Genomic DNA, 115,343 nt, shown 5'->3' with positions numbered 1-115,343 from the left:
CAAGCAGTAATAGCGAGACATCGATTAATTGCGGAGCATTGCGAAATACAACCCTCTATGTACATCGCCTCCTTCCTTCTCCAATCGTATTTTATCGCTGTAGTATGACACAACCAGTTACAATGGAATTTTCTGGAATTACAAACGGGCTATATATTACAATCATTTTTAGGGAGATTTCAGCAACTAGCGCAGCATCACTTGCGCTATCATCCACAACCGGTTTGTTGGGAAATTTTTCTTTTACTTTAGACCGAGTTGTTGCAGAGGTATCTGCTCCGTTTGTAAGCAGTAATATAGCCTCAATGTCTAATATAGATTTGAGACTTAAGCACTCTACGATTTCTATCGTCTCCGCAGGCACAGCTTCGGCGCTCATATGGCAACCGAGCCAAAACGCAACTAACTTGTCGCTCTGTATCGATCAAAGCACTGTCACAGCAATTGGGGTTGGAAATGCCTTGGCGGCCGTTATCTACCCGACATCTTGTTCAACCATCCTTTCTGACATCATATTGTCTGCTATAAACAGTACTATATCTGCTGTTTCCTCTGGAGCTTCAAGTGCCGCTCTTGCAGTTCTATCTACTTGCGGCAATTCAGTTTCAACAGTTTGGGGTGGGCTTAAGTTTTCGTCCAATAACTCTCGTGTTATGGCTGACAGTCATCTGACAACTAACTCCGCGATGGCAGCGGCAGTTGCTTTGGTGGGCTCGTATGGAAACGGAGCTTTCGGATTCATTATCGAAAATTCCACATTTACATCGATAGACAGCAATGTCAGCGCACTGGGAGCTAATGGAAGAGGTTCGCCCTGCGCCGCAATAGCCGTGGTAACTCATATGAGCTATTATAACCCAGGCTCCACATGGATTACAGGAACCAACTTAAGATTCGAAGTGACCAATAGCAACGTTACTGCAATGGGTGGAGCCGCGACCGAAACGCCGACTGGTTCGATAGCTATTTTATGTTCCTCGTGGGCTTTTGATTTCGTTTCAATACAAATCAATAACTGCAGTATCATCCTCGACAGAAGCCTAGCGTTTGCCATGACGGGATCTTCTAGTGATTCTCCGGCTGCTGCATTCGCCATGGGAGCTTACGAATCAGCATTTGGCCCTGCGGCCACTGCAACGGTTGCATCGATTTTGTTATCAGCCAGCAATAGTTCCGTTTGGGCTAACTCTTCGGCGAGTCCATGTTGGTCTGCCACTGTTGCAAGCAGTAATGGAGTGGCTTCACTTAACGCCATACATCTTGAATTGTACAGGACACAGATTCGCTCCATAGGCCCTAACGAGATTTCCTTTGCCGCTTTAGGTAGCGCAAACCACCCTTTTGTACAGAATAATGTTTCATTGTATCTGATTGAAAGCAATATTACAAGTTGGGGCTGTTTATTTGCTATCCCCCAAGGAAATCTACCGTCCGTCATGTATGAAATCAATTGCTCATGCAATCAGACAGGATGGGCACCTGGTTTGGCGCAAGGTTTAACGGGAGATAACCTAATCATCAATGGAACTTTGTGGAACAGCACACTGCCGGGTCTTCCTTTTCCCGGCATTGTCTGGAGGGGTCTACTCTAATAAAATCGCAACTCAAGCACGAGTTTTCTCATTTAAAAGGATGTTCTCCTGATCCATATACCCGTTTCATAAGGAGACCCATCAGCGAACATCACCAGCATTCCTAGCCTATCCTTAGTGGCTCGCTGCTGGTAAAAATGGCCTTGTCCTGGAAGGAATCGAAAGGGAAATGCTCGCGTCAATCCGTTGCTGTTTGCCTGTGCTCACTTGCGAAGAGGCCTGCCAGGTACCAGAACTTGTTGTTGCAGATGATAATCCACTCCTGTGCCTAAAACTTCTGGTGGATGAAGTACCTGCTCCTCCCGCACCAGGTGGGGGCCTTGAATCGTCATCCCAATTTCTATAACCTCGGTGCAACGATTGTCCCAGCATCTTCTGTAGCTTTTGCCTGATAAATCGTTGTAAAGGGTCGCAAATCAAGGGAGACCGCAAAATATTTTCCAATTCAACAAACAATTCTCCATTCGGTTCTTGACCACTCTCAAAATTGGCTTCTAGCAAATTCACTATTTCAAGGGCTCTAGCGATTAAGGCTTCTGTGTTCATGAAATCAAAGCTTGGGTCTGTCGATGCAGTCATTCCGGGAGGTATCTGTTCAGTTGGAGTTTGTAACTCGCTGATGAAGCGTACAGGCACGTACGCATCGTAGTGATTAGGAAATGGCTCCGTTCCAAGATAGGCAGTGAAATGCAAATGCAGGGGTTCATGCCTGGAATCACCAAATTGTTCTTCAAGATACCGGTCTTGATTGTGAACGTAAATTCTTCGCTGATACACATGCGCCAGAAGAGCAATCATTTCTCGCCCTTCAAACGTTTCACGATTAACAAAGTGATTTAAATAAGATTCCTGTGTCATGCTGTCAGGCAGCGATTGCCGACCAAATAAGTCCAGGTAGTCTCGATGATCTTGGGATAGCAGACGAACTGTCTCTGGATCTGCAAGCCTGGCACCAATTGCCTGTCGAACTTGGTTTCGTATCTCCCTGCTTGACAAAGTGGCTATCCGACCTCTTTGATCCGGGAAAACACCGATCAACACCGAGCGCAAAAGACAGGCATTACCTTCTCCGGAAACTGAAACAACACGATGCCCGGGTAATTGCGGTATGCGCTCCGAAACTGAAGCCTCTGGAAAGTATTCACCAAACAGGGGTCTGTTGATCATTTCTTGGCTAGTATCGTATCCGAAGATAGCAACCAGCTTTCGCAGTTTTTTTACAACCGAGTCTTCGTTTCTGATGCGATCCTTTTGGGCCTTGAGTCTTGAGATCGAATCAAACGAGGTTCTGAGCTGTTCAAGTGTGTAATTTCCACTCCGTTCTTCATCTCCTAAGCGTGCCGGAATATAGCTTCCGTCCCTCCCAAAAACATCCGTTGCTGAACGATACCCATGATATTTCAATTTGTAGACCTCCGTGTACGCGAAAGCTAACGCCGCCTCCGATTGAAGTCGCTCTGCCATCAATATTCGCCGAGCAACCTTTGTCGCAGCCTCTACGGTAATCCCTCGCAACGGCTTATTGGAGTCTTTGAGCAGCCTCAGTACATTCGTCGCAAATTCGCTTCTGTCAGCAGCGGAAATCGACGCAACTAGGTCAGCGTATTGGGTTGTATCTTCGAATTGGCCACCAGAGTCTTTAAGACATAAGTGCGGCGCTGCTATCCGAAACGCAATTTGTTTTGGGCGTTGACGCAGTATCCGTCGATAAATCAATCCATCATCACTATCACAAAGTGTATCTCCCTCGACTCGAATCCAATTCATGCCGGTGTTGAAATAAACCCCTTGCTGATCCGTGCAGAACTGATCCGGAAAAAACGGCCCTTGATAGTCCTCTCGTACTTCCACCGTTGTTAAGCTTCCAGCATTGACACGTCCTTCTCGTACATCTCGAATCCAAGCAAGCCTGCGACGCGACGTATCTATCTTGCCATCCACTGTTCGAGGACGCCAGCGCAATAAACGACGAAGAAATTCCTGTAAAGAATTGTCCACCAATTGTGGCCAATCGAGCAAAGGCAACACCGATAACAGAGGGAAAATAGGCGGAAGAGCTTGCACAGTTTGAGAAACTCTCTGCGATGGCAACGGTATCGGCAACAAAGCAAGGTTGGTATTAGCCTGAGGCTGAGCAGCATTCTGTCCATGACGATTTTTTGCGAAACCACCCCCAGAATCGTTTGTCATGGCTGGTAAACAAGGCGAAATAAAACATCCAAAGACCAAACAGCAAGCGCGTAGGCTTGATAAACCTGCCATCTTATTCATAGCAAACTCCAAACAGTTTCAAAACCAATATCCAAGGTACAAAAGTAAAACCTATCTGCCCCATTTTTAATCATGGTTCTTCAATTCAAGCAAGTTCTGATGCCTACGAAGCTTAGCTACTAGCTGCTGATAAAAGCGGGCTCGCTCTTAGAGGAATCGAAAGAGGAATACTCGCGTCCATCCGTTGCTGTTCGCCTGCGCTCACTTGCAAAGAAGTCTGTTGAGTAGCAGAACTCGTTGTTGCAGCGAACGGTAACTCCCTCCTGTTTCTGAGACTCCTTGCCAATAAAATACTTGATCCTCCTGCAGCAGGTGGAGGTTCTGAATCATCATTCCAATTTCTAGAACTATGCTGCAACGATTGCCTCAACATCAACTTCTGCAGCTTTTGCCTAAGAAACTGCTTAAAGGCCTCGCTGATGAAGGGAGACCGCAAAATATTTTCCAATTCAACCAGTAACGCTTCTCTTGATTCTTGAGAGATCTCAAAATTGGTTTCTAACGAACTAATGATTTCAAAGGCTCTAGCGCTTAAAACTTCTGTGTTTGTTGAATCCAACCTTCGACCTGCCACCGCGGTAACGCTGGACAGTGTTCGTTCAGCGTAAGTTTCCAGCTCGCTAATGAACCGAACAGGAACATACGCATCGTAGTGATTGGGAAATGGCTCTGTTCCAAGATACGCGGTGAAATGCAAATGCAGGGGCTCATGCCTGGAGTCACCAAATTGTTCTTCGAGATACCGGTCTTGATTATGAACGTAAATCCTTCGCTGATACACATGCGCCAAGAGAGCAATCATTTCTCGCCCTTCAAACGTTTCACGACTGACAAAGTGATTTAAGTAAGACTCGTGTGTCATGCTGTCAGACAGCGATTGCCGACCAAATAAATCGAGGTAGTCCTCATAATCTTGAAATAACAAACGGCCTGTCTCTGGATCTGCAAGGCTGGCATTGATTGCCTCCCGAACTTGCTTCCGAATCTCGCTGCTGGGCAAATTCGCTATCCGCTGTCTTTGCTCTGGAAAAACACCGATCAACACCGAGCGCAAAAGACAGGCATTGCCTTCTCCAGAAACTGAGATCGCGCGATGCCCGGGTAATTCCGGTGTACAACGTGAAGCCCGAGCCTCTGAAAAACATTCTCCGAACAGAGGTCTGTTGATAATTTCCTGTCTCATATCGTATCCGAAAATGGTGACTAGCTTTCGCAGCTTCTTCACAACCGAGTCTTCATTTTTCAGATGATTTTTTTCGGCTTTAAATCTTGCGATTACATCAAACGAATATTTGACTTGCTCCAGTGTGTAATCTTGGCTCCGTTCTTGGGCTCCTGTACGTGCCGGAATATAGCTTCCGCCCCTTCCAAAAACGTCCATTGCTGAGTCGTATCCACTGTGTTTCAGTCTATAAACTTCGGTATAGGCCAAAGCCAACGCGGCCTCCGATTGAGGCCGTTCTGATACGAGTATTCGCTGAGCAACCTTTCTTGCAGCCTCTACGGTATTCCCTTGCAGCGGCTTCTCTGAGTTCTTGAGCACCCTGAGTATATTCGTCGCGAATGCCCGGTTGTCAGTAGCCAAGATTGATCCCACTAAGTCGGCGTATGGAACCGTATCTTCGGATCGGCTACCCTGGTCGTTAAGATACAAGCGCGGCGCTGCTGCCTGAAACGCAAATTCGTTCGAATGTTGCTGCAATACTCGTCGATAAATCAACCCGCTACCTGTATCACAGATCGTCCTCTCTTCGATGCGATTCCAGCCAACATCATCCCGAAAATAGGTCCCCTGTCGACTCGTGCGGAACTGGTTTGGAGAAAATGGCCCTTGATAGCTTTCTCGTACTTCCGTCGTTGTTAAGCCTCCGGCCCCAGCACGACCTTCTCGCACGTCTCGAGTCCATGCAAGCCTATGGCGTGGTGTCTCCAGCCTGTTATTAACTGTCCGAGGACGCCAACGCGATAAACGACGAAGAAATTCCTGTAAAGAGTTGTCCACTAATTGTGGCCAATCGAGAAAAGATAGCGCCGATAACAGAGGAAAGATGGGTAGCGAAACGTGGGGGGCTCTCTGCCATGGCACGGATACGGGCAACCAAGCAGCGTTCGTATTGCCAGGCAGTTGAGTGGCATTTTGTTTAGGTTGTTCTTCTACGAAATCACCGCCTGAATCATTTGTCATCGCTAGTAAACAAAACGAAAAAAAACATAAAAGAAAACAACAAGCAGTTCGGGTTGAGAAACCTGCAACTCCATTCATAGCGACTCCAAATAGTTCCACAAAATGATTCAGGCTACACGACTAAAGCCGATCGCTCAGATTTGCAATCACGGTCTGAAGCGGGTTGTTGATCGAAGCCATATGACTATGCAGCAGGCCTGGTCGGAGCCGTTGATTTAATCAGACAAGCTCAAAAACAAGACCTTCATCAAGAAATTACTTGGACTCCTGCCAGCCCCTTATCGGTAGTGAATTTCGAGGAGAAAGTAAACTGTTGCGCAAAAACTGTTGTAGGAGTACCGTTCAGATCAAATAACGACAAACGAACTGGAGCTGCTATGAATAAGTTGTCTTTTTTTATTTCACAAATCTTTTTAGCCTCATCTATTTGTTACGCAGAAAGAGCAGCGAGCCTCTCTAGCCCGATGCATCAAATAGTGAAAGAGGCGAACAAATTTTTCGCGTATCAAAACCGTGTTTTTGGCGTTTCTCAGGGCTTAATGCCGTCTTCATTTATGGCCGATATTTCATACTTTATTCAGAATAGTTTTAAAAATGCCGAGAAAATAAAAAAAGATATAGAAAAACAAGATTGGAAATTCAAATTATTTAATCGTCAAAAATCTTATGAGCAAATTGTAAGAGAACGGGATGAGAAAATCAAACAGCTCAAATCTAAAATTCAAAAGGTACGGCAATTTGGTTTTAATCCCACTGGAGAAGAGTCTGAAGAAGAAATGCAAGCTGAACTTTATGAACTTCAAACAGCGCCTGTAAAACCAGAGCTTTTTTCAGAAATCGCAAACGAGAATGGACCCTTGTCTGATTTTAGGCCGGAAGTTCTTGAACAATCCCCTAATTCTGCCCCTTATACGCCACCAGACATACGACTGCTACCAAGTTCTCCAAAGCCTGCTGATTCCCATGAAAAGCACGACGTTCAAGAATCTGTTGAATCGAAATCTGGAGAGTCTTCAACTTCTTGCCATTCCTGCAAGAAAAGCTTTGGGCTAACTCGGTGGAAATATTCTTGCAAAACCTGTGGTGTAACTGTCTGTGCCAGTTGCTTGAATAACACACATCAGCATGGACATGATGATGTGTCTGAAAGACTTCTTGGCACTAAATCCGAGCATTTGTCCAGTCAAGCTGGGGGTGTTGCCAATGTTTCTTTATCAGCAAGAGAGCACTATGCCGCAACCAATCAATTCAAAGAAATCATGTATTTTTCTGAAAAAAAACCATACTGGCCACGTCGATATCGTACAATATTTCGTAAAATCTTAAACAGTACTCAGGCAAAGCAGGAGCTTTTGGACTCACTCGCTGCTCCTATTGCGAAAGACACTAAAAATATTTCTCCTGTCACTAAAAAAGAGATCCAAGAACTTGTAAAAGCGGCCTGGAAATCCCACCGGGAATTATGTATGCGAGCCTGCTTGGAGCCTATGGATTCGATTGGCGAAGACCTAACTCCTGATTCTTTAGCAAATTTTAGGCCTAGTGATTTCGAAGATTACGACCAGGGTTCTAGAATGGCTCCAGAACTGAAAAAATTGCTTGATCGATTGCTTGGCTCTGTAGTTCCCTGCAGCTTTAACTATGATTCGGAAACATTAATTATCAATGTCCCTCATAATACTCGAGAACCCGATGCTCTGCGGAGGAGATTTGAACCGTATGAGAAATTTTTTACTTTGAACTTTGTAACGTCCACTCGACGAGGTGCGTGCTTTTCTTGCGAGTCAGCAGGAAATGATTTTTGCTCTAAGTTTATCTCCAAAGGCCTTGGCACTACAATTGGAGGTATCTTAACAAGAGGTGTAAATGAAAAGTTGGCCTTGACGGGTTATCATGCCAAAGAAAGGAACCTATCAAAAAATGAAACAGTGTCCATAAAAGAACTCGGCTCTCGAGCCGTATTTGGACATCAAGATGTGGATTTATTGTTTTTAAAAGCTTCTCCAGAATCTTTTAATTTAGTTGCATTTTCAAGTTTTATTTATCTATCTAAACTTGAAGAATTGATCAAAAAAAAACACGCAATATCGTGTTTTTAAAATTGGACATTCAACTGGATTAACAGATGGCATAATTATTTTAAACAATTCAGAAATAAAGAAAGGTAAAGTTCCAATTGGGGACAAAGACAAGGAAATTCAAAGTATATATATCAAATCAAACAATAGAACTTGTTTTTCAGCACCTGGAGATTGTGGCTCTGTTGTGGCTTTTGCAGATTCTGATGGAAAATATTATCCCCTAGGAATAATCTGGAACACAAATAAGATAAAAACGTCTGCCGAACGAGAACAAGTAGACTACACAAGCTGCGATGAAGAAGACGAAGTACTGCTTTTGGCACATTATCCTGAAATGAATACTGATTTTCCTCTCAATTTGAGTTGGGTCAATCCAGATGAGAAATTTGAACTATGTTTCGAGCAGCCCGAGCCAGATATTAAGTAGGCTTCAGGTATATCCTCCAAAAGGCCATGACTAAGCGGCTGCTTCGCCTCGATGGAATGATCTGACAGTTCTCCATCGTCCAGTATTTTTTTATTCGAAAATCGCCCACAATTGTTTCAAGAGCTCATCGCATGTGTCTCTAGCTAACCCCGCTAATATAGCTTTCGGACTTCCGTACCTGGATAATAAAGCTCAAGAATCTCTTTGGCCTCTTTTCCCAACTTGGCCATCCCCAAAGCGCCCCATTGGCACATCCCCACTCCATGGCCATGGCCACGCCCTTTGAATTCGGCCTGCCTCCATCCAAACGAAGTTTTGGTAATAAGCGTTGAGCGCAACGCGTTATAACCAATCGCTCTGCGAAAATCAGTTCCTTTCATATCTGGCAATTGAGGCTTGCTTTTAAAGCGAAAGCTTTTGATGCGACCCGATTGGGTCTCACCGAAAGCTTGCAGATCTTTGATTTTTGATCCAAGCTTTTTGTCCAACTCTGAGCGCGAAAGAGAATAGGACCAACGAAAAGTAGGAGCCGAGCGACAATAGCGGCATTCCACACCCTGCAAATAAGACTCGTCGCTTCCAAATACCTCCAACGAACTCGCCGTATGCCCTCCACAACAAGCATGAAAATAAGTATGCGCCGGCTTCGAGTCGTACGTGAGTACCTGGCCAGCAGTCTCTTCCACGGCCTGCTTGGCCAATGCGTGTTCGCGGTGCACACCGTGATAAACCTGGTCAAGAACACTCGATTCCAAATGCTCTTTGCGATACATCTGCCAAATCGCATAAGTTCGAGCTGCAATTGCCTGAGCTTTCAAAACTTCCAGCGGCCAAGAGTTTGGGAGTTCGCTGGAAATAACGCCTGTGATATAAGCTTCCATCGGCAAAGTATGCGTCAGTGTCAGTTTATGGTTGGATTGCCTGACTTCCAAATGATTTCTAAATTGCCGTCCTTGATAGGAAAGAAGCTCACCTTCTATCTTGTGGGAGTAAGTACCTCTTTCTTTTCCATTCAAAACGATTCCTGTTTTGCCAGGAGTCAATGTATCGCTACCAATCTTCAGAAGTTTGGCTGAAGATTCAATCATAATCCGAACTTCCGGCTCTGCGAACAAAGACCCAGCGAAAAGCAGCGTGAGTACAAAATATTTCATGGTTTCCACCCAATCTAGTTCAAGATACCCAACTTGGCAATCGTCTCTAGCCCAGGCCAATCCGAGCAATCGGTTGAATATTGATATCCGAGCTCAATTCTTGATAACTCAATACCGCCAGATGCGGAAATTCAATCTCAACCAATTTTCTAAAATACCGCCGGATTTCTTGAGGAGTCAAAATGACGGGTTGCTGCGCGGTGGCAGGCAAATTTGAAATCTCTTTTCGAATGGCTGTCAAGATATCGTTTGTGACTTCGGGTTCCAATGCCAAATAACCTCCAGCAGAGCCATGTTGAATTCCGGCACTCACCGTTTCTTCCAGCTGTGGCTCCAACAGATAGACAACCAGTGTGTGTTGCCCTCCGGTAAACTTATGACTCATATAACGCTTCATCGAAATTCTTACTTGCTCGGTTAGGAGTACGGGATCGCTTTCGTGAGGCCCCCATTCAGCCAAAGCCTGCAAGATGGTTTTCAAATCTCGAATGGAGATTTCTTCTTCCACCAGGCGCTTCAAAATCTCTGTTAATTGAAATAGATTCACCGCCTTGGGGATGACTTCTTTCACCAAAGCCGGGAAAGCTTGTTCCAATTGGTCCAGCATATTTTGAACTTCTTGGATGCCAACGAAATCAGCGGCTTGCTTTCGAAGTGAAGCTGAAAGGTGAAGGACCATGTAACTCGCCGCGTCCCAGGTTGTCAGACCCGCCTGTTCTGCCAATGCCTGTTTAGCGTTCGGCATCCAGGAACAAGGCACTCCATTAGCTGGGTTCACCGCTATCGTTGCTTGGATTCCCAACAGTTTCAATCGATCGGGTGTATCATTGACCAAGCACATCCTGGAATCGACCGTATTCACAGCTACCGGGATCTCATTGATAGCAACCACATAAGTCCCCGGCCCACTGGAAGCATCGCTCCCGCGTACCCGGATTCCAGGAAATCGAATCCCTAGCTCGTAAAACAAACCATCCCGCATCGTGGGAATCAACTCGGCCAAAAAGTTTGAGCTGTCATCGACCAACGGAACCAGATCGGATGCGACTTCCAGGGAAATGGGAGTCACAACGGGCATCATTTTGGCGGTATTGCCTTCTTGCGCCTTCGCTTTTTGCAAAGCTGTTTTCTTCTCTTTTTCAAGCTTTTGCTCCCGTTTGGAGACAATTTGCTCCATATCTGCCATGGATGCACCCACAGCCCCCGCGTAAGAAGGCTGCTGTGCACGAAATAGCGCGTACGCAATCCCACCGACCGTAAGCCCTATAATCGTGAACGGAATACGAGGCAAACCGGGCACTTGCCCAACCAGGGTAATAAACGCAGAAGCAATGGCAAAGGCCTTGGGCTGAGCCAAAACTTGATTCGCAATATCTTGACCCAAATTGGAATCTTCGGCGCCAGAGTTGACGCGTGTCACAATTAAGCCTGCGCACACCGACATAAGCAAAGCGGGTATAATGCTCACCAGTCCATCACCAATGGAAAGAATCGAGTAGGTTTCGATGGCTTCATTCACCGTCATGCCCTTTTGCAGGACACCAACGCTCATGCCTGCGACGATATTCAGAATGAAGATAATAATCCCGGCAATAACGTCTCCTTTCACAAACTTCATGGCACCGTCCATGGCGCCGAAAAGTTGACTCTCTCGGCCCAGATCCATGCGTTTTTTACGCGCTGTATCCAGATCAATCGAACCGTTTCGCAAATCCGCGTCAATGCTCATTTGCTTGCCAGGCATAGCGTCTAAGGTGAATCGTGCGGCCACTTCTGCGACACGTTCCGAGCCTTTGGCAATCACCAGCATATTGATCAGCATCAATAAAAGAAACATCACGACACCCACGATGAAGTTCCCTTGCACCGTAAACTCACCAAAAGCCGTAATCACCGTTCCTGCATCCGCATCGAGCAGAATGCGTCGCGCGGTTGCGACGTTAATCCCTAAACGAAATAAAGTTGTTACGAGCAAAATCGTTGGAAACGAAGACAAATGCAGCGCATCGGAAACATAGAGAGCCACCAAAAGCATGGTTAAGGCAATAGAAATATTGGTGCAGATGAGCAAATCGATGAGAAAAGTTGGAACAGGCACAATGAGCAGGGTCATGACCGTCACGACTAAAAATGCTAAACAGATATCCGAGTAGCGCTTAAAGAGCTCACCAAGATTGCCCTGAAGCAGAAGGTCTATCAAGTTACCCATGTCGAAAAAATAACACAATCCAGGAGCTAGTTATTCGAATCCAAATTAAAATTAGCTTTACTTGACAGCCATTAGCTAAAATGATTAATCATCAGCCACTATGATGAATACCTATACCCTGGTTTTGGGCTGCGGGGCGCTTGCCGTCTTTTACGCCTTGTTGATGGTTCGATCGATTCTTGCGGCTCCCATGGGCAATGAAGCCATGCAAAAAATTGCCCTCGCCATTCAAGAAGGCGCAAAAGCTTATCTCAATCGTCAATATCAAATGATTGCTCTGATTGGATCGATCCTATTCATTGCCATCTACGCCCTGTTAGGTCTTTATGCTGGTATTGGATTTTTAATAGGTGCTATTTTATCGGGCATTGCTGGTTACGTCGGCATGAATTTGTCTGTGCGGGCCAATGTCCGAACCGCCGAAGCAGCGCGAAAAGGCCTGCAACCGGCTTTGGATATTGCTTTTAAATCGGGAGCCATTACCGGCTTGCTGGTCGTTGCCCTGGGAATTCTAGGAATCACGGGATACTACATGGTCCTGCGCTCCTACGAGCTTGAAACCCGTACACTTTTAGAGGCTTTGGTCGCTTTGAGCTTTGGCGCTTCTTTAATCTCTATTTTTGCTCGACTAGGCGGAGGAATCTTCACCAAAGGTGCAGACGTCGGAGCCGATATGGTGGGGAAAGTAGAAGCAGGAATTCCAGAAGATGACCCTCGAAACCCAGCGGTCATCGCAGACAACGTGGGAGACAACGTGGGAGACTGCGCGGGTATGGCAGCGGATCTCTTTGAAACCTATGTGGTGACTTTGGTAGGAACGATGTTGTTGGCGGGAACTTACTTTAGCGGCGACCAAATGGAATGGATGATGGCTTTCCCCATGATCATCGGCGGCGCTTGCTTGTTAACCTCCATTTTAGGAACCTTTTTTGTCAAACTTGGTCGTTCTCAAAACATCATGGGTGCCCTCTACAAAGGCTTCGCAGTGACCGCAGTCACCTCAGCGATTGCCATCGCTCTCATCTGCCAGTGCTGGTTAGGCCTGGATACTGTTTTGACAACCACTCATGGCACTTTCACCGGGCTCAATTTGTTCTATTGCTGCTTGACCGGTTTGGTTGTCACCGGGCTTATCATGCGCATTACCGAATACTACACGATGACGAACTATCGCCCAGTTCGAAGCATTGCTGAAAGCTCGGTCACCGGCCACGGTACGAACATCATTCAAGGGATTGCCGTTTCCATGGAAGCAACTGCCCTGCCCGCTCTTGTGATTTGCGCAGGTATTTTGGTTTCTTATCAAAACGCTGGATTATTCGGTATCGCCATAGCAGCCACCACCATGCTCGCAGTTGCCGGAATGATTGTCGCTCTCGATGCCTACGGTCCAGTCACTGATAACGCAGGCGGAATTGCCGAAATGTCCAACATGCCTCCGGAAGTCCGAAAAACGACGGATGCTTTGGACGCGGTTGGAAACACCACCAAAGCGGTGACCAAAGGCTATGCGATTGGTTCGGCGGGTTTTGCTTCGTTGGTTCTATTTGCAGCATTTATTGAAGATGCTCGCTATTACTTTCCTCAGCACACACTTTCGTTTTCGCTGGAAGATGCTTATGTCATGATTGGCCTGTTCTTAGGCGGTCTGCTGCCTTACTTGTTTGGTGCGATGAGCATGATGGCAGTTGGTCGAGCTGCCCAGTCGGTTGTTCTGGAAGTCCGTCGACAGTTTAAAGAAATCCCAGGCATCATGGATGGAACTGGAAAACCGGATTACGGTAAAGCAGTCGATATTTTGACCAAAAAAGCCATTCATGAAATGATCTTGCCAAGCTTGCTGCCGGTTGTCGCTCCGGTTCTGGTGTTCTTTGCCATGTGGGGTGCTGTCGGTCAGCGCGAAGCGCTAGTCACCCTGGGCTCAATGCTCTTGGGGCTTGTGGTCACAGGACTCTTTGTTGGGCTTTCCATGACTTCCGGTGGAGGCGCATGGGATAACGCTAAGAAGTACATTGAAGAAGGTTTCTTCGGAGGCAAAGGATCGGAAGCTCACAAAGCGGCCGTTACCGGCGATACCGTAGGCGATCCGTATAAAGACACAGCAGGACCTGCGATTAATCCAATGATCAAGATCGCCAATATTGTGGCTCTTTTGCTCTTAGCGGCAGTTGCGAAACTCGGCTAGCACAAGCATTGGCAAAATTTTTCTCTTTCGGGTTAACAAGAGTCCCGGAGGGTTTTATCTGCGGGAATAATATCTCACACAAAAACCTTCTCGTGGCTCTTCCCGATCGAGATTCCATTCCGAAGCTAAAAAATCAGGAAAGAAAACGTCTCCAGGGTATTCTCCCTCAACCGTTGATAAGATCATATGGGTTGCAAACGGCAAAGCAGCTCGAAATATTTCTCCTCCTCCAGCAATCATCAGCTCAGGTGCTTCACACTTAGATTGAAGCGCAGCTTCTAAGGACAAACCCCGATGGGATACCACCCGAATCTCTCGGCCAACCAGAGTCTTTCCCCCTAAAGATTCAAAGGTTTTTCGGCCCATGATCACAGGCTTACCCAGTGTTTTTTCTTTAAAGTGCTGAAGTTCGGACATCAATCGCCAAGGAAGACTTCCTTGAAAACCGATGACGCGGTTTTTATCCATCGCAGCAATGAGAGTGATTTTTTTCATATCGCTACCGGAGCCGATAGCCGTGGATGATGCTGATAGCTTAGGATTTCGATATCTTCAAACTGAAAAGCAAAAATATCTTTCACTGCGGCATTGAGCTTCAATGCAGGCAACGGCAATGGCGCTCGAGCTAATTGGATCTGCACTGGCTCGAAATGATTGGAGTAAATATGCGCATCTCCAAAGGTATGAATATACTCTCCAACCTGAAGATCGCAAACTTGAGCAACCAAATGCGTCAACAATGCATAAGATGCAATGTTAAATGGAACCCCTAAGAAAGCATCGCCGCTTCGTTGATAAAGCTGGCAAGAAAGCTTGCCCTCGCAAACGTAAAACTGAAAAAGCGTGTGACAAGGCGCTAAGGCCATTTTGGGCAAATCGGGAGGATTCCAAGAAGAAACAATAAGCCTTCTCGAATTGGGATTGGTCTTAATTTCATGAATCAGCCAGGCAATCTGATCTACGCCTCCAAAATTCCGCCATTGATGACCGTAAATAGGCCCCAGATTTCCGTGGCTATCCGCCCATTCGTTCCAAATTCGGATACCGTTATCTTGCAAGTAAGCAATATTGGTCTCGCCCTTTAAAAACCAAAGAAGCTCATGAACGATTGACTTCGCATGAACTTGCTTGGTCGTGACCAAAGGAAACCCAAGGCTCAAATCGAAACGCATTTGATAACCGAACACACTGCGTGTTCCGACTCCAGTTCGATCCTCTTTGGTTTGGCCGTTCAAAAGAATGTGCTGAAGGAAATCCAAATACGCTTGCATGCATTCTTGTTGCCATGAAACGCACACCTATTCAAACAGGTGCGAAGTCTACTCGCTGTGACTGCGATCCGATCGAAATGCCTGAATCAATGCATGATTTCCAGACAGCAAAACCTCAGGCACTCGATGTTCTTCAAACTCAATCGGCTTGGTATACTGAGGGTATTCTTTCGCAATGCCTTCGGTATGCGATTCTTCCAAGAGCGATTCTGGATTTCCCAAGACACCTGGAATATGCCGAAGCGTGGCATCGATCATGACTAAAGCAGCAAGCTCTCCCCCAGTCAGCACGTAGTCTCCAATAGACAAGGACTCATCCACATAATGCTGAATACGAGCATCAATTCCTTCGTAGCGCCCACAAACAAACACCAAGTGCTCATAGGAAGCCAGGCGTTTTGCGTCGGCTTGCTTAAATTGCTTCCCAGCAGGATCCGTTAAGATAATGCGTGTCGATGTGCCTTCTTGTAACACGGAACGTAAAGCCGAAACAACAACGTCCACACGCAAAATCTGACCTGCTCCGCCCCCGCAAGGAGCATCATCAACCGTTTTATGCTTGTCTTTGGCAAAATCTCGGATTGGAACTTCTTCAACATCGACTAAACCTTGCCGTTGAGCCCGAGCTATCATGGAAGAGTTCAAAATCGAACGCGTTGATTCTGGAAATAGCGCGACTAAACTAAACTTCATCCGAATAATCTAAAAAAATGGTCCGCGTTTTTTCATCCACTGAACACAGAATTGGCTTTACGAAAGGCACCAAAAAGCTACCATTCAATTCCACAAGGGTTTGCGCGCGATTATCGCTAAATCCCGAGACAACACCCAAGATCTTTCCTTCGAGATTCAAGGCTGAAAATCCCACGAGATCTGCCAAGTAAATCTCATCTTGAGCTAAATCGGGAAAATCCGTCCGACGAACCCATATTTCAGAGTTGACCAGCTGCTCTGCCTGAGTGCGAGTGTCAATCGACCGCAGACGCACACGAGCTCCCGGTAGAATCTGTTCAATACTCAAGTAACGAACTTCCCTTTGCACCAAAGCAAGCTCGATGCCGGGTCGAAGAACTTCCCCATCTGGATGAAAGAGGCGGCAAATAAGAGCCCCTTCAATACCGTGAGCTCGTCCGACTTTTCCTAGACAGACCCAATCAGGCGGCAACGGATTCATCGGATTTTTGCTCAACAGGAGGCTCCACTATCTCTAAGCCAATCACACGATTTTGATGCGCAGCAAAAGCAGAAATCAAAATGCGCATGGCTTTTGCTGTTCGGCCTTTTTTGCCAATGACCTTCCCTAAATCAGCGCGGGAAACATGAATAGCATAGGTCGTATCTTGTTCTGACTGCTTTTCTTCTATCTGAACTTCTTCTGGGTGTTCCACCAAAGAAGTTACGAGATAATGCACAAGTTCTTTCACAGTTTAAGCAGCAGGCTGGATGGCTCGAAAACGCTTAATCAGGTTCCCAACTGTGTCAGAAGGTTTTGCTCCCAATTTCTGCCAGTGTTCAATCCGATCCATTTTGAGACTGATAGGAGCCTTTTCAGCTCTGGGATCGTAGTATCCAACTTGCTCAATAAAGCGGCCATCGCGCGGCATACGATGATCAGCCACCATGACACCATAAAACGGACGATTCTTAGCCCCACGACGAGAAAGTCGAATAACAACCATGTTCAAAAAACTCCTAGATGCTCGATAAGACCTCAAAGAGAGGGTTTTGTCAATGGAGCCTATCATTTTGAGTGCCTGCCAAACACCCAAGATCCGAGATTCGGTATGATAATCGCCAATAACGTGGTAACTTAAGAGTCTCATGATTCGTTTGAGTGATATTTTCGAAATGATAAAAAATTATCACCCAACCGCTGATTTGGACCTGATTCAAAAAGCCTACGTCTACTCTGCCAAAGTGCACGCAGGCCAAGTTCGAAAAAGCGGAGAGCCCTACTTAAGCCACCCGATGGAAGTCGCCAAAATCCTGGCAGAGCTCAAGCTCGATGAAGCTAGCATTTGCACGGGTTTGCTCCATGATACGGTGGAAGATACCCTGGCTACTCTCGAAGAAATTCAGACCCTTTTTGGAAAAGACATTGCTCATTTGGTCGATGGCGTCACCAAGCTATCTCAAGTGCAATTTAAAAGCACCGAAGAAAAAATGGCCGAAAACTTCCGGAAAATGTTGGTAGCGATGTCCAAAGATATTCGGGTTCTATTGGTCAAGCTAGCCGATCGACTGCACAACATGCGCACGCTTCAATACATGAAGCCCGAAAAACAAGAGCTGATTGCGGAAGAGACCTTAGAGATTTACGCTCCGCTTGCGAATCGTCTTGGCATTGGCTGGATTAAAGTCGAACTCGAAGACCTCAGCTTCAAATACCTAAAACCTCTGAATTACCAAGAACTCAAAGAAAAAATCGGAAAGACGAAGCGCGAACGATCGAGATTCATTGAAGAGATTTTAACCGATATCCATCGAGCCATGAGCGGTTCAGGAATCCAGCACTTTGAGATTTCTGGAAGACCTAAACACCTGTGGTCAACCTATCGCAAAATGGTCGATAAATGTTTGAATTTTGAAGACATTCACGATCTGATCGCGTTTCGGATTTCAGTCGATTCCATCAGCCAATGCTACGAAGCCCTGGGAGCGGTGCACACCATTTGGAAGCCGGTACCCGGAAAATTCAAAGACTACATCGCCATGCCAAAGCCTAATGGCTATCGAAGCCTTCATACAACTCTGATTGGCTCTAAGGGAGATCGCATTGAAGTGCAGATTCGAACTTTTGAGATGCATCAAGTTGCGGAATCCGGCATCGCTGCTCATTGGAAATACAAAGAAAATTTCAGCCAACCGGTGTTAGCGACGGATGCAGCGGATCGTGGATTCTCCTGGTTAACGCAACTCATGAGCTGGCAACGTGAACTCAAAGATCCGAATGAGTTTTTAGATTCGGTCAAGGTTGACCTATTTTCCGAGGAAGTTTATGTTTTTACGCCCAAGGGCGATGTGATTGAGCTCCCTCAGAATGCAACCATTCTAGACTTTGCTTTTGCGATTCATTCCGATCTGGGAATGCATTGCGTCTCGGCTCGAGTCAACAATCAAATGGCTCCTTTAAGACAGGTACTCCAAAGTGGAGATACCTGCGAAATTATCACGCATAAAAATCAACTCCCCAATCGCTCTTGGTTGGATTACGTCAAAACCTCGAAAGCCCGAACGAAAATTCGCAATCTTCTCAAACAGCAGGAACGCGAAAAAAGCGAAGCCATTGGACGTGAACTACTAGAAAAAGAATTTCGTCGATATGGCACTAGCCTTCAAAAATGGGCTCAGCATGAAGGGCTTCAAGATTTTTTGAGTCAAGATGGACTCAGCGCTTTGGGTTATGGCAAACTGGAACCCCGGAATATTATCCAAAAAATATTTCCTTCTGAACAGCTGGGGCAAATTAGGCCCGATGAACCCAAGAGCACCCTGGGAAGATTGATAGACCGATTTTCCAAAAAAGCCACAACAGGGATTAAAGTCGAAGGTATTGAGCACATTCTCGTTCATTACGCTCGATGCTGCATGCCCATCAAAGATGACCCCGTGATCGGTTTTGTAACGCGCGGACGTGGCCTTACCATTCACCGAAGCAACTGCCAAAAAATTCATGAATTAGACCAGAACCGACGAATCGAAGTCTTTTGGAACAACCAAGTCTTTACAGCGCGACCGATCTACATTCGAATCATTACAGATCATCGAGGTGGTATGCTGGCGAGCATATCTATGGCTTTTAGCAAAATGAACATTAATATCTTGGAAGCGAATTGCCGAGCCATGGATAACGGTCAAGCGATCAACACTTTTAAATGCTGCGTTCAAGATTTAGAAGAACTCAAGTGTGTCTTGAAACGCCTGCAATCCATACGCGGCGTACATTCTGTGACTCGATCGCGATCCTCCACTCCATAAGGCTCGATTTTCAGTCTGAGCATCTGCTAAACTGGTCAAATGCGATCTCTATTGCTCTTCACTCTGGCGCTCTCCGCTCCTATCTTTTCCAAGGGTTTACTAAGCGAAGCTTGGAAAAAAGCACTCAAAAGCAACCAGGCAGCGGGTTCGTCTTCTGAAACGCAGCCCAACAAAACCCCCAAACCGCTGAGCGAAATACAACAAGTGCTAGCTCAACTGAAACGAATCGCGGAGCGTCCGGGTGCTCTCGCGGATCAAAAAGCCTGTGTCAATCGCCAGATCGAAATAGTCGAACGATTGGCTCAAATGGTTCAGACCGCTTACGACAGACTTCAAGAAGCCACCCGAATCAACGACTTTGAGAATATGGCCCTTTACCAAGCTAAACTGAAAGCCGTTCACAAAAAAGCAGCGAACGCAATCTTGGAGAGCAGTGCTTGTTTCGGAGCAACAGCCCAGCAAAACGCAGCCGAAGAATCCCCGGAAGAAGCTGCTTTGCGCGACAACACAACGGTCACAGACTTTTCAGCAATCACCGTGAATACCCCAGGACAAGCAGTCGTTTTGGATGAAAATCCAGCAAGCCCATCCCAGTAGCTTAATCTTGCTGCGATCGATACTTTCTCATCCACTCGTGAGTCAGAACAACAGGAATGTAAAACACCACATCTCCGGCCAGTTTGCCTACCAAGAGCCCTACCATAGGCCCCATCATCTCTGCTCCAACGAAAAGAGAAAGAGGTCGGATAATCAGACTGTCTAAAATCTCAGCAGGTCCAAACTCTGTCAAGATATGCCATAGATTTTCCTTGGCTCGTACACGCTGAACAACCAGCGTTCCATAAAAACCAACATTCTCTCCCATCGCACCCGCATAGGCAGCTATCCAATGAACATCCGCAAAATGCTCGGACAAAAAGTAGCCTGCATACACTCCCAGAATCGCAAATATTTCGGCCAGCCCATAGCGTCTAAGCCACCTTTTAAGAGTCTTCACCATATAGCTCATGTTAATGCTTCATCACCCGATGAGGGTCAAGAGCGTCTCGCATTCCATCACCAAAAAAATTAAAGCAAGCGACGGTAATCAAAATAAAAAAACCAGGCCAGAACGCTAAGCTTGGATCTGTTTTCATATAATCCATCGCGCTGTTCAACATGTTCCCCCAGGAAGATACAGGGGGTTGGATCCCAAGCCCTAAAAAGCTTAAGCTCGCTTCATACAAAATATTGCCGCCTACTTCCAAGGTCGCAGCCACGATAATCGGCGCTAGGGAATTCGGCAAAATATGAACCCACAAAAGTCGAATATCCGTTGCTCCAAGCGACCGAGCAGCCGTCACAAATTCCAGGGTTTTGAGTTGCATGGCAGCAGCGCGTGCGAGCCTTGCGACAGTCATCCATCCAAAAAAAACAATAATTAAAATGAGCTTAAGCACCGAAGCCCAGTTCCCATCCATCATGCTCTCGCTACCAAAAATCATTTTCAAATCAATGGCTGAGAAGACAATCATCAACGGCAATACCGGAATTGAAAGCATCGCATCGGTGAATCGCATCAAGACCGAATCCAATACTCCGCCATAAAAACCCGCAAGCAGGCCAATCAACGCGCCTATCAAGGCCGATGTCAGGGCAGATAAAACGCCCACTGTGAGGGAAATTCGCCCTCCAAAAAGAAGCCGTGTAAAAACATCCTGCCCCAATTCATTGGTTCCCATCAAATGAGGCCAGCCTGCCGGAGAATTTATCAAGGACAAATCGGCCATATCGTGTGAAACCCCTAAAAGAGCTTCGATCCATCCTGCCGCCAGCGCAAGCATGCAGAGTATCAACAGCACAATGCTGGCATAAAAAGCCAATTGATGATTCCGAAAGCGCTTCCAAATAAGCTGTTGATGGGTCTTTGTCATGAATTTCTCATTCTAGGATCCACCCAACGATACAACCCATCGGCCAACAGATTACCAACCATCACCCAAAAAGCCGATATTAAAAACACAACAATTGCAACATAATAGTCAGAATTTAAAATTGCATCGTATTGCAAACGCCCCATTCCAGGCCATGAAAACACCGTCTCAGTCAACACAGCTCCCCCAAACAAAACTGGGATCGAGAGGGCCAACAAGGTTACAATGGGAATCAAAGCATTTCGAAGAGCATGCTTAAAAATCACTTTGTTTTCACTTAAGCCTTTGGCGCGAGCGGTTCGAATATAATCGGAAGGCAAAATTTCCAACATCGATGCCCGCATGTAACGAAGCCATCTGCCTGCATACGCGATAGACAATACACAGACAGGCAAAACCGCATGCGAAAAACGGTTCACCAGTTGGTTCCAAAGTTCATCTTTTTCAACTCCAGGAGTTAAAATTCCTCCTGCAGGAAACCATTGAAGACGCTCAGCAAAAATATACATAATCAAGATGCCGAACCAAAATACCGGCAACGATATCCCAATAAACGCCAAAAAATTGAGTCCATAATCAGACCAAGAGTATTGCCGACGCGCAGTATAGATTCCAAGAGGCAAAGCAATCAAAAGCGAAAGCAAAATTGCCGGAATCATGAGCGCGAGGGTATTCGCCACTCGACCTTTTAAGAGCTCCCAAACAGGTCGCTTGTAGGTATTTGAAAAACCCATCGCCTGTGTATCTCCTAATAGTACAAAGATAAATCCTCGATTAAAAATTTTTAGATTCGGCATTGGATCGCGTTCAACGGAAAAAGCTCCGAAGGCTTGGTCTCCTATTTTATTTCGCACAGAGAACTGGATTGCCTTTTGACCTCGACCTCTTTCTGGCCAAGTGTAAACCCCCGAAGAATCAAGCATTCCTGGACTGCCGTGAATAAGCTCAAAGTGCAATTTCTCGTCCCCTCCCATCACGAAACGATTTAAATCAAGCGTAAAATGCTTCGGAACATCCATCACTTGACTGGGTATGGGCAAAACTCCAACCTTGCTCACAGGGTGCTGTTTTTTCCAAATCGTGCCGACAGACTCAAGGCCCGACTCATTTTTAACGACATACCAAACACGTCCCCCCGATAATTGGCCGCCAAAAAGCACATGGGCATTTTGAGGCAAGGTAGAACCCAGCATTGGGGCTTTCAAGGGTTCATAATAACCCCACATCCAACGCAGGTACTGAACATACCAGGGCTGATCGAGTCCTTTTAACTTTTTGAGTCGGATCACATCTTCCGCTTTGATACGAGGGTTGCTGGTGATCAGCAGATCAACGGGATTTCCCGGCATTTTAAGCATCAACACAAAGAGAAAAACGCTCAACGCAGCAAGAATGAGCCCCATTTGCAAAAATCGAATTCCCAAGACTTTCACCCTACCAACTCCATTCGTGGGCATTCCAAGTGACAGGTTGCAAAATTCCGGTTGGTTTCCAATTTTTGAGGCCTTTTTTAGTAATGGTTACTTCCACTCGAAAATAGAGCGGTAAGGCAGGAAGCTCTTCTGCTAAAACCGCTTCTAATTCTTGACCCAAACGAATACGCTTAAGCACATTCAGCTCCAACGAAGCTGATTTTAAAAGCTGATCCACCTTTGCATCGCAAAATCCCGGTATATTTTGGCCTAAAAAACTGTTGGACTCTCTCGGAATATGATCGCAGCGCCAAAGAGTATCCGATAGTTTGACAGGGTCTTTCACCCAGGAATAAAGCGCCATGTGTTGAAACCTTCGTTTATGAACGGTTTCTGAGAAGAAGACCTTGGCAGGTTGATTCTTAATCTCAATCTCTACCCCAATTTTACGCCATTCCGCTTGAAGCAACTGTTCAACACGCTCTCGCGATTTATTGCCCGAAGTACTCATCAAGACAAGCTTGAGCGGTTTTCCATTTTTTCGACGTATTTCTTTGGGCTTGCTTAAAAGCCAACCGGCTTCCTCTAAAAGCTGATTCGCTCTCGAAACATCGTATGCGTATTTTCGTACATCCGCATTATAAAATGGAGACTTTTCGGGCTCTGTTCCATGGGCCACAGGCTGCTTACCCGCAAAGAGCAAGTCGGCAATTTTGGCTCGATTTGCTCCATACGCCAAGGCTTGTCGAACACGCTTATCCTGTAGAATGGGGTTGTCCAAGTTGAAATCGATGTGCTCCCAAAGCAGTCCTGGGGTAAAGTAAAAATGATAATCTTTCCCAAAGCGCTTTTGAAAGTTAAGCGCCTGATCTAAATCCAAGCCCACGGAAGAAATGGCATCGATATCTCCTGCCACTAAATTCGATTCGAGCGTGTTCGTCTGAGGAATGATGCGCCAAATGATTTCGTCGAGCTTAGGACGGTGCTTACCCTTGGCAAAAAGGTTGCGACGAGCCCTGATCGTTTCTCCGGGTAGCCACTGATGAATCGTAAACGCACCCGCAAGAAGAGGCTGCTGCCCAAATTCATGTTGTTTGAGCTTCTCTGGATTTGCTCGATAAATCGGCCCGATAATATGAGCTGGAAGCGCTTCGTGATTTCGATAATTATGATAATAAGCGTAGTGCTCTTTCCAGGTAATGACCAAGGTTTTAGGGTCTTTTTGCTCCATCTTTTCAATGGCTTCGATGCTGGTGCGATCGATGACTTCTTGCGTTGGATCCTGTGTAATTTCATAGTTCAGAATAAAGTCATCAGCCACCAACGGCTTGCCATCTGCCCAGAAAAAATCATCTCGAATCTTCCAAGTGGTTCGCATTTTTTTTGCACCATTCTCGATAAAAAGCTGCAAACCACCATTGGCAAGCGTTGGTATCTCCTTAGCCGCCCACGGAATCAGATCCCAATTCTCATTGAAAATGGTCAACGTGTAATTCCCAATTCGCACGATCTCTTCTGAGACCATCATCTCCTTAAACGGAACAAATAACGAGTCCGGTTCCTGTGAAAGACCAATAATCACGGTTCCCGGCCGAACAGGGCCAGATTCAACCTGAACTGCTTGGGGGGAACAAGCGAACCAAAAGACCCCACTCAAGAGCCCAAAAACTGGGTTGCTCATCTTAAACATCAAGGATACAGAATAGTAGAGGAGATTTATCTATGTCAACAAAAACGATCGTGAGGGTCTTGGCTGTTGTCCTCATCACATTCTTGTCCGCTTGCAAGCCAAGATTGCTCCCGAACTCGAGTATTCCTGACACCAAACAAAATCGAGCCATTTCTGAATTTATGGAGAATTACAAGACCGCTATTCTCAATCGCTCGGTCTCCGAGATTATGGCCATGGTCGCACCGGATTACCTAGAAACCAACGGAACCGCCGATCCATCGGATGATTATCATTTTTCTCAGCTTCAAAAAAAGCTGGATGAAACCTATTCGCACATCAAAGAAATCAATCTTCGCTACCACATCCAAAGTATCGTTCGAAAAGAAAACACCTTTAACGTCTACTATTACTACAACCAACATAGTCTGATCGCGATGCCAGCTGAAGAAAAATGGATGGCAGTGAACGAAGTAAACCGCTTGGTGCTGAAGATGAAGGGCCGCTCGGTTTCAAGCGGATTTGAGATCGTCAGCGGCCTTTAATTATTTTTCTTCATTCGGCCTTCTTTGTTGACTTGCCGAGCACGGCCCAGCGCCAAAGCCTGAGCTGGAACGTCTTGTGTCACGACACTGCCTGCTCCAACATAGCTTCCTTTTCCGAGCTTAACTGGGGCTATCAAAGTGCTGTTGGATCCAACAAAAACGCCATCTTCAACTTGGATCGAATGCTTTCGAGTTCCATCGTAATTGCAGGTAATGGTACCCGCCCCAATATTGCAAAATTCACCTACTTCTGCGTCTCCGATATAGGCTAAATGATTCACTTTGGATCCTTTTTTGAAACTCGCTTTTTTTGTTTCAACAAAGTTACCAATTTTGCATTTTTCCCCCAGCCGACTTCCAGATCTAAGATGAGCAAAAGGTCCTACCTGAGTACCAGCTCCTATTTCCGATTCTTCTATCACCGAATAGGCTTTAATCCGAGCGCCTGTTTCAATTCGAGTTTTTCCGGAAATCTGCACCCCAGGCTCAATGAACGTATCCGGCTCAATGGTCACGTCGGGTCCAATATAAGTAGAGACAGGATCTACCATTTGAACCCCTTGGCGCATCCAGTGGGTATTGATCCGTTGGCGTAAGACGCTCTCAGCATAGGCCAATTGCGTGTAATCATTCACCCCTAAAGTCTCGGCTTCATCAACCAATACGGTGGCTACCGAACCGGCCGCACACGCAACCAGATCCGTTAGGTAGTACTCTTGCTGATAATTGTTGTTTGTCAGTTTGAATAAGTGCTTGAGCAGGAAATCTGTTCGAAACACATAGATCCCCGAATTGATCTCAGCGATTGCTCGCTGCTCGAGCGTGGCCTCTTTTTCTTCCACCACTCCGCACAGTAAGCCTGAATTGTCGCGAATGATTCGACCGTAACCCCTTGGATTTTGAACGAATGAGGTGAGCATGGCCATCTCATTGCCTTGCAAAGAGTCGAGCAACTGACGAAGTGTCTCGGCCCGGATCAAAGGAGTATCTCCGTACAACACCATGACTGCGCCGGAGAACGATTTTTCCAAAGCTCGAAACGCCTGTTGAAGCGCATGCCCCGTTCCTAACTGCTGAGACTGCACGACTGTCTGTGCAGAATCCGGCAAAACAAGCCGAACCTGCTCTTGTTGGAAACCGACAACCGCCAATAAGTGTTCGGGGTCCAGCGAGGATGCAACATCCAAGCTCCAGCGGCACAACGGTTTCTCTAAACAAGTCTGAACCATTTTGGAGCGGGAACTCTTCATCCGAGTTCCTTGACCCGCACACAACACCACACAGGCTAATTTTGTCATCCGGGCATTATATCGCCTTGTTTCTGCATCCTGCAACTACTTGGAACAACGAGCTTCCCAAAAACCGACCAGGATTCCTGCAAATCCGTATTCGATCGCATTTCCGAACATCCATCCAAGGGCTAACGCAATCGGGATCGGAAGATAGAGGTAGAAATTGGCCATGCAGACTCCAACGATAACTCCAATTCCCAAACCCATTCTAAGGCCTGAACGCCAATTTTGCACTTTGGATACGGCAAGGTTAAAGAGAACAAAGAATAAAGCCTGAATCACAGAAACAGCAAAACCAGCTGCGTGACTCATTTCTTCCATGGGGCGCCACACAGAAGCACTTTCTTTGTAAAGTGAGTCCAGCAATATTCCATGCAGAACAAAATCCATGAAAAACCAAAGTAAGACAATTGAAATAACCGATGCGAATATTTTTCCTGTTTTCATCGAAAACTCCTATTTATTCAGCCTTCTATAGCGACCGATTTCCTAACTGGCAAGCATTGGAATCGCTCACGATGCCATTATCGATTAATCGAACCCGAGGCTTGTTGCCAATGTAAGCAGCAATCAACAACCGAACATTCTCCGAAACAAAGCCCTCGATCGGCTTCAGAGATATTTCGCTGACAAACTCCAAGTAGTCTAGTTCAAGCGATATCTGTTTAAGAGCTATTTTCCGAAGCGTATCGATGCTTTTTTCACCTTCCAGAACCGATTCTCGTACGGTGCAAATTGCTTGATAGAGACAGCTCGCTTCTTGCCTTTGTTCCCGTGTCAAGTAAGCGTTTCGAGAGGACAGAGCCAAACCGTTTGACTCTCGCACAACAGGAACCCCAACAATATGGACGGGGATCCAAAGATCTCGAACCATTTTTTGGATCAAGAACAGCTGCTGAAAATCTTTTTCTCCAAAGTAGGCTCGATTCGGTCGAACCAAATTGAACAAGATATTCACAACCGTCAAAACACCCTCAAAAAAAATAGGGCGACTGACTCCGCAATATTGCTTTGCCAACCAACCGCCGCAAATCCGAGTGTCAAAAGCCGGATGATAAATATCTGAAGCAAGAGGACAAAAAACAATATCCACTCCGGCTTCATGACAAAGCTCTAAGTCACGTTCGAGCGTACGAGGATAAGAAGCAAAATCTTCGTCGGTACCAAATTGCAAAGGATTCACCAAAATGGACACAACGACTTCTTCACATTCCTGACGTGCTTCACGCAGGAGGGCTAAGTGACCGTTATGAAGAGCTCCCATGGTGGGCACAAACGCTCTTTTTAGAGAACTCGGCCAATCAAGCATATCTTGAGAACATCGAATGACCTGCATCTAATCTAAGTACTCCATAGGATCTCGATAAACTCCCAATTCTTGAATCGCATAATGAAGATGAGGGCCGGTGCTCTTACCGGTACTCCCAACTTCACCTATCTTTTGCTTGCGAGCAACGTATTCGCCTTGCCGAACACTCGTATTGGAGAGATGACCGTAAAAGCTTCGGATCGAATTTGCATGCTCTAAAACAATCAAGTACCCCAAGGCTCCGCCGTCGCCCGAAAACACAACTCGGCCCGGTGCTGAAGCAGCCACGGAGGTTCCATGAGGCGCTACGATATCAACTCCGGAATGCATCGCGACTTGATTCGAAAACGGGTCTAAGCGAAACCCAAAGCCGCTGGAGATCGGACCTAGAACAGGCCATTCGTTCGGCGTGGGCTTAAAGATTTGCTCGATTTCATCGAGGTAAGCCTGCATTTCACGGGTGCTTCGATCCCAGTCAGAATCTTGAAGAGCCCTATTATGGTTGGATAGGGTCTGGTTTTCACGTTGTAAACCCTCGTTTTGGATCAGTAAAAATCCAAGCATCATCCCGGCAAAAATCCACTTAAACATAAACTAAGACGATGGTGGTGTTATCATGCCCACCCCGACTGTTCGCCAGATCGACCAGATGTTGAGAAGCATTGTGGGGCTCCACTGTTTGCAACGCCTGAAGAATCTCCTCATCTTCTACCAAAGTATTCAGGCCATCGGTACACAGAAGAAAGACATCTCCTTCTAAGGCATCCAAAGACGTCATATCGACGTCCACGTCATCTTCAAAGCCTACAGAACGAGTGATAATGTTACGATAACGGCTTGATTTCGCTTGATCAGGCGTCAGAAAACCCGCTCGACATTGTTCTTGAACCAACGAATGATCTTCGGTTAGTTGCTGGATTTCTCCCGAGCGAATAAGATAGGCTCGGCTATCTCCCACATGAGCAATCGTTGCTCGCCCATTCTTCAGCAACAAAGCCGTTACCGTTGTACCCATCCCACGAAGCTCTGTTTTATCCTGGCTTTCCCGATAGATCTGCTTGGAAGCAGTTCGTATCGAATCCCCTAAAAGCTGTGGATATTGTTCGAGCTCAACCTCGTCTAAATGATCGTGAACCACTTTTTCAATAATCGAGACCGCCAACCGAGAAGCACGTTGCCCACCAGCGTGCCCGCCCATCCCATCGGCTACAACAAAACAGCGTATCCGGTCGGATACCCAAAATGCATCCTCGTTGCGTTCTCGCCTGCATCCTCGGTCACTGACTGCGTAGTGCTGCACGAATCCAACCTGAACTTTCTTAAGTTAGAGCAGCATACCAGCCATCGCTGCCGTTTGGAAAGAAGTCAACGAACCCGCAATCATTGCGCGAAGGCCTAATTTCGCAAAATCGGTTCTTCGATTGGGTGCCATCGTGGCAAGGCCGCCGACTTGGATACCGATTGAACTAAAATTAGCAAAACCACAGAGCGCATAGGTGGCAATCACCACGCTCTTGGCATGACCAAAAGATGAATGCTCAATGTCGCTCGCCATCTGGAGATACGCCACAAGCTCATTAATGACCGTTTTCGTTCCAAGCAAACTCCCCACCAACGGAGCATCGGACCAAGGCACTCCCAGTAACCAAGCCAAAGGTGCAAAGAGTTTGGAAAAAATAAACTGAAGAGTAAAGCCTTCAAATCCAAAATATCCCGCTGTCGCCGAAATGCCCCAGTTTAAGAAAGCAATCAAAGCGATGAACGAAATAAGCATGGCTGCAACACTTAATGCTAAAGACAATCCGTCGGTTGTGCCACGTGCAGCGGCATCGAGAACATTTGCATCTTGTTTTTCTACAACCACGCCACAAGAATCCAACGTTTCAGGTTTAGCCGTTTCCGGAACCATGATCTTGGCAAAAACGAGCGATGCCGGAGCGGACATAATGCTCGCGGCCAGAAGGTGCCCAGCAATATCGGGGAAATAGCCCATCAAAATCGCAACGTAAGCAGCCATGATACCGCCCGAAACATTCGCAAATCCACCGGTCATAACCGCCATGATTTCTGATCGAGTCATGTTAGCTAAAAATGGCTTTACCAACAACGGAGCTTCGGTTTGACCCACAAAAATATTGACTGCAGCCGAAAAACTTTCCGCGCCCGAGGCTCGCATCGTACGCCTCATGGCCCACGACATTCCACGTACCAACCATTCGAGTGCTCGGATATGGTACAAGACAGCTGTCAAAGCAGAAAAGAAGACGATGGTTGGAAGAACCGAAAACGCAAACATCCCACCTACATGCACCATCGCCCGCGTGCCTTCCGGAAGGCCATCGATCGCTATATCATTGTGAACCAAGTTCCCAAAAACAAACTGAGCCCCTTCGTTTGAAAAAGATAAAATCTTTAAAACACCATTATTCGCTGCTTCAAAAAAATCTTTTCCCCACCGCATCTTCAGCACCAAGAACGCAAAAGAAAACTGTAGAAAGATCCCAAAAGAAACCAGTCTCCACGAAATGGCACGGCGATTGGATGAAAGCAAAACAGCGAACAAAATCATCGCCACGCAGCCCAATAGCCCAGTCAAACGACCTGCTAAAGATTGTTCAACAACCCCTTCTTGGAGCTGGGCCAACATGCGGCCTTCAGCAGGCAGAAAAGAACTTAGAAGACCCAGCAAGATAAATCCAATTTTCATATTTTTTCACTCAATATCAATGCAACAGACGCCGAACAACCTAACCGATTGGCTCCTGCTTGCAACAATCCTAATGCAAACTCACGGGACTTGATTCCGCCCGAAGCTTTCACACCGTAACCACTGCCAACCACTTCCCTCATCAAGCGAACATCTTCCAGAGTGGATCCACCCGTCGAAAAGCCGGTTGATGTCTTCACAAAATGAGCGCCTCCATCGACTGCCAACTGACACCCCAAGCGTTTTTCAACCTCATCCAACAAACAAGTCTCAAGAATCACCTTAACCGGATAAGGCGCTGCTCGATGAACAACCGATTCAATATCTTCCAAGACCGCTTTGAAATCTCCACCCTTCAAAGCCCCTAGGTTGATCACCATGTCGATCTCGCGAGCGCCCTTGTCAATCGCATCATGCGCTTCATACGCTTTACTCGCCGTTCGATTGGCGCCCAAGGGAAATCCGACCACTGCAATAGGTTTCACAAGCCCCTCTCCGAGCCGAGCGCTCACGCGAGGGATCCAATACGGATTGACACACACGGCCGCAAAACCGTACTGCAACGCTTCTGCGCAAAGACGTTCAATCTCTGCTTCCGTCGCATCCGGCTTTAAACACGTGTGATCAATCAACGCTGCTAGGTTATGGGACTCCATCCGCACGGGGGCTTGTCTTTCAAGTTCAAAGCGTCTAGTCAATCGGGTCATGGCTCGTTCGTCCGCCGATTCTCCCTCTTTAAAGGAACAAAGACAATATCATATTGGCTTAAAGTCTGACGAAGTAGCGGATTTGATCCTGCTCTGCGGAGATCCCGATCGAGTTCATAAAGTTGCCAAGCACTTTGATCGCATTCACCATCAAGTCCAAAACCGAGAATTTGTGACCAGCACAGGCATTTATCAAGGCCGCGCGGTGAGTGTCATTGGAACGGGGATCGGAGCCGACAACACGGAAATCGCTGTTGTAGAGCTTGCTCAATTGGTGAAGAATCCCACTTTTATTCGCATTGGCTCAACCGGATCCTTGCAGCCTCAGATTGGAATCGGAGGACTGATCCTCAGTACAGCAGCGATGCGGCTCGAAAATACCACCGACTACTACGTTCGAAAAGAATACCCTGCCGTGGCACACTTTGAGGTTTTGACCGCTCTCTCACAAGCCTGCAAACATCTGGGAGAGCCCTACCATGCTGGGATTACAGCGACGGCTCCAAGCTTTTATGGAGCCCAAGGCAGAGAGATACCGGGGTTTTTTCCGCGTTTCCCAAATTTTTGGCAAGAACTTGCTCAAATTGGCGTTTTAAACCTGGAGATGGAGGCAAGCGCTCTCTTGACCCTGGCTAGCCTTCGCGGATTTCGTGCAGGCGTTATCTGCGCGGTTTACGCGAACCGGCCCAACAATGAATTTATCTCGGACGTCGAAAAGAAAGCAGCGGAAGACCGGGCGATTCGTGTCGCCTTGGAATCTCTGGCTTATTTGTGATTGAATGACCCTCGTCTTTGTTGAAAATCACGATTCATTCAGCTTCACATTGGTGGACTATTTAAAGCGCATCTCAACGCAGGTATTGGTCAAAGATCATTCTGAAAAACCTTGCTTGGATACAGCCTCCTGCCTCGTTTTGGGGCCTGGGCCCGGTACTCCCAACGATTCTTCCAGACTGATGCAGTGGCTTGAACAAGGAGTTCAAAAAAAAATTCCAATCTTAGGCGTCTGTTTGGGGCATCAAGCCATTGGAGTCTATTTCGGTGCTTCTCTCGTCAAGGCTCCACGAGCGATTCATGGGGAAGCGCATTGGGTAAAGCATTCTGGACAAGGGCTGTTTCATCAAATTAGCCAACCCGCTCAATTTACACGCTACCATTCTCTGGTTTTGCAAGATCTTCCAGATTCACTCGTGGCGAGCGCACAAAGCGAAGACGGTCAGATCATGGCCATCCAACATCGCGAAAAACCCATTTTTGGGGTACAGTTTCACCCAGAAAGCTTTTTATCCCCGGAAGGTTTTCGATTGCTGCAAAATTTCTGTTCTTTCGTGCAATGCCCCCAAACAGTGCTCCGATCCACTAGTAAAAGCATCTCAGGGACCACTCATATATAGATAAGCTGCTCATACAGGCAGTAAAGCAATCCCACTGCCTGCAAAGGTAACGATGTTTTTTACAAAACTAGAGCGCCGGCATGGCGTATACGCCTTGTGCGCAAGTCAAATACACCCACTCGTTGCCAGCTTGGATAGACGAACACGAACCGCCATTGAAAGATGTAGTGCCTGATAATACTGGGAAGGTCGTATTTTCTTGATAAACTTGCACCCTTGTTGATAATGCGTTGTTACACGCTACATACAAGAAACCACCCGTCGAGGCCACTAAAGGGGAAGCACAAGCCGAAGTTGGCACAACCACACGTGGCGCAACTAACGCGGCGCTGCCTTGCATGGAAAATGCCTGGGATACTGGGAACATTAAGAAAACAACAAAAAGGGAAAGGACCATTTTTTTCATTTTTTACTCCTATGCAATCGATAAAACGGGCTCTCAAACCAGGTTTATTGATTGCACTGGCAGATCTATTCCCTTAATTTTTAAATCACAACCACATGTGCCAAACCCGAACAGGGCGTAAACGTGTGGATCTTTTGGTTGAGTTTAAAAACCAACGTTTTGTCGTTGAAACGAAAATTAACTACGGTCCCAAAACCTTAGCGGATGAATTGGAACAGACCGCAGATTACATGGATAAAAATAATTCCACCCAGGGACACCTTCTGCTGTTTGATACCAAGAGTAAAAAACCCTGGGGTAAGAAGATTTATCAAAAAATCCACCAGGTTGAGCCTCAGAGCGTTAAAGTGTGGGGGCTTTAGATAATGGCCTCTTGATATTTTGCAAACAACAAGGCAGTCTGCTCAGACTTAAATCAACCAGGAGGAGTGGCCGAGCGGTTTAAGGCACTGGACTTGAAATCCAGCGTAGGGGAAACTCTACCGTGAGTTCGAATCTCACCTCCTCCGCCAGTTAACAAGCTCATTTTTTAATCCCAATATAAATATCAAGCGTTACGTTGTTATAATCTCTACTGCGTTCATCATAAATTTCAAAGTCTGCAACATAAGCTCGTTCACCACCTAAATCAGACACATCCATTTTCCATATGTTTTGCCACATGTCGATGCATGCATCAGGCATTGGTCCTGGCTGATTTGTAAATTTTGCATAATTCTGATCAGGTATCGTAAGCATCTCAAATTCTTGATCGACGCTTTCAAAAGAGCTTACCTCTTCGCCAATAAAACAGGTGTAATGACCGTTCACATCGCTTTCGTAATGGGTATAAGCGCAAAAGGTTGTTCCAGGATTTTTTCTGTCTTTGATCTTCTCGGCTAATCCATTGTTAAAATATTTCTGAGCTAGAACTGCAATTTTATTAACAGAAGGATCGCTTCCAAAAACTTGTGCATTATTGGTTCTCGTGGTTATACCAACCAATTTCAATTCCATTCGTGTTGTCATTGTTTTTTGCATATTGACTCCTTATCACGATCGTTCAACTTTGGCAGCAAAGCTGTGCTTGAGCACGAGCCTCTTGATCGACTCGTTCGTTGTATTCATGACCAGCATGCGCCTTGATCCATTCCCACTCAACTTCGTGAATCTGAGCAACCCTCACAAGTTCTTGCCATAAACTCTGATTCTCAACGGGTTTATTCGAAGCGGTTTTCCAACCACGCCTCTGCCAATTGAATACCCATTCACTCATTCCGCGAACGACATATTGACTATCGGAGAAGAGTGTCACTCTGCAAGGCCGTTTCAGAGCTTTCAGACCCTGGATAGCCGCCAAAAGCTCCATCTGATTGTTGGTCACATTCGGTTGAAAACCCGAAACCAACTTTTCATGCTCACCCACTTTCAATAAAGCAGCCCAGCCTCCTGGGCCTGGATTCTTTAAGCAAGATCCATCTGTATAAACTTCAACTTCATCCATCTTTGTCATTTTAGAAGTCCCTTTCTCAAATACGACTTCCCTGATACCCTAGGTGCTTATGATATTCTACCTGATTGCTCCCGTTTTCATTGGATTCATGAGCGTCCTTCAGATTGGCCTCAACAAACAACTCGGTCAACAATACGGCCTATCTCTTGTTTTGGGAATCAATGCGCTCATGATCCTTTTGACCTCGGGTCTTTTGTTTTTTGCAACCTTGTTCTTTGCCTCGCGCTTTGGGCCTTTTCTCGCAGGAGATGGAAGCACGGTTTCTTTCAAACTATGGCATCTATTGCCCGGTCTATTTGGATTTTCCGTCATCTTTGGTTTGCCCTACTGCATGAATCATGTTGGCGCTCTGCCCGTGTTTATCATCTTTGTAACAGCACAGACCATCGCATCGATGCTGTGGGACCTCGGAGTTGAAAAAATGCCTTTTGTTGCCACCAAGCTCCTGGGAGCCATCATCGCCTTGATTGGCGTCTTTCTCGTTGCGCGATGACGCTTTCAAACCGAATCGTTGTCGCAGGAGCAGGGACGGGGAAAACTTATACGCTCGTTGAAACTTATTTAGAAGCGCTTCGAAGGTATCGTCCTCACGAAATACTCGCGATTACCTTCACTCAAAAAGCAGCCTCTGAAATGAAAGCGCGCGTCATCACGCGCGTTAAAGAACTTCAGATCCCAGCAAACGGCCTTTTAAGCGCCCCCATCAGCACATTTCATGCGCTGTGTTCTCAGATTGTCAGCAAGCACTTTGGAAATTTTACGCTCCTGGCTCCGAACGATGATCATCGATTATGTTGCGAGATTGCGGAAAATACAATTTTACAACAGCTCGACGAGAGCCCATTGGAAATCGGCTCTTTGATCGCACGATTTAATCTCCGAGGTTCCCGTGAAAATCCTGGTTTAAGCAAAATATTAGTGCATATTCTACAGCAGATTGAAGAATCAGGCCAAGACCCCCAAAAGCTTCCCTCTCTTCCAGCACGCAGATCCTTCGACACGCTTCTCGACCATCTTCGCCAAGCTTTAAATGCTTTCAAACAGAATCAAACTGTCCGTCAACCCACTGCGCTTCGCCTTGAGAGCATAGAAAAGGCCTATCAGGCACTCATCGCCTGCTCGCTTGATGATGAGATTGCGATCTCTGCCTGCTATCGCGACTTCCGAGAGCTACTCAGCGGTCGATTTGGAAACGATGAGCTTCGCCAAGCGCTTGTCGAGGCTACGGTTGAACTTGGCTCGGCTCTTTGTTGCCATCACACAAAGCCGGATCTCTTATCGCTGAGCCAATTAATCGCTTGTTACAGCCAAAATTTACGTCGACATAAAGTCGAGCAGCGTTCTTTTGGATTTTCAGACCTTTTGGTTTTAGCTCGGGACTATCTTCAAGAACATCCAACGCAGCATAAAATCGTTTTAGTGGATGAGTATCAAGATACGAGCCCGATCCAAGAACAGCTGGTCTCTTTGCTCTCAAAAAGCAAGCCCCTGTTTGTGGTCGGCGACCCCAAGCAAAGCATTTATGGCTTTCGCGGAGCGGATGCTTCCGTCTTTCACCGCGTGCAGGGAACGCGTGATACGCTTCAGAAGTCATACCGCTCTCAAAGCAAAATACTCGAATTCGTGAATTTGATAGCAGCTTCAAGCCTGAAAGAATTCGAGACTGATGAAATGCTACTCCCCCATCGCCCTGCTCTAGACAATGCGGGAGCCATCTGGAAACAGAACTGGGTTGATCGAGTGAGCGAAGTTGTTTCGCATCGCCAACCCAAAGATCTCACGATTCTGGTTCGAAGAATCAAAGCAGCGAGACCTCTTTTAGAAGCTTTAAATTCAGCCGGAATTCCGGCTCGTATTTTTGGAGGCGAAGGTTTTTACGAGCGGCAAGAAATAGCCGATCTCGCGGCCGCACTCATGGTGCTGCTTGAACCTTTTCATCCCTTAGCAAGGCTTATTTTAATGCGCTCTCCCTTGTGGCCATGCACCGATGCCGATCTCTTAGAATGGCACCAAAAATCCTTGCCCCCTGTGTTCGATACGCTCAGGCAATCTCTTGGAGTGCTCAGAGTGTGTGAATTGCTGGACCAACTCATCGAACAGACCAACTATCTGGAAGCAATCGCCCGAGAATCGGATGCCGATCAACGTTATGCGAATATTCAAAAACTTCGTCTGATGTTTATTGATTCTCAACAGAACTACGATGAAAAAATCCGGCTACTCTGGAAAAACATCGGTGAGATACCCAAAGAGAGTCTTGCCGAAGTTTTCGATGAACGGGAAAATTGCATCAACATTATGACCATCCATCAGTCTAAAGGACTCGAGTTCCCCGTTGTGATTCTAGCCGACCTCAATAGCACCGAGCCCTCTAACTTGGATTCGATTCTGTACAACCCGAGCTTTGGCCTAGCCGTCAGCCACAAGAATAGACCGATCGCATTGTGTGCCCCCAAAAGCTCGGAAGAAAAAAAAAGATTCCCCACTCCCATTGACTGGGTTCGCCAAATCAAACGAGCTCAAGCCGAAGAAGAGCAGCCACGCTTATTATACGTGGCTTTAACCCGAGCCAAAGAAGCCATCTATATCCTGGATCCGGAGCAACCAGACCGCGGTCCTTGCTTGATGCGACTCATTCAGCGAGCTCGAAATCGCAATCCTGAGCTCTTCGACGAATTGCTACCAGCTCAATAGATACCCCCCATAATTCGCGACAAAAAAGATGGAATTGGATACCAGATATGGCTATAAGGCCATTCCACTCTCAAGCAACTACCCTGAAAATAAATTTTGGGGCCTCAACCAGATGTCAAGTACTAAATGACAGGCGACAGTGCTTATATCTCCTCTCCATCCTCAGTCCTAGAAAGTGCTGATCTTTTAACAGAATCGTTGGGATAGCCATGATACTCTATCGTGTTATTCTCTGGTATATAGGTCAGTTGAATCGTTAACCCATGTTTATTAGGTAATCCTACAAAAACCACTTCAGTAAAGGTCAAATAATAGTTCGTAGATTGTCCCTTCGCATCGCATATAATTCTAGCAGCATGTAGCGCTATTAACTCTTCGAGCTGAGGGTTTACAACCTCTTTACTGCACGTGAATTTTGTTCCTTGAGGGCCTCCTCCACGGAAATGCTTGCGACCGTGCGTGTCATAACGAAAGGTTGGTCTGCTCCTTGTAATCACATCTACTACGCCATTAATCAGTTGAGTTACAAGTTCATCTCTATCGATGTAGTTATAAATTTCTTCGTTACATTGAGTAATGGCGCTGTCCAAAAACGCATTTGAGAAACCACGCACATTGACGAAGTCAGCAGGCACCAGAGGTTCAACAGGTGGAGAAAGAGCTGCCAGGGCATCATTCAGTCCTCCTAGGGCTCTATACTCCTTGACCTGATGACCAAGGCGTTCACAGTTTTGGAACCACGTCAAATATGCACGTAATGGCTCCATAAAAGGAGTTAATTCGCAGACTGTTGGCCAAGGAAGAGTCACGTCTAATCCTTTGCAATAGAACGAGTAGCTTCCGCTATCAGCACCTCGCTTAGCTAGGGTATTTTTTGCACACATAAGTGATTCTGCAATGGAAAATCCATTCACAAGAAAGTTCTGACAAGTTTCGGAGACAATGCCAAGGATGTCTTCCTCTCTCGGTTCACCAGCAGAACAAACAATTGAGGTAAAGGACCCAAGCAATTTACGAAGAAATTCTTGATCGAAATTACAGCAGCCGAGGATTAATACTCCGGATCGTTGATGCTCAGAAATATTCTCAATCTGCTCTTGAACATCAGGACTGTGCCCACACAACACAACGATGTTGATCCGATTAGTTGGTTCTGAACTACTTGCGCCCGGTTCTTCAACAGAATCAACCTCTTCTGAAAACTTACCTCGCATCGTCGCATTATTTGTAACAAAATTAATACCATTCGATGCACGCCTTGTCTTCTCCCAGCGAGACTGGAGATAACAAACAGACAAACCGCTGGGCACAATACTGAATGGGAGACCGCGCGTATACCAAGCGGTCTCCATTGCAAAGTGTTCAGCAATCATTTCATTATCGCATACTACGTGAAATGATGGGTAGATTTTACTTCTTTCAACAGCATTAAAAATTAATTCTTTAAACTCGCCAAAAGATAACCTAGTACTATAATCAGTATTTCTTTCTTGACACTCTCCTGAGCTATCCCAGAGTTCAAGCGCAAACACAAAACGCTTGTCAGTACCTTCAGCGTGGGTTTCATACAATTGCCTTGCGGTTAACAGGCCAAAGGGACGCATATCTTCCTGACTCATTTCACTCGACAAATGACCACCGAGGCAAAGCATGGTAGCATCCAGGTTGCGCCCATAAAACGAAGCGTTAAGAAAATGTCGGAGAGCACTACTGCTACAGCTTGAATCACACACAACGGACTTTTCAAGAATCTTCAAACCTTGTGCATCACCCTGAGCACGTCTTATTGTTTGTTGACTTAAAAGAGCCACCTCACACGCAACAAGCTCAAAGCAAGAACGATACAACTCGTATTTAGACACCACCCTGTCCCTTCGTAGCTCTAAGGGGAGAGGGTGGCATGTAAAGTTCATGATCGTCCTATCCAGCATTGGTAATGCCAAATGGTGCCAATCGAACTCTAAATTAAATCCGTTCACCGCATAGATCAGCAAAGCGTTTGCCTCGATAGCGCCAAGCTGTATCAGCTGAAGCGGATCGGCTGGGTTAAGCGGATCAAACTCTGATTGGCAAAGCTTATAGCCCTCACAGTTATCTTCGAGTCTCTTAGCCTGATGCTGAAATACATCCGGGTTTTCTTGCGCAAATTGTTTTCGAAGAGCCTTTCCGATCACTGCTACTAAAGTATTGCTAAAGCGCCCTCGGCGTTTTACTTGATCAATCATCAGACTTAACGCATAATTAATTCCATTTTGTTCAATAATTTCATCATATGAAAATTTCACTAAAACATCGCAAGTTTCATTGTATAGATTGTGCGTTCGACAAAATGCTTCAACCCGCGCCATATCTTCAGAAATACTTATTGGTCCAGTTGGAGTCTGAGCAATAGTAGCTCCTGAAAGCAATTGATGATTTCGTTCGAAAAGCCGACAGACCCACTTATTGGCTAGACCTCTTGACTCTTCTTGACGTGTGTAGGGTGGACAAGCGAGTCGTTCTAATGCCAACACCGCGAGTGCGGTTTGCGTTGCCGTTGTTGTAGTTTCGTAGCCTTGTATTCCGGGTGCATAGAGCTGACCAGTAACAGACTCATTGGTGGCTAGTGCAATGCACTTAATCTGACATTCGTAATCACCTTCATGCTGCTTAAAGCTGATACAAATTCTCGATTTCGTTCGATCAAGCGCATTAAAAACAGCTGACAATCGTGAGATAGCTTTTGTATTTTGGAGAGTTACCTCTAGATTTTCTTCGAATATAAGCTTACAGAAACCACCCGGTGGAAACTTGATTTCGCTGAGAGTGGGGAAATTTGCGAGCACCTTACGTCGTTCAGCCTCTTCCTTCGATCTCTGAGCTTCCCTAACAGCCAACTCTCGCACAAAGCGCTCTTCTTCATTGTTAATAGAGCAAAGCGGTTTCGGCTTGTTTCTGTGTTTCAGTAGACTAACGCGATCAAACCGGTTGATATTGGGACATTGATCCCCGCTCTGGCAAAGACCATCCGAATTCGTGATGCATACAGCAGTTTCAGATCGCGATACGGATTTTTCTTCGGACGGTAGCATTCTCATACCAGGTACCTGATAAGATCCGGATTTGATCGGTTGCTCAAGAAGATCGAGTTCAAGTCCCAGAGACGAAAACCCGGTCTTTTTATCGTTTTTTTCTAGTTCTGGTTGGATAGGCTTGTTTTGAAGTTCGTACAATTCCGCCAGCATGTCTTCAGCGGACTCTCCCTCTTTTGCTTCCTCTAAAGAATTTCGAGCCTCCTCAATTTTTTGTTTCAGTTCTTTGATCCGCTCTTGGCGCTCTTTAACACGTTCTTGAAATGTCTTTTCGCGCCTTAGAAGACTTTTATACTCACCCCGTCTTCTCTTAGCCTCTGCCTCTACCTCTTGGGTCTTAATAACGCCTTCTCGCACAATAGAGGCAATCTCTGACAGAGACGGCAACGAAAATAGACTTAGGCTCAAGCCAGAGAAGCTGGGTGGCGAATGAATTACTTTACCTACGCCTTGCAGAGCTTTCCGAAACTCAAACGGACGCGCTAGTGTAAGCTCAGCATAAGAAAACGACGAAAACAAGAAAATCTGTGAAACAACAAAAGCACACTTAATCATTTACGGCTCTCATTGATTGCGTTCGAAGCGTATTCCTTAGACCCTCTAATGACAAGCGTTATAATCACCAACCTGCCCCCAGAAAACGTGAAGTCTTTTTTAATGAGCTTCACACGGCAGACACGCTAAAAACTGAATAGATGGAGACACCAGAAGAACCGATCGTTCCCGCTGGAACGCCATGGCAAGAGAGGTTGGTTACGGTTTCAAGATCAACTCTGTGTTTGGAAACTCGCATACTTCTTGCACTTCACAACCTGAGGCTAACATCGATCCAGAGACCAAAACAGATCGCTTTACTCTAACCGAGCTATATCCATACGTACCACTGAATCCATCTCAGATTTTTAAACCAGCAGTTGTTCAAATATCGTGACGTATCTCGACTTGCATGGGTGCTTGGATTTGATCGATCGATTGACTAACCTATACAAGTGTTTACCAATTCAACTTACGTCTTTACCACCCTGCTTGTACAAGAAAGCACTCCCCTCTGGCTCCAAGAGCACCTTCATCGCCTTCATGCCCACGCGAGTGCTTTAGGCATTCCCATTCCATCTGAACTGTCTTTTCAGTTTCCACCAGGAACGTATTTGGCTCGTATCTCTCTCAGACCTTCTGGTTATCAACTCGAAACTCGGCCCTATCAACCCCAAGACCCAGCGATTTATGCGAATGGCGTTTCTGTTGTGCTGACAAGCGAGATCTCTCCTGGCCCGTACAAGACCGATAACCGTTCCGCCTACCAAAAAGCCTATCGCATCGCTCAAGAGCATCATGCCTTTGAGGCCTTGTTACTGGATCAAGATGGCTTTGTCGTGGATGGCACCAAAAGCAGTCTTCTTCTCATTCAAAACAAAATCGTGACTCTGATCGAAGGGGGTATCGATGGCATCACTCGCCAGCAGCTGGCTCATGACTTATCCAAACAGGGCTACCAAATCTGCAGAAAGAAGCTCAAACCACACGAATTGCAAGGACAGCTGTGGTTAGCAGGAACGGGATTCGGAGCAGTCGCTATCCGATCTCTTCATGTCCTTAAGCCAGACTAGAACCCAAGCCTCAGTCCTGCCTGCAGCTTCCAAGCGTACAGCGAATAACTTCGGAAATCCCAAGTCGTGATGTTCTCGATCCGGTCTTCAATGCGATGCAAGCCAATCAACCCTCGAACCCCACCTTCCATAAAAATGCCGAGCAAAGGGACCGGGTAGTACTCAATTCCAGTAGCGATAGAACCTTCGGGTCCCAGGCCAAAAATGGACGTTTCATTCTGCCGTTTTCCGGTACTTGAACGAGCCTCTGAGTATTCTCTCAAAGCTCCCGTATCGATGATGCCGTTAATGCCTAGCGAAGCCAGTAAATAGGGCGCAATGCGCTGATTCTTAAAGACGATCGGGACCTGGGTCTTCACATCGAGGCCCGTACCGAGCATCACTAAGGAGCTTTCTTGCCTCGGAAAAGAATAAGCCGTATACTGTACGTGGCCTCCTGCGTTCAAATAACGAAACAATGGAACCTCGATGCCGGCTCGATAGGAGGTCGTGGATTCCATCACGGGCATTGTTTTTAATTCTTGGTTTCCTAACCAATGGATCTGCGGATTAAACAAATAACTCATCGTCAGTACGGCGGCAGGGTATATCTGAGAAACAATCGATTCCCTGGGTTTGCTGAGCAAACTCAAATCAATCGGTTTTTCGATCGAATGGTCTTCCAAGACCTCTTTGAAGCGCCGAACATTGGCAGAAAGATCACCCAACCGAATATAGGTATATTCGTCCGGTGAATACATTTTAAAATAGTAATTTTTATCAACCTGTATAAGCCCTCGACCAAAGTCACTCCAGTCACTCAGCTCCCGGTATCTTTTCAACCAATTTTTTTTACCAATCTCAAAGTTCTTCAGGTTAAACCCACCTAACATCACTTTCCACAGATAAACATCCACTTTTCGTTGCTGAGCAGGAAGATCGGCATGCGACTGATAACGAATCGCTCTGGCGACTACCTGTTCCAGAACCGTGGAGTTCAGAACAGGCTCCATGATGTGGAACTGCCGAGTACCTTTTAAAGAGATCCCTTCCGTAATTTCCGGATGCAAAAGCAAGATGGGAATATCTCCCGAGTTGTAGTTCGAAACGATTCTGAGCTGCTCTTCTGTGCTCGCATCGGGTCGTAGTATTTGATATTTATCCTTCAAGCCGTGCTGATCCAAATAACGCGAAAATGTAAGAATCCCGTTTTCAAAATAATTCGAGTACACCACCGTCTTCTCGAAAGGCCCTTTTTGAATGACCTTCAAAATCTCTTTGAATTTACTGGGCTCATCTCCTAAATTGCCGATATCACGTCCTGCACCGGGCGCATTACGAAGCTGCTTTTGGAGCAAGGTGCTATTCATTTTTGCATAAGTTGCATCCAAATTTGGCCGATGCTCCTTAAGAAGCATTCGAAGACGATCGTCATCCAAAGCCATCTCAGCAAAATCCAAGAAAAACTTAAATTGATACGAATCGTAATTCACTTCTCGAATATGACGCTCTTGGGATGGAAACTGGCTGCGATCTTGATTGGGGATTTCGTAGAAGGAAATATAATCTTGAGTCACCGCTTTGAGCTCTTCAACATTGAGTCGCCTGAGCTTGTATTTCTCCAGTGGCAATAGCACCGAATTGAACACAGGGGACGCGATCATCCCCACCGTGAAAACCGCCGGGATGCCAACATAGCCAAAGAGCCCTGCACCCGCAAAGGCCAGCATAATTGGGCTTGCTCCACGAAGAATCATACTTTCGGATAAATACCCTCGTAAGAAGGATGGACCGGGATTGACTTCTGTGTACTTGAGTCGAAATTCTTCTTCATTGAAGGGCAACAACTCTTTACCCGAAACCAAATTCAAAAGCGGTGCCAAGTCATACTCTGCGCTGTAAATAGGAGTTCCTGTGAGCGCTAGAATGCGGTGACATTGGCGAAGCTGAATATAGAGCTGGCTGTAGTCTTGATTCTGCTGCAAATCAACCGATTGAATGAGGCGAAGCAGATTATGCGCTTCATCCATCAACAAAATCGTGTTTGATAAGTCTCGATTCTTCAGTTTCTCCGGCGCGTCGTTGTAGGATACAAATTCGTATCGATTCGGATGAGCCACTCTAAACTGGCTCATCTGATTTCGCCAATGCCCTTCAATAAAGCGAGGGGCAAGAATAATCACTGGCTTATCCTGAAACTGCTCTGCAAAACCAATGGCTAAAAAGGTTTTTCCAGTACCCATATAGTGATTCACCAGAAGACCTTTGATCTCGGGATGCTTCAGCAAATAGTCAATGGGTGCTTGCTGATGAGGCAGTAAAGCAACCGGTGAATAAAACCCAGTAGCTGCCACATGAAACAAAACTAAAAATAAAACGCGCATTTCGTTTCCGTTGCCAAAAATCAGTCTAACGTTCATATTTACTCGAAAGTTGATACAAGATGCCCATCATCAAGCAGCCTACCAACATACTGCTTCCTCCATAACTAACAAGCGGTAGCGTCAGCCCCTTGGTAGGCACCAGACCCATCACAACGAACATATTCAAGATGGCTTGCAAAATCATCAGCGCCGTCATTCCAGCGGCTAAATAACAGTCGAATGAATTCTTAGCTCGCAACGCTGTCAACAAACCAACGATCAAGATCGCTCCAAAACATCCAATCACAAGCAGAATACCCAGGAACCCGAGTTCTTCACCAATCGCCGCCAAAATAAAATCCGTGTGCGCAGCGGGCAAAAAATAAAGTTTGCTTGGACCTCTTCCCAGACCCGCTCCAAACCAAGATCCAGAACCAAACGTCATCAAGCTTTGTACAACTTGATAGCCTCCATCTTGGCGATGCGTCCAGGGGTCCAGAAAAGCCATCACCCGCGCCATTCGATAGGGGCTGGAAGCAATTGCTTGAATCCCAATGGGAATCGCGAACAAGATTCCACCAAATAGATAAGCCACTCGCGCGCCTCCCACAAAAAGCATCATAAAGGTGACAAATGCCACGATGCTGGTTGTTCCAAAATCAGGTTCGAGAAGCAAGAGAACCATGGCGAATCCCGGAAGTACCACGTGGGGAATAATGCCTACTCGAAACGAACTCATCCGCTCACCTTTTTTCGCAAGCGACATCGCCAAATAAACAATCAAAGCGAATTTAAAGACCTCCCCTGCTTGCAATCGAATCACCCCCAGTGAGATCCAACGAGCGGCTCCGCCTGCGGATTTTCCAATACCAGGCACCAAGACCAAGACCAGCAATGCAATCCCGACCCAATAAAATACATACGCATATTTTCGATAAAAATTTGTGTCTATGTACTGTACAAAAATAAACAGAATGAGACCCATTCCGATATAGATCGCCTGCCGCTTGAGATAAAAAAATGAATCGCCAAGACTCATATGGGCCGTGACACCCGAACTTGAATAGACCATCACCAGCCCCAAAAAGATCAAAACGAGCGTGCTGATCAACAAAATTCTAGATCCCATCAAACAACTCCCGGAATCGATTACCTCGATGTTCGAAGTTACGAAACTGATCGTAACTGGCACACGCAGGAGAAAGCAATACAACATCTCCGCTCACAGCTCGTTTTCGAATCTCTTCTGAGGCGACTTCGATCGTTCGACAACCAAGCACTCGCCGATCCTTTTCCCCGAAAGCTTGTTGAATCGTATGCGCATCTTCGCCGATCAGGTACACTTGCTTGACTCGATTTTGCGATGCCTGAACAATCGGAGCGTAACTGGCTCCCTTTCCATGACCTCCCAAAACCAAATGCAAACCCTTTTCAAAGCAAGACAATGCTGCAAGCGTCGACTCTACATTGGTCGCTTTCGAGTCGTTGATCCACAGCACACCATGCTGGGTCCCTAAGATTTCCAAACGATGGGCAATGCCTGGAAAGGAGTCCAATCCTTTCTGAATTGCTTCATTGGAAAGACCCAACACACGAGCTGCTTGGATTGCCGCACACGCATTCTGAGCGTTGTGAGCCCCCAGCAGAGTCTGAGGCAATCGAAGACCTTCCCCTGAAAACGGCCCCGAAATCCGGATGCCTTGTGGCTTCAGAAGCTTAAAGATGCTGCGCTTCACTGCATAGTAAGCTTCCGCTGAAGGATATCGATCCAAATGATCCGGCGTTAAATTGAGCAAAATAGCTACATCAAGTCTCAGTCTAAACAGCGTCTCCAACTGAAAGCTTGAAAGCTCTAATACCGCGAATCGAGGGCTCTCATCGTCCGTAAGCGCCTCACACAACGGTTTTCCTAGATTTCCACCGATAAACGTGCGTGGTTCTACACAGCGAAGGAGATGCCCTAAGAGAGCGGTGGTTGTGGATTTCCCATTGGTCCCCGTAATCCCCACAAAACGACAGTCTTTCAGAGAAGGAAACGCTACGTCGATCTCGTTCAGAATGGGCAATTCAAGGTTGATCGCTTTTTGAACGGCCAAGTGGGTTCGTGGAACCCCAGGTGACAAGACCAGGCTGTCTAGTTCTTGCACCGCTTCCGGCGACAAAGTCCCATTATTGTCATCCAGTAACACGGTAAGCTGACCCATTTTTTTTAAATAGGCCTCCGCTGCCTTTCCAGAGCGGGCGTTCCCGACAATTCCCCATTTCATGGTCATCGCAACTTCAAAGAGGCTAAAGCCAGTAAAGCCAGCATCGCGCTAAAAATCCAGAATCGAACAATGATCCGAGGTTCTGGCCAGCCTAGCAATTCGAAGTGATGGTGGAGCGGGCTCATGCGAAAAATTCGCTTTTTGCGAAGCTTGAACGAAGCGACTTGAAGAATTACGCTCAGCGCTTCGATCAAAAATGCTCCATGCAACAAAGCCGATAAAATCTCATTTTTGGTCAAGATGGCTAAAATTCCTAAAACTCCTCCAAGCGCCAATGAGCCAACATCTCCCATGAAAATAAGCGCTGGGTAAGCATTGTACCAAAGAAAACCAACACCGGCTCCAATCACAGCCGCACAGAATACCGACAGTTCGGAAGCACCAACAACCGGCGCAATGCCTAGATATTTTGCAATATTAAAATCTGCCAGAGTTGTCCCTGCAGAATAGGCTAATAAAAGAAAAACAGAGCAACTGATCAACACGGGGCCTATAGCAAGACCATCCAAGCCGTCTGTTAGATTAACCGCGTTGGAAGTACCCAGTAAAATAAACAACGCAAAAAGAAAAAATACGCCAACAGAAAGCTCTGGGTGAAATTTCTCAAAAGCCACAAACGGAATATTGATTTCAGTCGAAAAGGGCATCGAGCCAGCATTGGAAGCATATACCCACAAAGCAGCAGAGCCGATCAGAAACTGAAAGAACAATTTCCAACGTGCAGCGAGTCCCTCGGAATTTCGATATCTAATTTTGCGATAGTCATCGTAAAACCCGATGGCACCATAGCCGAGCATGACAATCAACAAGATCCAAACCCCAGTATGTGTCAAGTCGGACCACAATAACGTTGAAATCAGCACCGAAAAGAGAATCAAGAGCCCTCCCATCGTGGGTGTTCCTTGTTTTTTGTAATGATCTTCGGGTCCTTCCTTACGAATCTCTTGGCCAAATTTGAAAATTTGCATCTTTCGGATAAACGAAGGAAATAAGAACAAGCTCAAAACCAAGGCTGTTAACGCCGCCATGATGATGCGAAATGACGGGTACCTTAGCACGTTCAAAAAATGAAAAAATACGTGATAAGGGTAGACAAGGTTCAAAAACATGGCGCAAACATAGCATTTTCCCGCTCTTGGCAAAAGAGGTCTTTGCAGTTAAACCACTGTCTATGCATCGGGTCTATGGTACAATGTTCCGTGTGTTCGCCTCTCTGAGGTTAACGGTAGCCGTCCTGTCTGGTATTGGTTTCGCCTTATTTTTTGGAATGTTTTGGGACCAAACATTGACGCTCTCGCAGCATCTTGAATCGATCCAGCGGCCTTGGCTCCGAAAAGCTTTTTTACTTTTCGAAATCAGCGATGTGTTTCATTCGTGGTGGTTTGGAATTTTGGTTCTTCTCTTAGCCCTGAATCTGATTGCCTGCTCCATTGCACGCCTGCCGAAAATTTGGATCGATGCTCGATTTCCAAACAAATATTTACAAAAAAATAAGCTTTCACAACAAAAATCCATCTCAGTCCAAATTCTACCCAAGATAATTTTCCATAAAAACGAAGAAAGTTGGGTAGAGAACGGAATCCAGCATGTCTTTTTTCAGAAACAAGCCTATTCTCGATGCGGAGTCTATCTCATTCATACCGCTCTTCTCTTCATCATGTTTGGTTCCGTTGTGGCGACACAGGCGGGGATCGATGGAACCATGCTCATCTCCGAAGGCGGATTTGAACACCTGGTTCAAGCCCGTGGACCCGGAGGAGCCCTTTTCACTCATGATCTTGAGTTTGTGGTTTCTTGCACCGATTTTCGACTCAAAACCTATGCCGATGGCTCGCCCATGGAATACGAATCCGACTTAGCCATCTACAAAAAAGAAGATTTAAGCAAGCCGATCCTGGCCAAAACGATTCGAGTCAATGATCCTTTGGAGTACCAGGGGTACACTTTCTATCAAGCTTCTTACCAGGCACTGCAAGGGGAGAAACGCGTTCACGTAAAAATAGGTCCCCATGGAGGACCTCTCAACACTTATCAGCTAAAATTGGGCGAATCCGCCCAAGGTATTGAAGCCAAAGAAATTTTTGAAGATTACGCAGGCCTCGGAGGTGCTCTTCAAGTTCGTTACGAAGATAGCGAGTTTGTTGTCTTTCGAAAGTATCCTGAATTTGACTCGTGGGTTCGAAGAGGAGATTTGGATGTAGTTTACCTCGGATTTGACTCGCCCTATGCCACAGGGATCAGCGTCGGAAAAGTCCCGGGAATTTCAGTGGTCTTTCTGGGCTTTGTTCTCCTATTCATCGGCCTCGGCATGGCATTTTGCATGAACCAGAGACGCTACTTCGCTCAAATAAAAGCCCGACCAGATGAGACATTCGAATTGACTCTCGCTGGCGTTTCTTATCGATATCCTGAAGCTTTTGAAAAGGAGTTTAATCATTTTGTTGACCAGCATCGCTCTGTATAATTTATCTGCGCTCTTTTACGCCGCAGCGCTCTTTCAGTTTGCTTTGAATCTCGGTATCAAATCGGAGCGGATCAGACAAATCGCAACGACCGTGGTCGCATCGGGTTTTTTGATTCAAACTCTCGGAATGACTTTTCGCTGGATTGAAGCAGGGCTCATCGAGGTGGAAGCTTACATCCAAGGAGCCGGTGAAATTCTCGAGGGCTATGCCTACTGGCAAGTTCTCACGCAGCATCCTCCCTGGTCTAATCTTTATGAAATCATGGGTTATATGGCCTGGGGACTGGTGTTGGTCTTTTTAGTCTGCGAAATCCAATGGCGCTCACCATTGTTAGGTATTTTTTCTTTATTGCTGGCCCTAACGGCTCTGGGGATCGCAGCATTCTACGCAGGCCCGATTAAGCCTTTAGTACCGGCTCTGAAAAGTTGGTGGATTATGATTCACGTAATCAGCGCCTCCATCGCTTACGCATCGGGGACGGTTGCAGCGATTGCAAGCTTTTTGTATTTGGTTAAAACGCAGAATCCAGGCTCTGAACCAAGACTTCGTCGAGGCGTTTTAGGAACAAGTATGGCCGTTATCTTGGTCCTAGGACGAGGTTTCACGCTCTTCAGCACCCAAGTTTATCAAGTCGAACAAACCGCTGTGCCGGGAGTTGGCTGGATGATGATCACTTACTTGGCCCTGGCATCGGCTGGAATTCTACTGAACAAATCAATGGCCCGATACGCGTATTTTCTAGCACTGGCTGATCTTTTAACGATTCTAGCGCTCCTTTCACTCCACTCACCCATCCATGTCTGGGACTTGGCTTTACTAGCGATCATGGCATTGGGACAATGCTTTGTCGGTCTATCACTCCTGTTTCCCAAGGATCTCGATCGTTTGCTTCCCAGCGTTCGGCAGCTTGACCACATTGCCTATTCAAACGTGCTGGTCGCATTTGCGTTGGTGGCAATCGTCTTGGTGACCGGTGCACTCTGGGCTCACTACGCATGGGGGCGCTACTGGGGTTGGGACCCCAAGGAAACAGGCGCTCTGGTGATTTGGATCACCTACGCACTTTACTTGCACTCTCGTATTGCCTACGGTTGGTCGAAATCTCGTTCAGCAGTCATTGCTGTTTTTGGATTTTTCGTTATCCTGGCAGGCTTTCTAGGGGTTAATCTGGGTTGGTTTGCGGATGGTTTGCATGGTTATGGAAGATCTTAAGCTTGAAAAAGCGCGTTTTATTTTATCGGCACCCTCGGTTGCCTTACTTCCTCAAGACGGCCTTCCTGAGATGGCTGTCGTCGGACGCTCGAATGTAGGAAAATCTTCCTTCTTAAACTACCTTGCCAACCAAAAAACTTTGGCTCGAGTTTCTAAGACGCCAGGGAGAACTCAGGCCTTAAATGTTTTTGAAGCCAGGCTCAAAGATTTGGAGCTGCGAATTCTCGATCTGCCCGGGCTCGGATACGCCCAACTCTCGCTCGAAGAGCGAAGCCGACTTTCGGACTTAATCTCAGATTATCTGAACGATCGGCAACCTCTCAAAATGGTGATTCACTTGCTAGACTGCCGACGCGATCCCATAGCCGAAGATATCCGCCTCAGTAGGCAACTTCGCAGCCACGTTGACCAGTATCAAGCGGTTTTGACCAAAATTGACCAAATTCCGGTCTCAAAACGCAAAGAAGCTCGTTTGAGAATTAGCCAAGCGCTCCAAATCTCAGTCGATGACTGCCTCACTGTTTCGGCTCATTCCAATTTAGGACGTTTTGAGATCCTCGAAACGATTTACGGGCTCATGGCCCCGGGCCGTAAGCCGAATCTATATTCAATCTAATTTTTTGAGATAAAGTTTTTGTTTTTTTACTGCATAAGTAAATACCCTAAAAATAATCATAAAAAAAATAATTGCAGTTCCAGTAATCAAAAAACATGCTCCAGTTAAAACAAGAATCGGATAGTCAACCAACATTCCATATTGATCCACATAGCTCATATTTTCTCCAACTAGCAGAAGTATGATCCCAATCAAAGCCAAGAGCACAAAATAGAAAAACTTTTTCATTTAAAATCCACACCAAGAAGCTTGTTGCCCAACTCTGGTTCCATGACAATGACATCTGGAAACTGTGGAGCCAGCAGGAAGATATGAACAAGTATTAGGAACTTCAGCACAATATCCTGAATCATATCCGAGACAATGACACCTTTGCGGGCATGTCTGCCAAAGATACCCTCCTAGACCAGAGCTCCAAGCAGTGCAACGACTCCAGTCTTCAAAGCAATCGGCTTTGGTCATACTGACCATCTCAGATACCATGAAAACCGTTCCTAGAGCACCTGCAGCAATAGCATTGATCAGCATCATTTTTGAATGCTCATTTCGATCGAGAGCTGACGCATGCAAGCTTACTGTTAAAAATATTAAAACACAGATTTTAATTTTAGGCTCCTTTGAAATCAAAAATACCTCTCTCTTCTAATAGTTGAATGATCTAGTCAAGCCGATGGTCCCAGGCTTGCTTGGCTCTCTTGTACGGAGCTCTCGAGTCACTGTGGCCTTGGATACATCAGCAACTTTTTGATACTGCGCATTTGAGATCTCACCGCGAGCAAGAATAAATGATCACTTTCACCTGTCGTTCTGGAAGGCCTAATGCGCTGAAGAACCCGCGTTTTATCCGGAGCTGGAGCCATATGGCGTAGGCAAAAAGACTTGGAAACGACTGCCATGCTCCGCCCGGATGTTTGCATTGACATTCCATTGGGGACCGAGTTCCAATACCGAAGTAACGCAGAAGAAGATTTGGTCTTTACACGCTTCACACTGCCTTGTTGGTCTGATCCAGAAGAGTCTACACCGGTGAGCAATGGAGTTTGGAAGCCAATGGTTTCATGAACTCGAAGATAATTTCCCGGTAAGCTTTTTATAACTTGCCGTCCCAAACAGTTTCATATTTTCCTTTGAAACTATGCCACTTTGTGCTACAATAGCAGAAAATCCGTCATGAGGATCTTAAAAACAAAACTTTTCCAACGATGGGCACAAGACAGAGAAAGAGGAATTGAAAGCTTATGCCAAACTACTGTTTGCATTGGATGAAACACAAATCAAACACGCGCTGCAAGCAGGTCAATTAATAGAGGTGCAACCATGAATATGACAATCACAGAGGTAATTCATCAATCAGTCAAGGGTCTGTATGACATTGACCTAGTGGACTCCAAAACAATGCGCACATTCGATGTCATGTGCTTACCAGCTATTCGCGATTTGAGTCCAACTGAAATCAAGCAAATTCGAATTAAAGAAAAGTTAAGCCAACCTGTTTTTGCAAAATATCTGAATGCGAGTGCTTCCACTGTGAAAAAATGGGAGACGGGTGAGAAGCACCCTGCAGGACCAGCACTTAAACTGTTAAACATAGTTGCGGCGAAAGGACTAGAGGCTCTTCTTTGAATTTGCTTTAAAAGAACTGTTCTGGGCGCAAAACAATCGAAACATCTTCTACAAAATCTCGCCTCTTCCATTTGGCAACCGTCTTAACGTTCAGACAGTATCGGCTTGCAAGCGCTGCTAGGCTCGTCTGGAACTAAACACCTAGTCAAATCGAACTGCAAGCCGAACCAAACTTCCTCGAACTTCGCGGATCAGATCGTCGATCCTCTCGATGCCAAAACCCTGAGTCAAAATCGGCTCTCCAAAAGTCACCCGAACAGTTTGACTCGGACACACTCTGATCGAATCGGCTCGCATCACGTTATCGGCTCCTTCGATCCAAACCGGCAAGATCGGAGTTCCAAGAGACAAGGCGACATGAAAGCCTCCTTTTTTAAAAGGCAAAAGCTCCCCTGAAATGCTCCGAGTTCCCTCTGGCGCGATCCAAACACTGATTCCTTCTTGAAGCCTTGTTTTAGCCTCCTCCAACTGCTGTTTCGCAATTTTGAGATTCTTTCGATCAATGGGGATAAACCCCGCTTGCGACATCGCGCCTCCTAAGAAAGGCACTCGGAACAGAATCTGCTTCGCGACCATTCGAAGAATCGACGGGAACGCACAAAGAAGCACAGGGATATCCATCATAGATGCATGGTTTGACATCAGCACATAGGACTGCTTAGGCTGAATATGCTCCAGCCCATTGACTTCCAGCCGAGTATGAGTCGCTTGCAGCAAGCGTTCCGAAAAACGTCGAACGTGTTTTTCAGACTCCTGCAAACTTAGGCTTCGTAGTTTTGATTCAGCCACACAATAAAAAGACTCCGACAACGCTATCCAAGCCATCTTGAAAGCATACCAATAACTTGGCTTTAGGCCACGGAACCTTTGCGGTTCAAAAACGATCGGTGGCATCGATCAACGCTCCTCGAATTCCGTCTTCACTCGCAGAGTGCCCTGCATCCGGCACAATTATCAGCTGAGCCTTTGGCCAAGCTTTGGATAGATCATAAGCGCTTCGAACGGGACAGCACAAATCGTATCGACCTTGCACAATGACTCCTGGAATATGCGCCATTCGATCCATATTTTTCAGAATCCAACCATCTTCTTTGAAAAATCCTTGATGCGAGAAGTAGTGATTCTCGATGCGTGCAAATGCGTTTGAAAATTCATCTTCACCAAAATGAGCCGCAAAATCGGAATCGGGTATGAGCTTAGCCGTCCGCCCTTCCCAGAGGCTCCAGGCACGAGCCGCTTCCGCAACGATATTCGCATCAGGGCTATTTAAACGCCTGTGATACGCTTCAAGAAGATTGCTCCGTTCTTCGATCGGGATCGGCTTTAGAAAATCATCCCAATAGTCTGGGAACAATTCGCTGGCTCCAAATTGATAGAACCATTGAATTTCAGAACGCCTGAGCAAAAAGATCCCACGCAAAATCAGTCCGAGAACACGATCAGAGTGGGTCAAAGCATAGGTCAACGAAAGGGTACTCCCCCAAGAACCTCCAAATACCGTCCACTGTTCTATTCCCAATTTCGTACGAATCGTCTCGATATCTTGAACCAAGTCCCAAGTCGTATTTTGCTCGAGGCAAGAGAAGGGTTTGGATTGACCACATCCGCGCTGATCAAACAAAATCACACGCCATTTGTTGGGGTCAAAATAGCGCCGATTTTTAGCATCGATTCCCCCTCCGGGTCCTCCGTGCAAAAAAACAATTGGCTTGCCATTCGGGTTCCCTGCCTGCTCCACGTAAAGTGTATGAAGCTCCGAAACTTGCAATCTAAACGAATCGAAGGGCTCAATCTCGGGATACAATTCTTTCATGAGCTCTTGCTAGCCGACTTGTCGCAACTTGGAAACGCTATGCTATCAATGATCCTGCGAGAAGTATTCAAGCAAGCTGGGATAACCTTGGCTCATGAATCCTCTTTGCGATCCAGAAATTGGTACATTTCTAAAAGGATGTTATGTTGAAGCGGAGCACCGACGGCTGATATGGGTGTCGTTGGACTGCTAGGTCGAGTAAGAGGTGTCGAACTTCTAGAAGTACTCGAAGCTTGTTCTAGCGAAATGCTAGCCAGCGGGTTCATTTCAGTTGGGTACTGAAGCACCATATCAAGAAGCTCTAGATCCAAATCGCTTTTAGGAAACACCGCTTCGGTATTTGGATTAACCGGAAGAAGTTCAAGCGCCCGGTCATCAACACTCGGTTGGAATAAGCCAGGGATTGGGTCGACACTTCTGACCGAAATCGTTCTGAAAAAATGAGTATATATACTCTTCATACGTTTGCTAAAATCATAAAGGCTTTTAATCATTAAAAGATAATCTGTTGCAGTAATAATCGATTCTGTGACTACGCGGACAGATTGCTGGGTATCCGAAGATCCTGCTTTGGAAGCAACCGTTTGAATCACGAGAGCAAGCGCCTGAGATCCAGCGACAGTAGCATAAAAAATTTGTTCATATCGATGCTTGGCTGGGTGTAACAAAATAATTAATAGGCCATACGTACTATATACACTAGCCGCTGTATCCAATAATAGGCCACAATTCTCCTGCAGCGCTTGGTATGATTTGAGGGCTCCTACTGAAGTCGACATAAGCACTTCCACCAACATGAACCACTGATACCCTGGACGATAGTCTTCAAACAGCAAACCGTTTCGAGCCACAAAACCACGAAACCCATCCGAAGCATCAACCCATTTTCCTTGGTCTTCACTCCAAGACGCATGAAAAAATTGGGGTAAGAAACGAAGGCCGAATAATCCAGCGCCCAAAGTACAGGCTCCCACGGATAAGGCAGCTACTGCTTGTTGAATGGAATCCCCATCACGCAGCAATGATACAGCTGAAGTGATGGTAGGGCTTAAGAAGATCATCGCAGGAAGAATCAGAACCCCAGGGTAATGTACCTTCTCAAAACCTATCCGCATTGCTGTTAAGCTAAGTATTGCACTGATCCCACCGAACACAATCCAATTTCCGACAACAGCACCATAATGATATTCGAGGTCATCATCGCCAATCGATATTTGACTCGGGCTGTCTTGCCAACTCAGAGAACCTTGATCGGGACGACCAGCATCGTTGCAGGATACGATACCCAACGTCAAAAACGTCCTAGAAGTTTGGGACAACTGAGTTACTCCAACCGCTGAAACTGCATTGATCACGCTGGACGTGGTAGCAATAGCTTGACTCGCTTTAGTCACCGGAGGTGGAAGTGCGGGAGGTTCAAAAGGAACGATAAAGCTCATGGATACAGCAAGCTTTGACACCGGTAAAAAGCAAGCTTCGTTGGGTTGGACAGCCCATGCAGCGAATATAGAAACGAAACTAAAAATAACGATCAGCAATTTCATACAAATTTAGACGATCCACTCAAATTAAGAGCCATGAGGAATAGATCCGAAATGAATAAACGTCAAATTAGGTGCTTAGAATGATCAGCGTACGCAACGGATGTAGCAGTTTGGATCAACCGCTTCTGCAAGCGCGCGGCCACTACCGAAAAAAATATACCAGACTATCGCACTGTTCTGTGGCAACGGAGTGGACGTGAAGGTACAAGCCGCTGGAGTCTCAGGAAAAGCATCTGAATCGATCATGGGTAAGCCAGAAAGTTGACTAATATCAATATTGAGAATCGTAGATAACTCTCGAATTGTTGGAAAACGCCACACCTGTCCCCCAATTGTTAGATTATTGCAGTAACTTTTCCCAGAAGTCCAAGTATACCTTATCTGAGTGGCTATCCGTTGCCAAACTAGTCCAGTGCTCAAGTCCTTGACCTGAACACTGGCATTTACAAGCAGCATACCAGCCTCATCAACATATCGTTCTGAGGTGCTTTGCTTGCTTACACTCGATCGAACACAGCGAATATTACCTCCACCAATTGTCGAACAACTACTGCCGTAGCCCTGACTACAGATCTTTCCAGGATAATACACAGACGGACCAAAACTGATGTACCAAGCCGAATCATCAATACCTACATAGGGTTCTGAGGACCAGTAATAGTTATCAGGAGTTCCGGGGAATGCCGTGCTCTCAATGGCAACATTGCCTGAAACAGTATAGTCCAGAAGTGTTTGAAGTTCGAGAAGTGTCGGCAACCTCCAATCCGCATATCCGCCCTTCACTAAGTTCGCGCAATAAGCCTGAGCCGAACCTGAAGGTGCGGAAGCGTTCCAAAAATAGGTCGAACCGGATACTTGTTGCTCCCACATAAGCCCAGTGAAGTCATCCGTCACGATGCCATTGGGACTCGCGCCAGAAATATAGTAACGCGCTGTTTGATGGGTAGCGTCTTCGTAGGCAAGTGGAGACCACATGCCGTTGTTGGCAGAAGAAGAATTAAAAATACAACGAACGATGTCTGAGTAACCTATGTAATAGTGGCCATTAACGATTCCATTAGCAAAATTAACGTAGTAACTGAGACCGGTTGCAGCACCCCATTGAGAGGAAACGGCATACGTCGATGAAGAAGTTTCTGGAAAAATGCTTGTATTAACACTTGGAAGACTCACAGCATAGTCCACTAACGTCGCAAGCTCTTTGACACTAGGCAATCTCCAAGACCCAGCTCCTTGCGATGCAATGGCTAGATTTTGACAATACGATTGAGCTGACCCAATCGATTGCGATGAATTCCATTCAAGCGAAGAACTGCTTTGAGCCCTTTGCCAAATCAATCCTGTTTTTTGATCTTTCACTTGAATACTCTGAGCGGATAATACCCCTCCATTCTGGTCAGTATATCGATCGACTGGACGATTATTACTCCCACGTACGCAACGGATAGCATTCGCTTCAGCTATCTTGTCATAGCCCACATATCCTAGGCCATAATATCCAAAGTAAATAGACCATGAGTTTTCAGGAATGCTTTCTGTTGGAACAGACGTCCAGAAATTGCTTGATGAAGTCCCTGGAAACACCACCTCATTGATACTAATGCGCGATGTCGCATCATAATTTAGCAATGACACCAGTTCGATATTGGTCGGTAATCTCCAGCAGCCTAGACCGTGCTTAACCAAACCAGCACAATATGACGAAGCGTTTTCCCAAGTCATCGCTGTTGTCGCAGACCTTTGTTCCCATATAAGCCCAGTGAACGTATCCGTCACAACGGCTTCGGTCCCATTCCCAGCAACGATATATCGCTCCCTTTGATGGGTAGCATCCGCGTAAGCTTCAGAAGCCCAAACAGAGTCTCTCACACACCAAACAGGGTTGGTATTCCCAACAACTGGCTCACACTCCACCAAAGCATGATGACTGAAACTCACGATCCAGCCCTGTCCTTCAGCACCTGAGCACGGAGTTGAGGTCCAGAAGAAATCCGATGCTGGAGCGGGAAAAGCGGTGGAGTTTATCGCTGGGCTATACGAATCATAGTTAATAAGACTCGTTAACTCTTTCACCGTAGGCATTCGCCAATTGGACGCACCCAGTTTAAGCGTTTCGCAATATGCCTGAGCCGAGCCCAAAGCACCTGAAGAACTCCAATTGACGTATGCAGAATTCCAGGATCGTTCCCAGATTAGACCCGTCAGAACGTCTCGAACTTGCATGCTTTGATTGCTCAAAGATAACCCATTTTCGTCCACATACCGATTTAGCAAAACGATGGAATCCCCTCGGACACATCGAGCTACTTTCGAGTTATCACCCGTATCGGACGATATTTGAGCCAACAGAAAATCAATGACCCAGTAGTATCCACTGTTGCCTGCATCCCGGATAGACGTCCAGGTTTGATTGGCGGAAGTATTCGGGAACGTTGTGCTATCAATAGCTGGACCTGGGCTGCCAATCGTATAGTCGACCAAAGATTGCAACTCCGTTACCGATGGCAGTCTCCAGTCGCTGTAACCCGCTGTTGACAATGAAGAACAATAGCTTTCAGCAACCGTCCATATCATGGGAGTTTTAGAAACATCTCTTTCCCAGAGAAGCCCTGTCCACAGATCATTCACCACAGAGAAAGTTGGATCTACGAGATACCGAGCCGCTTGGCTCGATGAATCTGCGTGGAGATTCATCAAACAAACAGGGTAGACTGTTTGAGATTTCGACAAAGACCGACTTGCTGTTTTCAGGCTAGTTTCACTCTCAGTTAGGCTTGCGCCATCACTGTCACTCGATGTTTGTGAAACGCTGAGGGCATCCGTGAGGCTGCCTGAGCAAGATGGGGTGAAAGAAGGTGCTTGGCTGTGCGTATTGGAGATATTTTTGCTTGCTGTCAGGGTTTGATTAGGCGATTTACTTGGGCTTAACGTTTGAATAAGGGTATCGGAAAGCGTCAATCGCCCTGTTTCTGTTGGGCTCTGCGAGAGCGTACACGTTTGAACTTTTTCAAACAAATGAATCTCAAACTGCTCCTGCTTCTGAGCAATGGTTCGCGTCCAATCGCCCAATAAGTTTGCCAATAAAATATGACTTTGAGTAATTTGAGTCGTATATTCATATGGCAAACGAACAGGCGAATTGAATTGCTGTGTTTCATTCACGAATACAATCGCCACAGGAGTCATATCACAACCTACTTGACGAATGGTTTTGTTGTCAAAAAATACAGAGCAATTGCCCGCAAAATAACCCGCGTAACCAGGCATATTTTTAATACTCGGCGCCATGTAAGCCAATAGAGCACTCATGGCGGCTGCGGCTGCCTGCGCTCCTAGGTTTGGATCAGGCTCTTGGTCGGAAATAAGTAATCCAAATAGCTGTCGAGCCTTCAAGTTTTCTACGTTGCTGTAAATGAACGATTCCGCTGAAACCGGTTTCCATGCGATTAAAATGGCGAACATAGTGGCAAAAAATTTCATCGAGGAACCAAAACTTGACTCAGTAGAAAACAATCTGTAGCTAGATCTTTGTTATGCCAAAGTCAAATCGTCCCTAAGCCAGACACATACTTGATACCGATACTACGTACGTTGTTCATTTGCATACAAACGCATTCGTGCCCTGCCCAAATCATAGCAATCACTGCAACAAAATTCCGTGAAAACAGGCATCGCTATTGGAAGCCATCTACAGAATAGCCAAGCGATTTTTTTGCCGCTTCATGAGGTCCGGATCCAACAAATGAGTGGCTTGCACGTTTTTAAGCGCATGAAGCATGACTTGCCGAACATCTGGGATTTTTTGTTCGAGCTCCTGAAGCAATTCACTCATGGCTTCGCGCTTAAGCCCTTCTTGCGAACCACACAAATTGCATGGCAAGATTGGGTACTCTGTGCGCTTAGCGTGCCAAATGATTTCTTTTTCCGAGCACTCGATCAAAGGGCGAATGACTTCGAATCGGCCATCGTCCGTTCGATAACTTGCAGGCATCGCTTGCAGCTTCCCTGCGTAAAATAAGTTCAATAATAGGGTCTCCAGCGCATCGTCCCGATGGTGCCCCAAAGCGATTTTGTTACACCCCAAACGCTCAGCCGTTGCATAAAGAATTCCACGTCTTAAACGCGAGCAAAGCGAGCAATAGGTCCCACCTTCTTTGGTTTTTTCAACCACAACCGAGTAAGTATCTTGCTGAACTATTTGAAACGGGATTCCAGAATTCTCAAGCCAAGTTCGCAAAGGCGCTCCGTCGTAACCTGGCTGCATCTGGTCCAAATGGACCACAGTCATTTGAAAGTCAAAAGGCGCGCGTTTTCGTGCCTGCCATAAAAAATCAGCGAGTGTATAGCTGTCTTTGCCTCCTGAGACAGCTACCAGAATGTGATCATCGGCTTGGATAAGCTGATAATCGCAGAGGGTCTTTACCATCTGCCTCAGCAATTTTCGAGTTCGGTGCTGGCTGTGCTCGCTAATCGTGAAGCCTTGCCAATGGTCTAAGTTATATGCCTTCAAGCCGCCTTGCTAGCACGCTTACGGTATTCTTCCAAGCGATAGGTTCGAGCCGATGAAATCACGCCTTCTTTGACGGCATAATCGAACAATTGTTCTTGCAGAATTCGTCGCCCACGAAATAGCCGAGACATCACGGTTCCGATCGGAATCAAAACGGTCTCCGCGATTTCTTTATAAGAAAGATTGTAAACATCGGATAACAGAACAATGACACGAAAATCCACCGGCACTTTAGCCAATGCTTTGACGACTTCATCCGAGAGGGATCGATCGGACAAAATATTTTCTGGATTTCGATCGGTGGAACGATTCGAAGCGTCGAGAGTTGAAAACACCGTAGGAGCATGCGCTTCTCCATCGAGGATCTCTCGTTCTTTGACTTTTCGGCGATACTTATTAATAAACGTGTTGGTTAGAATTCGAAATAGCCACGCTTTCGAGTTTGTGCCCATTTCAAACTGATCAAAAGAACGAAATGCTTTCAAATAAGTTTCTTGAACTAAATCTTCAGCATCCCCCGGTGAACGAGTCAGACGCAAAGCTGCGCCATAAAGAGTGCCAACGTGGGGAATGACTTCTTCTTCAAAGCCTTTCAGGTTAGAGTCAGATTCCGTCGAAAGTACGGGCGAAAGCATCATCGGCACTCCTTGTTTGTCAATTCAAACAGGCGCTACCTAGATCTTTATTCCGAGGTGCTCAACTAAAAAATTCAATTAATTTTTGCCGCTGTGCGTCAGCATCGTGCATGCCCAGCTCAATGAGGTCGTTTGCATACTCTGCGTCAAACAAAAAATAGCTCAAGACATCGGCCCCTTCATCGTCTACCGATTTCGCCATTCGATCCAAAAACCACCCCATGATCCCACCCACTCGCTCTGGTAATCCACCGGTTCTCAGCCTCTTACCAGCAATAAGCCCAATGTCTTCACTCGGTCGAATCACAAAATTATCGATTTGACGGTAAGGTTCTCCTCGAAATGCTTTCATCTTATCAGCCACTTCTGAGTCCCACAAACCCGCTAAAACGTTAAAACGTTCCAAGCGTTCTAAGTCATAATCGGTTTTGTCTACCATCAAAGCATTCAAGACCTTCCCCAGCAAAAAGAGAGCGGAAGGATAACGATCGATTCTTTCCTTTTTCTTCGTCCGAGACAAAGCATCCGTTCGAAGGCTCACGAGAAAAATGCGTTCGGCCCCCAAGGTGACGGCAGGAGCAATCGGTGTATTGAGCTTGATACCGCCATCGCAGTAGATCTCACCCTCGATCTCAACCGCCGGAAAAACCCATGGAATTGCTGCCGAAGCTAAAGCATGCTGAGGACCCAAAACAACTTCATAGGGAACAATTTGGCGATCAGAGCCCCAAACCAATTTTTCAGTCGAAGCACGTTGCAAAAACACATGCGTGTTTCCCTCTGCTACGTGCGTTGCGGCTACCGCGATCGATTTCAGATCCCCAGACTGCAGGTTCGCTCCTATTTGGTGCCAACGCACAGCTCGATGCATCAGGCGTTCCATGGGAGAAGTATTAAAAAGTCCACCTAATCGGTTCGGGCCTACAACCTCATCCAACTCACCTCGCCCCCGTGATCCAAATAGAAACTTAGGAAGATTTAAAATTTCTCGAAGCCCAATTTGATACATTCCATCGATTCGAAGGCTTTTCCACATCTCGGCTAAAGCCTCGCCTTGGATTTGAGGCATGTGGTTCAGGGTTGCCAAAAAGCAACAGTTCACAGCACCGACGGAAGTCCCGCAAAAAATATCAAAGTGGACTCTCGCTTGAATGCGAGGCGGAAGCTCACCTCGGATGTATTTAAGCACGCCAGCTTCGTAAGCTCCACGTGCCCCTCCCCCAGAAAGAACCAATGCTGTGTTAAGCGCCATCCGACAATCGCCCAGTCCCGGTTTTTCCAAGTTTTTTGGCCTCGTAATCGCCCATCCAAAGAATTACACCGGTTTCGGCATCGACCAACTGAAAGCTGTAGACGATGTAGTCGCTCACACCTTCTTTGGAAGCCTTAGACAGGGAGCGCATCTCGCCATTGAGGCAATAGTCCGTACCAACGATCCTAGATTTTTCGCTGTTTTGCGCCCAAAAGGCCACACGGCCTTTAGAAAAAGCGATGAGATCCTTGACCAGTTTATTTTGCAGAAGCTTCGGATCAATGCGAAAACGCGTTTGGTTATCAAGCGGCGACAGAGCCACACGAGGAAGAAGTCCTGCCTTGGGCCAATCAATCGACAGAATCTCCCGAGCCATTCGCTCTGCCATCGTTCGAACATCAGTAGGGTCGGCAGTTGTACCCCCCAGGTTGTCACCTTGGCCTGCGTCCAGAACCTTCGTTGCCTTCGGAAGCGTCTGCGGTTTACAGCCCGTTGCGGCGACCAGCAACAAAATTATTAAAACTCTCATGACGCTCTTTTCCTTTACGTGTTTCTTTAATATGGGTTTGACTATGAGACAAGATGGCAGAAAATTGCAAGACCTAAGACGCATCACCTTTCAAAGTCACTACATCGAACACCACCCTGGGAGCGTTCTGGTTTCTTTTGGAAAAACCAAAGTTCTTGTCACGGCAACCTTATCGAACCAACTCCCACAACATCGGAAAGAACTCAACAAGGGTTGGCTTTCAGCGGAATATAACATGCTTCCTGGTTCAACACCTGAACGCAAAGCAAGGCCTAATCATAAGGGTCCCGATGGCCGAACGATTGAAATTCAAAGACTGATCGGCCGATCCTTGCGCATGGCGATCGACTTAGACGCTCTGGGTCCGAAAGCGGTAGTGGTTGATTGCGACGTCATTCAAGCCGATGGAGGCACTCGCACAGCAGCCATCACGGGAGGCTGGGTCGCTCTGTCTCTTTTGCTGAAGCAGTTTAAATTGGACCACCTCATCATCCGCCAGATCGCTGCCATCTCCCTTGGAATCAAAGGCAATGAGGTATTGACGGATCTCAACTACGAAGAAGATGTGTCGATTGACACGGACTTCAACTTGGTTTCTTGCCACGATGGAACCATCGTTGAATTTCAAGGAGCCGCGGAACGTGCCCCTATGAAACCTCAACTCCCGCTTGAGGTTCTCAAACAAGGCCTCGTCGCGATCGCGCAGATTTGTCGTCTTCAAATTGAAGCGCTGAGCGCAACCCGCTAAAGAATCGTTTTGAGCAAATCCCTTTCTACTTCCGATGCAAGTAAGATAGGCAGGGAGTATGATTGACTTGCATTGCCATCTTGCGATCGGAGTAGACGATGGCCCTCAGACTCCCGAAGAGTCTAGGGCTCTGGCAATGGGGCTCAAAAATGCGGGTGTTACGCATGTCGCGTGTACGTCCCATCTAAGACGCGATAAGAACTGGCTGAATCAGCGCTCGAAACAGAACAGTATCCATCGAGAACTGGACCATTGCCTTGCTTTGGAGGGGCCGATCCGAGTGCCAGGCGCCGAGCACTATCTCGATGAATCCTTGCTCGGTGCTTGCTTGCACGCTCAAGTCGTTCCTTACGGAAACAGCAACTGGATTTTAGTTGAACTTCCTTATCAAATCGAACCTCCTTTTTTGTTTCAAACTTTATTTCGCATTCGAATGGCCGGATACCGGCTGATTTTAGCGCATATTGAACGCTACCCTTATATCCACCGACACGCTGAAAAATTAGCTTATCTGCTCAACTCCGGATACCTACTGCAAGTGAACCTGGGTTCATTCTCCGGTGCCTATGGGAAGGATTATCAGCTCACAGCTCACAAATTGCTTCAGAATCAGCAAGTCTCTCTGGTGGCAAGCGACTGTCACCGAGCAGACGATGTTGAGCCTTTTTTGGTAGAAGGTTTGAAGGCGCTTCGAAAGAAAGCATCCCGAAGTCAGTTTGAGCAACTCACCTTAGAGCAACCATCTCAGATTCTTGAAAATCTGTGAAGCGATTAGCGAATCCACGTGGCAAAAACGTTTCGATTGGGTTTGAAGCCCTCTCCTAGTTCAAGAGGCCAAGAGCGAATATCCCTCGGAACTTTAAATCGCTCCAGGCGTTCTCGAAGAAAGGCAATGACGGCATCGGGATTTAAAACTTGTTCATGGGATACACGCACAAAAGCAACCGGCCTTTGCCCATACTCAAGGTCTTCCCTGGGAACCACGATCGCTTGTTCTATCTCTGGATGCTCCAGTAAAGCACGCTCGATTTCTTCAGGGTAAATGTTCTCGCCACCTGAAATAAATCGATTATCCAGCCTTCCCTGAACATGCAAATAGCCATCGCTATCCAAATAACCATAATCACCCGTCTTGAAATCGTTCGAAACACTCAGCATAGCGCCCGAGACAACAATCTCTCCATTGGATTCAATCCAAAGTTTTCGATCCGACAGACATCTTCCCGAGCTTAAGCAATGCTTGAGCGAATCACCCAAACGAGTTGCTGTCACCTGAGACGCTGACTCGGTCATTCCGTAAGTCAGCACAATCGGCAAGCCTTCTCTCCAAGCAGTTTCAACCAAACTGGGCGCAATCGCACTCCCCCCCAAGGTGATCGCTTTTAACTTGCTGAGCGCGCGCCTTTCTTCCGCATCACGCATCATTCTCCGAAGCTGAGTTCCCACCAATGAAACATGGGTGACTTGATGCTCTCGAACAGCCCAATCTAAGGTCCATCCTTTGGGAGGAATCAACCATTTCCCCCCAGACGCCCAGGCTCGCACAATCACCGCGAGCCCAGAAACATGGTGAGTAGGCAGTGAAACCAGCGAACAACTCTTTTCGTTGAGCTGCGTGTTCGCAATCACGGCTTGAGCCGCCAAAATATGCTGCTCGAGCGTATGAAAAACCGTTTTGCGAACACCCATACTACCAGAGGTTTGAAGTTGTATCCCACAAATCCCCTTGTCATTCAAAATCCTATCCGCTAGATGGTGCTCTAGTTCGGAAATAGGCCGGGGTGGCGGAATGGTAGACGCAGACGACTTAAAATCGTCCGGGTACTCTCGTGCGGGTTCGAGTCCCGCCCTCGGCATTTTCAACTTCCCTTCCGAATCGCTTCCAACACTTTTGCAACGTGTTCGTCGACTTTCACGCTATACCATGCCTTCGCGATGATACCTTCGGGATCAATCAGAAACGTCGACCGAATCACGCCAAGACTCGTTTTACCGTACAAAACTTTGCTTCCGTAGGCGCCATAGGCCTCGTGCAGCTTAAGCTCCGGATCGCTGATCAGGGGAAATGGCAACTGGTACTTGCTTTGAAATCGTTCGTGGCTTTCCACAGAATCCTTGGAAACGCCTAAAATAACCGCGTTTTCTTTCGCAAACTCAGCCGATAAATCTCGAAAACCGCAAGCTTCCCGGGTGCAGCCCGGAGTATCATCCTTGGGGTAAAAATAGAGTACGATCCATTTATTTTTGTGCATCGCCTGTTCTGCAAATGGCGGTGCTTTCATGCCTTCTTTCAATTTCATTACGTTCCCTCCAACGCCCCAAACCTTGTCTCCGAAGCTCCATCGCGGGCGTCATTACTAGATTAAGATCGGAATCGCTCAGCGTCAAGCGAAGGATGGCTCCTTCTGGGAAGGGCTCTGAACGATGCGAACCATCGATGTAGATTCTGCCCTCTGCCATTTGACTGCGAATCGTCAAGATTTGCCCAGGCTCCAAGAAGCCATGTAAACCAGATGGAGCCTTTCGTTCCGCATAAAACGGTTCGCGGCAGATCCATTGAATCCGGCGATCTTCGATGGATTGAACACACCCACCGGAGGAAACAAGCGCAGCCGTTGAACCACAGGCGGTTGATATCCACAATCCAGAATTTTTGTGCAGAACTTCACCTTGATTCGTGTCCAACCAGCATCGAGTCAGAGCTGCCGGATTCGCGTTGGCCACCAGAAGATCGTTCAAAGCCAAACACTTCAAAGCTTTTCCGTTCAAATTCATCTGAATCCGTGAAACGCGAGTAGCTCGAAGCGTTCCTGTCAAACACTCCTGCAAAACGGTTTTGAAATCATGTGAATTCGCTACGCACAAGGAACCCACCGAGCTAGTCGGGTTGGAATTAACTCCTAAAATCGGTTGTTCAACGGCAAAATGGCTGGTTTCTAGAACGGTCCCATCTCCTCCAACCGTCACAAACCAATCCACGTCGTTTTTCAGATCGGACTGCAAGTTCTCTCGATGGATGTAGCCATAGTCCAAGCCCAAAGACTCCAGACTGTTTCTAACAGCCCTCACGCTCTGTTCATGCTTTTCTCGTTCCTCTTGCCTGGGGTGTTTGGTCACCAATACGACTTTCATGCTGATTCAAACCAAACAGAATTTACCCCGTTCAGCAATAAGTTGGCAGCTCCGTCAGACTATTCTCAATCTGAATGGCACAAACGAAGTTTTAGTTTCTCAGAACTCTGAAGCGGTCTTATCGAAATTTTAGACACCTCTTTGTCTCGGTCTTTGCATACACGGTTAAGCAGAACGTAGGATGAATTCGCATTGAGCACGCGATATTTTAGGAATTCTGGCAATCCGTATTTCTCGGGGAAAGAAAGATCGCTCCGACCATAGGCAGCGTAGTTATCACAACCGCGGCCCAGCCAGTAAGGATAAGTTTTATAAGCTATCGCTGCCAATGGTATCGGGGCCACATACGCGGCTCGTACAGGCATCCATACTATCCCGAATCTACCAAAAATTGGGATATTCAAAACAAAGTTGTATAAAGCACTTGCGTATTTTTTAATGAAATTTTGTGGCTCAAAATAGTTGATTGCTTTTTGAATGATCGACAGCGTGGCTGCTGAAGTAGCCAACGGAATGACATTGTCGCGTACAGCACAACTTATATTTTCCAACGTATCTGGTATAGCCATCGATTGTGTGGAACCGTATGCACCTTTCACATAGTTCAACAATTCTTGATTCGATGATAGGTACGCGTAATCCGCTAAGGATAGGCCAGAGCCCTCTGAAAACCCTTCTCGCTTACACTTCTCAGCCACTGTTTTAAACAGATCGCTATCACCAGACAGGGCTGCCAGGTGCATCGGGCCAATGGAGTAGCTTGAATCATCGCACTTGACTTCAAGATCCATCTGTTTGAGAATATCCACGTTTTTTTCTACGATATTTTTGATAAAACTCAACCGAACATCCTGAGAATGATGCATTTTAAAAGCATTTTGTATTTTCAAACAAACGTCACCTTTTTTAGATTTCACGGTCTTAACATGACTCTCAAAAACGTCTTTTAATTCTTCTTTAACTTCATAATTTGGAATCGATAAAACAATTCTGTCATAACCCAGTTCAATCGCAGTAAGGTATCCAGAATTCAACAACAAATAAGAAAAAATCTTCTCATCCTCAGAAGCCGTATTTAAATCATATTTGAATAAAGATACGACCCTATTATGACGTAGGGTTACGCTACCAGACTCTATCATTTTCAGCAAACTTTCGGTTAAAGGCGTATTAGCACATTCCTCGTTTTTTAATAGCCGCTGAAATATTGCGCTTGCTCCACTTCGTACCCAATAACTTTGAGGCGGGGTGCTTTCTCCATTTTTATTAAGCTCGGATAAATGGTTCATCACTGCCCAAGGAGTATAGAGCTTTACCACTAAGCGATTGTTCACTGGTACCGAATATCCATTGTACCATTCTTTAATGCCAGCAAGCACAGCTTCAGGATTGTCAAAACTAAATCTCGACACTAGCGCTTGCACTTCGTCCTCTGAAAAGCCAAAACTACCCTCGTAGTCACTATCAAGAACACTATATATTTTAACATTATTAAATCCAGACCCTCCTTCTTTTTTTAATGAATCAAATATTCCAGTCAAAATAATTTTTTCAAGATAATTGTTTGACTTTCCAGCTTTTGACAATAGATTTGTAATTAAACTTGAAACTTCATGAATTATTAATTTGTTATCAGTTAAATCGTATTCTATAAGATTATTTAAAGCCCTATCATATTCATCTACTAATATGTAAACTTTTTTTTCATATAGCTCAAACAAAAGCCTACTTAAAAAATACAAACTGTCTATAATTTCCGCCATTGAAGCGTTTCGACCTCGATTATAAGACAGCATTCTAAATGATACTATGTCATCAGGATTCTGTTTCAACTTCTCTGAGTCGAGTAAATATGCATGTTCTTTAAATAAGTCACTAATTTTTAATCTTAGCTGGCTCTCGACCTGTTCCAATGTATCGCCGGTAACATCTTTCAAGGTGATATGAATGACAGGGTATTTTCCTTGAAATTTCATGTAGTGGCCATTATCTACCTTCGCAATCTTGAGATTTTCAAACAAGTCTCGATTCGCTTTTCGTTTGTCGGAGTTAGATTCAATCGTCAAAAATGTCTTTAACATGTCTAATGCAAGAGATTTTCCCCACCTTCGAGGGCGAGTGATCAAAGTGGCCTTATCGCCTGATTCAATGACTTCCTTGATGAATAATGATTTATCCACAAACACATCGCTTGTTGTTAGCAAATCTTTAAAATTGTCACTACCAATAGAGATTTTAAGTATTTTTTCATTTCCATTTGAAAGACAAATAAAAGACACTAAAAAAATCTGAAAAATGAAAAGGATTACCTTGCTCATCAAACACCTCTAAAACGGAAACTCAACCCCAATGATTGATCTCAGTTTTAAAACGATATTTTTAAAATGCAACCCATCTTTTATGGCGACTGTAAAGTCAAATATCTTGAACCCGTACACGTATTTGCATTTCTGTCGATTCTAACGTACAAAGCCCCATGGAACTTGATCCTCGTTTGCCCAAGACGCTGGTAGACCTCCACATCCATGTAGGTGGTGCGGTTGCTCCGCACGTTCTCTTTAGCATTGCTCACGAACAAGGATTTAAGCTACCTGTTAAAAATTATTGGGAATTTGTCGATCTCATCACATCCAAGAGCGACACAACCAAAAATTTGGATGACTATCTCAAGATTATGCATCTCTGGACTGAGCGGATTCAGAGTTCGCCATCGGCTATTGAACGCTCTGTCTACGAAATTATTTGCAAAGAATACCGTTCTTCGAATGTGGATCTCATTGAGCTTCGCTTTAATCCCATGAAGCGCAATCTTCAAGGTGAGCGCGATTTGGATCACATCATTCATGCCGCTCTCCGAGGAATGGACCGAGCTGTCTTGGAATATGGCGTTCAGGCCTGTCTTTTATTCTGCCTGGCTCGAGAGTTTGATCATCAAACCAATGAAATTATTTTGGATAAAGCCATCAAATATTCTAGCCGAGGAGTGCGTGGAATCGACTTGGCTGGACCTGAGAGTCGAAACTTAGAACTTTCCTTACAAGATGTTCCACGCTACGAAAAACTCTTTCAAAAGGCCCGAGACGCAGGACTCAAAACAACGATTCACACGGGGGAAACTTCGCAGACCGGTGCTGCTGGAGTCAGGGCTACTTTAACGCATCTGAAACCGAATCGAATCGGGCATGGTATTCAGGCAGCCTACGACCCGGACACACTCTGCCAGCTTCGTGACTCAGGCGTTGTATTGGAAATCTGTCCCACTTCGAATCTTCACACTCGGGCCGTCAAAGATTTAAGCGAACTCAAAACGGTTTTGGATCAATTTAAACAGATGAAGATACCGTTCACCATTAACACAGATGGCCCCTATCTCTTGAACACCAATATGGCTCGTGAATGTCTTTTGTTGATTGAAAATCAAATCTTAAATGAACAAGAAATCGAATACTGTATGAATATCGCTCGGAAAGCTTCTTTTGTATGAATCATCGACCTATTTCTTTACTCTCCCCTTCTGAGATCGACAAAATGCGCCGTGTGGGTCGGCTTGCGGCTGAACTCCTCGAACACCTCGGAAGCAGGGTTGCCCCTGGAATCAGCACTCAAGACTTAAACGATGAAGCCGAACAATGGACACGCTCAAGAGGCGCTATCAGTGCACCTTTGGGTTATGGCTCACGTTCCAATCCATTTCCCAGATCCATTTGCACAAGCGTGAACGACGTCGTCTGCCATGGAATCCCGAACCCAAAGCAGATTCTGAAAAGTGGCGATATTATCAACATCGATGTTACGCCCATCCTCAATGGTTTTCACGGGGATACGTCCAAAACTTTTCTGGTCGGCGATGTACATCCGGAAGTTAAGCAATTGGTACAAGTTACGGAAGAATGCTTGAAACGAGGCATCGCCGAAGTGGCTCCTGGAAAGCGCTTCGGAGATATTGGAGCTGCTATTCAGGAATACGCGGAAAGTTTTGATTACGGCGTGGTTCGAGAATTTGTAGGCCATGGGATTGGGCGCGATTTTCACGGAGACCCTCAAGTCTTCCACTTTGGAACACGGGGCAAAGGGCTGCGCATGCTAGCTGGCATGTGTTTTACGATTGAGCCCATGATTAACTTAGGTCACTGGAAAACCAAAATGCTGAAAGATGGCTGGACGGCTGTCACCGAAGATGGCTCTTGGTCCGCTCAATTTGAACACACGCTTTTGGTGACCTCCAATGGATTTGAAATACTCACTCAAGCGCCATAGTTGCTGACTTTACGCTAGGCACCGTTCAAGATTCTCCCCGATTTGGTCAAACGAAATGCTGCGTGCCTTTTGAAACCCAGGAACTCCAAGCGGCGATACAATCCACTTTTCAACGATATTCAGCCTTAACGAATCCAAGAGAGTCATCTGATTGTTCATCAGATCGATGGGGGTCGACTTCACCTCAATGGCTAAATATTGTTGATTCGGCAGCTGGACCAAAAAATCCACCTCAACTTTCTCTTTCGAGCGAACCAGGAATAAGCTCAATGGCCAGGCACGGTTACTGAAAAATCGACTTAGCTCTGTAAACACCAGGTTCTCAATCAGCCCACCAAAATAAGGGCTAAGCATCATAGGTCCGCTCTGTGTCCAACCTTGCAACCTGACAGCAAGAGCGGTATCTTCAAAATAAAGTTTGGGTGTCTTGATTAATCGTTGGTTAAGGTTATCAAAATAGGGCTGAATCAATCGAACAATTCCGTTTTGCTCAAGCAAAGAAATCCAGGATTGAACCGTCGTCACATCCACACCAACGTTCTGAGCAATATCCGAATAATTGATCAGTTGCCCAATTCTACCCGCACAAATCCCCAGCATCTTAGCAAAAGCTGGTCTTCTTTCGATGCCCGCAGCAAAAACAATATCCTTCTCGATAAAAGTCGCAATAAAATCGTTTAAATACTGAACAGGATCCAAAGCTGGGGACGCATACAGTTCGGGCCAACCCCCTTTCATGAGGGACATCTTCAAATCAAAAGGGGCCAAAGCGCGAAGTTCATGAACAGAGAGGGTGTTTAAATTAAAGTAGTTCGCTCTTCCAGACAAAGACTCGCGAACAGTCTTCTGAAGCAGCGTTTGATTGGATCCCGTAATCCAGATATCCAGTATCGGCCCACGCTTGCCGGCTCGCAATTCGCGACGCTCAGCATCCACTCGCTTTTTGATTTCCGGAAAAATCTCAGGGGCCAAAGTGGCTTCATCCAAGATAACTTTGCTTGAAAATTGTTCGAAGAACAAGGCTGGATTCTCTCTTGCTAAGTTTCGGACAAAAATGTCATCAAAAACCACAAGCTCGTGGGTCCTCAGGTGCTCTAAAAGGGAAGTCTTGCCAACTTGTCGAGGCCCCTTCAAAACCTTGACCGGCAACTGACCATCAAGCCTTAATTTAGCCAAATAGGAGCTAAAATCTCTTTGGATCCACATGGTTGACTAATTTAGGGCATTGGCCAAAATGAGTCAATAGCCTGCAAAAAAGCAGATAATCTATAAATCCTAAGTTCTAAAGGGAACCCGTTTCTCTTAGACGATGAAATCTCTGCAACGCGAACCGCAGGTCCCGAAAGGTGACAAAGGCAATTCGACTAGAGAATCCGGGGTTTTCGGGTGGTAAATAAATCCGCGAAACCTCTCCGTAGTTTTCGACTATCTCACGCAGTTGTTCTGTTGTGATATCCTGCGGCAACCCTTTCACCACAGCGCCTCTTGGATGTTTAGGAGAACTGGAAGGCTCCATACTCAAGGAACACAATCTCCCAAACATTTGGCAACGATCGCAAAAATCTTGAATATGCATCCTAGCCGCTTGCCTTTCTTGGGGGTGTTCTTCCCTTTGCCTGACAGGCGCAACGGGCATCTGATCAAATTCCATCAGCGCCTGTGAAAGCCAGCTTTCTAATTCTTCCCCCAGAGAAAGCGAACGCAATGAGACAAGGGTCTCACGAATCTCTTCCTTCAGCAAAATCGTTACGTGAAAAGTGAAAAAGGGATCTCCCCAGCCACTATTTTGATGACGCACACGGTATTGATTGCAAGTAAGGCCTAGCCGATTACACGCCTTCTGCAAAACATGGGCCCTTCTTTCAAATTCCGTTTTTGCACGCCCTAGAATGGATTCGGCTTCATAACGACTCCTGACTCTCGTTGGATAACCAACCCACGCATGATTTCTAGCGTCTTCATGAAACCATAGTCCTTGTCTATCGGATACAGCAACCATATTTTCCACTAAAAACCCACCTCGTTCTTTTGCGGTTAATCGTTTTGCATAAAACTCATTCTTAAGATCGTAAAAATCGGTTACTCCACTCTTATCGCTATCATGCGTGTGCGTCTTTGCCTCGTGCGATAGCGATAATCGAAGTGTCATGCTCCCGTGCGTGCTGTTTCGAACAGGTTTTCTGCTTCTGGAAATGCGTTCGCTGAGCCTCCAAGGAGTCCAGGAATCGGATAGGCTTTGACCCGCACTCGCGGACGACGACTCTGGTTGTGCCGATAAAGCACCCACAGCGGGAACCCAGCGTACTCCTGGTACCTCATACTTTGCCCCAGGCGCAGGCAAAGACAGTTCACCCGGCGCTGCGTCTGTTAAACCGGTCCCAAGCTTCCAAGCTCCTGCCTTCTGCAACTTCTCAGGTAAAGTACCCAGCTCGATCAATCGTAAAAGCTCTTCTTCGGCTTCTAAAGCCTCGGAAGCTTTTCCGATTTGGCGCAGCCTGTGAATCTCCTGCCGCAGTTCTTTTATGCGCTGACGTCGTTGAGTCATCTGTTCGATATAGTCATGGCCCACACGAATCAGTGGCACCCAAGCTGAACCGAGCGAAAAAGGCTTCATCTCTTGAACGCTATTTTGGATCTGCCGACCGATTTCAACAGCCGCAGACCAAGGATCCGGTAGCCAAGCAGGACGATGCCCAAGCGCGTTCCAAGCCGACACGTTCTGAGACAGAGCAAAAACAAAGAAAATAGAAGCGAAAACGGGATTCATAAGATAAACACTCTCCTCCGAGCCTTTGAAAGCATCTACAGCACAAAGGCTCGGAAATAGAAAACACCTTCTCTAAATACTGGTACGTTCAACTTTCACAACTCCGTTAAGCCCTTCCAAAGAATGGACAAAGGCTTCGCTCGCGTGAATTCGAATTCGATCACTGCACATTAAGTAGGTCAAGTAGCCTTCTCGATGCTGAAAAATAAAACGCAATGGTTTTACTCCCGGGTTCTGAAGACACAGAGTATGAATCTGGGCAAGAGCTTCTTCGTGCTCGGAGTTCAGATACACATCGACAAAACGCGTTTTTTCTTCTTGAGCCTCAGAAAGTAGCAAAGCACTCTCCAGTCTTATCTTCGCTTGGCTCACGCCGCCTTCATCATCCACATCATCCACCACGACACGCCCCTTAAACAAGATCGGTTCTTTGCTTTTGAGAACGTGCTCAAACTCAGCAAAAACTTTATTAAATGCTAAGACTTCCGCATGCCCGAAGTTATCTTCGATGCTCATAATCGCCCAACGCCCTTCTCCGCTCTTTAAGGGTCTTTCTCTGAGGTCGGTCACCATACCCATCATTTGCACCGTTTCGTTGTGCTTACTCTGATGAAGATGCATCGTAGAAACCAAACCCAGTCTTTTTACCTCGTTTTGATAACGATCCAGAGGATGTCCCGAAAGATAAAAGCCCAGCGTTTCTCGCTCAAAATTCAAGCGTTCTTTTTCTCCCCATTCTTTGGCAGGCTCATAAACTTCGGCGCTCTCAGCCTCGAATCCAAAAAGAGAAGCTTGACCTCGTTGACGATCCTTGTTTGACTTTTGAGCGCAAGCAAGCGCTTTCTCAATCGATAAAAAAAGCTGCTTCCGGGGTCGTTCCAAACAATCGAAAGCTCCCGATTTTGTCAAAGACTCTAGGATTTTTTTATTTATTTTCTGAGCTGCCATGCGTTCACACAGCTCAAACAAGTTTTTGAATGGCCCATCTTGAACTCTCACCGCCAAGATGGACTCCAAGGCTGCATCTCCAAGGCCTTTAACGGCTTCGAGGCCAAAGCGAATTTTACCCTCTTCAACGGTAAACTTTCGAGAAGATGCATTAATATCCGGCGGCAGAACCTGAATGCGGGAACTCCGAGCTTCGTGCACGTATTTCACAACATCTTCGGTATTATCGGAAGAGGTGGTCAATAGCGCGGCCATGAATTCAACGGGATAGTAACACTTTAAATAGGCCGTCTGGTATGTGATGAGTGCATAAGCAGCCGCATGGCTTTTATTAAAACCGTACCCAGCAAATTTTTCGATCGAGTCAAAAATGCTTCCTGCTTGACTCCCTTCCACACCATTGGCTTTGCAACCAGAAACGAATTCTGCTCGCTGCTGTTGCATTTCTTCAAATTTTTTCTTTCCCATGGCTCGTCGAAGCAAATCAGCTTTGCCAAGAGAATAGCCTGCCAAAACTTGCGCTGCCATCAACACTTGTTCCTGGTACACAATGGTTCCATAGGTAGGCTTTAAAACAGGCTCCAGAAGTGCATGCGGGTAAATGACTTTCTGCCTTCCATGTTTTCGATCCACGAAATCGTCAACCATTCCAGATTGCATGGGGCCCGGCCGATACAGTGCGCCAGCCGCAATAATATCTTCAAAGCAGTCGGGTTTTAAGCGACGACACAGATCTTGAAATCCCGAAGACTCTACCTGAAAAATACCCAATGTATCGCCCGAAGCAATTAAGTTATAAACGGCCCTTGAATCTTCTGCGTCTGGAGAAAGCAGTTCAACTTTGAGGAGCGGTTTTCCTTCTAAAATCAGCCGTTCGTTCACGAGGTCTTCAGCATGAGTAATGACGTCAAGCGTCTTGAGACCCAAAAAGTCAAACTTCACCAAGCCAGCGTATTCGACTTTATCTTTATCAAATTGCGTAATTAGTTCGCCGTGTTGACCTTGAAAAATCGGAACGTAGTCCACCAGCGGCTTATCTCCGATCACAATGCCTGCTGCATGCATACCTGCTTGCCGATAGAGGCCTTCAAGGACACGAGCCGTGTCGAGCACCCGGCGATACAAGGGGTCCTGTTCCGCCTTCTCTTTCAGCTTTGGTGCGTATTCAAGAGCAGTATCCAAGTCCGGCTTTTGCCCATCGATCAAAAGCGGCATGGGCTTCGTTAACTCGTTCACCTCCGAAAACGGTACTCCGAGCGTTCGAGCGACATCCTTCACCGCACTTTTAGGGTTCAAACCCGAATACGTTGCAATCTGCCCAACGTGATCGCGCCCGTAACAGTCCGTCACGTACTGAATCACTTCTCCACGCCTTTCCTGCATGAAGTCCACGTCGAAATCGGGCATCGATACACGTTCCGGATTTAAGAATCGCTCAAACAAAAGATTGTAGGGTATCGGATCAATATCTGTAATCCGAAGCGCGTACGCGACCAAGCTTCCCGCCCCAGAACCTCGTCCAGGTCCGACTCGGATTCGATTGTTTTTTGCCCAGTTAATAAAATCTTGAACAATCAGAAAATAACCTGAAAATCCCATCCGAATAATCACGCCTAATTCGATTTCAAGCCGCTCTTGATACTGGTTTCGATCCACCGGATAGCTAAGTTCTTCAAAGCGTCTTTGAAGACCTTGGATGGCTAAATGCCTCACATAGTCTGCTTCATCGCTAAAACGCTCAGGATATTGAAAACTCGGCAGGAAACTTTGGCCAAGCTTCAGATCCACCTGACATCGAGCTGCTACCGAACAAGCGGTTTCAAACGCTGCTGCATAGTCTCCTTGCAATAGGTCCCACATCTCTTGTCCCGATCGAATGTAAAACGCGTCGGTCTCATGTTTATGCAGCGTTGGATCATCCCAAGCCTTTTGCTGACGAATGGCCATTAAAATATTTTGAGCATCGTGCTCACTTTGGTTCACATAGTGACAATCGTTGGTTGCAATGAGTCTGAGGCCTTCATCACGCGCCAGTTGCGCCAAGTGGGCATTCACTGTGTTCTGAACCTCAATGCCGTTTGGCTGGACTTCTAAGAAAAAGTGATCCGGGCCCAAAATTCGCTTAAAGTCTCGAACCACTTGCCGCGCTCCATCCAGATCGCCTTTGGCACACTTCTTGCCTACTTCTCCCCCCAAACAAGCCGTACTCGCAATGATGCCTTCTCGATGTTCGTAAAGCAGGTCTTTATCAATTCGAGGGTAGAAATATTTACCATCGGTAAATGCTTTCGAGCTCAGCTTTCGCAAGTTATCGTAGCCAATGTTGTTTTCGGCCAATAAGACCAAGTGAAAATTTTCTCGAACGCGATCGGTATGCTTGCAAGCCCCTGTAATGTAAGCTTCCATTCCCAGAATCGGCTTGATGCCTGCTTTCTTCGCCTGCATATAGAAGTCAAGCGCCCCAAACATATTGCCATGATCGGTGACGGCAACCTGGCGCATGCCCAATTCAGTGACTTTTTTTAGAAGGTCTTTTATGCGAATGGCGCCATCAAGAAAAGAATACTGCGTATGCAGATGCAAATGGGCAAAATCATTCACGGACATAAGAAACTTGCACTGTGCCAAACCTTAAAGCAAAGATCAATGTCATGCCAGAAACTTCAAATCTCTCTTAGCTTGAGCCTTCTCAATTATCTCAGCTAGAAAGTTTTTGAATCTGCCCAGGATCCAGTCTGGTTAGCTTGATCACGGATCCGATATCCATGCCAGACTGAATCAGATTTTTTGCTACCTCAAGCCGAGCCTTATCCTCCCCCTTAGCCTCGCCTTCGACCAAACCTTCGGCTCTACCTTCCGCCCTACCTTCCGCTCTGTCCGATTCAGCTCTCAATTCTTCGGTTTCCAAAAGCAATAAAGCCCGAATGTAAGCATCGTACTCTTCTGGTCTCCAATTCGCTTTCTCCATCGTTTCAAATGCCTGCGTTACCAACCGATCTTTTAACACCGGAAGGCTGGAGCTCGAATGAGCTTCTTTTAAGAAAAAAAGCCATTCATCTTCAAAGTTCTGAAGCTGGTCTACTCGCTTATCAAACTTTTCCAACTCAACAACAACGTACGAAAGTTCTCTTAAATGATGCTGGCCCGTTTTTGTTTCGAGGGTTCGATGGTAACTAATCACTCCTACTTCAGCGGGAAAAATGGCTTCTTTCAATATCGCGACCACTACAACCGGCAGGAGTCCGGCGTGTTTCACCCCACGGCCAATCTGAGAGGTATAAGCATGAGCCCCATAGTATTGCATCCGCTTTAAGAAAAAAGGACTTCTGCGGCACTGCATCTCGATCAAAAAATAAGTTCCCGATTCATCCTGGCATTTGAGGTCAAACAGACTTCTTTTTCCTTGCCCCAAATCTGGAATTTCCTCGGTGGATACAAATTCGAGATCCTTAATCGTTTTACCGGCCGGTAACCGCAAAATGTTGTTTAGAAAATCCATCAATCGTTCAGCATTACCAAAGACCTTTTTGAATCCAACATCATTCGTGGGGTCTAAATACCGTTCCATACGCTTCGGATCTTAGCACACGAGAAACCTAAAAAAAAGAGAGGCCCTCGAAAATTGAGCCCAAACGCCAGAAGATAACGACCGTCTTACACAATCACTGAAAATTGGGATTTTGACTTTATCAACCGCCAAGTCTATAGGGTTGCTCTGGCTCGATTGGGAGCCTCATCTTGGCCGCAAATTCGATTTTTGCAAGAGCTCAAGCGTGTCTCGACACCCACTCTCAAAGATTATTGGAGATTTAACGATGACTTACAAATTGCCCGAACTGCCCTACTCAAAGAATGCTCTCGCCCCATACATCTCAGAAGAAACCCTGGATTATCATCACGGCAAGCATCACCAAACTTACGTCACCAATCTGAACAATCTGGTTCAAAATCGCCCCTTAGAAGAATTGATTCGTACCGAATCGGGAGCCATTTTTAACAACGCCGCACAAATTTGGAACCACACGTTCTATTGGCATTCCTTATCCCCCCAAGGCGGCCAGGAACCCAAAGATCGTGTTCAGGCAGCCATCAATCGTGACTTCGGATCCTTTGAAGCCTTCAAAAACTTGTTTACCCAAGCAGCGCTTGGTCAATTTGGCTCCGGATGGGCTTGGCTGGTTCAAGATAGCGCCGGCAAGCTTGTGATTCGGGCTACTTCCAATGCTGAGTCTCCTCTGCAAACAAACGAAAACCCAATCCTCACTTGCGATGTCTGGGAGCATGCCTACTATATCGACTATCGCAACGCACGGGCCAAATACGTCGATGCTTGGTGGAATCTCGTCAATTGGGACTTTGCCAACCAAAACCTCCAATCATTATAGCCAACTAAACAGCCTTTTCACCGCGTTCCAAGCAGTGACCGCGGTGTCTTTCACGATATTCCAAGCTCCTTTTGCCGTGTCTTCGACGGTGTCTTGAATCGCATCTCCGATTTCGCCGTGCGCGATGTCTTCTCCTACTTGAGACGCCATTTGGCCAATTTGTTTGGCAGCGTTCACCCCAACAGCTACTGCCGGAACCAAATCCGCAGCATCGGTGGCCAGTTCGCCCGCTCCCTCACCCACACCTTGAAAAAATTGACCTGCGTTCTGAGCATGGAACACATCGTTAACAGCCCGTGCTCCAAGATAATTTTGGGCGTCTCCGAGCAAATCGTGAACATCACCAGCAGCATGCTCTACCATCGCCCCTCCAGCCGCCGTGACGCTTCCGGCCATTTCAGTTGCCCGGGACAGCATGCCACTCAACGAATGATGATCATCGCCGTAAATAGCCGCCAGGTCTTGGCCCATCGCTTCAAAGTTGATATTTCCCGAAACCTGTAAATAACCACCGATTCCAAGCGCAGCTCCAATTCCAAACGAGAAGTGTGTGTCAGCTCCCAAGGAGATGTCGCAGTTCGCTTTTGCTCCCAATCCCGCCCAGGCTTGCCCCATCACAAACCCACCCTGGCCCAACAAATTGGCCTGGACCTGACCGGAAGCCTGAGCCCCTCCGAAGGCTCCGGTATTAGCACCTACAGCAATTCCTCTGCTTCCAACCGAGAACCCGCCGTGGGCATCTGCTTGAGTACCGATCACCGCCGATTCGTTTGCTCCACCCGTTGCCAAAGCGTTTCCATTGTCGATCGAAAAAGTCTGCCCTCCCAGACTCGTGTCGCCACCAGCGTAATTAAGCCCATACTCTTCATCCACTAGGTCTGCTCGAGCTTGAGCTCCATCCATCCAATGAACCCCAAGACCCGCGGCTGTGGGCCCTCCATAGCACATGTTAAAAAGACGCTCCTCGGCATTCAATACATGGGTGCCGCCGGAAGCTGTCATCGTATAATCTCTTAAACCTTCATTCGACTTCGAATCGCTCAAAACAGCATCGACCATTCCAAGGTTCTGGTAAGAAGCTTGGGCTTGCTGAAGAGTCGTTCCCAATCCCCAAAAACCGGGAGCAGAAGGATCATCCAAAGCCCCTTCCCCTTTGGCAATCACGTCTCCTCGATCGTTCTTCACACCTTCATCCTCTCGATTTTGAATCGTTGTTTTGATGTCTCGAAAGAAACCCGCTTGACTTCGCTTCTCTTGTTTGGCCGCATCGGGGCTTCGCTCCGATCTCCATTGACCGTTTCGGGATTGTTCAATTTGATGGATTTCGTTTTCAAGGCTGCTTTGTTCGAGTTGAAGCCTTGCTCTTTCTTCTGGATCGGAAACGTTCACGAGCGCTGAACGAATGTGGTTCAGTCTTTCTTGAACAGTGGCTTTTTCATCGCCCATTCCCTGAACATGTTTGTGATAAAAAAGCGGATGCTTTCCAAAGCGCGCTCCTGCGTTCAAATGATCCATCCCATCGGTGTTCAACAAGACTCCCTGGGCCGAATTGATCACATTATTGAGCCACCAGTTTGCATGGATGCCCGTCTTCTGCCCCAACCAGTCTGCCATATAGTTCGCCCAATTCGAGAGCTTTGCGTTGGAGCCATTAAGCTGCTGATTCATGTAAGCGATTTGGCCCATAAAAGAAGCATTGCCCGTGTATTGCGAAATAAAGGGCTCAAATTCTGAAAAAAACCGCTTCGCCTGCTCCAGATGACCGGATTGCATGGCATACTGAGCCATCGTATAGTACAGGTAAGGACACTGCTCATTGACCGTATTCGGATGTTCTTGGATCATGTTCTCCAAAATCTGCATGGCTTCGACCGGGTCTCCCTGAGCCCCATTAGGAGGAGACATGACCTCGTTCGCCTGATTGCTCGCAATCATGACTGCAATCAAAGGGACGTTTTCGTGAGCATCAGGGTACTGAGCGTAGATCCTTTCGAGAATCTGATTCGCAACTTGAGGATCGCTTTCGTTCTGAGCTTGGTTCATAGAACGATCGATCGTCTCGTTTTCCTCTTGCTCGTCTTTTAATTGTGCAATGACTGGATCCAGCTGAGAAGCCATCTCAGGGCAGTCTCTCTCCGCTTGCTCATACCAGTGGATCATACTTACCAAATCACCTTGCTGCTGGGCCTGGTCGGCGTGTTCAACATCGATTTGGCCTTTGATCTGCTGAATTGTGCTCTGCAGCCCAGGGCTTAAGCTCGGATCGTCCACTCCAGCTTTTTGAAAAGCACTCAAAGCTTCTTGGTAATGGTGGCCATTCAGTGCTTCTTGGCCATCAATCATATCCAGTTGCCCTTTGGCTGAAATCAGCATTTTAGGATCTGGATTTGGTCGGTTGACATAGCCTTGCAGGTATTTCTTCGCATCCTTGAACGCAGCGATATCGCCTGAATATTCCGCCGCTAAGCCCGCATAGTAATAAATTTCAGGATGTTGATCCGGAAAAATTTTATCGTTCTCAATAATATCTTTGAAAGCTTGATAAGCCCCTGAATAATTCGGAGGATTCGCATTCATGTCCTCAATTGCAGCATGGTAATCTGCAATGGTTTTCTGGCTTGGGTTGTAATTATTTTCTCCAATTGGATTTGTTCCGCTGACTGGATTGACCATATGTTATTATTATACCTATTATGAAGATCGAAATTAAAGAAATCCGAGACTCTTTATCGAATAGGCAAATTGCCTTGGCGGGCTCTTTGATTGCATCGGCCAAGAAAAAAAATAGAAATCATCCTTACTTAACGATTTTAGAAGGAATCTATTACGGAATCCAGGAAGACAACGAACACGCCTTAAGTGCTTTTGCCCACGCAACGCCTCTATTCCCTCACGACCCTCATCTATTCTACAATCTTGGTTGCGTACTGAGAAAAATGAGGCGATGGCGAGCTGCGGAAGAAGCGCTGCAAAAATCATTGCGTAGCGCTCCGGCGAACCCTCTTGCACTTTACGAATTGGCAAAATTAAAGACCAATCTTGGTCAGCATCGTGATTCGATCCAGATTCTCTTCAAATGCATTCGCAATGCGCCGTTGTTTTACCCAGCTTATGCCTCTTTGGCCACTTACTTGAGCCTAGATCATCAAGATCGTCTCGTCCTACGCCTTTATCAAACAGCCTTAGAGGCTTTCCCAAACGATTCATTTTTCAAACAGCAAATCCAACGCTGGAATCAAAATGCTAATGTGTTAGTCTGAGCGGCATGTTGATTGCACTTGAAGGCATTGATGGATCCGGGCACACCACCCAAGCACACGCTTTAGCCAAAGCCCTGGAAGCCTCCGGTCGTCGGGTCTACGTAACCGCGCAACCGAGCCTCGGTTCGATCGGCAAAGAAATACGGACTTTCTTGCAGGGCCAAGTTGAGCAGCATCAATATTTCCCTGAAACTCTCGCTCTTTTATTTGCTGCAGATCGACTCCATCATTACGGAACTGAAATTCAGCCGAAGTTAAACGAAGGATTTGATGTTATTTGCGATCGTTATCTCCTGTCGAGCTGGGTGTATCAAAGTCTTCAGATTTCAGAAGATTGGATCCGGCGTATCAACCAATTTGCTCCACTTCCCAAGCTCACGCTTTTGATCGACACCTCGGTTGCAGAAGCAAGGTCGAGGCGAGAAAAACGCGGCAGCATCGAAGAAATATTCGAAGTCGATCACCTTCAACATACGATTCGAGATCGCTACTTGGAGTTAGCTCCCTCAATCGATGCCATCGTAGTCAATGGATGTGGCACCCAAGAAGAAGTCACTCAGCGACTGCTTCAAGAAACGTTGAAGCACCAATGAAAATAATTGGTATTCTCAACTGCACCCCCGATAGTTTTTCCGATGGAGGGCGCTATCTCTGCGTGAAGGAAGCGATTGAAGCCGCACAACGATTGATGCTGGAAGGGGCAAGCTGGATAGACCTCGGCGGGGAATCCACTCGGCCGGGAGCTCAGAAAGTCAGCCCAGAGGAAGAGCAGAGGCGAGTACTCCCCATCATCCGAGAGCTCGCCAGCCAAAAAATCCCCATGAGCATCGATACGCGAAACGCGAACACAGCTCAAGCAGCTTTTGACTTAGGCGTGACCCGCTTGAACGATATTTCAGCTCTTACACACGACCCGGACATGCTGCAAGTTGCATCGTGCTTTGAACAAGTCGTTCTCATGCACATGCGAGGCACGCCCGAAACCATGCAGAAACGTCTGGATTACCCGGATCTCATCTCCGATGTCAGCGCCTACCTTCACTCAAGAGTGCAAGTGGCGCTCGAAGCAGGACTTTGCACGGAGCAAATTGTCATTGATCCGGGACTTGGGTTTGGAAAATCAACTAATCAGTGCCTTTGTATTCTGGAACATCTGAACGAATTCGCCTCCATCGCCCCACTATACCTTGGCGCCAGTCGCAAAAAATTTATAGGCGATATTGCTGGAATTTCGACTCCCGCAGACCGGGATTATGCTACGGTCGGAGTTGCTCTTCGAGCCTTGCATCAAAAGTGTTCGTTTTTCCGCGTTCACAACGTCCAAGCGGTTGTGCAAGCCATCAAGCTCTTCAGCGCCCAAAGCAGCTAAGTCTCCTTCTTACAGCCCTCTGCACCGCATGGGCTTTTCAGGAAGTCAAAAATATGATTCACTACAGCCGATAATGAAGATACCGAAGCGGCGAAAAATTAACCTGCTAGGCTGCTCTTTTTGCGGCAAAACCCAACGGGAGGTGCGCAAGTTAATTGCAGGCCCACAGGTCTATATCTGCAATGAGTGTGTCACTTTGTGCGACGGCATTGTCCATGAGAATGCAAAGCCCATGAAATTTGATCGAGTGGCTTTGCCTACGCCTCAAGACATTAAAGTATTTTTGGATTCCTACGTCATTGGTCAAGATTCTGCTAAAAAAGTATTGTCGGTTGCGGTTTATAATCACTACAAACGGATCAATCACACCGATGAAAATCAAAACGTTGAGCTTCAAAAAAGCAATGTTCTTTTGATCGGGCCTACGGGGACCGGAAAAACCCTTCTGGCTCAAAGTCTTGCGAAAATGCTGAAGGTTCCATTCTGTGTGACGGATGCAACAACGCTTACCGAAGCTGGTTACGTGGGAGAAGATGTCGAAAATATCTTGCTTCATTTGATTTCAGCGGCCGATGGCGATGTCCAAAAAGCTCAAAAAGGCATTGTCTACATCGATGAGATCGACAAAATTGCACGCCAAAGCGAAGGTCGATCTGCGGTTCGAGATGTCTCAGGCGAAGGGGTCCAGCAAGCTTTGCTCAAACTCATTGAAGGGAGCAAAATCACGCTTTCTTCCAAAGGGACAAAGAAATTCGGCCAACAGGATTCAGGCTTGCAAATGGATACCAAAGATATTTTATTCATCTGTGGCGGAGCTTTTGTCGGCTTGGACAACATTATCCAAAAACGAATTGGACGAAAACAAATCGGTTTCGAGGCATCGGATGCCACTCAGAAACAAAGTGCCTTGCCTGAGGTAGAAACCGAAGATTTGATTTTCTTTGGATTGATCCCAGAACTTATCGGCCGCTTGCCGGTTGTAACAGCATTAAACGAAGTATCTGAGGGTGATCTGCTCGAGATTCTCCAAAAACCCAAAAACGCTTTAGTGAAACAATATCAAAAACTTTTTGCGCTCGAGAACGTCGATCTTGGCTTTACGCAAGAAGCACTGCGAGCGGTTGCCAAACAAGCGATTGCTCGCAAGAGCGGTGCACGAGGCTTACGCGCAGTCTTGGAAGATGCCATGCTCGATATCATGTATCAAGTGCCTTATTTAGAAGGTATTACGAGCTGTACGATTACGGAAAATGTGATTAACCATGCCGGTGAGCCAGAGCTTGAATTTGGTTCCGCGCTCGTTGGGAGCGGCTAAGTTACCAAGGGTACTGAGAGTGCCAATTGCTCTCCAGAATCGAACGAGCGGAAGTTGGCTTACAAAAAAAGTAACCTTGTCCGAAATTGATGCCCAGTTTTTCAGCCATGTCTCGTTCACGCTTTGTTTCAATGTTCTCAAGTACGGTCTTAATCTGAAGTTTCTGAGCAATTTCAGTCGTAGCCGCGAGTAAGATTTGTTTCGTGGTATCCGTTTCGATGTTGCGGCAAAAGAGTCCAGCGATTTTTAAATAGCTCGGCTGCAGATCGTACAACCACTCCAGGTTGGCAAAACCCGTTCCAAAGTCATCGAGCGCGATTTCAAAACCCAGCTTTTTAATCCGTTTTAAGTTTTCTAAGAAAGTGGATAAGTTGAGAATGCTTTGTTGCTCAGTCAACTCAAATACAATTTGGCTCGCTGAGAAATTTGTCCTCTCCAGCAAGGCATGAAGCTTAGAAATAAAAGCGGGGTGGTTGACGGAGCGGGGCCTTAAATTAATAAACAGTTTGTTCAACTGCGGAACGTGGCAAGCTTCTCGAAGAGCTGCACGGATGCAAAAAAGATCGGTCTCCAATAAGTGTTCTTTTTTAGCAGCATAAGTAAAAAGGGTTTCGGCATTCCAAAGTGGCAAAGCTCTGGGAGAGCGTGCCAGGCTTTCAAAACCCAGCGTGTAAGGCTTTGGATTCGACAAACTGACAATGGGCTGTAGAGATGCCGTTACATCATCTTTGGCAAGAAACTGTTCCAGTTTCTCAAAATGTTGAACAGATCCTGTTGTGCATTGGCTCTCGGGAGCTTCCCAGTTGAGTTCGTTCAGTAAAATCTGAATACCCGCTCTTTCTGCTCGGCGAAGCTGCACTTCATCGCAAGAAATTCCAACTCCTACAAGAATCGTCTCTGGATAGTAAGCGGCGACGTGGTGAGCTAAGTTGAAACCTCGAGGCACATCAACCACGAGGATGCGGATCGGCTTTTGCGAGAGCAGTGCTTCCACAGCTTCTGGCTCATCGCAAGTCACAACCTCCATTTGATCTTGCTTCATGGTTTGGACGATCTTGTCTTTCGCGACAGGATCATCCACGACGATGACGATACGCTGAAATTCGTGATTCACGAGGAAGTACTCGAGCACAAAATTGACCGATTTACAAGCATCTTCACGGCAATTTCCAGCGTGCGATTGACCCAATGCGAATCCCCGATTTTTTCACCTGGCCTGCGTTGATTTCGAGTACAAATCGAGAAGGAGCTTCTATTTGCCTTCGTTCCAACGACCATGGAACGGCGTTTTCGATGATTCCAACCACTCGCTTTTGATCGTCTAGAAAAATCATATCTAAAGCAATCAACGTATTCTTCATCCAAAACGCACGATTCTGGCTATCGGGAAAAACGAAAAGCATCCCTTTTCCGGGAGCAAGGCTTTTGCGCTGCATAAGACCTCTCTCAAGCTCGGAAGACGTTTGGGCGATTTCTGCTTCAAACTTTGCATGCTTGCCAAACGAGACTCGAATACCACTTGCATTCAGAGCCGAAAAAGCAACGAAAAAGAAGCAGAGAAAGCGAGATCGAATGAGCATAAAGTAAGGAGGAATTAACGCAGCTTTGGCAGGTCGACAAGAGTCTGCCCGGGCTCAATAGCCATTCCCGCCAGAAACATGAACTGCCTTGCCTCGGAGCAGGATATTATCTATCTAAATTTTCATGCATATCATCAATTTGGATGCAAACGCGTCTTTGCCGCCTACCGAAGCGGCTCGCCTGGCTCTCATTCAAAGCTTAGACCTCTGTGCAAACCCCTCTTCTCCTCATCAGCTGGGGCGCCGTTTACGAACCCACCTGGATTTGGCTCGTTCTCAAGTGGCAAAAGCGTTAGGAGGCAAAGATCAAGACGTCTTTTTTACCTCTGGAGCGAGCGAGGGAAATCGCTGGCTGGTGGATAGCGTTCTATCGACCGGCAAACTATCTGTCTGGTCAACTGCCTTAGAACATCCTTCTCTCGCCAAACCTCTTCGTTCTTGTTCTTGGGCCCCTTCCATCGAAGCGGCCGATGTCGTCTTCGCAACGGCAGCTCACAATGAAACGGGCCTTATCACAGATTGGGAACCTATTTTGGCTCAAATCAACCCAGATGCCATTTTAGTATCCGATGTTTCGCAGTCTCTTGGCCGAATAGGCTCGGTACCCGATCGAGTCGATGCTATGGTTTGCTCAGGCCACAAGATTGGAGCGTATCCAGGAGTGGGGGCTATTTTACTTCGCAACCGAGCGAAACGACTCAAAGCTCCTTGGACCGGAGGAGGCCAAGAAGGCAATTTAAGGCCCGGAACAGAAGCAAGCCAACTGATTATTGCTTTCGGCGCAGCCGCGGACGAAATAGAACTCATACGCTCAAAAAACCAGGATCTGAAACCACTCCGAGATCGGCTTGAAGGCCTGCTACTCCAAGCGTGGCCAATGGCGCGCCGGATACCTGAGACGGGCGCCAGACTCCCCAACACCAGCGCTCTGGCCCTTTCCCGTGTCAATGGCGATGCATTACGCATTCTCGTGGATCAGACAGGAGTTTGCGTCGGATTCGGTTCTGCTTGCAGTGCACTGGCTCCCGAACCAAGCCCTGCTCTGTTGTCGTTAGGACTAACCCGAGAAGAAGCCCGAGCAACGATCAGGCTTTCACTCTGCCCAAATACAACCGAGCTGGAAATCCGAGAAGCGGCAAAACGATTGATTGCTTTAAAGATCTAATTTTCTCGAACCTTCCGGCAAGAGGAAGCAATCAAAGGAGCCGGCTTGCCTTTTACTCGAGTCCACTAAGCATCGTAAACAGGTTTAGCACCGGCAGAGATCGTCTCTGGACGAGCCGGAATCAGTTCTAAGCGTTGATAACTTCTTGGAACGGGCTCTACCGGCCGAATTTGTTTAATCTGAGCGCTCTCTTCGAAAAACTCCACTTTCATCGGTATTCCTTGGCCGCATAAGGTCAAGCGATCCGAGCTTAGCCTGAGCCGGTACCGCATCAGGATCCGACCTTGAACCAATGGGATTATTTTTTCTGGAAAACCTTCGTTTTTTAAGAGCTGAAAACCGTAATCTCGCCGGTTGAGAAACAGATGAGGTCCCAGGCAAAACCCCCAGTAACGATGCACTCCTGCTGGCAAGTTCTGATGCCCCCAAACTAAAAATCCGAACTGATTCAGCGTGATGCGATCGCGCTCCCAAATACTCTGGTTGCCGCTTTCCACCCGTTCCCAAGTTCCACGAAGAGGATACCCCAAAGCCAACAGACAGGTCAACACCACGAGTCCAACAAAAATAGCCAGCAAGATCCACACAATGTGCCGATTCTAAGAACTTTTTGATGTATAAGCAACCAATGGATGAATTTTGGATGCGAGAAGCCCTCAAACTCGCGGAACAAGCGTCCACAATGGGTGAAGTTCCGATTGGCGCCATTGTGGTCCATGAGAATCAAATTGTAGGCCGCGGCTACAATCGTCGTGAGATCGATCACGATCCCACAGCTCACGCTGAGATCCGAGCCATTCAAGAAGCTTCTCGATCGCTCAACCGGTGGCGCCTGAAGGCCTGCACCTTATACGTTACCTTAGAGCCCTGCCTGATGTGCCTGGGAGCCATCCATCACGCGAGGCTGGACCGCGTGGTGTGCGGCGCTTCCGAAACCAAAGGCCGAATCAACCACGAAGCTCAATGGGAATCCGGAATCTTAGCGCAAGAATCTGCCCAATTGCTTAAAAATTTCTTTGCTCATCTTCGCACTCATGCATCGGATTGACGATTGGCTTGTAGGTGCTTAGTATCAAGCGCCTATGACTGAAAACCCAGAGATCGTAGATATCGACAAACCAGAAAACTCTGCAGCACAAGACAACAGTGAGTTTCAGGCTCTTCAGGAACGCTACCTAAGACTATACGCCGAATTTGACAATTTTAAAAAACGCTCCGAAAAGGATCGTCAGATCTCGGTTCGTTTTGCAAGCGAATCCTTGCTGAAGGACTTGCTTCCCGTTTTAGACCATCTGGAACAAGCTGTGTCAGCGGCCACAGGAGCCAGCAGTGTGGATGCCATATCCGAAGGCGTCAGAATGGTACTCAAGCAATTTGAAGATACCTTGGGACGCTATGGCATCACCTCGTTTTCAGCGATCGGTTCCGTATTTGACCCCATGAAGCACGAAGCCATGGCAGAACAAGCGGATTCTTCAGTACCTGCGGGTCAAGTCCTTGCAGAATATCAAAAAGGTTATCTCTTGAATGAAAGATTGGTGCGTCCAGCTCGAGTCGTGGTTGCGAAATCCTCATGAAGTTCGTGGATCAAGTTAAACTCTGCGCGAAAGCTGGAGATGGTGGAAATGGCTGCGTCTCTTGGAGGCGCGAGAAATTTATTCCGATGGGAGGGCCGGCCGGCGGAGACGGCGGGAATGGTGGCAGTGTTATGATTGAAGCTGACGAGGGCCTACACTCTCTCCTCGACTATCATTACATCTTTAAACTGGAAGCTCAAAGCGGCCAAAATGGCCAATCCAAAAACAAATTCGGTTCTCATGGCCAAGATGCAATCGCGAAAGTTCCGGTGGGCACCCAAGTATTTGACTCCGATACAAACGAGCTGTTAGCAGATTTTGTCCAGCATCAACAACGTGAAGTCATCTGTCATGGAGGCTCAGGAGGCTGGGGAAATACTCGCTTCAAAACATCGACTCGACAAGCACCTGAGTTCGCCAAGCCTGGCCTGCCGGGTGAAGAAAAGAATCTGCGTTTGGAGCTCAAGCTCATGGCCGATGTTGGGCTTTTGGGCTTTCCAAATGCCGGTAAGTCCACTCTTTTGTCCGTTCTCAGCGCAGCAAAACCCAAAATTGCAGATTACCCATTCACCACTCTCACTCCACAGCTTGGTGTTGTACGCATTCATGAGCACGATAGCTTGGTAATGGCAGATATTCCCGGGCTCATTGAAGGCGCTTCGCAAGGCGTTGGGCTTGGGTTTCGCTTCCTGAAACATCTGGAGCGTGTTCGGGTGCTTTGCCACTTAATCGAACCGGGCCACGACACCTGGAAACGCTACCAGATCATTCGCAACGAGCTCCAATGTTTTAATCCTGCGCTTCTGGAGCTTCCGGAGATTCTTGTATTCACGAAAAGCGACTTAGGCATAGATTTCGATCGAACGCCATTCGCCCAGCAAAATCTGCATTGCCTAGACATTTCGGCAGCTACCCACCAAGGCATCCAAAAGCTGAAAGAAACGCTGTGGTCCGAGGTTATCCTGAAGCCGCACGCTTGACGCCAGTCATATCCGCAAGTAAAATGCGGATATGATTGACATATCTCGTAGCTTCGGCAGCTTCAAGCACTTTCAGGATTTATTCAGGAGCATCATTTACCTTTTGGATTGCTGCTGAACCAAAGTAAAGAAACGGCTTGGTTAACAGATAAAATCTACCAAATGCCAATCGGGTGGCTCTAACTTTTTATGGGCTCGCAGGAAAAAGACGCCGCTGCCTTCGTTCTTCGTCAAGGCGTCGATGAGCAATGTCGCTGTAAACGGGGTCCCGCTCAATACCCACCCAAGCTCGCTCCAAGCGATCGCAAGCCAGCAAAGTCGAACCGGATCCTGTAAAACAGTCTAAAACACAATCGCCTTGATGGGTACCCGCTAGTATTAAGCGTTCCATCAAGCGAAGCGGTTTTTGCGAAGGATGCTTGCCATGAATTCGCTCTCGCTGCGGAGTGAGAGGAATCTCCCAATAGTTCCGCATCTGCTTTCCACCGTTCAGCTCTTTCATGTGCTGATAATTATAAGTCCATTTTTTGGCTTGTTTGCTCGTATTGTTGCAAAGCCAAAGAATCTGCTCTGTACTTTCTGTAAACATTCGACAAGTAATGTTCGGTTGAGCATTGGGCTTCGCCCAAATAATGCTATTCACAACTCTTAAATCCATGCGTGCCGCAATGGATCCAATCGTATAGATATTATGATAGCTTCCAAAAATAAAGATATTGCCATTGGGTTTGGTCACTCGACAAACTTCGGCGAGCCAGTTGGCCGTAAAGGTTTCGTATTCCGTATTCGAGAAACGGTCCCATTCGTCTTGGATCGTGACGTGGGACGAAAAGGCCCAAGAAAGGCCTTTGCGATCTTTGGCAATGTTGTAAGGAGGGTCGGTAACGCAGGCATCAAAAAAGTGGTCCGGCCAAGAACGCATAATCGCCAAACTCTCACCGGTATAAAGCTGATGATGAAGAGGGTAAATGACGGATTGGGATCCCGTCAATACCAACAAAGGCTTGGCAACCGGCTCGTACTCTTTTCCTAAATCGATTGGGTTAACTTCACCCTTGGCCCAATTGCTCATATTCGCGGTCTCAACATCGGTCTGCACTTCAACACTCAGGGCTTGTACCGGATTTTGATCTTCGATACCACCTAAAAAGACTCATCAAAAACAATCGACTCTTTCTTGATGTCAAATCCTTTTTGATATTCCGTGACTCGCTTTTCGAAAAAGTTCGTCAGCGGCTGCAAATCTTGGAGCACCATGAAAGGGAATGGATTGCTCGTCTTATACTTTTTCTTCATTCCGATTTGCACCAGACGTTGATCCGCCACGTAACGCAAATAGTCCAGCATCATCGCTTGAGTCATTCCATTGATTCCCAAGCTTAATGTATCTTGGCAAAAAGCCATTTCAACCTGAATGGCTTCTTCCATCATCGCTTCCACTCGTTTTTCCAGTACGTCATCAAATAGCTCAGGATACTCCTGCCGAATGACGCCAACCAATTGCATCGTCGCCAGAATATGCATGGTCTCATCGCGAAACACCCAGTTGGTAGCCGTCGCAAGTCCAGGCAATAGCCCCTTATCGCGTAAAAAATACACGTATGCGAAGGAACCAAAGAAAAAGAGGCCTTCTACACAAGCTGCAAAACAAATCAAATTTTCAACAAACTGGCGCCTCTTTTCATGAGTATCCAGCGTGTCTAGCTTCTCAATCGAATCCATGTACTTGAAGCAAAAATCGGCTTTTGATTTAATCGATTCGATTTTCTGATAAGCATCAAATGCTTCTTTCTTTTCGTTTGGATCTGGAATGTAATTATCCACGAGAAGCAGATAGGTCTCAACGTGCAGCATCTCATCAAAGAGCTGTTTGCCCAGAAACATACGATACTCGGGCGAATTCACATGCTTGTAAAAATTTAAAACCAAGTTGTGTGCAACCAAGTTATCCGCCGTGGCAAAAAAAGCGACTAGGCGTTTGACTAAATGGGCCTCGGGAGCGCTTAAGCGATCTCGCAGGTGCTCTAAATCGACCGAAAAATCAATCTCATCGGTCGTCCAGATGTTTTTCAGTGAGTCTTTATAAGCCTGGAAGAAGTGAGGATACTTCATAGGCCTTAGCGTTAAATCTAATTTTTGATCCAATATCATTGACATACCTCACAGGTTTCTGGGTTTTCCAAGGAACAAGCCAACGCTTGTTGGTCTTCTACTTGAATGGTGGTTTTTTGAATGCTCGTTTTGGCTCGCGAGCGCAAATAGTAAGTCGTCTTCACACCTTGCTTCCAGGCATACATGTACATGGAAGAGAGTTTAGCCAAGCTTGGATTCTCCATGAATAGATTTAACGATTGCGACTGACAAATAAAGGTCGATCGGGCCACAGCCATATCAATCAGCTCTTTTTGAGGAATCTCCCAAACCGTTCGATAAAGCGCTTTCAAGTCTTCAGGAACCTCAGAAATATTCTGAATCGAACCCTCTGCAGCAATGATCTTCGAACGCAAAGCATCTGTCCACAGATTCAGAGCTTTTAAGTCTGCTATCAAATAACGATTCACTTGCAAAAATTCGCCGCTCAGCGTTTCTCTTTTAAAGAAATTCGAAATCTGAGGTTCAATGCTCTCGAAGCTCCCTAGAATCGATGCAATCGTAGCCGTTGGCGCGATCGCAATTAAGAGGCTATTGCGAAGTCCATTTTGCTGCACTTCCAAAGCCAGTCGATCCCAATCGTGATGCAATTCGGGTAACGCTTGTCCACAATCTTGAGCCAGTTGAACTTGCAGTTTTCCTTCCGCATAACGCGACTGCTCAAACCCTTCAAAACGGCCAAGTTCTTGTGCCAATTTCATGCTGGTTTTGAGAGCATGATAGTAAATTTCTTCCGAAATCCGATTTGAAAGTTGTTTGGCTTGGGCAGAGGTAAATGGCAATCGCAGCTTAAAGAATGCATCTTGCAAGCCCATGATTCCAAGGCCAACGGGTCTCCATTTTTGATTCGAAACCGCAGCTTCTTGAGTTGGGTAGAAATTAATATCCACCACTCGATCCAGAAAGGTCACCGCAAGCTCAACCACTTGTTGAAGTTTCTCAAAATCAAAACCTTTTGGACCAACCAATCTGGATAGATTAATACTTCCCAAGTTGCAGACAGCCGTTTCTCCTGCCGACGTGACTTCCAAAATCTCGGTACAAAGATTTGAGCTGTGCACCATGTGCTCCGATTTCCCAGTCTGAGCGCAGCGTAAATTGGATTTGTCTTTAAAACAAAACCATCCATTGCCTGTTTCAGCCAGAGTCTGTGTCATTCGAGCGTATAAATCGCGTGCAGAAATCGTTTTGAGCGCCAAGCCTTCTTGTTCGTAACGCTGATACCAAGCGTCAAACTCTTTTCCATAAGTCTTCAAAAGCATGGGAACTTGATTTGGAGTAAAAAGACTCCAATCCTCATTCGCTTCAACTCTTTGCATAAAGAGATCCGAAATCCAAATTGCAAGGTTCAGATTATGAGTTCGTCTTTGCTCTGTCCCCGTATTATTTCGAAGTTCTAGAAACGCTTCAATATCGCTGTGCCAGTTCTCCAGATAAACCGCTGCAGCCCCCTTACGCCTGCCGCCTTGGTTCACCGCGTGAACGGAACTATCAAAAACCTTCAAAAACGGAATCACTCCGTTGCTCATTCCGTTCGTGCTTTTAATCAATGCACCCGAAGCACGCACGGAAGTCCAGTCAATTCCAATCCCCCCGGAAAACTTGGACAACATGGCTGAATCCGTAATGGATTTATAAATTCCACTCAAGCTATCGTCTCCGACCGTAAGCAGATAGCAGCTGCTCATCTGAGGATGACGCGTGCCTGAGTTAAACAATGTAGGAGTCGCCGGAAGATAATAAAATTGACTGATCAGATTGTAGAAATCGATGGCTTCTTGAACGTTGTTTGCTAAACCAAGCGATACACGCATGAGCATCCATTGAGGTCGTTCGATGATCTTGCGCGTTTCTGGATGACGAAGCAGATACCGATCCGCTAAGGTTTTTAGGCCAAAATACTCAAAATAGTCATCGCGTTCGTGATGAATCGCGTATTCAATCACTTCGAATTGCTCTTGAACGAGTTCCAGTACCCGATCCGCAATCATCCCGCATTCTGAAGCAATCCGTATGCAATCGCGAAATGCTGAATCCCGTCCCACTTCTTTCAAAATGCTTTCTGAAAGCATCCGAGCCGCGACTTTGGAGTAGTTTGGTTCTTCCGACATCAGCATCACCGCATTCGCAATCGAGAGTCGATCCAGCTCCTGAGTGGTACTTCCATCGTGCAAACCACTGATGGTTCGTTTAGCAATCTCAATCGATTCCACATTCTCAATCCCACGGCAGGCCCGATTAACCGCCGTCAGAATTTTTTCAATTTTTACTTCTTCTCGTGTTCCGTCGCGCTTAATAACATACATAATATAAACCCCAAATAAAAACCAAGATTATTGCGAATCAGAACCATTTGTCAAATGTTTTAAATTAGTCTTATTTTCTAAACACTTAACTTTCGAGACTACGAATCGTCCCGATGCTTAACCACCAAAACAGATACCGTGGAATGTTTGACGATCTTCTCGGCAACTGAGCCTAGAAAAAAGTGTTCAATACCCGTGCGGCTATGACTTCCAATGATCAGTCGATCGACTCCAAGCTGTTCGACTTTTTCCAGAATCACTTTCGAAGGATCACCGGCTTTCACCAAGAAGACGATTTCCAACGATGGAAACTCAGCCTGCAAGGTTTTCAGCACTTTTTCCAGCCCCTTCGAAGCCTCTTCTTCAATCGATTTTGAAAGCTCCGTTTGATGAAGATAACTGGTCTCAATGTGCATGCTGTTGAAAGACAGAGGCGTGGGTGGTACCTGGTACACATGCAAGAGTACCAACTTTCCAGATTGCGGCTGAAGTTCACCCGCAGCAATCCGTACAAGCGCGCTGCTGTGCTGCGAAAAATCGTATCCTACCATCCACACATGTTTCATAGACCCGCCATTTAAGCGCTATGCATCAAACAATGCAAGCCCTCTTGGACTTCGATGGTTCCTTCATCTATGCCGAAAATCCCAGCGCTTATCTGGAAGTTTTAAGCGGTAAAATTTTTTTAAATAATCAACTTGTCGGAACCGCGACCGATTTAGGTCGCTTGCTGACACTTCCTCAAAGCTCTGATTTTTTCCCAGCTTGGATAGGATTTATCGGCTACGAATACGCTCGATATTTTGGACTCGCGACACACACTTCGGACTTTAATTTTCCAGATGCAGCCTTCTTTCGCTTTGACCAAGGCAGCTCCTATGCGCGCAAGATTCGAGCACCGTCTTTGAACAGCAAGCTCAGAAGCCGTTTTAAACAACAAGACTATCTCAATGCCATCCAAGCGATTCAAAAAGAGATTCGACAAGGCGATGTCTATCAGGTCAATCTTGCAAGACAGTTCGACATTGAGCCAGGAAGCTTCGATCCTTTCTGGGTTTACGAAGAACTTAAAAAACACAACCCGAGTCCTTACATGGGCGTTTTGCAACACCCCGAATGGTCGATTGTATCTGGCAGCCCAGAACGGCTTTTTCGGCTTCAAGATAGAACGATCAGCACCAAACCGATCGCAGGCACAAAGCCGGCTAGCCCAACGGGAGAACAAGAACTTCGGACGAGTCCCAAAGAAATGGCCGAACATAGCATGTTGGTCGATTTGATGCGAAACGACCTCTCCCGAGTTTGCGAAACTGGCAGCGTAGAGGTCCCTAAACCGTTTCACATTGAACGCTACCCTCACGTCTATCATCTGGTCTCAGAAGTCACCGGGAGAACACAAGTTTGCCTGCAAGAGATTCTACACTCGCTCTTTCCCGGTGGAACCATTACAGGAGCCCCTAAAGAAAACGTTATGCGTGCGATTCAGCGTTACGAATCTGTTCCCAGAGGCCCTTACACCGGCTCATTTGGCTATGTGTCTTCCGGGCAGGGAGTGGATTTCAATATTTTGATTCGAAGCCTCTTTATGGGCAAAAAACGCAGCTACTTTGCCGCTGGAGCTGGGATCGTGATGGGCAGCGAGCCTGAAAACGAATTTCAAGAAACAGCGCATAAAATTAAGCAGTTTGAATTTCTCACCGGCTCGAATCCGTTTTGAACAAGCTCCCCGGAACCAGCAGAAACCCATTTTTAAGCTCTCGAATCGACATGCGGCGTTTGCCGTCAAGCTGTGCTTCGGAAAAAGCAATGGCACCAGCACCCGTCGCAATCACAAGCGCATCGCCAACTTCCAAAATTTGACCCGGTTTGCCTTGCCCCTGTACCTGCTTAGGCTCAAAGAGCTTGATGCGTTTGCCCTCATAGAAACTTGAGCAACCCGGCCAGGGTAGCAAAGCTCGGCAGCGATGAGCCAGCTCCTCAGCCGGCCTAGACCAATCGATATCGCTTTCCTCTTTCCGAAGCCTAGCCGCATGCGTGACCCCTTCCAAGGGCTGCTCAACAGGTTTCAGACGACCCTCCAAGATACCTGGCAACGCATCGATCAACGCGCATGCCCCCATCTCGGATAATCGAGCAAACAGCTCACCCGCTGTTTCTGCCTCTCCAATCGGTGTCTTCACGGTATGGTAAATTCCCCCTGCATCCATTTCAGCCACCAGCTTCATGATGCACACCCCTGTTTCTCGATCCCCCGCTTCAATCGCTCGTTGAATCGGCGCCGCTCCTCGCCATCTTGGCAAAAGAGAGCCGTGCACATTCACAAACCCTTGAGAAGCGGAATCCAATAAGCTTTGAGGCAAAATCTTTCCGTAAGCCACCACAACGCCCAAATCGATTTTTTGCTCTCGAAACCATGGTACAAAATCGGATGTGATCTTCGAAGGCTGCCACACGGGCAATTGAAGCTCCACCGCAGCCGTTTTCACGGCAGGTGCTTGCAAAGCCTGTCCACGCTGCGCAGGCTTGTCCGGTTGACAAATAACACCCAGCAACTCGTGTTGCTGACTCCGGCAGAATCGATCAAGTTCTCGCAAGCTTGGAACGGCGAAGTCTGGGGTGCCCAGAAAAATAATTCGAGCCATGCAAACTCATAACAGAAATCAGCCCGCTCCAAAAGGTCCCGTTGGAAAACCCTGAGCAATCGCAAAGTCGGATGTTTCAGGTGTTCAACCGGGCACAATAGGTAACACTCGTTAGTTCTTATAGTCTCATCAGTTTGTTTAGTCCCAAATTGTAATAGTGTCTGTGCTGTGCCAAAAGCAACTTGGGAGACAATATGGGACAAATACTTTATGGATGCGCCAGAACGACAAAGGCGGTGCGTCGAGAGATACAAAATAGTCAAACGAGCCTAGCAGAGGTTGCAAGCCGATACTCTCTGAACGTATCGATGTTTGCAGCGTCATGGGATTAGTCCACTGCCCAGCACTGTCGAGCAGCCAAATAAGAAAAAGAAATTCAAAAATTATCCCATTGGCTATTTTCATATCGATATTACGGAAGTGCATACAGAAGAAGGTAAACTTTATAGGTTCGTAGCGGTTGATAGAACCTCGAAGTTCGCCTACGCTGAACTCTTAGAAAAGTACGGAAAAATAGAAGCTGCCGAGTTTCTTAAGCGCCTTGTGCAGGTTGTTCCCTATAAAATCCATACCCTTTTAACAGACAATGGTGTTCTGTTTACGAACCGTCGAGATCAGCAATGGGCATTGACGCCTATTTTTGATCGGATTTGCGAGCAAGAAGGCATTGAGCATCGTCTGACACAAGTGAACCATCGATGGACGAATGGCCAGGTAGAACGGATGAACCGGACCCTTAAAGAAGCGACAATGAAAAAGTACCACTATCAGACACATCAGCAACTTAGTCAGCACCTCAGGGATTTTCTCAATGCCTATCATTTTGCAAAGCGCCTTAAAACTCTAAAAGGGCTAACTCCTTACGAATTTATTTTAAAATCATGGCAAAATCTGCCACAGTCACCTAGGACTCAACCAAACCATCACAATTTGGGACTAAACACAACGCTTTTAGAAACTCTTATGGCCGTCCTTTGTGCTGGCACAGCAATGTGGTTAGCAATGAGGTTATAGTGATCGCCCGTATAATCCAGTTCAATCAACTCAGCACCAACAGCCTCTTCGTTGATCATATGAATAGTTCCACCTCGTTGATAAACAAAAATACGCAGATTGTACAGACGGGCAATGATACCGAGTTCAATTCCACCGCCCCATAATTCCCCTTCTCCCAGAGCATGGATATAACGCGGAACAGTGTCTTGTCCGAACTGGGTTATTTCTTGCTCAGTTTCGAGGTCATGCATCTCGCTGGTAAGTGCAGGAGGATACCCAGCTAAATCATTATCTCTGATGTTTTGAACAATTTGGAGTTCGATGCTATGACGATACATCGATATGTTGTTGTGCATTTCGTTAGCCAAAATTCTTCGTAAAGCGGCTGCATTTTCTATGTTAATTTCTCTAGATAATCGTCTCATTCCTTCGAGGATGCTGTTAAATAAACAATCTCCGTCACCAGGAATTGAAATGATATTACTAGGCTTATTAGTCAACGGCTTATGCGTAGATTTTAGCAATAGCGGTGGTTTCATCACATCCTCTCGAAAAGTTGGCACATGGATATATTCACTGTCACTATCATGTGTAGGCAAAGTCACACCTGAAGCTACTAATTCGCTTTCTAATCTTTGTTTTTCTCCTTCAACCATTCCTAAATAGCCTTGAAACGTTTTGAACAATTCAACTTGAGAGTATCCAGCGTATGATTCATGCAACACGTCTATATGTTCCATAATGTTTCGCATTGTTTGATCTGGAAAAGCACCTGCATGATTCATAAAAATCTTAAAATGAATGATGTCTGTGTGAAGACCCATTTTATACTCAAGATCTAAATTATATCTTCTCAATGAGTGTTCAATGTGTCTAGAATCCTCGGAAACACTGTTGAGATAATACTTATTGCGTTGCATGGCTTCTACCACCCGTGTCCGTTGGGCGGAATCTGGAAAAAGCTTTTTAAGAAACCGATTCCATGCTTCCATGGCCAGCATGAGATAATGTGCTCTAATAGATGGTGTTCGATCCTCTGGTTTCTCTTCACCGCCTCTGTTTAAAGAGGCTGCAAAAGCTCGAATATTTTTGAAACGAAACCCACGCTCGTATGTCACTAGAAACTCATTGCTTTGAGAATCAGATAAGTGCTTCAGGACTTTTTCTACATCTCCAGGCGACAAAGAACGTTTCTTTTGAAGTGCTTTTTGCACACAAGAGCAGGCTTTCTGAATTCGCTTTTTTTCTTGGTCTACTTTTTCTTCAGAATCTGAGATCCGCTTCTGTATTCCCTCAGATAGTTCCTGCTTTCTTGCTTCCAGTGTCTTTATGCTTTTTTTGATTCCCTGCAGTTGTTTAGATTGTCTTTTAATGAATTCTTTTTCTTCAAATATAAACGAATTATTATTCTCAATATTTTTGTATGCTTGATCAATTAATACACTGAGTTTCTCCTGATCTTCAACGCTGAGATAAAAAAGCGGGAGATTTTCAGAGCTGTCTTCGTGCATATAGATTATAACAATCCTATCAAAAAACTGATAAGCGTCCTCGTTAGGCTTCTTTCTTAATACCTCTCGTACGCTTTGTAGTTGAATACTCAGCTGTATGATATCCTGCCGCAAACCGTCTAAGCTCAGGTTCGCGATTGTGCCTTGTTGTAGAAGACTTTTAAGCAACTTTCTAACTTCCGGTCTCTTTTGATCAGCCTCTTTAAGAATATTGCGTACTTTCTGAAGGCGTTCCCAGGACATATCTGGGATCATGGCTTTAACTGCAGGGCTTAAGTTGGCGCCCAATAGTTCGTACTTTGATGTATCAGCAATCTTCCGAACAACTGTCAGCAGGATATCACGATCATTTGGAGAGGACATGTTCAATTTTGCTGCAATAGTTGCAAGATCAATGATTCGATCTAATGAACTCAGATCGTAAAAATATCGTATGAATGCATGAAATCTTAATAAGTCAGGCGATATTGAGAGAGCAAGATCTGAACGTGCTGCATTGTTTTTAGCTTCCCATTGATCATATTCATCAATCATTTGCTGGAGTTTTTTCTTTAATGCTACTAGGTCACCGCATCGCATCCAAATATCGTGAGCAACAGGCAAAAGTAATTTCATATCCTCTGAGAATCGTTTTTGTGTTCCCATAATAGACAGAAACCCTAACTCCGACCAAGATAGATCAGCAAGATATCCTCCCTTGGTTTCCTTGGAAAGAGCATCACAAGTGCTACCTATTATTTCCATCGCTTGAGCCATGATGCTTAGTCCGGCATGTATATTTATACAGCCTAAAAGCATGATTTTATCCAATATTTCTATTGTGCCTATTAAGCTAATTTGATCAAATAATTTCTTCTGCAGGCTTTGCTTGGCGTTTCCTGTTAGTGTTTGCTCTCGATAAAAATCCATTCCCCATCTATTCTCTCCTAATTGAATCTGTCTAAATGTTTTGAAAACAACGCGCTGCAAACGCTCAATCGGTGTTTCCCCTGTAAATGGAGATCTGCCTAACGGATTAAAAACAAGTTTATCCAAGGTTTCTGTAGGAAAGTTTAAGCGACTCTCCAAAGCATGATGGCGAGCACACCTGCCAGAAAGATCTCGGATTCTTAGATCTGCGCCTCTTTCGATAAACAATTGAATTAATTGCTCTGCATTTGCCAAAGCTGATCCCTTTGCCACATCCATCAATGGAGTCACTCCGCCAGCGTTTTGCAGGTTAATAGGGAGCCCAAGATTTAGCAATCTTAAGACAACGTCAACCATGCCGGCCTCTGCGGCCAAATGAAGTGCATTCTGTCGTTCTCGATTAATTTCGAAGATATTTTCAAACGGCAAAAGATAAAAATAAGTACGAGTCGCTGGGTATCCTGTGACTTCTGACCAGTCATGCCAGTACCTAAAAGATGTTAGCTGAAAGCTATCTTCTTCATTGGAAAATAGAGTTGTTGAAACGTATGTGTCTTGGGGAAAAAAATTACCTTCCTCGTCGTACCTTTGTAGAACACACCCTCTTTCAAGATCGTGGCAGCAACGGTACACTCCTCTCTCTGCCCGTGCTCGGTCAGTCAATTCGGATCGATAACATTCCAGGCGATTGATATAGTCTAAAACTTCTTGTTCATTGCCAGCTCGAATGAAAGCATGCAACATGATTTGGGAAAGAGAGCGCGGGAGCACCTCAATCTGCCCTGAAAGATCAGCTTTAGGTGGCATGGCAAAGAGGAATGACTCACCTATGAAGATAATTACAAACGCCAAGCTTATTACACGAAACCACATAAAATCCTCCGGGCTTTTCAGTTTGCTTTCAAACTAACATTCCAAGTCGAGCCTCACCCAGCAAAGTCATGATTTGAGAGCACTCAAACATCACTCACCGACCGTAGGACAAAGTAACACTGTATCTCACTCAAGATAGCTGGCTTGGAATCCGATTTGGCTAGCTTTCGAACCTACCACTAAACTACGCCTTTTGAATTGTAAAGACAATTTGCTTTTCTCGAGGATGCTTTGGAATTGCTTTTGATGGTTTTCACGAGAGCTTCGTTGAAGAAAGAAGAAAAGAATTAATCTAGCGATAGTTGCACAATTATCTTCTTAATTGTCGATGATTGACATAGATATTTGTTCCAAAATTGCAATGGTGTCTGTGATGTGCCAAAAGCAACTTGGGAGATAATATGGGACAAATACTTCATGGATGCGCCAGAACGACAAAGGCAGTGCGTCGAGAGATACAAAATAGTCAAACGAGCCTAACAGAGCTTGCAAGCCGATACGGCCTGAACGTTAAGACGGTTGCCAAATGGAAGAAGCGGGATTTTGTAGAAGATGTTTCGATGGGTCCTAAAAAGCGTCTATCCACAGTTTTGCGTCCAGAACAAGAAGCTGCCATTGTAGCGTTCCGTAAACACACGCTATTGCCTTTGGATGACTGCCTTGATGCTCTGCAATCCGCAATCCCAGAACTGACTCGTTCGTCTCTTCATCGATGTTTGCAGCGTCATGGGATTAGTCCACTGCCCAGCACTGTCGAGCAGCCAAACAAGAAGGAGAAATTCAAAAATTATCCCATTGGCTATTTTCATATCGATATTGCAGAGGTGTATACAGAAGAAGGTAAACTTTATAGGTTCGTAGCGTTTGATAGAACCTCGAAGTTCGCCTACGCTGAACTCTTAGAAAAGTATGGAAGAATAGAAGCTGCCGAGTTTCTTAAGCGCCTCAGGTTGTTCCCTATAAAATCCATACCATTTTAACAGACAATGGTGCTCAGTTTACGAACCGCCGAGATCAGCAATGGGCGCTGACGCCTATTTTTTATCGGATTTGCTAGCAAGAAGGCATGAGCATCGTCTGACACAAGTGAACCATCCATGGACGAATGGCCAGATAGAACGGATGAACCGGACCATTAAAGAAGCGACAGTGAAAAAGTACCACTATCAGACACATCAGCAACTTAGTCAGCACCTCAGGGATTTTCTCAATGCCTATCATTTTGCAAAGCGCCTTAAAACTCTAAAAGGGCTAACTCCTACGAATTTATTTTAAAATCATGGCAAAATCTGCCACAGTCATTTAGGACTCAACCAAACCATCACAATTTGGGACTAAACATCTCACTTGTTTTCGAACCTGGTCAACGCCGCTACACTCCTGATAGAAATGATGCTCGATTGATTCCCAATAGACTATTACCCTAGACTAACAGAATGACTGGAGATCCGAACCGCTCTTTGACCCAAGTTCATCCAACTCACTCTCTCCAAGGACTTGAGGCAAACACTTACCCAGAACCCAGTGTCTCTACCCATTCAACCGTGGGATCTATCCCCATTTCAGATCATTCCATCCAAATTGGAATCCACAAACCGACTCAGGCTTGGAGTAAGACTCGCAAAGCTCTCTCGCTTCCTGAACTGATGCAAACGCAAGACGAATGGACGCACGGCACTCAGGCAGAAGTCACCAAAGAAATCGTCAAAAACGTCTTAGGCGTGGCAGCCATTGCTGGGATTGGTTTGTTAAGCGGTGGAGCTGGCTTAGCGGTCGTCGCTGGGCTCTACGGAGGCGCAGCATTTATCGCCGCCAAGCGCCTATACGGGCACCATCAGCACCAAAATACTTTTTTTCAAAACAGCCTCAATCCCGAGCGACTCAACCAAGCCGTGCATACAATTGCCAACGAAGACAATTCGCCTGCCGCCAAACAACTTGCCGTGCGTTATTCCGCAGCGAAAGAAGCAGGCAATGCCCGCGAGCAAATGCGGATCCTTGATGAGCTGCAAGAGCAAACGGGATACGTCATTGATTTTTCAAAATTTCACAAAGATTTTGATAACGCGCAAACCAGTTTAAAAACACAGCATTCCCCGATTCGTTCTGACTGGCTTGTTCATGCACCTCCCAGCCCTCCTGTTGATCTGCTGAAGCATAGACCTGCAGCCTAGCCGAGAGTTCGGTCATCCGGATTTTTTAGGACTCAGCAATCGAATCAATTTTTGCCCTTGGGCGTATTCCAGACGCTGGGCAAGTTCAACAACTTGTTCCGGATGGTTTCCATAGAACCCAACACTTTTAAATAAATCATCGGGCGTTGGGTATTGTAACTCAAAGAAAAAATCCAATTCCAGCTCGGTTGATTCTAAAGGATGATGGAGGGTTAGAGCTTCGATGATGGCATTTTGAATCAACTCCGGTTGCTTAGCAAGCAGCTCAGCCGTTCGGTTTTTACCGACTTGAAGCAGATAACTGACAAGCCATCGCTGGCCCGATGAAAGCAAATTTTCTTGCTGCGGCAATCGCTTTAGTTTTCGCTTGAGCACTTCCATCAAGACGGGATGCCGGTTACGAAGCGCTTCTTGGATCGCAGGCGATTCCTGGGAAACCAAAGATTGAAGCCAAGAAGGGTGAATGCCCAGAAAATAAGAGTGATTTTGAAAATCTAAGATCTGGTTCAGCCATGCCTGCCAAAGCGTTCGATCTTCCTCAGTCGTAGCAGAGGATTTGAGTGCTTCGACAATCTGCTGTACGCGTTCAACCGTCTCTTGTTTTTCAAGATTCGGTGTGAGCATTGAGTGCCTTGCTAAGTTGATCTCGCAGCGAACGATTTCGAATTAAGCCGAAAACCCCCAAAGCAACCCCTGACAGCGCTAAAAATCCAAAAAGCCATAACAAGAGATCGTCCCGAAGCCTAGAATCCGTAAAATAGCCGTTCTGAACGGCCACAGGCTTTCTGACTAACTTTGGAAACCCCATTGCTGTGGAAGGCACGTTTTCACTCATCACCACGCTCACTCGGTTCGGAGCAAGTCCTTCAATCGCCGAAGATACCAAATACTTTATTTCTTCTGCTTTAGCCGGTGGCGTGCCTTTTGCATCAATGGGATTAAATACAATCGCCACCGAAGCGGTGGCCTGAGGGGCTGGAGCATGCAGATCGCGAACGATATTTGGGTCCGGAATCACCACCACCACTCGGACTTCCACGATACCGGGAAGCACCATCAGCATATTTTCGACTTCCCCTTGAGTCGCTCTCAGAAATTTTGCTTTTTCTTCGCTTTGACTAGGGATTAGCCCCCCGCTATCAGAAGGGTACACCTGACCGAGACCTGCACTGGGAGATTTTGGCAATCGATTGTCTACCAAAATTCGCAGCGCTTCTGAAGCTTGCTTGGAGTCTACTTGAACCGAAAAGGTCGGCGCCTTGTTTCCTGCTTTTGCTTCCACCGAAATCTTCGTTGCCTGAATCCGTTGAGAGTCCAGGACGACGACGACTTCATTGGCTTCCCTTTCCGTGAGGCTGCCCACCAATTCCTGTTGAGAATGGCAGGCAACCAAAGACAAGAGCACGGACAAGCAAACAAGGGCTTTGTTCATACCCCTCTATCCTATCATTTTTGCCACTTCTTGTGCAAAATCATCGGATTTTTTTTCAAGACCCTCGCCCACTTTATAGCGCACGAATCGAGACAAAGTAACGTTTGCATCTTTCAAAAGCTTGGAGATCACCGTATCTGGATCTTTCACAAATTTTTGTTCCAGCAAACAAACCTCGGAATAGTATTTTTCGATTTTCCCGTCGACAATTCGGTCTACCATGTTCTCAGGCTTGCCTTGTTCAAGAACTTGATTTCTCAAAATGCTTCTTTCTCCATTCAGAGTCTCGGCATCGATATCCGTGCGAGCCAAAAACGAAGGTGCTGAAGCAGCTACGTGCATCGCCAAATCTTTTGCGAGATCTTGATGCGAAGCGTTTGCCCCCTTCAGCTCCACCAGAGTTCCGATCGAGCCTCCTGCATGCAAGTAAGCCCCATAGAGATCGCCGCCTTCTAAAACAGTGTAACGACGAATTGCTATCTTCTCTCCGATGGTCGCGATTTTATCATGAATCATGGATTCCGTCTCAACAACAAGATCCTTGAGATGGAAAGATTTTGCAGCCAAATCAGCTACCAATTCCTGAAAATCACCATTTTTCGCCACAAAATCCGTTTCGCAATTGACTTCTACAATCGCTGCTCGGTTCTTTTCAACGATCACAGCGACCAGTCCTTCGGAAGCCACACGGCCTGCTTTTTTAGCCGCGGCAGCCAAACCCTTTTCGCGCAAATACGTGACCGCAGCGTCCAGGCTTCCTGTCTCCAGCAAAGCTTTCTTGCAGTCCATCATCCCTGCGCCCGTTTTCTCACGCAGGTCTCTTACCATCTCTGCTGTGACTTGCATCAAACACCCTCCTCAACAGCCAATTCAGAGCTCTCACCTTCTGTTCCGGGGGTCTTCAGAGAAGGAACGATATCGATCTGAGGTCCTTTCTTTTTGGATCTCTTATCCTCAATCACTTCTTCTGGTGCAGCTTCTTTCGCTTCGCCTTTGACGCGTTTGGCTGCAAGAAGTTCTTCGTGACGAACGGCACCTTCCAAACAAGCATCGGCAATCACGGCTGCAAAGAGTGCGACGGATCGGATCGAATCGTCGTTTGCTGGGATGGGGAAGTTAATAAGATCGGGATCGCAGTTGGTATCCAGTGTCGCAATGACTGGAATACCCAATTTACGAGCTTCGTCCACGGCAATTTTTTCCAGGTTTGGGTCAATGATAAAGACAGCCTTGGGAAGCTTCGACATCTCTTTAACCCCGGCCAAATTCTTTTCCAATTTCGCCAGTTCTCGGGTCAGACCAAAAACTTCTTTTTTAGGGAGCTTTTCGAAGGTACCATCTTTTGCCATTTCTTCGATCGAACGCATCCGATCCACCGACTGCTTAACAGTCTTAAAATTCGTCAACATCCCCCCTAACCAGCGGTTGTTCACGTAGTATTGGCCTCCTCGAACGGCTTCTTGCATAACGATTTCTTGGGCCTGCTTTTTAGTACCCACAAACAAGATTTTTCCGCCATTGCCGACCGTGTCAACGATATAATCGTAAGCCTTGTTCAACAACCCAACGGTTTGTTGTAGATCAATGATATGAATCCCATTTCTCGGTGCGAAAATATATTTTCGCATTTTTGGATTCCAACGGTGGGTTTGGTGACCAAAGTGAGCTCCGGCCTCCAGCATCTCTCTCATTCCAATTCGTGCCATAGTCTTTTCATTTCCTTTGTCCAGGTTAAAGCCTCCACACCCCCAAAAGCCTTTTCGCGAAAGACCACCTGAACTGTTTCAGGGCATGTGTGTATTTGGACCTCCCCGTAGCAGGCAGGAAACTTTTTGAAAAGAGGGTGTGATTTTCAAACAGCCACTCCTACCCAAATAAATAGACATTTAAACGGGCTGCGAAGTAAACGCTCAAGACAAGAAGCAGTACTTTGCTTGGATACCAATATTCCTTTGCCGGCACCTACGACCGAAATAGTGATGTAGGGTGTGCAATCGGACACATAGGTAACGCTCGCGTAGTTTTCATAGTCTAATCAGCTTTCTTTGTCGATCATCTAAAATGCCTAATTTCATTCAACAAAAATAGACCTGGCTTCTTTCGTCATCGATTGGAACAGAACCGATTGGTTCACCTTCTAATCGCTCTGAGACATAGTACAATTTTCCATTTTCCATGCCACTTGATTTCCCTACTGCTTCTGACTTTCCGAACAACAAAGGAGTCCGGGTATTCAATCGGAGAAAGTTTGGAGGGCACTAAGCGTGGAGACATCCTATGCGTTTCAAAAGGTGTTTGGCCCTGATGGGACCGAAGCTCGTTATACTCCACTAAAGCGTTAAAAATAATCTTGCTGCCTTTGAGATCGCGGATTGAGCGGAAGAAGCGGTGGCCTATTTTCAGGTTCGATACATCATTTGTGCAGCAACCTGCGCCTATTGATGCTACTGACATTTCTGACTTGATCAATTTTCGGATCTATCCGACAAAAGCTTTCAGCGAGCCAAGGAGTCTGCGAAGAGCTATCGAGTTTTATGAGAAAAGCTAATATGAGAAAAGCTAATTTGAAAATCCTACCCAAGTATCGACACAACAGCAGCCAATCTCCATTGGGGGGATCTAGGGGGCCGTTCATTCTCCTGTTGCTTTTCCATCACTTGCCATTTTTTCAAGTTCCATGCAATTGCCTTGGAGTTTGACCCCGGAAAACATCTGAGTTGCAGCAAGCGGACCGCTAATTGCATACAACTGCTCTAATCCATCAAGACTTTGAAGCGATCTTTCCTCTATCTGACAGCTTTTTCAGCTTCGGTGAAATTCTTCAATTAATCAACGCTTCTCGTAATATCCCATCACTACTTTTTCAGGCTTCTTCCAACCTCATGGAGCAATGGCTTTCAGGAGCAAGATTGAAACTGCTCCTGTCTGGTTCTGGGGCCTGGCAAATCGCTGCTTACAGGCTTGACGTACCATTCCTCCTGCCTATTAACTTGCTCTCCTTTAAGCGATCAAAAACTCCGAATACCTAGCCGCGATAAGCTCAGTATCGCGAATCACCAAAATAATATCGAGATCTCGACAAGTTTTAGCTAGCACTTGCTTGAATGGCAACTAATTCGATTGATTTTTTGATTCGATACGAGTCCATCAAATTGCAGCTTAATTCTTTTTTATCGATCTTCGATACACATTAAGAAGCTAAAATTTATTTTTCACTAGAGTTGCTGATTTTCGAAAACTGTGGTACCCTTTAGCTAGCCCTCAAACGTTCTGGGAGCTTAGTCATCTATCGAAAGAGCAAACGGTCGCAGATATTTCAACAAACCATCGCAGGCTTTTTAGATATCAAAATCGTATGCGATAGAACTGATTCGCGTTATAAGCATGTTTCGATATTAAGTTGACAAAGAACCATAAGTCTGAAACAAATGGAATTCATGTGGAGATTGTATTTTAGAGAAAGGAGGCACTTATGCCTAGGTTGTTTTTGTTTTTTTTCTTTCTAACGGCTCTACTCGAGCTTAAGCATGCTAAGGCAGATCGAATAGAGGAACCTGATATCATCCGTATAAATGGTTATTTGTTGTTCTATGCACAAGCAGCTGATAAGCTTGTAGCCAATATCGCAAAACATGGGGGAAAGATTGTTAAAAATGGCGCTGACGTGCAAGTAGAAACTCCTGGGAATAGCGATGTCTTACAAAAGGTGCTTGCATTATATGATGGTGCTAAAGAATCCGGGTGGTTTCATGCAACGTGTGAAAATGGGATTAGTGGAAAAGGCTTTGGCATTTGGCTTAACAAGGATAAAAAATTAATTAGATCTCTCTCTCTATGCGAAATATAGATATGAAAAAATTTATTTTATTTTTATTAACTTCCTTGCCTGGCACGCGTCTATCTGGCGTCGAGTTTTCACCTGTGACAGAAGGTATCTCGGGAATTTATCTGTGCACCAGAGATCTTGCAGATTTGGCAGGTAAGAATACACTTAATAAAAGAACAATTGTTGAGAATGCACAAGAAGAATGCAGCGCTTCTTTTGAAGCATACAGACAAGACAAATATTCTTTCTTGCCATATGCTAGCGTCATCGATGGTTGCCACTACACTCTGAGACATTGCTTTCTTGTTCACGCGGTTAAGCTAGAAGAGACCATAGTTGCAGGCAAAAGGCTTCTTAGGTTGAAATACATAGAATCTCTTGGCTTCACAGGCTTAAATACAGCCCCAGGAGCAGCGGCGTACCCTGAAAATATTTTTCGGAATGATGATTACAAAAAGGAAATCATCTCTTGCCAAGTCGCGTTTGATGAACGCGATGTAACAGTAAAAGATTTCGAAAGGTACGAAGTAAGCACACCTCGAGAGGTAATATATTTTAAATGGGCAAAAGTTTCAAGCATTATGGATATTGAAATAAGTAACGGGTATAATGCTGTTACACATAATTGTTGTACCGTTGCTTTTAGAGCATTGGAAAGCATCAATCCAGATGTCTATAGGACTATTGATCCAAGCCAAATTAACTTTGGGATAGGGGTTGATTTTTTTAATCCACAACATGTAAAATGGATTCTAGCAAATCCATAGAAGGTTCTGGGATCTCAACACCCACAACCAGAAAATACTTTACCTTTTATCCGTTTCTCGGGTTATTTTCATTCATGGCCGCTGTGATGTGTGCTTGGGCTCCTTCCTGCTTCATCGCTATGGCACTACCAACGTACCGAAACAGCTCTGTTTCGGATCTACTCTCTGTAAGCGTTTAAATGCCATAATCAAGCTACGAATAGAAACCTCTTGAGGCCTTACTTTAGGAAAAAGGTACAAAAACAATTAAAGATGCCCTTGCATTTCAGCGCTAAAGCGAACATACAGTCCGGGTTCGCCGAAGAAAGACAGATGGACGCTGGTTTTTTTAAACGAGAGGAAAGTCCGGGCACCTGAGAGCAACGGTGCCGGTTAACGACCGGTCAAGGTAACTTGAAGGAAAGTGCCACAGAAAATAAACCGCCTTGGAAAGCTACGGTTTTTGAAGGTAAGGGTGAAATGGGGCGGTAAGAGCGCACCGCAGACTTGGAGACAAGTTTGGCACGGCAAACCCCACCGGGTGAAAGGTCAAGGTGAGACCCGTCGTCCTGTGGCTCGCAGGCTGGGTTTCTAATGAGACCGCTTGAGGATGTTGGCAACGACATCCCTAGACGAATGGCCATCCGTAGGATCCGAGCAATTGGGCCTACCGACAGAATCCGGCTTACGGCTTTCTGCGACGAGCAAACCCCTTGAGACTGGCGAGATGCTCAGCCTCAAGGGTTCTTTAGATTAGCAACGGCATTCTACCAATTCGAGGCCTCGTTTCAATAAGCCATTCTTCAAAGACTCTTCAGAGGCTCGTATCCGCCCACGCGCATCTGCATTGACGCCATCCCATTGCAAACGAATGGCTTTACCCTGAGCGCTGACTCGAATCTTTCCTCCACCGAGCACACTGGATTTTAATTCGATCACAAAGATCGAGCTTCCAGAAACATCCACTCCTGCATAGACCCGTTCGGCAAGCTCAGCGATCACTTCATCGGGAATGTGAGCTGGAGTTTGAGAAACAAGCTCCGCCTGTTTCGCGGCTATGCCCATCGACACCGCTTGCTGAAAGAAACCGCTCGCGGACCCACCCAATTCAGCGTTGTCTTCCTGCTGTTGGTCTTTTTTCTGTATTGCTCTATCCAAAGCAAGATCCTGATTCTTTTTCTGAACCTGCTTTTGTTCTTTCCCACCTTGGCTTGATTTCTGTCGCTGAGTTGGCTGCGTCTTTTCGGACTCGAGCTTTTTAGGAGGAAGCGATTCGCTTACCTGATCCGCGGAAAGCAGATCTTGTTTCTCTTGCCCTGCAGTGGCGAGTTTGTCCTGGAACTCCTGTTTCACCTGTTGACGTTGCTGCTCACGCGCTCGAATGCGCATACCTCGCTCAATGCTATCATGGCTTAGGTTCCGATCAACGCGATCCGTCATATCATTGATTCCTTCACTCGGGCCGCATAACGGAATTCTGTCATCTCATCAGCCACTGCCTCTTCGCGTAATTCAGCCTCTTTCTTTTGCTTCGCAGCCCATTTTTCCTGGTGTTTTTCCAAAACGTTGTATTCTTCTGTCGCTTTCATCATGCGCTTCAAAGCTTGGACCCGCTTTTGCTCGCTCTCATAAACGATTTGCTCTTGTTCGGTCATCTTGATTTGAAAGATTTTTTCTTCTTCTAAAAGCTTTTGCAGATGCCGCTCAGCCATTTGAATGGTTTCAATACGTGTGGAGACGGTAGACATCGCTTCAAAATATTCCGCTTGCTTTTGATGACGATAAGCTTGCATGCATTTCAGCTTCTCCTGCATCTTTTTGAGCTGATTCTGTTCCTGATCCAATCGCTGCTTTTCTCGAGCATACGCGTCTTCTGCTTCTTGTTTGGCCCTCCCTCGAATCTCAAACAAAGCCTGAAGCGGATACTGCATTACGCCAGATCTCCAGCATCCGAGAAAAGCTCTTGCAATTGCGAGACGGTCGTCTCGAATGGGCTATTTTCATGCATGTTTTGTTTGAGAAATCTTTCGACCGCATCGTTTTTATCGATCGCGTAGTCTACTTTAGGATCCGTTCCATAGTTATAAGCTCCAAGAAGAATCAAATCGCGATTTTTTTCATAATTGGCCATGGTCTCACGTAAATAGTTTGCCGCTTTTTGGTGTTCAGAGCCTGTAATATTCATCATGACACGGCTTAAAGAAGGTAGAATGTCAATTGCGGGCCAATGATTACGCTCCCCAAGAGCTCGGTTGAGCACGATGTGCCCATCTAGAATGCCACGAACTTCGTCTGCAATGGGCTCTTCCATATCTCCAGCTTGAACCAAGACGGTGTAGATGGCCGTCACGGAACCTTTATCGTTATTGCCCATACGCTCCATCAGACGCGGAATAAGGGCAAACACGCTCGGAGGAAAACCTTGTCGAGCTGGCGGCTCTCCCAAAGCAAGGCCGATTTCGCGCTGGGCACGAGCAAAACGCGTTGCGCTGTCCATCATGAACAGGACATCTTTCCCCTGTTCTCGAAACCATTCTGCGATTGCAGTTGCGACATAGCAGCTCTTGAGGCGTACCAAAGGAGGAGTATCCGAAGCGGCCGCAATTAAGACCGTTCGTTTTAAGCCCTCTTCTCCTAAGGATTCATGGATAAAGTCCAGCACTTCACGCCCACGTTCTCCCACCAAACAGGCTACAACAATTTCAGCTTCTGTATTCCGAGCCATTTGCCCCATCAAAGTGGACTTGCCCACTCCAGAGCCCGCAAAGAGTCCTATGCGCTGACCACGACCAACGGTTAACAATCCGTCAATGGCTCGAATGCCCATGGAAATGGGCTTATCAATGGGCTGACGTGTGTAAGGATTGGGGCTTTCTCGATGTACCGACCAATCCACCAGATCTTCGAGCTGAGAAATGGGTACGCCATCGTCCATAGACTCGCCAAGTCCATTCAAGACACGTCCCAGAAGACCATAACCACACTTGATCGAAAACGGCTTGCCCGTCGGAATCACCTCTGAATCCGGGCCAATTCCTTCCAAATCTCCCAATGGCATCAGATACACGATGCCTTCCTGAAAACCGACTACTTCGGTTCTGATGAGCGGAGCTTCTTCATTTTGGGTGGTCACATAGCAAAGATCTCCAACGCGAGAGTTGGGCACGGAGGCTTTGATCATCAACTGGGTCGATTCGAGCACTTTTCCACGCATTCGAAACGGCTGAATGAGGCGTATCTGCTCTAGAATCTGCTCAAGATGATGCATTTAGAAGTCATAACACACAACGAGAGCTCTTCTCTTCACGGAACTCAAAGTATCAGAGGAATCAGACTGGGAATCGAGACGATCAATGCGATGGGAGCCATCCGAAATTCAAAGGACAGGTCCGATGAAACTTCTAACTTCGGCTTTTCATCAGCCTGGAAGACAATCTCTTCAGGTTTTAAGATTGTGGAAACTTTTTCTTCATGAAAATTCCATTGAATCTCATCATAAACTGATTTTTTAAATTTGAGAGCACAAGATTGCCGACATCCGTAAGGCGAAGATACACGGGCCAAAGTCCTTAGATGACTCATTTGACTAAAAAAGCACGTGACTTCACTGAAAATCCAATCATTACTGAAAATTGCTTGCTTAATATAGGGCTCTGCTTGGCGCATTAAATCATTCCATCTCAATTCATTCAGCAGCTCCAATCGAGTGATTCGATCTCTGTCTAGCAACAGAGCAGCCAAGACAAGCCCATATTTGGTTTTCATGTTCGTTCGTATTTCTTCTTGAACCACCTGAAGAAGTGTTTGAATCATTTCGAGCTCTCCAGGATGCCCTTCTAGGGTAGAGGCAAAGATATCTAAAGAACGCTGATAAGCAGAATACCCAAAATGCTCCAGCAAACAACAGGCCAACAAGATCTCATCATCCTGGTCATTTTTATTGGCTTGATCCCATGAAGGATGCGACAAGTAGTTTCTGTAATTATTCTCAAACATCTTCATCGAATAAGAAACACCTTCCGGGTAATACTGAAGAATTTCAAATGCTTTTTTATAGAGTTCATTTGCTTTTTCATATTTTGAATACACATACAGAGTATACCAAGCAAATTTACGAAGCAAATGAGCACTGCATAGAGACTGCTCAATGGAGGCTGACAAAAGTTGTTCCGCAGAAGAAAAATGAAGTTTAACGGCTTCTAGATCTGTTTTCAGCGATGGTTCCGGTAAAAATTTTTCTATCAAGCAAACCAATTTATCACGATAGCGTTCCGGGCTATCCTCTGAAAATATTCGCCCGTAACTGAAAGCTTGTTCTTGTGCCAACTTATGGATACGTATGCCCCAATCGCCTGAAGGATTTCGAAGAGCTTGAGCTAAAGATAGACTTTCCAAAACATTGAATTTCCGATCCAAACCTTCTGATTCAACCGATAGAGCCTGTTTTAAGGTATCCACAGGCACAAAATTTACATCCAATAACACAGCATGCTTCAAAAGCTCCCAGGCTCTCAGGGAATGCTTTTTTAAATTCATAATAACAGCAACAAAGACAGGATCCAGGGGCTGATGGATCACATGAGCCATTTCAATTTTTTGCAATAACCCGGCTAGACCCGAGAGCTTGTTGTTTCTTAGGTATCCAATAGACCAAGACAGAACGATGGGGAAGGTCCCAACACCTTCTATCAGGTGATCGATTTCGTGCTTTTGAAACCAGGGAAGATTAATGCTAATATATTTTTCTGCCTGACTATAACTAAAGCAATCGAGCGTAAAAATTTTAAATTTCGAGCCGAAATAGTTTCGATGCCGAGTCGTCAGCAGAATGTAAACCGCGTGAGAAAGACCGTAGGTATAGTCTTCGACCAAAGTCCGATTTTCAACATGATCAAAAATAAATAAAGTATTTTCTGTGTTTTTGAGAACATCGATCACGCTGTCTTTCAGATCGGCTGGATCGGCAGAGTTGTAGGATACCCCTGATAAATCAGCCCAACGAGCATAGGAAGCGAGCAAGGATCTTTCATCTTTTGCGTTGACCCAAATAGCAAGATAACCTTTGAAAGAGTACCATGTTTTCCAAATCGATTCTGCCACATAAGTTTTGCCAACTCCTTGTGGTCCATCCATGGCAATCAAATGAGTTCCACTTTTGAATAAATTAAAAATGATCTCTTCTTCGGGTCTCTGAATCGCTTCGTGATCTTCCAGTAAGTTAGGCGACCTTAAAGATTTTAAAACATTGAACAACGGAGCGTCGCTGACTCGATGATTAATTTGTATCTGTATAATATCTCCACCAGAAACAGCATTCTGTGCGCCACTTTGACAACTAGTTTTAGATAAATCATTCTCACAAGCCATTGCAGCTGAAACAAATAATACGCTCGTCATCTGCCTAAAAAGCATTACAACTAATTTCATATTTAAATATTCTCACCTTCCATTTGATTTTTGTTAGTCAAAAATAAAAAGAATGCAATTTAATAATTTTAAAATTTAGACATAAAAAAAAGCCCTCATATTTCTATGAGGGCTCAGGAAAATAATTTCGGCAACGACCTACTCTCCCACACGGTTTCCCGTGCAGTACCATCGGCGCAGGCAGGCTTAACTTCCGAGTTCGAGATGGGATCGGGTGTGACTCTGTCGCTATAATCACCGAAAACTTTGCAAACTTCGATTGGTCTTATGACACAACAACCTTGACCTTATAATTCTGGAGATGCTAAGCCTCACGACTTATTAGTACGGGTCTGCTTCATACATTACTGCACTTCAACTTCCCGCCTATCAACCTTGTAGTCTACAAGGAGTCTTTAGAGGTCTCAAGACCTGTGAAATCTAATCTTGGGAAAGGCTTCCCGCTTAGATGCTTTCAGCGGTTATCCCTTCCGAACATAGCTACCCGG

100 protein-coding genes, 2 tRNA genes, 2 rRNA genes, 1 other RNA gene and 2 pseudogenes are annotated in these 115,343 nt (G+C 46.2%); 39 read left to right on the top strand and 68 right to left on the bottom strand.

The window, feature by feature from the left end; genetic code table 11:
- Positions 1-91: 91 nt before the first annotated feature.
- On the bottom strand, positions 92-379 hold the full coding sequence (locus tag I8H75_04655; GenBank protein ID MBH2006614.1) for a hypothetical protein: 288 nt from the start codon (positions 377-379) through the stop codon (positions 92-94).
- Positions 380-653: 274 nt separating this feature from the next.
- On the opposite strand from I8H75_04655, the gene I8H75_04650 reads away from it, so the two are divergent.
- Complete coding sequence (locus tag I8H75_04650; GenBank protein ID MBH2006613.1) at positions 654-1,592, top strand: hypothetical protein; 939 nt, start codon at positions 654-656, stop codon at positions 1,590-1,592.
- A gap of 114 nt (positions 1,593-1,706) precedes the next feature.
- Here I8H75_04650 and I8H75_04645 read toward each other — a convergent pair whose 3' ends face one another.
- The gene (locus I8H75_04645; protein ID MBH2006612.1) at positions 1,707-3,863 is read right to left on the bottom strand and encodes a hypothetical protein; all 2,157 of its coding nucleotides are present in this window, start codon (positions 3,861-3,863) and stop codon (positions 1,707-1,709) included.
- A gap of 112 nt (positions 3,864-3,975) precedes the next feature.
- A complete protein-coding gene (locus I8H75_04640; protein MBH2006611.1) occupies positions 3,976-6,048 on the bottom strand; it encodes a hypothetical protein in 2,073 nt (690 codons plus the stop codon).
- Positions 6,049-6,425: 377 nt separating this feature from the next.
- Between I8H75_04640 and I8H75_04635 the strand changes: the two genes are divergently transcribed.
- A complete protein-coding gene (locus I8H75_04635) occupies positions 6,426-8,147 on the top strand; it encodes an FYVE zinc finger domain-containing protein (protein ID MBH2006610.1) in 1,722 nt (573 codons plus the stop codon).
- A gap of 166 nt (positions 8,148-8,313) precedes the next feature.
- Entirely contained in the window at positions 8,314-8,556 is a 243-nt protein-coding gene (locus I8H75_04630; protein ID MBH2006609.1) for a hypothetical protein, read from the top strand.
- Positions 8,557-8,708: 152 nt separating this feature from the next.
- Here I8H75_04630 and I8H75_04625 read toward each other — a convergent pair whose 3' ends face one another.
- Positions 8,709-9,710, bottom strand: a complete 1,002-nt coding sequence (locus I8H75_04625; protein ID MBH2006608.1) for a SpoIID/LytB domain-containing protein — start codon at positions 9,708-9,710, stop codon at positions 8,709-8,711.
- Positions 9,711-9,756: 46 nt separating this feature from the next.
- On the bottom strand, positions 9,757-11,919 hold the full coding sequence (gene sctV, locus I8H75_04620) for a type III secretion system export apparatus subunit SctV (protein ID MBH2006607.1): 2,163 nt from the start codon (positions 11,917-11,919) through the stop codon (positions 9,757-9,759).
- Positions 11,920-12,019: 100 nt separating this feature from the next.
- Here sctV and I8H75_04615 point away from each other — a divergent pair, with 100 nt between their 5' ends.
- A complete protein-coding gene (locus I8H75_04615) occupies positions 12,020-14,104 on the top strand; it encodes a sodium-translocating pyrophosphatase (protein MBH2006606.1) in 2,085 nt (694 codons plus the stop codon).
- A 54-nt stretch (positions 14,105-14,158) separates the two neighbouring features.
- Here I8H75_04615 and I8H75_04610 read toward each other — a convergent pair whose 3' ends face one another.
- The 6 genes from I8H75_04610 to rpsP are packed head-to-tail and all read right to left on the bottom strand — an operon-like array spanning position 14,159 to position 17,054.
- The gene (locus I8H75_04610) at positions 14,159-14,599 is read right to left on the bottom strand and encodes a dihydrofolate reductase (protein ID MBH2006605.1); all 441 of its coding nucleotides are present in this window, start codon (positions 14,597-14,599) and stop codon (positions 14,159-14,161) included.
- A complete protein-coding gene (locus I8H75_04605; GenBank protein ID MBH2006604.1) occupies positions 14,596-15,375 on the bottom strand; it encodes a thymidylate synthase in 780 nt (259 codons plus the stop codon). The genes I8H75_04610 and I8H75_04605 overlap by 4 nt, the downstream gene beginning before the upstream one ends.
- A gap of 48 nt (positions 15,376-15,423) precedes the next feature.
- Positions 15,424-16,068, bottom strand: a complete 645-nt coding sequence (gene trmD / locus I8H75_04600; GenBank protein ID MBH2006603.1) for a tRNA (guanosine(37)-N1)-methyltransferase TrmD — start codon at positions 16,066-16,068, stop codon at positions 15,424-15,426.
- The gene (gene rimM, locus I8H75_04595; GenBank protein MBH2006602.1) at positions 16,058-16,549 is read right to left on the bottom strand and encodes a 16S rRNA processing protein RimM; all 492 of its coding nucleotides are present in this window, start codon (positions 16,547-16,549) and stop codon (positions 16,058-16,060) included. The genes trmD and rimM overlap by 11 nt, the downstream gene beginning before the upstream one ends.
- Positions 16,530-16,787 carry a KH domain-containing protein gene (locus tag I8H75_04590; GenBank protein ID MBH2006601.1) on the bottom strand — a complete coding sequence of 86 codons (258 nt, stop codon included), beginning with the start codon at positions 16,785-16,787 and terminating at the stop codon, positions 16,530-16,532. The genes rimM and I8H75_04590 overlap by 20 nt, the downstream gene beginning before the upstream one ends.
- A gap of 15 nt (positions 16,788-16,802) precedes the next feature.
- Positions 16,803-17,054 carry a 30S ribosomal protein S16 gene (rpsP, locus tag I8H75_04585; GenBank protein ID MBH2006600.1) on the bottom strand — a complete coding sequence of 84 codons (252 nt, stop codon included), beginning with the start codon at positions 17,052-17,054 and terminating at the stop codon, positions 16,803-16,805.
- 142 nt (positions 17,055-17,196) lie between these two features.
- On the opposite strand from rpsP, the gene I8H75_04580 reads away from it, so the two are divergent.
- Together I8H75_04580 and I8H75_04575 are read left to right on the top strand one after the other, a co-directional pair.
- Entirely contained in the window at positions 17,197-19,353 is a 2,157-nt protein-coding gene (locus I8H75_04580) for a bifunctional (p)ppGpp synthetase/guanosine-3',5'-bis(diphosphate) 3'-pyrophosphohydrolase (GenBank protein ID MBH2006599.1), read from the top strand.
- A 39-nt stretch (positions 19,354-19,392) separates the two neighbouring features.
- Positions 19,393-19,950: a hypothetical protein gene (locus I8H75_04575; GenBank protein MBH2006598.1), complete on the top strand. Its 558-nt coding sequence runs from the start codon at positions 19,393-19,395 to the stop codon at positions 19,948-19,950.
- A 1-nt stretch (position 19,951) separates the two neighbouring features.
- Here I8H75_04575 and I8H75_04570 read toward each other — a convergent pair whose 3' ends face one another.
- From I8H75_04570 to I8H75_04555, 4 genes are read right to left on the bottom strand one after another with little or no spacing between them, the layout of a single operon-like run.
- Positions 19,952-20,353, bottom strand: coding sequence for a hypothetical protein (locus I8H75_04570; protein ID MBH2006597.1), 402 nt, complete (start codon positions 20,351-20,353; stop codon positions 19,952-19,954).
- Positions 20,354-20,363: 10 nt separating this feature from the next.
- A complete protein-coding gene (locus I8H75_04565) occupies positions 20,364-21,266 on the bottom strand; it encodes an ABC transporter permease (protein MBH2006596.1) in 903 nt (300 codons plus the stop codon).
- Entirely contained in the window at positions 21,263-22,699 is a 1,437-nt protein-coding gene (locus I8H75_04560) for an ABC transporter permease (protein ID MBH2006595.1), read from the bottom strand. The genes I8H75_04565 and I8H75_04560 overlap by 4 nt, the downstream gene beginning before the upstream one ends.
- Before the next feature lies 1 nt (position 22,700).
- Complete coding sequence (locus I8H75_04555) at positions 22,701-24,368, bottom strand: peptide ABC transporter substrate-binding protein (protein ID MBH2006594.1); 1,668 nt, start codon at positions 24,366-24,368, stop codon at positions 22,701-22,703.
- A gap of 32 nt (positions 24,369-24,400) precedes the next feature.
- Here I8H75_04555 and I8H75_04550 point away from each other — a divergent pair, with 32 nt between their 5' ends.
- On the top strand, positions 24,401-24,892 hold the full coding sequence (locus I8H75_04550) for a hypothetical protein (protein ID MBH2006593.1): 492 nt from the start codon (positions 24,401-24,403) through the stop codon (positions 24,890-24,892).
- Here the strand turns inward: I8H75_04550 and glmU are convergent.
- Genes glmU through deoC form a run of 7 tightly spaced genes read right to left on the bottom strand, consistent with a single transcriptional unit; the run spans position 24,889 to position 30,856 of the window.
- Positions 24,889-26,190, bottom strand: a complete 1,302-nt coding sequence (gene glmU / locus I8H75_04545) for a bifunctional UDP-N-acetylglucosamine diphosphorylase/glucosamine-1-phosphate N-acetyltransferase GlmU (protein MBH2006592.1) — start codon at positions 26,188-26,190, stop codon at positions 24,889-24,891. The genes I8H75_04550 and glmU overlap by 4 nt on opposite strands.
- A 36-nt stretch (positions 26,191-26,226) precedes the next feature.
- On the bottom strand, positions 26,227-26,631 hold the full coding sequence (locus I8H75_04540; protein MBH2006591.1) for a hypothetical protein: 405 nt from the start codon (positions 26,629-26,631) through the stop codon (positions 26,227-26,229).
- Positions 26,632-26,656: 25 nt separating this feature from the next.
- Positions 26,657-27,520 (bottom strand): pantoate--beta-alanine ligase, encoded by an 864-nt coding sequence (locus tag I8H75_04535; protein ID MBH2006590.1) that lies wholly within the window; start codon positions 27,518-27,520, stop codon positions 26,657-26,659.
- Positions 27,521-28,084 (bottom strand): M23 family metallopeptidase, encoded by a 564-nt coding sequence (locus tag I8H75_04530; protein MBH2006589.1) that lies wholly within the window; start codon positions 28,082-28,084, stop codon positions 27,521-27,523.
- Positions 28,077-28,793 (bottom strand): Stp1/IreP family PP2C-type Ser/Thr phosphatase, encoded by a 717-nt coding sequence (locus I8H75_04525; GenBank protein ID MBH2006588.1) that lies wholly within the window; start codon positions 28,791-28,793, stop codon positions 28,077-28,079. Before I8H75_04525 ends, I8H75_04530 begins: the two co-directional genes overlap by 8 nt.
- Positions 28,794-28,817: 24 nt before the next feature.
- Complete coding sequence (locus tag I8H75_04520; protein ID MBH2006587.1) at positions 28,818-30,200, bottom strand: NupC/NupG family nucleoside CNT transporter; 1,383 nt, start codon at positions 30,198-30,200, stop codon at positions 28,818-28,820.
- Positions 30,197-30,856, bottom strand: coding sequence for a deoxyribose-phosphate aldolase (gene deoC / locus I8H75_04515; protein MBH2006586.1), 660 nt, complete (start codon positions 30,854-30,856; stop codon positions 30,197-30,199). The genes I8H75_04520 and deoC overlap by 4 nt, the downstream gene beginning before the upstream one ends.
- Positions 30,857-30,905: 49 nt before the next feature.
- Here deoC and I8H75_04510 point away from each other — a divergent pair, with 49 nt between their 5' ends.
- Both I8H75_04510 and I8H75_04505 read left to right on the top strand, forming a co-directional pair.
- The gene (locus tag I8H75_04510) at positions 30,906-31,682 is read left to right on the top strand and encodes a nucleoside phosphorylase (GenBank protein ID MBH2006585.1); all 777 of its coding nucleotides are present in this window, start codon (positions 30,906-30,908) and stop codon (positions 31,680-31,682) included.
- 4 nt (positions 31,683-31,686) lie between these two features.
- Positions 31,687-32,301, top strand: coding sequence for an aminodeoxychorismate/anthranilate synthase component II (locus tag I8H75_04505; protein MBH2006584.1), 615 nt, complete (start codon positions 31,687-31,689; stop codon positions 32,299-32,301).
- A 67-nt stretch (positions 32,302-32,368) separates the two neighbouring features.
- Here I8H75_04505 and I8H75_04500 read toward each other — a convergent pair whose 3' ends face one another.
- The gene (locus tag I8H75_04500) at positions 32,369-32,707 is read right to left on the bottom strand and encodes a hypothetical protein (GenBank protein ID MBH2006583.1); all 339 of its coding nucleotides are present in this window, start codon (positions 32,705-32,707) and stop codon (positions 32,369-32,371) included.
- A 125-nt stretch (positions 32,708-32,832) separates the two neighbouring features.
- Between I8H75_04500 and I8H75_04495 the strand changes: the two genes are divergently transcribed.
- Positions 32,833-33,069 carry a hypothetical protein gene (locus tag I8H75_04495; protein MBH2006582.1) on the top strand — a complete coding sequence of 79 codons (237 nt, stop codon included), beginning with the start codon at positions 32,833-32,835 and terminating at the stop codon, positions 33,067-33,069.
- 60 nt (positions 33,070-33,129) lie between these two features.
- Positions 33,130-33,219: transfer RNA gene (locus I8H75_04490), tRNA-Ser, on the top strand.
- 10 nt (positions 33,220-33,229) lie between these two features.
- On the opposite strand, the gene I8H75_04485 is transcribed toward I8H75_04490, so the two are convergent.
- Both I8H75_04485 and rnhA read right to left on the bottom strand, forming a co-directional pair.
- Positions 33,230-33,727, bottom strand: a complete 498-nt coding sequence (locus I8H75_04485) for an AraC family transcriptional regulator (protein MBH2006581.1) — start codon at positions 33,725-33,727, stop codon at positions 33,230-33,232.
- Positions 33,728-33,749: 22 nt separating this feature from the next.
- Positions 33,750-34,190, bottom strand: a complete 441-nt coding sequence (gene rnhA, locus I8H75_04480) for a ribonuclease HI (protein MBH2006580.1) — start codon at positions 34,188-34,190, stop codon at positions 33,750-33,752.
- 58 nt (positions 34,191-34,248) lie between these two features.
- Between rnhA and I8H75_04475 the strand changes: the two genes are divergently transcribed.
- Together I8H75_04475 and I8H75_04470 are read left to right on the top strand one after the other, a co-directional pair.
- Positions 34,249-34,692, top strand: coding sequence for a DMT family transporter (locus I8H75_04475; protein MBH2006579.1), 444 nt, complete (start codon positions 34,249-34,251; stop codon positions 34,690-34,692).
- Positions 34,689-36,893 carry a UvrD-helicase domain-containing protein gene (locus I8H75_04470; protein MBH2006578.1) on the top strand — a complete coding sequence of 735 codons (2,205 nt, stop codon included), beginning with the start codon at positions 34,689-34,691 and terminating at the stop codon, positions 36,891-36,893. Before I8H75_04475 ends, I8H75_04470 begins: the two co-directional genes overlap by 4 nt.
- A 143-nt stretch (positions 36,894-37,036) precedes the next feature.
- On the opposite strand, the gene I8H75_04465 is transcribed toward I8H75_04470, so the two are convergent.
- Positions 37,037-40,519 (bottom strand): hypothetical protein, encoded by a 3,483-nt coding sequence (locus I8H75_04465; GenBank protein ID MBH2006577.1) that lies wholly within the window; start codon positions 40,517-40,519, stop codon positions 37,037-37,039.
- A 434-nt stretch (positions 40,520-40,953) separates the two neighbouring features.
- On the opposite strand from I8H75_04465, the gene I8H75_04460 reads away from it, so the two are divergent.
- Positions 40,954-41,571 (top strand): aminotransferase class IV, encoded by a 618-nt coding sequence (locus tag I8H75_04460; protein MBH2006576.1) that lies wholly within the window; start codon positions 40,954-40,956, stop codon positions 41,569-41,571.
- Here the strand turns inward: I8H75_04460 and I8H75_04455 are convergent.
- Genes I8H75_04455 through I8H75_04440 form a run of 4 tightly spaced genes read right to left on the bottom strand, consistent with a single transcriptional unit; the run spans position 41,568 to position 47,289 of the window.
- The gene (locus I8H75_04455; protein MBH2006575.1) at positions 41,568-43,970 is read right to left on the bottom strand and encodes a hypothetical protein; all 2,403 of its coding nucleotides are present in this window, start codon (positions 43,968-43,970) and stop codon (positions 41,568-41,570) included. The genes I8H75_04460 and I8H75_04455 overlap by 4 nt on opposite strands.
- Positions 43,960-45,042 (bottom strand): putative lipid II flippase FtsW, encoded by a 1,083-nt coding sequence (gene ftsW, locus I8H75_04450; protein ID MBH2006574.1) that lies wholly within the window; start codon positions 45,040-45,042, stop codon positions 43,960-43,962. Before ftsW ends, I8H75_04455 begins: the two co-directional genes overlap by 11 nt.
- Positions 45,032-46,180 carry a UDP-N-acetylmuramoyl-L-alanine--D-glutamate ligase gene (locus tag I8H75_04445; GenBank protein ID MBH2006573.1) on the bottom strand — a complete coding sequence of 383 codons (1,149 nt, stop codon included), beginning with the start codon at positions 46,178-46,180 and terminating at the stop codon, positions 45,032-45,034. Before I8H75_04445 ends, ftsW begins: the two co-directional genes overlap by 11 nt.
- 2 nt (positions 46,181-46,182) lie before the next feature.
- Positions 46,183-47,289 carry a phospho-N-acetylmuramoyl-pentapeptide-transferase gene (locus I8H75_04440; protein MBH2006572.1) on the bottom strand — a complete coding sequence of 369 codons (1,107 nt, stop codon included), beginning with the start codon at positions 47,287-47,289 and terminating at the stop codon, positions 46,183-46,185.
- A gap of 62 nt (positions 47,290-47,351) precedes the next feature.
- Here I8H75_04440 and I8H75_04435 point away from each other — a divergent pair, with 62 nt between their 5' ends.
- The 3 genes from I8H75_04435 to ysxC are packed head-to-tail and all read left to right on the top strand — an operon-like array spanning position 47,352 to position 50,473.
- Positions 47,352-48,644: a cytochrome c biogenesis protein ResB gene (locus I8H75_04435; GenBank protein ID MBH2006571.1), complete on the top strand. Its 1,293-nt coding sequence runs from the start codon at positions 47,352-47,354 to the stop codon at positions 48,642-48,644.
- Entirely contained in the window at positions 48,598-49,857 is a 1,260-nt protein-coding gene (ccsB, locus tag I8H75_04430; GenBank protein MBH2006570.1) for a c-type cytochrome biogenesis protein CcsB, read from the top strand. The genes I8H75_04435 and ccsB overlap by 47 nt, the downstream gene beginning before the upstream one ends.
- Positions 49,844-50,473 (top strand): ribosome biogenesis GTP-binding protein YsxC, encoded by a 630-nt coding sequence (gene ysxC, locus I8H75_04425; GenBank protein ID MBH2006569.1) that lies wholly within the window; start codon positions 49,844-49,846, stop codon positions 50,471-50,473. The genes ccsB and ysxC overlap by 14 nt, the downstream gene beginning before the upstream one ends.
- Here the strand turns inward: ysxC and I8H75_04420 are convergent.
- Both I8H75_04420 and I8H75_04415 read right to left on the bottom strand, forming a co-directional pair.
- Positions 50,465-50,701, bottom strand: a complete 237-nt coding sequence (locus I8H75_04420; GenBank protein MBH2006568.1) for a DUF3955 domain-containing protein — start codon at positions 50,699-50,701, stop codon at positions 50,465-50,467. The two genes, ysxC and I8H75_04420, sit on opposite strands and share 9 nt — an antisense overlap.
- Positions 50,702-51,004 (bottom strand): hypothetical protein, encoded by a 303-nt coding sequence (locus I8H75_04415; protein MBH2006567.1) that lies wholly within the window; start codon positions 51,002-51,004, stop codon positions 50,702-50,704.
- Positions 51,005-51,790: 786 nt separating this feature from the next.
- Here I8H75_04415 and I8H75_04410 point away from each other — a divergent pair.
- Positions 51,791-52,096, top strand: coding sequence for a DNA-binding transcriptional regulator (locus tag I8H75_04410; GenBank protein MBH2006566.1), 306 nt, complete (start codon positions 51,791-51,793; stop codon positions 52,094-52,096).
- Positions 52,097-52,237: 141 nt separating this feature from the next.
- On the opposite strand, the gene I8H75_04405 is transcribed toward I8H75_04410, so the two are convergent.
- From I8H75_04405 to I8H75_04370, 8 genes are all read right to left on the bottom strand, one after another.
- A complete protein-coding gene (locus I8H75_04405) occupies positions 52,238-52,990 on the bottom strand; it encodes a 1-acyl-sn-glycerol-3-phosphate acyltransferase (GenBank protein MBH2006565.1) in 753 nt (250 codons plus the stop codon).
- Entirely contained in the window at positions 52,971-53,909 is a 939-nt protein-coding gene (pip, locus tag I8H75_04400; protein ID MBH2006564.1) for a prolyl aminopeptidase, read from the bottom strand. The genes I8H75_04405 and pip overlap by 20 nt, the downstream gene beginning before the upstream one ends.
- 92 nt (positions 53,910-54,001) lie before the next feature.
- Positions 54,002-55,453 carry a hypothetical protein gene (locus I8H75_04395; GenBank protein MBH2006563.1) on the bottom strand — a complete coding sequence of 484 codons (1,452 nt, stop codon included), beginning with the start codon at positions 55,451-55,453 and terminating at the stop codon, positions 54,002-54,004.
- A gap of 84 nt (positions 55,454-55,537) precedes the next feature.
- Positions 55,538-58,933, bottom strand: coding sequence for a DUF1566 domain-containing protein (locus I8H75_04390; protein MBH2006562.1), 3,396 nt, complete (start codon positions 58,931-58,933; stop codon positions 55,538-55,540).
- 208 nt (positions 58,934-59,141) lie between these two features.
- Positions 59,142-59,879 carry a tRNA 2-thiocytidine(32) synthetase TtcA gene (ttcA, locus tag I8H75_04385; GenBank protein MBH2006561.1) on the bottom strand — a complete coding sequence of 246 codons (738 nt, stop codon included), beginning with the start codon at positions 59,877-59,879 and terminating at the stop codon, positions 59,142-59,144.
- An 80-nt stretch (positions 59,880-59,959) separates the two neighbouring features.
- Complete coding sequence (locus I8H75_04380) at positions 59,960-60,601, bottom strand: sigma-70 family RNA polymerase sigma factor (GenBank protein ID MBH2006560.1); 642 nt, start codon at positions 60,599-60,601, stop codon at positions 59,960-59,962.
- 58 nt (positions 60,602-60,659) lie between these two features.
- Complete coding sequence (locus I8H75_04375; GenBank protein MBH2006559.1) at positions 60,660-61,850, bottom strand: patatin-like phospholipase family protein; 1,191 nt, start codon at positions 61,848-61,850, stop codon at positions 60,660-60,662.
- Positions 61,840-62,379 (bottom strand): hypothetical protein, encoded by a 540-nt coding sequence (locus I8H75_04370; GenBank protein MBH2006558.1) that lies wholly within the window; start codon positions 62,377-62,379, stop codon positions 61,840-61,842. The genes I8H75_04375 and I8H75_04370 overlap by 11 nt, the downstream gene beginning before the upstream one ends.
- Here I8H75_04370 and rph point away from each other — a divergent pair.
- Positions 62,378-63,127 carry a ribonuclease PH gene (gene rph, locus I8H75_04365; GenBank protein ID MBH2006557.1) on the top strand — a complete coding sequence of 250 codons (750 nt, stop codon included), beginning with the start codon at positions 62,378-62,380 and terminating at the stop codon, positions 63,125-63,127. The two genes, I8H75_04370 and rph, sit on opposite strands and share 2 nt — an antisense overlap.
- Positions 63,128-63,185: 58 nt before the next feature.
- Positions 63,186-63,893, top strand: a complete 708-nt coding sequence (locus I8H75_04360) for a hypothetical protein (GenBank protein MBH2006556.1) — start codon at positions 63,186-63,188, stop codon at positions 63,891-63,893.
- Between the two features lie 5 nt (positions 63,894-63,898).
- On the opposite strand, the gene I8H75_04355 is transcribed toward I8H75_04360, so the two are convergent.
- The gene (locus I8H75_04355; GenBank protein ID MBH2006555.1) at positions 63,899-64,816 is read right to left on the bottom strand and encodes an AMP-binding protein; all 918 of its coding nucleotides are present in this window, start codon (positions 64,814-64,816) and stop codon (positions 63,899-63,901) included.
- Between the two features lie 86 nt (positions 64,817-64,902).
- Between I8H75_04355 and I8H75_04350 the strand changes: the two genes are divergently transcribed.
- Positions 64,903-64,983: transfer RNA gene (locus tag I8H75_04350), tRNA-Leu, on the top strand.
- A gap of 3 nt (positions 64,984-64,986) precedes the next feature.
- Here the strand turns inward: I8H75_04350 and I8H75_04345 are convergent.
- The 3 genes from I8H75_04345 to I8H75_04335 all read right to left on the bottom strand — a co-directional run bounded on the left by I8H75_04345 (position 64,987) and on the right by I8H75_04335 (position 68,577).
- Complete coding sequence (locus I8H75_04345) at positions 64,987-65,427, bottom strand: peroxiredoxin (protein MBH2006554.1); 441 nt, start codon at positions 65,425-65,427, stop codon at positions 64,987-64,989.
- Positions 65,366-66,259 (bottom strand): NAD(+)/NADH kinase, encoded by an 894-nt coding sequence (locus I8H75_04340; GenBank protein MBH2006553.1) that lies wholly within the window; start codon positions 66,257-66,259, stop codon positions 65,366-65,368. The genes I8H75_04345 and I8H75_04340 overlap by 62 nt, the downstream gene beginning before the upstream one ends.
- 65 nt (positions 66,260-66,324) lie before the next feature.
- Positions 66,325-68,577: an AAA family ATPase gene (locus tag I8H75_04335; protein ID MBH2006552.1), complete on the bottom strand. Its 2,253-nt coding sequence runs from the start codon at positions 68,575-68,577 to the stop codon at positions 66,325-66,327.
- A gap of 176 nt (positions 68,578-68,753) precedes the next feature.
- Between I8H75_04335 and I8H75_04330 the strand changes: the two genes are divergently transcribed.
- Both I8H75_04330 and map read left to right on the top strand, forming a co-directional pair.
- Positions 68,754-69,743 (top strand): adenosine deaminase, encoded by a 990-nt coding sequence (locus I8H75_04330; protein ID MBH2006551.1) that lies wholly within the window; start codon positions 68,754-68,756, stop codon positions 69,741-69,743.
- On the top strand, positions 69,740-70,516 hold the full coding sequence (gene map / locus I8H75_04325; protein ID MBH2006550.1) for a type I methionyl aminopeptidase: 777 nt from the start codon (positions 69,740-69,742) through the stop codon (positions 70,514-70,516). Before I8H75_04330 ends, map begins: the two co-directional genes overlap by 4 nt.
- Positions 70,517-70,525: 9 nt before the next feature.
- Here the strand turns inward: map and I8H75_04320 are convergent, their stop codons facing one another.
- The 4 genes from I8H75_04320 to I8H75_04305 all read right to left on the bottom strand — a co-directional run bounded on the left by I8H75_04320 (position 70,526) and on the right by I8H75_04305 (position 77,799).
- Positions 70,526-71,722: an ATP-binding protein gene (locus I8H75_04320; protein MBH2006549.1), complete on the bottom strand. Its 1,197-nt coding sequence runs from the start codon at positions 71,720-71,722 to the stop codon at positions 70,526-70,528.
- A 76-nt stretch (positions 71,723-71,798) separates the two neighbouring features.
- Complete coding sequence (locus tag I8H75_04315; GenBank protein MBH2006548.1) at positions 71,799-73,283, bottom strand: RNA-binding protein; 1,485 nt, start codon at positions 73,281-73,283, stop codon at positions 71,799-71,801.
- Between the two features lie 72 nt (positions 73,284-73,355).
- Positions 73,356-76,838, bottom strand: coding sequence for a DNA polymerase III subunit alpha (gene dnaE, locus I8H75_04310; protein ID MBH2006547.1), 3,483 nt, complete (start codon positions 76,836-76,838; stop codon positions 73,356-73,358).
- A 91-nt stretch (positions 76,839-76,929) separates the two neighbouring features.
- Positions 76,930-77,799 (bottom strand): Rpn family recombination-promoting nuclease/putative transposase, encoded by an 870-nt coding sequence (locus tag I8H75_04305; protein ID MBH2006546.1) that lies wholly within the window; start codon positions 77,797-77,799, stop codon positions 76,930-76,932.
- Between the two features lie 247 nt (positions 77,800-78,046).
- Here I8H75_04305 and I8H75_04300 point away from each other — a divergent pair, with 247 nt between their 5' ends.
- Positions 78,047-78,616, top strand: coding sequence for a superoxide dismutase (locus I8H75_04300; GenBank protein MBH2006545.1), 570 nt, complete (start codon positions 78,047-78,049; stop codon positions 78,614-78,616).
- Here the strand turns inward: I8H75_04300 and I8H75_04295 are convergent.
- Positions 78,611-81,193 (bottom strand): tetratricopeptide repeat protein, encoded by a 2,583-nt coding sequence (locus I8H75_04295; protein MBH2006544.1) that lies wholly within the window; start codon positions 81,191-81,193, stop codon positions 78,611-78,613. The genes I8H75_04300 and I8H75_04295 overlap by 6 nt on opposite strands.
- A 116-nt stretch (positions 81,194-81,309) precedes the next feature.
- Between I8H75_04295 and I8H75_04290 the strand changes: the two genes are divergently transcribed.
- The 4 genes from I8H75_04290 to clpX all read left to right on the top strand — a co-directional run bounded on the left by I8H75_04290 (position 81,310) and on the right by clpX (position 84,560).
- A complete protein-coding gene (locus I8H75_04290; GenBank protein MBH2006543.1) occupies positions 81,310-81,876 on the top strand; it encodes a tetratricopeptide repeat protein in 567 nt (188 codons plus the stop codon).
- A gap of 5 nt (positions 81,877-81,881) precedes the next feature.
- Positions 81,882-82,469, top strand: a complete 588-nt coding sequence (tmk, locus tag I8H75_04285; protein MBH2006542.1) for a dTMP kinase — start codon at positions 81,882-81,884, stop codon at positions 82,467-82,469.
- Entirely contained in the window at positions 82,466-83,245 is a 780-nt protein-coding gene (gene folP / locus I8H75_04280; protein ID MBH2006541.1) for a dihydropteroate synthase, read from the top strand. The genes tmk and folP overlap by 4 nt, the downstream gene beginning before the upstream one ends.
- A gap of 73 nt (positions 83,246-83,318) precedes the next feature.
- Positions 83,319-84,560 (top strand): ATP-dependent Clp protease ATP-binding subunit ClpX, encoded by a 1,242-nt coding sequence (gene clpX, locus I8H75_04275; protein ID MBH2006540.1) that lies wholly within the window; start codon positions 83,319-83,321, stop codon positions 84,558-84,560.
- A 1-nt stretch (position 84,561) separates the two neighbouring features.
- Here clpX and I8H75_04270 read toward each other — a convergent pair whose 3' ends face one another.
- Positions 84,562-85,674, bottom strand: coding sequence for an EAL domain-containing response regulator (locus I8H75_04270; protein ID MBH2006539.1), 1,113 nt, complete (start codon positions 85,672-85,674; stop codon positions 84,562-84,564).
- Positions 85,675-85,717: 43 nt separating this feature from the next.
- The gene (locus I8H75_04265) at positions 85,718-86,140 is read right to left on the bottom strand and encodes a DUF192 domain-containing protein (GenBank protein ID MBH2006538.1); all 423 of its coding nucleotides are present in this window, start codon (positions 86,138-86,140) and stop codon (positions 85,718-85,720) included.
- Positions 86,141-86,264: 124 nt separating this feature from the next.
- Between I8H75_04265 and I8H75_04260 the strand changes: the two genes are divergently transcribed.
- Positions 86,265-87,305: an aminotransferase class V-fold PLP-dependent enzyme gene (locus I8H75_04260; protein ID MBH2006537.1), complete on the top strand. Its 1,041-nt coding sequence runs from the start codon at positions 86,265-86,267 to the stop codon at positions 87,303-87,305.
- A 65-nt stretch (positions 87,306-87,370) separates the two neighbouring features.
- Here the strand turns inward: I8H75_04260 and I8H75_04255 are convergent, their stop codons facing one another.
- Positions 87,371-87,892: a hypothetical protein gene (locus tag I8H75_04255; GenBank protein MBH2006536.1), complete on the bottom strand. Its 522-nt coding sequence runs from the start codon at positions 87,890-87,892 to the stop codon at positions 87,371-87,373.
- A 56-nt stretch (positions 87,893-87,948) separates the two neighbouring features.
- Between I8H75_04255 and I8H75_04250 the strand changes: the two genes are divergently transcribed.
- From I8H75_04250 to obgE, 3 genes are read left to right on the top strand one after another with little or no spacing between them, the layout of a single operon-like run.
- Positions 87,949-88,353 carry a nucleoside deaminase gene (locus I8H75_04250; protein ID MBH2006535.1) on the top strand — a complete coding sequence of 135 codons (405 nt, stop codon included), beginning with the start codon at positions 87,949-87,951 and terminating at the stop codon, positions 88,351-88,353.
- Between the two features lie 34 nt (positions 88,354-88,387).
- The gene (gene grpE, locus I8H75_04245; GenBank protein ID MBH2006534.1) at positions 88,388-88,882 is read left to right on the top strand and encodes a nucleotide exchange factor GrpE; all 495 of its coding nucleotides are present in this window, start codon (positions 88,388-88,390) and stop codon (positions 88,880-88,882) included.
- Positions 88,879-89,862 (top strand): GTPase ObgE, encoded by a 984-nt coding sequence (obgE, locus tag I8H75_04240; GenBank protein ID MBH2006533.1) that lies wholly within the window; start codon positions 88,879-88,881, stop codon positions 89,860-89,862. The genes grpE and obgE overlap by 4 nt, the downstream gene beginning before the upstream one ends.
- Positions 89,863-90,049: 187 nt before the next feature.
- On the opposite strand, the gene I8H75_04235 is transcribed toward obgE, so the two are convergent.
- The 4 genes from I8H75_04235 to I8H75_04220 all read right to left on the bottom strand — a co-directional run bounded on the left by I8H75_04235 (position 90,050) and on the right by I8H75_04220 (position 94,885).
- Positions 90,050-90,961 (bottom strand): site-specific DNA-methyltransferase, encoded by a 912-nt coding sequence (locus tag I8H75_04235; GenBank protein ID MBH2006532.1) that lies wholly within the window; start codon positions 90,959-90,961, stop codon positions 90,050-90,052.
- A 44-nt stretch (positions 90,962-91,005) separates the two neighbouring features.
- Positions 91,006-92,013, bottom strand: coding sequence for a ribonucleotide-diphosphate reductase subunit beta (locus tag I8H75_04230; protein MBH2006531.1), 1,008 nt, complete (start codon positions 92,011-92,013; stop codon positions 91,006-91,008).
- A complete protein-coding gene (locus tag I8H75_04225; protein ID MBH2006530.1) occupies positions 92,010-94,319 on the bottom strand; it encodes a ribonucleoside-diphosphate reductase subunit alpha in 2,310 nt (769 codons plus the stop codon). Before I8H75_04225 ends, I8H75_04230 begins: the two co-directional genes overlap by 4 nt.
- Before the next feature lie 98 nt (positions 94,320-94,417).
- The gene (locus I8H75_04220) at positions 94,418-94,885 is read right to left on the bottom strand and encodes a universal stress protein (GenBank protein MBH2006529.1); all 468 of its coding nucleotides are present in this window, start codon (positions 94,883-94,885) and stop codon (positions 94,418-94,420) included.
- A gap of 20 nt (positions 94,886-94,905) precedes the next feature.
- Between I8H75_04220 and I8H75_04215 the strand changes: the two genes are divergently transcribed.
- Positions 94,906-96,036: an anthranilate synthase component I family protein gene (locus tag I8H75_04215; protein ID MBH2006528.1), complete on the top strand. Its 1,131-nt coding sequence runs from the start codon at positions 94,906-94,908 to the stop codon at positions 96,034-96,036.
- Here the strand turns inward: I8H75_04215 and I8H75_04210 are convergent.
- A complete protein-coding gene (locus I8H75_04210) occupies positions 96,014-96,961 on the bottom strand; it encodes a methionyl-tRNA formyltransferase (GenBank protein ID MBH2006527.1) in 948 nt (315 codons plus the stop codon). The two genes, I8H75_04215 and I8H75_04210, sit on opposite strands and share 23 nt — an antisense overlap.
- A gap of 194 nt (positions 96,962-97,155) precedes the next feature.
- Here I8H75_04210 and I8H75_04205 point away from each other — a divergent pair.
- Positions 97,156-97,849: pseudogene (locus I8H75_04205) on the top strand (transposase).
- 35 nt (positions 97,850-97,884) lie between these two features.
- Here I8H75_04205 and I8H75_04200 read toward each other — a convergent pair.
- A complete protein-coding gene (locus tag I8H75_04200) occupies positions 97,885-101,250 on the bottom strand; it encodes a hypothetical protein (GenBank protein MBH2006526.1) in 3,366 nt (1,121 codons plus the stop codon).
- Positions 101,251-101,651: 401 nt separating this feature from the next.
- On the opposite strand from I8H75_04200, the pseudogene I8H75_04195 reads away from it, so the two are divergent.
- Together I8H75_04195 and I8H75_04190 are read left to right on the top strand one after the other, a co-directional pair.
- A pseudogene (locus I8H75_04195) lies at positions 101,652-102,590 on the top strand (IS481 family transposase).
- Between the two features lie 96 nt (positions 102,591-102,686).
- A complete protein-coding gene (locus I8H75_04190; GenBank protein MBH2006525.1) occupies positions 102,687-103,424 on the top strand; it encodes a hypothetical protein in 738 nt (245 codons plus the stop codon).
- 12 nt (positions 103,425-103,436) lie between these two features.
- Here I8H75_04190 and I8H75_04185 read toward each other — a convergent pair whose 3' ends face one another.
- From I8H75_04185 to rpsB, 4 genes are read right to left on the bottom strand one after another with little or no spacing between them, the layout of a single operon-like run.
- A complete protein-coding gene (locus I8H75_04185; GenBank protein ID MBH2006524.1) occupies positions 103,437-104,048 on the bottom strand; it encodes a hypothetical protein in 612 nt (203 codons plus the stop codon).
- Complete coding sequence (locus I8H75_04180) at positions 104,029-104,856, bottom strand: hypothetical protein (GenBank protein ID MBH2006523.1); 828 nt, start codon at positions 104,854-104,856, stop codon at positions 104,029-104,031. Before I8H75_04180 ends, I8H75_04185 begins: the two co-directional genes overlap by 20 nt.
- Before the next feature lie 6 nt (positions 104,857-104,862).
- On the bottom strand, positions 104,863-105,702 hold the full coding sequence (locus I8H75_04175; GenBank protein MBH2006522.1) for an elongation factor Ts: 840 nt from the start codon (positions 105,700-105,702) through the stop codon (positions 104,863-104,865).
- Positions 105,702-106,562, bottom strand: coding sequence for a 30S ribosomal protein S2 (gene rpsB / locus I8H75_04170; protein MBH2006521.1), 861 nt, complete (start codon positions 106,560-106,562; stop codon positions 105,702-105,704). The genes I8H75_04175 and rpsB overlap by 1 nt, the downstream gene beginning before the upstream one ends.
- A 1,766-nt stretch (positions 106,563-108,328) precedes the next feature.
- Here rpsB and I8H75_04165 point away from each other — a divergent pair.
- The 3 genes from I8H75_04165 to rnpB all read left to right on the top strand — a co-directional run bounded on the left by I8H75_04165 (position 108,329) and on the right by rnpB (position 110,131).
- A complete protein-coding gene (locus tag I8H75_04165) occupies positions 108,329-108,703 on the top strand; it encodes a hypothetical protein (protein ID MBH2006520.1) in 375 nt (124 codons plus the stop codon).
- A gap of 2 nt (positions 108,704-108,705) precedes the next feature.
- Entirely contained in the window at positions 108,706-109,449 is a 744-nt protein-coding gene (locus I8H75_04160; protein ID MBH2006519.1) for a hypothetical protein, read from the top strand.
- A gap of 300 nt (positions 109,450-109,749) precedes the next feature.
- Positions 109,750-110,131, top strand: an RNA gene (rnpB, locus tag I8H75_04155) — RNase P RNA component class A.
- Positions 110,132-110,181: 50 nt separating this feature from the next.
- On the opposite strand, the gene I8H75_04150 is transcribed toward rnpB, so the two are convergent.
- The 6 genes from I8H75_04150 to I8H75_04125 all read right to left on the bottom strand — a co-directional run.
- Complete coding sequence (locus I8H75_04150) at positions 110,182-110,868, bottom strand: hypothetical protein (protein ID MBH2006518.1); 687 nt, start codon at positions 110,866-110,868, stop codon at positions 110,182-110,184.
- Positions 110,865-111,359, bottom strand: a complete 495-nt coding sequence (locus I8H75_04145) for a hypothetical protein (GenBank protein ID MBH2006517.1) — start codon at positions 111,357-111,359, stop codon at positions 110,865-110,867. The genes I8H75_04150 and I8H75_04145 overlap by 4 nt, the downstream gene beginning before the upstream one ends.
- Entirely contained in the window at positions 111,359-112,696 is a 1,338-nt protein-coding gene (locus I8H75_04140) for a FliI/YscN family ATPase (GenBank protein MBH2006516.1), read from the bottom strand. The genes I8H75_04145 and I8H75_04140 overlap by 1 nt, the downstream gene beginning before the upstream one ends.
- A 44-nt stretch (positions 112,697-112,740) precedes the next feature.
- Complete coding sequence (locus I8H75_04135; protein MBH2006515.1) at positions 112,741-114,855, bottom strand: hypothetical protein; 2,115 nt, start codon at positions 114,853-114,855, stop codon at positions 112,741-112,743.
- Positions 114,856-114,980: 125 nt separating this feature from the next.
- A 5S ribosomal RNA gene (gene rrf / locus I8H75_04130) occupies positions 114,981-115,097 on the bottom strand.
- A gap of 58 nt (positions 115,098-115,155) precedes the next feature.
- A 23S ribosomal RNA gene (locus tag I8H75_04125) occupies positions 115,156-115,343 on the bottom strand; the annotation flags it as partial.

The sequence above is a fragment of the Myxococcaceae bacterium genome, from assembly GCA_016000045.1.
GTDB lineage: Bacteria > Myxococcota > UBA727 > UBA727 > JABDBI01 > AER2-1.
The sequence above is the reverse complement of the archived record's forward strand: the minus strand, read 5'-3'. Positions and strand labels throughout refer to the sequence as shown.

What these genes read in the sequence shown, in the direction of transcription:
- I8H75_04655 (MBH2006614.1), bottom strand. Translation starts at nt 379, where the DNA reads ATGAGCGCCGAAGCTGTGCCTGCGGAGACGATAGAAATCGTAGAGTGC.
- I8H75_04650 (MBH2006613.1), top strand. Translation starts at nt 654, where the DNA reads ATGGCTGACAGTCATCTGACAACTAACTCCGCGATGGCAGCGGCAGTT.
- I8H75_04645 (MBH2006612.1), bottom strand. Translation starts at nt 3,863, where the DNA reads ATGAATAAGATGGCAGGTTTATCAAGCCTACGCGCTTGCTGTTTGGTC.
- I8H75_04640 (MBH2006611.1), bottom strand. Translation starts at nt 6,048, where the DNA reads ATGACAAATGATTCAGGCGGTGATTTCGTAGAAGAACAACCTAAACAA.
- I8H75_04635 (MBH2006610.1), top strand. Translation starts at nt 6,426, where the DNA reads ATGAATAAGTTGTCTTTTTTTATTTCACAAATCTTTTTAGCCTCATCT.
- I8H75_04625 (MBH2006608.1), bottom strand. Translation starts at nt 9,710, where the DNA reads ATGAAATATTTTGTACTCACGCTGCTTTTCGCTGGGTCTTTGTTCGCA.
- sctV (MBH2006607.1), bottom strand. Translation starts at nt 11,919, where the DNA reads ATGGGTAACTTGATAGACCTTCTGCTTCAGGGCAATCTTGGTGAGCTC.
- I8H75_04615 (MBH2006606.1), top strand. Translation starts at nt 12,020, where the DNA reads ATGATGAATACCTATACCCTGGTTTTGGGCTGCGGGGCGCTTGCCGTC.
- I8H75_04610 (MBH2006605.1), bottom strand. Translation starts at nt 14,599, where the DNA reads ATGAAAAAAATCACTCTCATTGCTGCGATGGATAAAAACCGCGTCATC.
- I8H75_04605 (MBH2006604.1), bottom strand. Translation starts at nt 15,375, where the DNA reads ATGCAAGCGTATTTGGATTTCCTTCAGCACATTCTTTTGAACGGCCAA.
- trmD (MBH2006603.1), bottom strand. Translation starts at nt 16,068, where the DNA reads ATGAAGTTTAGTTTAGTCGCGCTATTTCCAGAATCAACGCGTTCGATT.
- rimM (MBH2006602.1), bottom strand. Translation starts at nt 16,549, where the DNA reads ATGAATCCGTTGCCGCCTGATTGGGTCTGTCTAGGAAAAGTCGGACGA.
- rpsP (MBH2006600.1), bottom strand. Translation starts at nt 17,054, where the DNA reads ATGGTTGTTATTCGACTTTCTCGTCGTGGGGCTAAGAATCGTCCGTTT.
- I8H75_04580 (MBH2006599.1), top strand. Translation starts at nt 17,197, where the DNA reads ATGATTCGTTTGAGTGATATTTTCGAAATGATAAAAAATTATCACCCA.
- I8H75_04575 (MBH2006598.1), top strand. Translation starts at nt 19,393, where the DNA reads ATGCGATCTCTATTGCTCTTCACTCTGGCGCTCTCCGCTCCTATCTTT.
- I8H75_04570 (MBH2006597.1), bottom strand. Translation starts at nt 20,353, where the DNA reads ATGGTGAAGACTCTTAAAAGGTGGCTTAGACGCTATGGGCTGGCCGAA.
- I8H75_04565 (MBH2006596.1), bottom strand. Translation starts at nt 21,266, where the DNA reads ATGACAAAGACCCATCAACAGCTTATTTGGAAGCGCTTTCGGAATCAT.
- I8H75_04555 (MBH2006594.1), bottom strand. Translation starts at nt 24,368, where the DNA reads ATGTTTAAGATGAGCAACCCAGTTTTTGGGCTCTTGAGTGGGGTCTTT.
- I8H75_04550 (MBH2006593.1), top strand. Translation starts at nt 24,401, where the DNA reads ATGTCAACAAAAACGATCGTGAGGGTCTTGGCTGTTGTCCTCATCACA.
- glmU (MBH2006592.1), bottom strand. Translation starts at nt 26,190, where the DNA reads ATGACAAAATTAGCCTGTGTGGTGTTGTGTGCGGGTCAAGGAACTCGG.
- I8H75_04540 (MBH2006591.1), bottom strand. Translation starts at nt 26,631, where the DNA reads ATGAAAACAGGAAAAATATTCGCATCGGTTATTTCAATTGTCTTACTT.
- I8H75_04535 (MBH2006590.1), bottom strand. Translation starts at nt 27,520, where the DNA reads ATGCAGGTCATTCGATGTTCTCAAGATATGCTTGATTGGCCGAGTTCT.
- I8H75_04530 (MBH2006589.1), bottom strand. Translation starts at nt 28,084, where the DNA reads ATGTTTAAGTGGATTTTTGCCGGGATGATGCTTGGATTTTTACTGATC.
- I8H75_04520 (MBH2006587.1), bottom strand. Translation starts at nt 30,200, where the DNA reads ATGAAAATTGGATTTATCTTGCTGGGTCTTCTAAGTTCTTTTCTGCCT.
- deoC (MBH2006586.1), bottom strand. Translation starts at nt 30,856, where the DNA reads ATGGAGTCCCATAACCTAGCAGCGTTGATTGATCACACGTGTTTAAAG.
- I8H75_04510 (MBH2006585.1), top strand. Translation starts at nt 30,906, where the DNA reads ATGGCTCGTTCGTCCGCCGATTCTCCCTCTTTAAAGGAACAAAGACAA.
- I8H75_04505 (MBH2006584.1), top strand. Translation starts at nt 31,687, where the DNA reads ATGACCCTCGTCTTTGTTGAAAATCACGATTCATTCAGCTTCACATTG.
- I8H75_04500 (MBH2006583.1), bottom strand. Translation starts at nt 32,707, where the DNA reads ATGAAAAAAATGGTCCTTTCCCTTTTTGTTGTTTTCTTAATGTTCCCA.
- I8H75_04485 (MBH2006581.1), bottom strand. Translation starts at nt 33,727, where the DNA reads ATGCAAAAAACAATGACAACACGAATGGAATTGAAATTGGTTGGTATA.
- rnhA (MBH2006580.1), bottom strand. Translation starts at nt 34,190, where the DNA reads ATGGATGAAGTTGAAGTTTATACAGATGGATCTTGCTTAAAGAATCCA.
- I8H75_04475 (MBH2006579.1), top strand. Translation starts at nt 34,249, where the DNA reads ATGATATTCTACCTGATTGCTCCCGTTTTCATTGGATTCATGAGCGTC.
- I8H75_04470 (MBH2006578.1), top strand. Translation starts at nt 34,689, where the DNA reads ATGACGCTTTCAAACCGAATCGTTGTCGCAGGAGCAGGGACGGGGAAA.
- I8H75_04465 (MBH2006577.1), bottom strand. Translation starts at nt 40,519, where the DNA reads ATGATTAAGTGTGCTTTTGTTGTTTCACAGATTTTCTTGTTTTCGTCG.
- I8H75_04455 (MBH2006575.1), bottom strand. Translation starts at nt 43,970, where the DNA reads ATGAACGTTAGACTGATTTTTGGCAACGGAAACGAAATGCGCGTTTTA.
- ftsW (MBH2006574.1), bottom strand. Translation starts at nt 45,042, where the DNA reads ATGGGATCTAGAATTTTGTTGATCAGCACGCTCGTTTTGATCTTTTTG.
- I8H75_04445 (MBH2006573.1), bottom strand. Translation starts at nt 46,180, where the DNA reads ATGAAATGGGGAATTGTCGGGAACGCCCGCTCTGGAAAGGCAGCGGAG.
- I8H75_04440 (MBH2006572.1), bottom strand. Translation starts at nt 47,289, where the DNA reads ATGTTTTTGAACCTTGTCTACCCTTATCACGTATTTTTTCATTTTTTG.
- I8H75_04435 (MBH2006571.1), top strand. Translation starts at nt 47,352, where the DNA reads ATGCATCGGGTCTATGGTACAATGTTCCGTGTGTTCGCCTCTCTGAGG.
- ysxC (MBH2006569.1), top strand. Translation starts at nt 49,844, where the DNA reads ATGGAAGATCTTAAGCTTGAAAAAGCGCGTTTTATTTTATCGGCACCC.
- I8H75_04420 (MBH2006568.1), bottom strand. Translation starts at nt 50,701, where the DNA reads ATGAAAAAGTTTTTCTATTTTGTGCTCTTGGCTTTGATTGGGATCATA.
- I8H75_04415 (MBH2006567.1), bottom strand. Translation starts at nt 51,004, where the DNA reads ATGATGCTGATCAATGCTATTGCTGCAGGTGCTCTAGGAACGGTTTTC.
- I8H75_04410 (MBH2006566.1), top strand. Translation starts at nt 51,791, where the DNA reads ATGAATATGACAATCACAGAGGTAATTCATCAATCAGTCAAGGGTCTG.
- I8H75_04405 (MBH2006565.1), bottom strand. Translation starts at nt 52,990, where the DNA reads ATGCCACCGATCGTTTTTGAACCGCAAAGGTTCCGTGGCCTAAAGCCA.
- pip (MBH2006564.1), bottom strand. Translation starts at nt 53,909, where the DNA reads ATGAAAGAATTGTATCCCGAGATTGAGCCCTTCGATTCGTTTAGATTG.
- I8H75_04395 (MBH2006563.1), bottom strand. Translation starts at nt 55,453, where the DNA reads ATGAAATTGCTGATCGTTATTTTTAGTTTCGTTTCTATATTCGCTGCA.
- I8H75_04390 (MBH2006562.1), bottom strand. Translation starts at nt 58,933, where the DNA reads ATGAAATTTTTTGCCACTATGTTCGCCATTTTAATCGCATGGAAACCG.
- ttcA (MBH2006561.1), bottom strand. Translation starts at nt 59,879, where the DNA reads ATGGTAAAGACCCTCTGCGATTATCAGCTTATCCAAGCCGATGATCAC.
- I8H75_04380 (MBH2006560.1), bottom strand. Translation starts at nt 60,601, where the DNA reads ATGATGCTTTCGCCCGTACTTTCGACGGAATCTGACTCTAACCTGAAA.
- I8H75_04375 (MBH2006559.1), bottom strand. Translation starts at nt 61,850, where the DNA reads ATGGCGCTTAACACAGCATTGGTTCTTTCTGGGGGAGGGGCACGTGGA.
- rph (MBH2006557.1), top strand. Translation starts at nt 62,378, where the DNA reads ATGACGCTCTTTTCCTTTACGTGTTTCTTTAATATGGGTTTGACTATG.
- I8H75_04370 (MBH2006558.1), bottom strand. Translation starts at nt 62,379, where the DNA reads ATGAGAGTTTTAATAATTTTGTTGCTGGTCGCCGCAACGGGCTGTAAA.
- I8H75_04360 (MBH2006556.1), top strand. Translation starts at nt 63,186, where the DNA reads ATGATTGACTTGCATTGCCATCTTGCGATCGGAGTAGACGATGGCCCT.
- I8H75_04355 (MBH2006555.1), bottom strand. Translation starts at nt 64,816, where the DNA reads ATGGGTGTTCGCAAAACGGTTTTTCATACGCTCGAGCAGCATATTTTG.
- I8H75_04345 (MBH2006554.1), bottom strand. Translation starts at nt 65,427, where the DNA reads ATGAAATTGAAAGAAGGCATGAAAGCACCGCCATTTGCAGAACAGGCG.
- I8H75_04340 (MBH2006553.1), bottom strand. Translation starts at nt 66,259, where the DNA reads ATGAAAGTCGTATTGGTGACCAAACACCCCAGGCAAGAGGAACGAGAA.
- I8H75_04335 (MBH2006552.1), bottom strand. Translation starts at nt 68,577, where the DNA reads ATGAGCAAGGTAATCCTTTTCATTTTTCAGATTTTTTTAGTGTCTTTT.
- map (MBH2006550.1), top strand. Translation starts at nt 69,740, where the DNA reads ATGAATCATCGACCTATTTCTTTACTCTCCCCTTCTGAGATCGACAAA.
- I8H75_04320 (MBH2006549.1), bottom strand. Translation starts at nt 71,722, where the DNA reads ATGTGGATCCAAAGAGATTTTAGCTCCTATTTGGCTAAATTAAGGCTT.
- I8H75_04315 (MBH2006548.1), bottom strand. Translation starts at nt 73,283, where the DNA reads ATGAATCCCGTTTTCGCTTCTATTTTCTTTGTTTTTGCTCTGTCTCAG.
- dnaE (MBH2006547.1), bottom strand. Translation starts at nt 76,838, where the DNA reads ATGTCCGTGAATGATTTTGCCCATTTGCATCTGCATACGCAGTATTCT.
- I8H75_04305 (MBH2006546.1), bottom strand. Translation starts at nt 77,799, where the DNA reads ATGGAACGGTATTTAGACCCCACGAATGATGTTGGATTCAAAAAGGTC.
- I8H75_04300 (MBH2006545.1), top strand. Translation starts at nt 78,047, where the DNA reads ATGACTTACAAATTGCCCGAACTGCCCTACTCAAAGAATGCTCTCGCC.
- I8H75_04295 (MBH2006544.1), bottom strand. Translation starts at nt 81,193, where the DNA reads ATGAATGCGAATCCTCCGAATTATTCAGGGGCTTATCAAGCTTTCAAA.
- I8H75_04290 (MBH2006543.1), top strand. Translation starts at nt 81,310, where the DNA reads ATGAAGATCGAAATTAAAGAAATCCGAGACTCTTTATCGAATAGGCAA.
- tmk (MBH2006542.1), top strand. Translation starts at nt 81,882, where the DNA reads ATGTTGATTGCACTTGAAGGCATTGATGGATCCGGGCACACCACCCAA.
- folP (MBH2006541.1), top strand. Translation starts at nt 82,466, where the DNA reads ATGAAAATAATTGGTATTCTCAACTGCACCCCCGATAGTTTTTCCGAT.
- clpX (MBH2006540.1), top strand. Translation starts at nt 83,319, where the DNA reads ATGAAGATACCGAAGCGGCGAAAAATTAACCTGCTAGGCTGCTCTTTT.
- I8H75_04265 (MBH2006538.1), bottom strand. Translation starts at nt 86,140, where the DNA reads ATGCTCATTCGATCTCGCTTTCTCTGCTTCTTTTTCGTTGCTTTTTCG.
- I8H75_04260 (MBH2006537.1), top strand. Translation starts at nt 86,265, where the DNA reads ATGCATATCATCAATTTGGATGCAAACGCGTCTTTGCCGCCTACCGAA.
- I8H75_04250 (MBH2006535.1), top strand. Translation starts at nt 87,949, where the DNA reads ATGCGAGAAGCCCTCAAACTCGCGGAACAAGCGTCCACAATGGGTGAA.
- grpE (MBH2006534.1), top strand. Translation starts at nt 88,388, where the DNA reads ATGACTGAAAACCCAGAGATCGTAGATATCGACAAACCAGAAAACTCT.
- obgE (MBH2006533.1), top strand. Translation starts at nt 88,879, where the DNA reads ATGAAGTTCGTGGATCAAGTTAAACTCTGCGCGAAAGCTGGAGATGGT.
- I8H75_04230 (MBH2006531.1), bottom strand. Translation starts at nt 92,013, where the DNA reads ATGATATTGGATCAAAAATTAGATTTAACGCTAAGGCCTATGAAGTAT.
- I8H75_04225 (MBH2006530.1), bottom strand. Translation starts at nt 94,319, where the DNA reads ATGTATGTTATTAAGCGCGACGGAACACGAGAAGAAGTAAAAATTGAA.
- I8H75_04220 (MBH2006529.1), bottom strand. Translation starts at nt 94,885, where the DNA reads ATGAAACATGTGTGGATGGTAGGATACGATTTTTCGCAGCACAGCAGC.
- I8H75_04215 (MBH2006528.1), top strand. Translation starts at nt 94,906, where the DNA reads ATGCATCAAACAATGCAAGCCCTCTTGGACTTCGATGGTTCCTTCATC.
- I8H75_04210 (MBH2006527.1), bottom strand. Translation starts at nt 96,961, where the DNA reads ATGGCTCGAATTATTTTTCTGGGCACCCCAGACTTCGCCGTTCCAAGC.
- I8H75_04200 (MBH2006526.1), bottom strand. Translation starts at nt 101,250, where the DNA reads ATGTGGTTTCGTGTAATAAGCTTGGCGTTTGTAATTATCTTCATAGGT.
- I8H75_04190 (MBH2006525.1), top strand. Translation starts at nt 102,687, where the DNA reads ATGACTGGAGATCCGAACCGCTCTTTGACCCAAGTTCATCCAACTCAC.
- I8H75_04185 (MBH2006524.1), bottom strand. Translation starts at nt 104,048, where the DNA reads ATGCTCACACCGAATCTTGAAAAACAAGAGACGGTTGAACGCGTACAG.
- I8H75_04180 (MBH2006523.1), bottom strand. Translation starts at nt 104,856, where the DNA reads ATGAACAAAGCCCTTGTTTGCTTGTCCGTGCTCTTGTCTTTGGTTGCC.
- I8H75_04175 (MBH2006522.1), bottom strand. Translation starts at nt 105,702, where the DNA reads ATGCAAGTCACAGCAGAGATGGTAAGAGACCTGCGTGAGAAAACGGGC.
- rpsB (MBH2006521.1), bottom strand. Translation starts at nt 106,562, where the DNA reads ATGGCACGAATTGGAATGAGAGAGATGCTGGAGGCCGGAGCTCACTTT.
- I8H75_04165 (MBH2006520.1), top strand. Translation starts at nt 108,329, where the DNA reads ATGCCTAGGTTGTTTTTGTTTTTTTTCTTTCTAACGGCTCTACTCGAG.
- I8H75_04160 (MBH2006519.1), top strand. Translation starts at nt 108,706, where the DNA reads ATGAAAAAATTTATTTTATTTTTATTAACTTCCTTGCCTGGCACGCGT.
- I8H75_04150 (MBH2006518.1), bottom strand. Translation starts at nt 110,868, where the DNA reads ATGACGGATCGCGTTGATCGGAACCTAAGCCATGATAGCATTGAGCGA.
- I8H75_04145 (MBH2006517.1), bottom strand. Translation starts at nt 111,359, where the DNA reads ATGCAGTATCCGCTTCAGGCTTTGTTTGAGATTCGAGGGAGGGCCAAA.
- I8H75_04140 (MBH2006516.1), bottom strand. Translation starts at nt 112,696, where the DNA reads ATGCATCATCTTGAGCAGATTCTAGAGCAGATACGCCTCATTCAGCCG.
- I8H75_04135 (MBH2006515.1), bottom strand. Translation starts at nt 114,855, where the DNA reads ATGAAATTAGTTGTAATGCTTTTTAGGCAGATGACGAGCGTATTATTT.